We start from the raw sequence: 115,343 nt of genomic DNA on the forward strand, positions 1-115,343 counted from the left end.
GCATCAGCATCAGCATCAGCATCCGCATCTGCATCAGCATCGGCATCCGCATCCGCATCCGCATCCGCATCCGCATCGGCATCGGCATCGGCATCCGCATCAGCATCAGCATCAGCATCGGCATCCGCGTCGGCATCCGCATCCGCATCGGCATCCGCATCGGCATCCGCGTCGGCATCGGCATCCGCATCCGCATCGGCATCAGCATCGGCATCCGCGTCGGCGTCGGCGTCAGCATCCGCGTCGGCATCCGCATCTGCATCGGCGTCAGCATCCGAGTCACTCTCATCATTACGGTTTTTACTACCACCGCCACTCGCAGCAGCAATAATTCCACCCGCTACGAGTGGAACACCCCATAACCAAGGGCTTATGCCACCATCGTGATATAATAATGGTGTTATAGAATCAATAGGTTGGAAAATGGCATCCGAAACAGGTGCCTGAACTACAGGAGGGATTGCAACAGGAGTTTCTTCTAAATAAACAGCTGCTTCCATATCAGGTTCAATGTCTGCATCGGCATCAGCATCTGAATCAGCGTCCGCATCTGAATCACTTTCAGAATCTTTAAATCTTGCCCAGATCAGCTTTCCGTCCTGTCCTTGGAAAACTAAACTATTATCGAGGTTTTGGTTATTATCATTCGCAAAGAAGTTCTGAATGACAATTTGCTCTCCATTTTTTAGAAAAACAACCGCATTAGTTCCATCTCTTTTAACTTGTGCGACATCCTCAATAGGCACTTTTATGAGCACAACGGCTGGTTGAGAAGCGGATAATGCTGTAGTGCTATCCGTGGTATTTAAAAGCGTTTTATGGCTTTCCTTGGAAATTATTTGTATTTCAGACATGACCTTGTTCCTCTATTATAATTCGTTAGTTTTCAACTACTTATTGATTCAAGTGATAATCTTTCGCGTATTATTTCTGTTTTTGATTAGGTACAGTTATCAACTCTACTCTAAACCAATTGAGATAAATGTTAAATAGCCCACAGAAAATTCAATTAATGCATGACAAAACAAAATAATTATGTATTTCCAAGCATTTATTTTTTAATATTTTTTTATTTAAGGGTTTATTTTTAGTTACATTTATGCATCAATCCATATTAAAAGTGTTTTAAATTTTATTTAATAATTTAACATTCAAGTGATTTTTTCATCCTTATTTTTAACAAGCGGTCAATAATATTTTTTTGACCACTTGTTAAATAAAAAACAAAATCCATTAAAAATTATCTGGGTTTTCTAAACGCCTTACCTCTTCTCTCTTGTTTGGATGATGCATTGTTGCTACGCCATCATCCATTTTCTGATCTAATAAAACCTCAGGATTATAAATCGTTATTGTTTCACGCCCTAAACTATCTTCACCAACAATATATTTAAAACCTCTTCGATTCATTTTTTTGCATATACGCTGATACAAACCTTTTAGTCCATTTGTTGCTTCATTCGGATTATAATAAAAAGCATTCATCACAGCTGGTAATCCTAAACGGCTTTGTTGCACAAAGCTATTCTTGAAGGCTTCTTCAGCAATATAATTTCCAAATGAAGAAACCTGCCCCTAAAATCTACCGTACAACTAATTGGTCCTCGTATAACCAAGCTTTAATCAAGCGAGGAAATATTTCAATCTGGTTTGATCCCAAGACCCAATGGTATGCACAGCCACAAGGCAAGCATGGACGAAATCAAACTTATTCCGATACAGCGATTCAATGCTGTTTAATGATCAAATCTCTATTCCGTCTTTCTTTACGTATGGTCACTGGCTTTGCTCAAAGCCTGATTAAACTCTGTGGTTTGAATTGGACAGCACCAGATTACTCTACCCTCTGTAGACGACAAAAGCATATTGATATTGTGATAAGCTATCAGAAAAGTCGTGAAGGACTACATCTATTGGTAGACTCAACTGGCTTAAAATTTTTAGGTGAAGGCGAATGGAAGCGTAAGAAACATCAGCCTGAATATCATCGGCAATGGCGTAAACTGCATATTGGTATAGATGCTAAAACCTTGCAAATACGAGCTGTGCAGCTCACAACAAATAATATCAGTGATTCACAAGTTCTTGGAGATTTACTTAATCAAATCCCATTGGATGAGCAGATTGATTCAGTCTATACAGACGGGGCTTATGACACAAAACAATGCCGTCAAGTTATTGCAGATCGGCAAGCACACGCAGTGATTCCACCTAGAAAAAATGCCAAGCCTTGGAAAGATAAAAAAGCTCATTCGCTAGAGCGAAATGAATTACTTCGCACTGTTAAACGTTTAGGCAGGACACTATGGAAAAAATGGTCGGGCTACCATCAGCGAAGTCTGGTTGAAACCAAGATGCATTGCATCAAATTATTAGGCGATAAACTCAGTGCCAGGAACTTTCAAAGCCAAGTCAACGAGGTACATGCCCGTATAGCCATTTTAAATAAATTTACAGAATTAGGCCGACCTCATACCCAAGTTGTCACTTGAATTTAGCTCAATTAGAGTAGCATTGTCTTTCAAACCTTTGTGCAACAAAGCCTCTGCTGGGCAATAAAATGGTCCCATTGCAGCTTGAGCAGTTCCACAGCCAGATCTCACCCCACCACTAAATAGCACCAGTCGTGGTGGCTGATACGTCATTCCAAGTTGCTGAAAAATAGGTGCCCACGTATCTTCTGTATCTGCGAGTATAGTTCCAACAAAATCACTCGCCTCTTTCTGATCCGCAGTTAAATTTTGTGGTGCTGAAGTCTGTTGAGAAGATTGTGAATTCGTTACAGCTTGAGTTGCTTGATAAGCTTGTTGAGGATCAACCCAAAAAAACTTCCATGCAACGAAAGCCACAATTAATCCCAATATACTAATGCCACCTGCCTTTGCTCCGCCACCACGACGATCCTCAAGATTGGTACTAACACGACGACCTTTCCAACGCATAACGACCTCACAATTTATAATGATGACGGCTTAGACTTCAGGCTTATGCTTTTGAACGTAATTTTTGAATAAGGTTTATAATGATCAATACAATAGCTCCGGCAAGCAAACCCACACCTAGATTAATTAAGGTTGGTGTTAAAGCCCCTATAATCGAACCAAAACTCGGTATAAGCTCCAAATGATCAACTGTTTCTTCAGTAAAATGATGTAATAGTGGTATTGTATGCGTGATAATACCGCCACCAACCAAAAACATCGCAACCGTCCCAACTATTGAAAGTGTTTTCATCAGAATGGGAGCAAAACCAAGCAAACCACGACCAATTTTATTTTTTAATTCGGAAGTTTGTTGAGTCAAATATAAACCAAGATCATCAATTTTAACGATCATTGCAACTAAGCCATACACGCCAACCGTCATAACAAGAGCAATCAGGCTTAATACTGTAACTTTAGTCATAAATGCCGCTGTTGCAACAGTACCTAACGAAATCACCACAATTTCAGCGGATAAAATAAAGTCTGTACGTATTGCCCCTTTTATTTTTTCTTTTTCAAACTTAACTAAATCCACCTCTATTTCTTTCAGATTTTCAGCTGCTGCTTCAGGTGTTTGAGCTTTTTTATGATGCAGCAAATGCACAACTTTTTCGACACCTTCATAACAAAGGAATAAACCACCCACCATGAGTAAAGGGTTAATTAACCAAGGTGCAATAACACTGATCAAAAGTGCTAATGGAACGAGAATTAATTTATTAACAAATGATCCTTTGGCAACACTCCAAACTACGGGCAACTCTCGCTCCGAACGTACACCACTGACTTGCTGCGCATTCAAAGCTAAATCATCGCCTAACACACCTGCCGTTTTTTTCGCTGCCATTTTACTCATTACTGCCACATCATCTAATACAGTAGCAATGTCATCGAGCAACATTAACAAACCACTTGCCATATTCTTGTCCTAATTTGTATTTATCTATCGTATTGTAGAATTGCTTTAATGATTCACAAGAATATTTTTGAGAAAAAAAGTTAAAGCAATCGCTGACGAAAATTTTTTATTTCCCGTACAATAATGCCAATCTTATATTGATGAAATCACTAAATCTTGGAACATAACATGAGTAATGCTGATCATCGCCCAATTATTTTGACAGGCGACCGCCCTACTGGCCAACTTCACCTCGGACATTTTGTCGGTTCATTGCGCTCTCGTGTAGGTTTACAAGACAGTCATCACCAACACCTTCTATTGGCTGATGCTCAAGCGCTTACAGATAATGCCGACAATCCAGACAAGGTTCGCAATAATATTTTGCAAGTCGCCCTAGACTATTTAGCAGTTGGGATCGACCCAACCAAAACCACTATTTGTGTACAATCATGCTTGCCAGCGCTCAATGAGCTGACCATGATCTATCTTAACTATGTCACAGTGGCACGTTTAGAGCGCAATCCAACTGTAAAAGCTGAAATCCAATTACGTAATTTCGAACGAGATATCCCAGCAGGTTTCTTGTGTTACCCAATCGCACAGGCTGCAGACATTACTGCATTTAAGGCAACTGTTGTTCCAGTTGGTGAAGATCAACTGCCAATGATTGAACAAACCAATGAGGTCGTACGCCGTATTAATCGTCAAATTGGTCATGACTTATTACCTGAGTGTAAAGCGCTCCTGTCAAACATGGCTCGTTTACCAGGTTTTGATGGCAAAGCGAAAATGTCAAAATCATTGGGTAATACCATTGTATTAAATGCTTCTGATAAAGACATTAAGAAAGCTGTAAATGCAATGTATACGGATCCGAATCATTTACGTATTGAAGATCCAGGTCAAGTAGAAGGTAATATTGTATTTACCTACCTTGATGCTTTTGATCCAAATAAAGAAGAAGTTGAAGAATTAAAAGCACACTATCGTCGTGGTGGTTTAGGCGATGGAGCAGTGAAAAAACGCTTAGAAGGTATTTTACAAGAATTGATCGCGCCAATTCGTGAACGTCGTGCTGAACTTGAAAAAGATCCAGATTACATCATGGATATTCTTAAGCAAGGTACGGAAAAATGTCGTGATATCACTCAGCAAACTTTAGATGAAGTTAAATCTGGACTAGGATTATTCAAGTTTTGATTTAGTCTAAAATATATCGAGAAAGCCCATTTTTTGGGCTTTTTTATTGCAAATAATTGATTTAAGTCTAATTTAAGAACTTCAATAAAAAATTAAAAACTAACAATTTTTGTCACTTATTAACATCTATTAACATCTATTAACACGAATATGCATGAACTAGATCAAAGTTTTAAATATTATAGCGATGTAGATTAGCAAACACTAATCTCATGACATTTCTCCTTTTCAACCGAAACTGTTTTATGCAGATTCGTTGTTCAACGCAATGATCACCCCAATCATTGCGTTTTTTTTTGCTTATAATATTGTGATTAATATCAGTTGAAATTAGGCTGACTTAGATTTATCTTATAACTGTTTTATTTATATAAAAATCTATTAAATATTTCAAAAAGAAATAAGAGTAATTTCGATGATTTTAGATCTCCTAACACACCCTTCAAATTTTATTTTTACTATTGCACTACTGCTATGTTTATTTATTGGTGTTCTTGAAATTTTCCTACTCTTGCTCGGCGGTAGCTCTAGTTTTTTCGAGCAATTTTTACCAGACAGTTTATCCGATGTAAATCAAGCAGATGTTTCGCTTGAACACTCAAACAATGTGTTTATTCAATTTCTTGAATGGCTCTATTTAGGCAAAGTTCCATTACTCATTTGGCTGATTATTTTCTTAGCGGCTTATGGATTAACAGGCTTAATCATTCAAGATATTTTCTACCACCTGACTGAACATTATTTTTCAGCATGGTTAATTGCACCAGCCAGCTTATTTTTGTGTATGCCAATCGTTCGATTTAGTGCAAAATTCATCGCAAGAATTATTCCTAAAGATGAAACTACAGCCATTCATAGTGATGATTTAATTGGCCTCACAGCACATATTGTTTTAGGTGATGCAAAGCCTAATTCCCCTGCTCAAGCCAAAGTCAAAGATCAATTTGGTCAGACACATTATGTCTTAGTCGAACCAGAACTTGATACTATCTTTTATCAAGGCCAAGACGTTATTTTAACGCAAAAAACCAAAATCGGCTTTCAAGCCATTGCTACATAATCTTTATTAAAGTGTTTACATAGAGGGTTTTTAAATGCTTACTTCAGCATTGACTGAAATTTTAATTATTACCGGTATTATTTTCGCTGTACTGATCTTTATTGGGGTGGTGATTGCTCGATTATATACACGCTCTAGCAAAGAAGTCTCTTTTGTTCGTACAGGTTGGGGCGGAGAAAAAGTGATTTTAAATGGCGGTGCAATTGTACTTCCTGTTTTACACGAAATTATTCCAGTAAATATGAATACCTTACGCCTAGAAGTGAAACGTGCTGCAGATCAAGCACTTATTACCCGTGATCGTATGCGTGTTGATGTGATGGCTGAGTTCTATGTTCGTGTTAAGCCTATTGCTGAATCGATTGCGACTGCAGCGCAAACATTAGGTCGAAAAACTATGTCTCCTCCTGAGCTAAAAGATTTGGTTGAGGGGAAATTTGTCGATTCACTTCGTGCTGTTGCGGCTGAAATGGCAATGGAAGAGTTACACGAAAAACGTGTCGATTTTGTGCAAAAAGTCCAACAAGTGGTTTCTGAAGACCTATCTAAAAACGGTTTAGAGCTTGAAACCGTATCATTAACAGGTCTAGATCAAACAAGTTTTAAATTTTTCAACCCACAAAATGCTTTCGATGCTGAGGGTTTAACCAAACTTACAGAAACCATCGAAGATCGTCGTAAGAAGCGTAATGACATCGAACAAGATACTGATCTTGCCATTCGTGCGAAAGACTTAGAAGCTGAACGTAGAAGATTAGAAATTTCTCGCGAAGAAGAATACGCAAAACTGCAACAAGAACGTGAGATTTCGATTCGTAGAGCTGAACAACTGGCTGAGATCGCGTCACAAGAAGCTGGTAAAAAACGTGAAGCTGAAGAAGCTCGTATTGCTGCAGAACGTGAAGTTGATTTGAAAAGAATTGCTGCTGCCCGTGATGTCGAGAATGAAAATATTCAAAAATCACAATTGATTGAAAAGGCACAGGTTGAGCAAAAGAAAACCATTGAGCTTGCGGAACAAGATCGAGCAATCGCGATTGCAGAAAAGTCACGTGCTGAATCTGAAGCAAAAGCGCAAGCAGACAAAGCACGTGCTGAAGCAGTAAAAGCTGAAGAAGAAGTAGTGACTGTACGTGAAACCCAGCGCGCGGAACGTCAAAAAGCCGTCGAGTTGGTTGCAGCAAAACAAACCGCAGAAAAAGATGCAATTGCGATTACGGTAGCAGCCGATGCGGGTAAAAAGGCTGCGGCAGATGAAGCTGAAGCTGTACGTATTGCTGCTGAAGCAGATGCTGAAAAGATCCGCTTAAAAGCGAAAGGTGAAGCAGATGCTAAAATATTGCTTGCTCAAGCTTTAGAGAAACAGTATCAAGTTGATGCCGAAGGTGCTCGTGCGGTGAATGAAGCAGCCAATACCCTTTCTGCTGAGCAAGTGGAAATGCAAGTGCGCTTAGCATTACTCAAACATTTACCAGATATTATTCGTGAAAGTGTTAAACCAATGGAAAATATTGATGATATCAAGATTTTACAGGTTAATGGTTTAAATGGTTTTGCTGGTGGTTCTGCTGTGTCAGGTGATAATGCAGAACACGGCACAACAGCTTCATTATCTGATCAGGTGGTGAATAGTGCCCTACGCTATCGTTCACAAGCTCCACTTATTGATAGCTTAATGAATGAATTAGGTCTTCAAGGTGGCGATATCAATGGTTTAACTCAAGGGTTGAAACCAAAATCTGAATAAGCATTTTGATCTAAAAAGAGCCTTCATTATGAGGCTCTTTTTTATATAAAAATAATGAAATGGCGCACAGGCGCCGCGGTAATACCCCCCTTATTAATTGATCTAAATCCCTAAGCACACGTTGTGCTGGTAGTGAAAAATCCACGACCATTGCCAAAGACTCACGATTATAATCATCGATAAAGTCCATCGCCCATGATTCATTCTTAGATGTCGGTGTAGCAAGCTTTTCAGGCACTTCACGGTTAATTCGTTTGTTTGGTTTGATTCTTAAGTTGAGTTCAAGCTCCTTGTAAATGCGATCAACTCGTTTATGGTTCCATTTGTATTTTTTTACGTTGCGCAAATACAGAAAACACAGCTTAAAGCCCCATGTTTTATGGGTATTGGTCAGTTGAATCACCCATTCGGCAATCTGCTGATTTTCAGTTGCTTGTTGAGCAAGTGATTTACGTTGTCTTGGCCTTAAAACTTTTTTGATAAGGCATCTTGCAAGACATCAGATTTAAGTCGCTCATCAGCATACATTCGTTTTAAACGTGCATTTTCCGCTTCAAGCTCTTTAAGGCGAGTCATCAGTGATAAGTCCATACCACTGTATTTTGACTTCCATTTGTAAAATGTTGCTGTACTCATACCGTGTTCACGGCAAAGATTGGGTACAGGTGTGCCAGCTTCTGCTTGTTTTAAAATACTCATGATTACACTGTCTGAATATTTTGATGTTTTCATAGAAAATCTCCTTGGATAAAGGTTAATCGATTTTCTACTTTTAAACTCGGTTAATTTGTGGGAGCATTACCCGACCGCTGCAACGGGTTGTTAGACGACCGCCTAGGCGACATGCCAACCTCCCGCCAGCAGTGGCACTGTCGCGCAGGCTGCGCCGCCCTTTGAATCAGTGCCTGCAAATTGCACCTCTAGAACCCCAGCGCGCTTCGCCTTCGCGGCGGCTATCAGCTTGCGATGATGCCTTCGAGCCCAATCTTGGCGCGCCGAGCTACATCGGTGCCGACCTGACCGACATAGGTGCCAATGCACAAGTAGACGAACCGCTCTCCAGGGCAACCCTGAACTGCCGACCCTCTCAGGCGAATGCCGGCGGCAGAGTCTTCTACCACCTCAATTGCGAAGTCGAAGGTGATGCGATCCTTAGTTGTGGAAGTTGGCTTCACGAGTTCATCGCGACCGAGTTGAAGTGCCCACAGGATATTTGGCGGAGGCTCCACTACGACTATGCGCAGCGAAAGCACTTCCGTAGAGCTTTTCTTCTTGGATGCAGGCATGAGGTATCCGCGGTCGTCTAACGCTGGAGTTAAGCCGCCGTGCATAGCTCGGTCGGCTTGAACGACTTGTTAAATTTCTATAGCCATAAGAATTCATGACTATCAGTAAATCCAAATTTTCAATCTAAGAAAGACTTGTAATTCTCGCGTAGTTGATATTTAGATACTCCCAACCATCCTCAATCAACTCGCGGATTGTATGTAGATATACGTCAGCCAAATCATGCCCGCCAAAATGTTGATGAGGCGTTTCTAGGTCTAACGCAGCATTCGCTGGAACTAAATGGAAAAATTCACGCCTAGGATTTACCCGGTGCCCTCTCATGACTTCATGAGCTGCTTCCTCTGCCAACTTCATATTTGGCACATACCAAACATATTGAAAGTACATAGGCATTGCCGTGCCAGATGAGTGTAATTGCTGTACTCTTCTAACAGGATCTACCGAGAGTCCTATCTTAATTTCATTCGGATTTGTGCTATTGACAAGAATGTATATATAGCCAGGGCCTTTTGGTGATTTTCCAGCCATAAAATCAAATCTCTATATAAGAACTTTTAAAAGTATAGTTTACAGTCAATCCCCTGAATATTCATGACAAGCTATCGATGCTGATTGAAATTTAACGCCTTGCTAACCGGCAGACAAAGTGGTGATGCTTTTGTGCAATAATGAGCATAGCGAATGCACAAAAGGAGCGCCGCTTTGGCTGTCCAGCGGAGCCGAAGGCGTAGCGGTGGTTGAGCAACTTGTTATGTGTGCTTTCTGCATATTTCAGCAAGCTCCTCAATGACCATGGCCTTAACCCCTGAATTTAATTGGCTATTTTTTTCTAACGCGTCACTAAGCACATTATTGATTTCAATCAGTTCTTCTTTCTCGCAACGCAGTCGCCAGATATCAGCCTTCACAGGTGCAGTTCTCGTTTGAGACTTTAGCAGCGGAGAAATTTTAACATTCTCTTCCAGAATAGAAGCTGCCATTTGAGATATGTAAAATTCAATCAACTTTCCAGCGCCCCTAATTTATGCCCTTATGACTCTGACTCTGATGACACATAACGTTTGAGCTCAGGCCGCGGCCCGTCAGGGCCGTCGCGCCTGCAGCGAATTGTTAGGCATAGGCAACCTGTGGCTCGCCAAATGCCTGCTTAAACTTAAATATGTCCTTTCCAACGACAAAGACCCGATATCTGGTGTCGTTGCGAGTATGGTACGCAGGTATGTCGTTCCTGATCGCTTTGATGCCAACGGACGCCAGCCGAGACTCCATAGCTTCTGCGGCAGCCTTCTCTTTGTAGAATCCAACTATATGCCAGTGCTCCATTCTCATGATGAAGTCATAGAAGAACTGACATGCTTCTTCTTCAGAGCGTGAACTAAAGATTGGTGGTTCATCTACCCCACGCTCTGTATAGAAAACGGACCAGGTGCCGCCACTCTCTCGGAGGCTGTAAACGTCGCTCCCATGGCCATTCACCACGAAGTTTTCCGGGCTGCATCCCTCTGCTGTGAGTTTCTCTGAAATCTGGGAGGAGTTCATTCCTATGCCTAACGTAGAGCTAACCGGACTGCGCGGCTTTCTGCGCAGGTCCGGTTGAGCGCCGGGTTATGCCGGAATGGCAATGTGATAGACAAAGAATTGTTCATCACGCCTCCAGCCCGCAGATTGATAAAGGGACTGGGCTGTCTCATTGTTCGTTGCTGTTGATAACGAGACACGAACAGCCCCCAATGATTTTGCAAAATCAGTAGCAGCGGACATCAATTTTGAGGCAACGCCTTTCCTGCGAGCTTGCTCATGCACGAAAAGATCGTTGAGCACGAACACACGAGCAAGCGATACCGACGAAAAACTGGGATAGAGCTGGGTGAAACCAACAGGTGTATTGCCTTCATGTGCAATGAATAAGACCGACTCGCCGTGATTGAAGCGGGCGAGCAAAAACTCGCGCGCGGCGGAAATGTCGCTAGGGCGACCATAGAACTGACGATAGCCATCAAGGAGTGGTACAAGAGCCTCAAGGTCAGAAAGAACGGCTTGGCGAACGATGATATTGCTCATATTTCTCCGTAGGAGGCATAACGCCTGAATTAAGCCGCGCCGCGAAGCGGCGTCGGCTTGAATGAATTGTTAGAGCCCACTACGCGAGCTCCGTATCTCTCTAGATGAGTGTGGCCAGCTACGGCCAGTTCTTGCGCAACTGTACTCTTTTCCGGTGGCTGAAACTAAGCGAACGATGCACACGAATGGGTGGCCGGACGAGCTAAATTGCGGTTCCGGGTAGCCTCCAAACGAGCCAAACTCCACTGTGATGAGTGCGGAGGCTAGTGGGCGGCCAGCTAGGCGATTTGCCAAATAGGTGGAGTAGCGAGATGCGGCAGCATCTGAGGCAACTCCATTTGGCACGCCTTGTTCTGAAAGAAGGTTTAGCTCTACGTGCGTTTCTCCGCGATTCTTCAACTCCAGGTGGAGCATGCCGATTCCCCAGTAGCCTTGGATATCGTTGTTGCGGCTTATGAAGGTATCCGCCAAGCCACAGGCCAATCCCTTCAGGTCGCGAGTATTCAGCATGTGGGCTCTAACTATAGTTATACGGCAAATTGCCATATAACTTTCTAAAAAATTGATGCATAATTTTCTGTATACTCTATTAAGGTTTAGTTTTTCAAAATATAATACGGACACAAAATAATCACGTCAAGTGTCTTATTATGGATATTCATTCACAAATTAAATCATTGAAGCTACTTGATAAAGTAGCTTATATTGCACGTTATAGACACTTGAGTCTTTCGACTGAAAGAACTTATGCACAATGAATTAAGCGTTATGTTTTATTTCATAACAAGCAACATCCCATACAATTAAATGAACAACATATAAAAAGTTATCTGGCATATTTAGTCAATAAAAACGGCGTTAGTAAATCTACACATAAACAAGCTTTAAGTGCTTTAATTTTTTTGTATAAAGACGTACTCAATATTGAATTGCCACATATAGATGACTTGGAAAGACCAAAAATCACGCCAAGACTTCCCGTAGTACTTTCCAAAGAAGAATTAAATGCCATTTTTAGCCACTTAAACCCTGAAGATTTATTTAAATGCCAGTTACTTTATGGCACAGGAATGCGTTTACTCGAGATGTATCAATTACGGATTAAAGATATTGATTTTGGTTTAAATCAAATTACAGTCCGAGCTGCCAAAGGAGACAAAGACAGAATCACCATACTTCCACAAAAAATCAGCACGCTATTACAAAATCAAATCCAGCACGCAAAACTTTTTTTTGATCAAGACCGAAATCTTGGAAAAAATGGAATTTATCTTCCTGATGCACTTGCCAAGAAATATCCTTATGCTGCAACACAATTTGCTTGGTTTTGGCTTTTTCCAGCTTCACATGAATCCACCGATCCTAGAAGTAAAATCGTGCGAAGACACCATCAACATGAACAAACCTTGCAACGAAATTTCAAAACAGCAGTTCTTAAAGCAAATATCTCCAAACCAGCAACTTTACACACCTTACGCCATAGTTTTGCTACACATCTATTACAAGCAGGGCAAGACATTCGGACAGTGCAACAACTTTTAGGACATAGTAGCGTAAAAACAACAATGATTTATACCCATGTCCTTGCAGTAAATAAACTGGGAACAATCAGTCCACTAGATTTTATTTGATAGCTACGTAAGCATCCGGCTAACACAGCCTTACCAAGCGATCCTATAAGCCTTAATTTAGTTCCCACCTAAAAACAAGTGGGGACTTAATCCATGAACATGGATATATATTCAGCAACACCTCCTGTTGCTAAAAAACGCCGAAAATACAGCAAAGAATTCAAACTCAGTATTGTCAATGCCTGCAAAAATCCTAATACCTCGATCGCTTCGGTCGCACTGCAACATAGTATTAATGCCAACCTTGTCAGTCGTTGGATCAGGATCTTCAGCCATCATGAGGGTGCCGTGCAGGATCCTACTCATGTGAATCCAGCATTTATTGCTTTGCCTTACACTGCTGCAATCAGCCAACCTATTGATGAGAGGATCACGTTGTGTATCACCGTGCCTCATACGAATAATGATATTCAGCTAAAATGGCAGACATCAGAAATACCTGCCTTGGCAGAATTACTCAAGGCACTTGCAACATGATCCGCATTGATGAAATCTGGTTGTCTACTCAGCCCATGGACATGCGTGCAGGTATGGATACGACCATGGCTCAGGTGGTGAGAGCCTTTGGCTACATCAAACCGCATTGTGCTTACCTGTTCTGTAATAAACGTGGCCATCGCATGAAAGTGCTGGTACATGATGGATTGGGCATCTGGCTGTGTGCCCGGCGGCTGGAACAGGGCAAATTTCACTGGGCTCAAGTTCACCAAGGTGAAACCGTGGCCCTCAGCCCGGAACAGTTACAGGCACTGATCCAAGGTTTGCCCTGGCAGCGCATTGGACGACAGCAGGTGGTGACGATGCTTTAAACCAGGCTCGACCATTCTGCTATTCTCCAAACGTTCTATTTCATTCTTCTCATGACCTCAGGCATACTGCGGTCATGAATACGCTGCCTGACTTAAGCCAACTGACCCATGAACAACTGCTGGAATTCACCAGGCAGTTGGCGCTGCAGCATCAGTCTCTAGCACAATCAAACCAACAATTGGATGCCAAAGTTCAACATCTTTCTATTCTCAATCAAAAATACGAGCATGAACTGGCGCTGTTTAAAAAGCACAAATTCGCCCAAAAGAATGAACACTTAACGGCAAAACAAATCCATCTGTGGGATGAAGCGGTTGAAGAAGATATTGCCGCGGTTGATCTAGAACTGGAACGGCTAAATGCAGATAAAACCAATGCAGCGACACAGAAAGCCAAAACCAATAAACCTAAACGTCGACCACTGCCAGATCATCTACACACCATCCGTATTGAGCATGAACCTGCATCAACCCAATGTGCTTGTGGCTGCCAACTCCGTCGTATCGGCGAAGATGTCAGTGAAAAACTGCATTTCAGACCGGCACAGTTCTATAAGGAACAGCATGTGCGTGGTAAATGGGTCTGTGATCAGTGTGACACTCTAACTCAGCAAGCGATGCCCGCCTATGTGATTGATAAAGGCATTGCTTCACCTGAATTGCTCAGCCATGTGCTGGTATCGAAGTATGCCGATCATTTGCCGCTGTACCGTCAGCGCCTGATCTATCAGCGGGCTGGCATTGATCTGTCCAGATCCACTTTATCTGACTGGATAGGTCGCTGCGGTGTAGAACTGGAACCTCTGGCCAATGCCTTAAAAGAGGTGGTGCTGCAACAGCGGGTGCTGCATGCAGATGAAACACCGGTCACCATCATGCGGATGGGTGAGAATAATAAAAAACCGAAGAAAGGTTATGTCTGGGCCTATGCCACCACACAGTATAATCCAGTTCAGGCGGTGATCTATGACTTTCAGGATAGTCGTTCAGGCCAGCATGCTGAAGAGTTCTTGAAAGGCTGGCAGGGCTATCTAGTCTGTGATGATTACAGTGGTTATAAAGCACGTTTTAAATCAGGCCAGGTGATTGAGGTGGGGTGCATGGCCCATGCACGTCGTAAATTCCATGAACTGCATGTAACTGGGAAAAGTCAGGTTGCTGAACAGGCCTTAGTGCTGATTCAGAAACTGTATGCGATAGAAGCAGAACTCAGGAAAAAGACCGATGGTACAGCGGAAGACCGCCGCGAATACCGACAACAGCATAGTCAACCAGTGATGCAACAACTATATGAATGGCTCAACCAACATCATCTGACAGTGCCATCGAGTTCTCCCACCGCCAAGGCTATCAATTACACTCTGAAGCGTTGGCCAGCCTTAAGCCGCTATCTGGATGATGGCAATCTACCGATATGCAACAATTGGGTAGAGAATCAGATGCGTCCCTGGGCGTTGGGACGCAAGAACTGGCTGTTTGCAGGTTCGCTGCGCAGTGGTCAGCGAGCGGCAAACATCATGACTTTAATCCAGTCAGCAAAGCTGAATGGCTTGGATCCGTATGCCTATTTAAGTGATGTGCTGAAAAGGTTACCGACACACAAAGTGACCCAAATTGAAGAATTGCTGCCGCACTGCTGGAAACCTAAATCGAATTAAAAAATAGGTATGGGATTCAGCGGACGCTTACATAGCTACAGCTTATAAGCACACCAATAATATTTTCCAATTTAAAAAACCCCAATGTCACCATTGGGGTTTTCTCAGATTAAAGTCTAACGAATTACGCTAAACCTTTCTCTTTCAATACTTGCATCATTGTTGAACCAAGCTCAGCTGGGCTACGAGTGTAAGCCATTCCCGCACGTTCAAATGCAGCGAATTTCTCTTCAGCAGTACCTTGACCACCAGAAATGATCGCACCAGCGTGACCCATACGCTTACCTTTAGGCGCAGTTACACCTGCGATGTAACCCACTACAGGCTTAGTCACGTTAGATTTGATGAATTCAGCAGCTTCTTCTTCTGCTGTACCACCGATCTCACCGATCATGATGATTGCATCAGTATCTGGATCGTCTTGGAACAATTGAAGTGCTTCGATCTGGTTCATACCTGGGATTGGGTCACCACCAATACCGATACAAGTAGACTGACCTAAACCAAGCTTAGTTGTTTGAGCAACAGCTTCGTAAGTCAATGTACCTGAACGTGAGATGATACCAATACGACCTGGTTGGTGGATGTGACCAGGCATAATACCGATCTTACATTCACCTGGAGTGATCACGCCTGGGCAGTTAGGACCAACTAAACGAGTACCGTTACCGTTAGTTTCCAAGTAGCGTTTAGCTTTAAGCATGTCGATTGTTGGCACACCTTCAGTGATCACAACGATTAGGCCAACACCTGAATCAACTGCTTCAACGATTGAGTCTAAAACGAATGGAGCTGGTACATAGATAACAGAAGCATCAGCTTGAGTTTCACGAACCGCTTCTTTCATTGTGTTGAATACTGGTAGGTCAAGGTGAGTTGTACCACCTTTACCTGGAGTAACACCACCAACAACTTTTGTACCGTAGTCTAAAGCTTGTGCAGAGTGGAAAGTACCGTTTTTACCAGTAAAACCTTGTACCAATACTTTAGTGTCTTTATTAATTAATACGCTCATGATTGATACTCCTTACGCTTTAACTGCAGCTACAACTTTTTCTGCGGCATCAGATAAACCGTTCGCAGAAATTAATTTCAAACCAGATTCATCAAGTAATTTCGCACCTAACTCAGCGTTGTTACCTTCTAAACGAACAACAACTGGTACAGTTACGTTTACTTCTTGAACCGCTGCAATAATTGCTTCAGCAATCATGTCACAACGTACGATACCACCGAAGATGTTGATTAAAACACCTTGTACAGAAGTATCAGCAAGGATGATTTTGAACGCTTCGATTACGCGCTCTTTAGTTGCGCCGCCACCAACGTCAAGGAAGTTTGCAGGCTGACCACCATAAAGTTTAATGATGTCCATAGTTGCCATTGCAAGACCAGCACCGTTCACCATACAACCGATGTTACCTTCTAAAGCAACATAGTTAAGATCAAATTCAGATGCTTTTAATTCACGCTCATTCTCTTGAGATTTGTCACGTAAAGCAGCAACTTTAGGTAAACGGTAAAGCGCGTTAGAGTCGATACCTACTTTCGCGTCTACACATAAAATATCGCCATTTTCACGAACTGAAAGTGGGTTAATTTCAAATAATGCAAAGTCATTTTCTACAAATGCTTGGTAAGCTGCGCCCATAATTTTTACAAATTGGCTCACTTGCTTGTCTTTCAAACCTAAAGCAAACGCAACTTCACGCGCTTGGAATGGTTGTAAGCCAACGAGTGGATCAACTTCAACTTTGATGATTTTTTCAGGAGTTTCTTCTGCAACTTTCTCGATTTCTACACCACCTTCGGTAGAAGCCATGAAAGTAATACGACGGCTAGAACGGTCTACAACCGCGCCTAAGTAAAGTTCACGCTCAACTGGGTAGACGTCTTCAGCAACGATAATGCTGTTAACAGGTTGACCATTTGCATCTGTTTGATACGTTACAAGACGAGTACCAATGATGTTGTTCGCGAATTCGATAACATCTTCTTTAGATTTTGCAACTTTAACACCGCCAGCCTTACCACGACCGCCCGCATGAACTTGCGCTTTCATTACAGCGAATTTACCACCAAGCTGTTCAAATGCAGCAACTGCTTCGTCTGCATTGGTTGCCAAGATACCTTCTTGTACTGGCATTCCGTATTCTTTCAATAACGCTTTAGCTTGATACTCATGTAAGTTCATTTAGTTACCTACTATGTTGTTTGGTGTGATACAGCCCAGTTGTTTTTAGAGCTGGGCTGCTACATATTGAGTAAATGAAAGTCTAAATAAGACCATCATCATCATTTAAAAAAGTGTGGCAAGCCACACTTTTTGTTTATTTACGCTTACGTTGAATTGCGTGGATTGCACGACCATCAACAGAAAGCGCCGCTTCATGTACAACTTCAGAGAATGTTGGGTGACCAAAAGTCATCAATTGCAAATCTTCAACTGAAGATACAAATTCGAGTGCGATCATACCTTGGTGTACGATGTCAGACGCATTTGGACCAACAACGTGCATACCTAATAGACGATCAGTTTTTGCATCAGCAACAAACTTAACAAAACCGGCAGTATCACCTGCAGCCAATGCACGTCCGTTCACCGCAAATGGGAATTGACCTGCTTTAACTTCGTGACCTTTTTCTTTCGCTTGCTCTTCGGTTAAACCAACCCAAGCTGCTTCTGGATGCGTATAAATAACGCTGATGATTGTGTCATAGTTCACTTGAGCAGCATGACCGTGAATACGCTCAACAGCCATTACGCCCTCTTCCATTGCTTTATGTGCAAGCATTGGACCACGAACTAAATCACCAATTGCATAAACACCTTCAACAGATGTTTGGCACTGATCATTCACATCAACTAAACCGCGTTCAGTGAGTTTAATGCCAGAATCTTCTGCCAATAAACCTTCTGCATATGCTTTACGACCTACACATACGATTAACTTGTCAAAAACTTGTTCTTTGTCTTCGCCAGCTTGGTTATATTTAACCGTTACTTCGCGACCATTGGTTTCAGCACCAGAAACTTTTGCACCGATACGAATATCTAAACCTTGTTTTTTCAAGATTTTTTGATATTCCTTCGCCAATGCTTTATCAGCCATTGGTAAGAATGCATCTAATGCTTCAAACACAACAACTTCAGAACCAAGACGACGCCATACAGAACCAAGCTCAAGACCGATAACACCTGCACCGATGACACCAAGACGCTTAGGAACTTCTGGGAATTTCAATGCACCAGTAGAATCAACAATTAAATCTTCATCTACAGGAGCAACAGGAATGTTTACAGGTACAGAACCCGTCGCAAGAATGACGTATTTCGGTTCTAAAACTTGTACATCACCTTCAAATGGTGTGAATTCTACTTTTTTACCTGCAAGTAATTTACCTGTACCTTGTAACCACTCGATACCATTACCTTTAAGTAACTGAGCAACACCACCAGTTAATTGTTCAACAACTTTGTCTTTACGCGCTAACAAAGTATCTAAATCAAATTTAACTTCACCAGTCGTAATACCGTGTTCAGCAAGTTCGTGAACAGTAGCTTCATAACGATGAGAAGAGTCAAGTAATGCTTTAGAAGGGATACAACCCACGTTTAAGCAGGTACCACCTAAAGATGGCTTACCGTTATGAATACGTTTTTCAATACAAGCGACTTTGAAGCCAAGTTGAGCTGCACGAATCGCCGCTTCATAACCACCAGGTCCACCGCCAATAACAACAAGATCAAACTGTTGAGACATTTTTATCTCCAAAATCCCATATAAAGGATCACTTTATATGGGAGGCAATATTTGTAGTATTAAAGATCAAGAATGAGTTTAGCTGGCTCTTCTAACAATTCTTTGATTGTTACCAAGAAACCAACAGCTTCTTTACCATCGATTAAACGGTGGTCATAAGAAAGCGCTAAGTACATCATTGGCAAGATTTCAACTTGACCATTCACTGCCATTGGACGTTCTTGGATTTTATGCATACCCAAAATCGCAGTTTGTGGCTGGTTTAAAATCGGTGTTGAAAGCAATGAACCGAACGTACCACCATTAGTAATTGTGAACGTACCACCCGTCATTTCTTCAATCGATAATTTACCTTCACGTGCTTTGCCAGCATAAGCAGCGATACCGCTTTCAACTTCAGCATAGTTCATGCGATCAGTATCACGAAGGATAGGCACAACTAGACCACGGTCACTTGATACTGCAACACCGATGTCATAGAAACCGTGATAAACGATATCATCACCATCAATAGATGCATTTACAGCTGGGTAACGCTTTAACGCTTCAGTTGCTGCTTTAACAAAGAAAGACATAAAGCCTAAACGAGCACCATGACGTTTTTCGAAAGCATCTTTGTATTGCTTACGCATTTCCATGATTGGCTTCATGTTAACTTCGTTGAACGTGGTTAACATTGCAGTTTGTTGTGTAGCAGCCAATAAACGTTCAGCAACACGCTTACGTAAACGAGTCATTGGAACACGTTTCTCGATGCGCTCGCCTACAGCAACGCTTAATGGTTGAACTGATGCAGCTGGTTTGTGGTTTGCAACATCTTCTTTAGTGATGCGACCACCACGGCCAGTACCTTGTACATCAGCAGCATTGATACCTGTTTCAGATAACGCTTTACGAACTGCAGGCGCTTGGTTTTGATCAACTGGTTGAGTTGACGCAGCAGTAGGTGCAGATGCAGCAGGTGCCGCTTCTGCTGGTGCAGCAGCTTCAGGAGCAGCTGCAGAAACAGCACCAGCTTCGAATTGAGCGATAACTTCGTCAGAAAGAACGGTATCACCTTCATCTTTAACGATTGCAACTAAGCTACCATCAGCTGGAGCAACCACTTCTAAAACAACTTTATCGGTTTCAATGTCACAGATCACTTCATCACGTGATACAGGTTCACCTACTTTCTTGTGCCAAGTTGCGATCGTACCGTCAGCAACTGACTCTGGAAATACCGGTGCTTTAATTTCGGTTGCCATTATTTAGAATCTCCTGATTGTTCAACTTCAATCGCAAGTGCGTCGTTGATAAGCTGAGCTTGTTGTTTTGCATGCAGGTAAGGCGAGCCACAAGCAGGTGCGGCAGATGCTTCACGACCAGCATAGCTAATACGAATTTGTTTACCAGATTTAAGAACGTCTTCATACAAACGAGGAACGATGAATAACCAAGCGCCCTGGTTCTTCGGTTCTTCTTGTGCCCAAACAAGTTCTTCGATGTTTGGATACTGAGCCATCACTTCAGCTAAGCGCTGTTCTGGATAAGGATACAATTGCTCGATACGAACAAGCGCAATATGGTTTAAACCAAGCTCACGACGCTTTTCGAGTAAATCGTAATAAACCTTACCACCACAAAGCACTAAACGAGTGACATCAGCTTTGTTGATTTGATCCACTTCATCGATCACAGTTTGGAATGAACCGTTTGCCAATTCATCTAAAGATGAAACAGCAAGTTTGTGACGTAATAAAGATTTCGGTGACATCACGATCATCGGCTTACGGATTGGACGAACAGCCTGACGACGTAACGCATGGAAAATTTGTGCTGGTGTTGTTGGTGTAATCACTTGCATATTGTCTTCTGCACAAAGCTGCAAGAAACGCTCTAAACGCGCAGATGAATGCTCTGGACCTTGACCTTCATAACCATGTGGTAACAACATCGTTAAACCACATACACGCTCCCACTTGGTTTCACCAGAAGCGATGAATTGGTCAATTACAACTTGTGCACAGTTTGCGAAGTCACCAAATTGCGCTTCCCAAACAATTAAACTTTTTGGCAAAGTTGTGGCATAGCCATATTCAAAAGCAAGTACAGCTTCTTCTGACAATAAAGAGTCATAAACCGCAACACGTGGTTGATTTTCTTTAATGTGACACAGTGGAATGTAAACAGATCCATCCACTTGGTTATGTAACTTAGCGTGACGGTGAGAGAATGTACCACGACCAACGTCTTCACCTGTAATACGAACTAAGAAACCATCATCAAGTAAAGTTGCATAAGCTAAAGTTTCAGCCGCACCCCAGTTGAGTGGCATTTCACCAGTTTGCATTTTAACGCGATCATCAATCACTTTCTGAACTTGACGCTGTAACACAAAGCCTTCAGGCAATGTATTCATCGTTTTACCAAGCTCTTTCAAACGATCAATGTTGAATGTTGTATCCCAAACATCGGTATATTCGTGACCCAAATAAGGTGTCCAATCAACAAACATATGTTTGTTTGGTTGGCGAACCAATGCATTTGCAACATGATTACCTGCTTCTAGATCAGAGCGATAATCTTCAATCATTTGATCCGCACTTGCGCGATCAAGAATTTTTTCTTGTACCAATTGGTCTGCATATAAAGTACGTGTAGTCGCTTTTTTATTGATGACTTGATACATCAATGGCTGAGTCGCAGATGGCTCATCAGCTTCATTGTGACCACGACGACGATAACAGAACAAATCTAAAATCACATCTTTGCGGAACTCATGACGGAAATCATGTGCAAGTTGAGTCGCGAAAATGACAGCTTCAGGATCATCACCATTCACGTGGAAAATCGGAGCCTGAATCATTTTAGCAACGTCAGTACAATACTCCGTCGAACGTGTATCACGTGGATCAGATGTCGTAAAACCAACTTGGTTGTTGATCACGATATGAACCGTACCACCGACTGTATAACCACGTGTCTGTGACATTTGGAAGGTTTCTTGGTTAACACCTTGACCTGCGAATGCCGCATCACCGTGAACAATCACAGGAAGCACATCATCACCACCAATGTCTTTACGACGTACTTGACGCGCACGTACAGAACCTTCAACCACAGGACCAACGATTTCCAAGTGTGATGGGTTAAATGCAAGTGCTAAGTGAACTTCACCGCCCGGTGTCATAACATTCGAAGAGAAACCTTGGTGATACTTCACATCACCAGAACCTTTTTTATGCAGGCTCTTCCCTTCAAACTCACCAAATAAGTCAGCCGGGTTTTTACCCATGATGTTGACAAGAAGGTTGAGACGACCACGGTGTGGCATACCAATCACAACTTCTTTACAACCAACACTACCCGCGCGTTGAATGATTTCGTTCATCATTGGAATAAAAGACTCACCGCCCTCTACGCCAAAACGCTTCGCACCAACGAATTTGTTACCAAGATACTTTTCTAGACCTTCCGCAGCAGTTAAACGCTCTAAGAAGCCTTTTTTCTGATCATTGGTGAAATTAAATTTACCGCGCACGCTTTCTAAACGTTGTTGAATCCAACGCTTTTCTTTCGTGTCAACGATATGCATATATTCTGCACCAATTGAACTGCAGTAAATCGCTTCCATTGCCTCAATCATTTCAGACAATGTTGCTTCTGCTTTGCCAATTGCGAGATTACCAGTATTGAATACTGTATCTAGGTCTGACTTGGTTAAACCGTGAGCTGATAAATCGAGGTCAGGAACATTTTCACGTTTCGCAAGACCTAATGGATCGAGTTTAGCTTTTTGATGACCACGGTTACGATACGCAGCGATGAGTTGTAAAACACCAATTTGACGACGCTCATGCTCAGTACTCACGGTACTTTGTACCATTGGTTGTACCCGATTCGCATTGCGTCCTAACAAAAGGAACTGTTCGCGTACATTACCGTGTGGTTGATCACCTTTAGGGTATTTGTCGAAGTATTCACGCCAATCCTCAGAAACTAAGGTTGGCGATGATAGGTACAGCTCGTAAAGATCTTCAATATAAGCTGCACTATCAGCAGAAAGTTCAGTGTCAAGACGCAGCGCGTCAGCAACTTCTTGCATTTTTGGACCCATTTCCTATTGCAAAAAATAATTCGGGCTGCCTTTTAAGCATACCCATGATTCATAATGTCAAATTGGTAACAAGACACTACCGCCCAAGGTCTTTCGACCTCAGGTCATCATTACTACACATCAGGAGTAATCCTTTGATGTAATAAATGAGCTATGCACCTCTGAACGCAAGGCACATAACTCATTCTTATACTCGATAGAATCGAGCAATTTTTTGCAAATCATTTTAGAAAAATTAAATAATTTTTTAACTTTTCTAAAATAACTTTTCAGCTGCAAAATTTTAATATTTAAATGATGCAATTTCTCCTATAACAAGGATACGCTCATTTTGGGTTTTTAGCTGTGGCAGAAATGCTAACATGTTATCAAGCTCGGATTGATTTTTTTGACACATACCATCTATAAAGCAGCGAAATACATACAACAAATTATGCTCTAATATACCGCCCTTTTTATGAAAGTTGCGCTTTTATCGACCAAAGTTTAACAATCGCTACAATTCTTGCACAAACTTCACGCACAGCGATCAAAAAGACAGCAGTAATAAACTTATTCATTTAATCAATTTGATTTAACAGCAAAACCAATAATTGATATTTTCACTCTCAAACAACAATAGCTCTTACCAAAAGTGTCTTTAAATAGAAAAAGGAGGCCAATACAAAGCCTCCTTTTTTTTGTTGGAAAACGAATTATCCCGCTTGATCCAACAACATATTACGAATGTGACCAATTGCCTTTGTCGGGTTCAGACCTTTAGGACATACAGATACACAGTTCATGATTCCCTTACAACGGAACAAAGAGAATGGATCATCTAAACGAGCCAAACGTTCTTGAGTTGCTGTATCGCGAGAATCAATAATAAAGCGATATGCATTTAACAACGCTGATGGTCCAAGGAACTTATCAGGGTTCCACCAGAATGATGGACAAGACGTTGAACAACATGCACAAAGAATACATTCATACAAACCATCTAAGTGCTCACGCTCTTCTTGAGACTGTAGACGCTCTTTTGGTGGAGCTGGCTGGTTGTTAATCAAGAATGGCTGAATTTTGTTATATTGATCGTAGAACTGGTTCATATCTACAACCAAGTCTTTTACCACTGGTAAACCAGGCAAAGGACGAATCACAATTTTCTCAGGTAGGTCGTTTAAATTCCATAAACAAGCCAAACCATTTTTACCATTAATGTTTACACCATCCGAACCACAAATACCTTCACGGCATGAACGACGGAACGTTAATGTTTCATCTTGAACTTTCAACGCAAGTAACGCATCAAGCAACATACGATGCTTATCCGTTAACTCAAGTTTAAAAGTTTGCATGTACGGCGCTTTGTCCTTATCAGGATCATAGCGGTAGATTTCGAATGTACGAGTGCCTCTACTCATCTTTGTTCTCCCGATTAGAATGTACGTGGTTTTGGTTCAATTGCTTCAACCGTTAATGGACTGAAACGTACTGGCTTATATTCAAGACGGTTGTCTGATGAGTACCATAATGTATGCTTCATCCACTCATCATCACGACGACCGTAAGAATAAGTTGGGTGATCAGGTGCTAACTCATAGTCAACAACCGTATGCGCACCACGACACTCTTTACGAGCAGCAGCAGAAATCAAGGTTGCTTTCGCAACTTCATACAAGTTTTCAACTTCTAATGCTTCTACACGCGCAGTGTTAAATACCTTAGATTTGTCTTTCAAGTGAATATTGCGAACACGTGGTTCAATCGCAAGGATCTCTTTCACACCCTTATCAAGTAATGCCTGTGTACGGAATACACCAGCATGATCTTGTACGATATCACGAATCGCATCAGCAACTTCTTGTGCATTTTCACCAGATGTAGACTCATCTAATTTACGCACACGCGCCAAGGTATTTTCTAGCACATCATTTGGTAATGGTGCATAGTCATCACCGTGATGCTTAGTTACATAATCAATGATATGTTCACCAGCAGCTTTACCAAATACCACAAGGTCAAGCAACGAGTTGGTACCTAAACGGTTTGCACCATGTACAGATACACAAGAACATTCACCAATTGCATAGAAACCTTTTACAGGCTTCACATAATCACGTGTACCTTTATAGGTATATTCTTTCGTGTCTTTATCATAGTGCGCAGAGAATTCACCCTCTTCAACACCATGTGGCACAACCACTTGACCATGAATATTGGTTGGAATACCACCCATTTGATAATGGATTGTTGGTACAACTGGGATTGGTTCTTTAGTACAGTCAACGTTTGCGAATTTTTTACCAATCTCAAATACAGATGGAAGACGCTTCATAATCGTTTCAGCACCCAAATGCGTCATATCTAATAAGATATAATCTGCTTTTGGACCACAACCACGACCTTCTTTAATCTCTTGGTCCATTGAACGTGATACGAAATCACGAGGAGCCAAGTCTTTTAAAGTTGGTGCATAACGTTCCATGAACGGTTCGCCGTCTTTGTTACGAAGGATACCACCTTCACCACGACAACCTTCTGTCAACAATACACCCGCGCCCGCAACACCTGTTGGGTGGAACTGCCAGAATTCCATATCTTGCAATGGAATACCTGCACGCGCAGCCATACCAAGACCGTCACCAGTATTGATATAAGCATTGGTTGATGCACGATACACACGACCCGCACCACCTGTAGCAAATAATGTAGCTTTCGCTTGGAATACTGCAATATTACCTGTTTCTTGATCGTATGCAGTTACACCAAGTACATCACCTTCTTCATTACGGATTAAATCTAATGCAATCCATTCAACGAAGAACTGAGTACCCATTTTCACGTTGCTTTGATAAAGCGTATGAAGCAATGCATGCCCAGTACGGTCAGCAGCAGCACAAGCACGTGGAACCGCTTTTTCACCATAGTTTGCAGAGTGACCGCCAAATGGACGTTGATAAATCGTACCATCTTCGTTACGGTCAAACGGCATACCCAAGTGTTCAAGCTCATATACAACTTTTGGCGCTTCACGCGTCATGAACTCGATAGCGTCCTGATCACCTAACCAGTCAGAACCTTTTACCGTGTCATAAAAGTGATAGTGCCAGTTATCTTCTTGCATGTTACCTAACGACGCACCGATACCACCTTGAGCAGCAACGGTATGCGAACGTGTTGGGAATACTTTGGTTAATACTGCAACCTTCAAGCCCGCTTGAGCAAGTTGGTAAGCTGCACGCATACCAGAACCACCACCACCAACGATGACTGCATCGAATGATAAGGTCTGGATGTTTGAATAATTTTCATTAGGGGTAGTTGCCATGATCTCTTCCTATCAATTTGCCCAGAAAATCTGGATACCCCAGATTGCGTACACGAACACTGAAATAATGACAGCAGAAGTCAACACAAGGCGTAAGCCTGAAGCCGAAGGCCCCATTTGACGAGTCGTTACATAGTCAGTAAAGACTTGCCACATTCCAATCCATGCGTGAGCAACAAGTGATAGAACAGCTAATAAAGAAAAAATCTTCATTGGCAAAGTCAGCATAAAGCCAGCCCATTGTTCATAACCGAAGCCACTGTTACAAAGGATCCAACCCAAAATAACAACGGTATATGCTGCTAAAACCACAGCACTGACACGTTGGATATACCAATCGCGAGAACCCGAACCTGTTAAACCTGTAGCACTTTTCATTAGAACATAATCCATACAAAAGCTGCGACAATACTGATCACAGATAAGATCAACGAAACTGTAGCCGCAATACGACCACTTTGTAGCTCCTCGGCAAAACCTAGGTCTGCAAGAAGATGTTTAATCCCTGCAATAAAGTGGAAAAGTAAACCTGCTACAAATACCCATACGATGAAACGTACAAAGATATTTCCGAATACGACATTTTTAACGTAGTCAAATCCTTCTGGTGAAGATAAAGATTTATCCAAAATCCATAAAAGAACAGCGACTAATAAGAAAACGATTACACCTGATAGACGGTGTAGAATTGATGCAATAGCCACGGGTGAGCGTAAATTTACCGCTAACACCTGACCCATGGACAAATTGACAGGTCTGTTGCTTTTCACAGCGGGCATCCTGTAGGTAGAAACTCCAACTGGAGTTTGTTTGAATTAATTCAAAGGAAAGCTGGCATTGTCAGGCAAGCACAGCACATGCCTAACCTATATAACGACACCGAATTATAAGACGTGAAATATCAAAATACAAACAATCAACTTTCGCTTTAGTCTAAAAAAGCTATAAATAAGAATCATTCACGCAAATAATTATATCACTAACATACAAACACCAGCAAAAAACAAACCATCCAATTGTTTTATAAATAATTTTTAAAAAACGTGTAATTTTATCAATTACCACCTATTTGCTAACGTTTTTCTATTTTATTTCATCAAATATTCATAGTTTTCAGCTTAAGATTGAACTGAATCTATCAATTTCAAATATTGTTAAAAATAATACCCCTCATTTTGATATTAAATATAAATAAGCAATAATCTATTTTTTCAAATTGATTAAAAAAAAGAATAAGTCATTTTTTATACAAACAAATGCACCATAATGAATCGATTATGCAATCCAAAATATGTTTTAAAGATAATTTTTGAACCATTATTTAATGCTAATGCTTGAGTTATATAAGCATTATGATTCACATAAGTATTTATTTTATAAGCACCAAAACATTGCCTCAATAAAAATTTACTTACAATTGTACTGATGCTTCATTTTTTTTATGCACCTAAAACTTGATTTGACATATTATACTCGACCGGTGCTGTGATTTTACTCAGTTTTTTCTTCGATAAAGAATGACTCATTGGCTGTAGCAACGTCATTTTTATCCCTAAGTATAATTGACAAAATTTTAGTAGCCACTACTCTTATAGCAAATTTTGACACCGTCTGATTCGCACATGACAAGATTAGGATTTCGAGTCAGATAATCATTCACCAGGACAGGAGATCTATTGAATGTCTGCAGCAACTGGCAAAAAAGCCGTATTAAAGCTTGATGGCAAAGAAATTGAATTACCAATTTACAGCGGCACATTGGGCCCAGATGTAATTGACGTTAAAGATGTATTAGCATCAGGTCACTTTACTTTCGATCCTGGTTTTATGGCGACAGCTGCTTGCGAATCTAAGATCACATTCATTGATGGTGACAAAGGTGTTTTATTACACCGTGGCTATCCAATTGATCAATTAGCAACTCAAGCGGACTACTTAGAAACTTGTTATTTACTTTTAAATGGCGAGCTTCCGACTGCTGAACAAAAAGCAGAATTTGACGCAAAAGTACGTAACCACACCATGGTTCACGATCAAGTCAGCCGTTTCTTCAATGGTTTCCGTCGTGATGCTCATCCTATGGCGATCATGGTTGGTGTTGTTGGTGCTTTATCTGCGTTCTATCACAATGCACTTGACATTGAAGATGTTAACCATCGTGAAATTACTGCGATTCGTTTAATCGCTAAAATCCCAACACTTGCTGCGTGGAGCTACAAATATACTGTAGGTCAACCATTCATTTACCCACGTAATGATTTAGGTTATGCAGAAAACTTCTTACACATGATGTTTGCAACACCTGCTGACCGTGATTACAAAGTAAATCCTGTTCTTGCTAAAGCAATGGATCGCATCTTCACACTTCATGCAGACCATGAGCAAAATGCATCTACATCGACAGTACGTCTAGCTGGCTCTACTGGTGCTAACCCTTACGCATGTATCTCTTCAGGGATTTCTGCACTTTGGGGACCTGCTCACGGCGGCGCAAACGAAGCTGTACTTCGTATGTTAGATGAAATCGGTAGCGTAGAAAATGTTGCTGAATTCATGGAAAAAGTAAAACGCAAAGAAGTTAAACTCATGGGCTTCGGTCACCGTGTGTATAAAAACTTCGACCCACGTGCGAAAGTTATGAAACAAACATGTGACGAAGTACTTGAAGCGTTAGGTATCAACGATCCACAACTTGCACTTGCAATGGAACTTGAGCGTATTGCACTTAGCGACCCATACTTCGTTGAACGCAAGCTTTATCCAAACGTAGACTTCTACTCAGGTATCATCTTAAAAGCGATCGGTATCCCAACAGAAATGTTTACAGTAATCTTCGCTCTTGCACGTACTGTTGGTTGGATCAGCCACTGGTTAGAAATGCACAGCGCACCTTACAAAATCGGTCGCCCTCGTCAGCTTTATACTGGCGAAACTCAACGCGACATCAAACGTTAATTTTCCAAAATTAATGTTAGAAAAGCTGCCTACTGGCAGCTTTTCTGTTTTGGTTTCATTTTAAATCATTCATCATCTTCGAGCATACGCATTAAATTGTGACTAATGCCATCAGCACGCAACCACGCCAACTCATAACTAGCCTTTGCCAATGCCAATACACGACGCTCAAATTCATCCCAAATCGGTTTGACTTGTGTATCTACAATACCCAACCCACTTTCTTGAGCCAAATGCTTATTCTTCTCACAAATTTTCAAAGCGTGATAAAGCTTTCGTCCTCGAGTCGCCGATTCTAAAACTCGAACTCTTTTATGCTGAATAAACCCTTCAACATGTTGAAGATTAGCGTTTGGCAATAACGGAACTAAAATTTGATCCAGCTGCGTATCCAAACGACTCCATACCGCTAAACGCTGCTCTGGTGTATATGTATTCCACTGAATGACCTCGTGGTTAAAACGTCGACATCCTCGACAGACCAGATCACCAAATACCGTTGAGCAACGCCCTGCACATGGCGTCAATGATGGAATTCGACGATCATTACTCAAAATCAACTCCTATAAAACCATATTTATTTTATGGTTTTCTCGCTTATTTTAAAATTTCGCGCTAAAATATGCGCCTTTATTTTCCTATCTTAATACATTTGGAGTTATCCATGAACGCTACTGTAGAACAGCTTGCACCTGTAGAACAGCAAGCGACCAATAATTGGGTTGTTGCGGCACTATATCAATTTAAAGAAGTTGCGGATGCAGCCGATCTGCAAAAACGTCTTTTAGACTTAGTGAATAGCATCAATTTATGTGGAACTCTGATTGTTGCCCCTGAAGGAATTAACGGTACGGTTGCAGGAGATCGCGCCGCGATCGATGCAGTCCACCAATTTTTACTCAACGAAGGTTTTACCGAAATGGAATATAAGGAGTCATTCAGCTCTGATAAACCATTCCGTAAAATGAAGATTAAACTAAAAAAAGAGATCGTAACCTTAGGCGTTGAAGTAAAGCCACGCGATCTGGTTGGACATTATCTTGATCCCAAAGAATGGAATGAGCTGATCAGCCGTGATGATGTCATCCTGATTGATACACGTAATGATTATGAATATAAAGCAGGCACATTTAAGGGTGCAATTGACCCTAAAACTGAGTCTTTCCGAGAGTTTCCTGAATACGTAAAACAAAACCTTGAACAACATAAAGATAAAAAAATTGCGATGTTCTGTACAGGTGGTATTCGTTGTGAGAAATCAACCTCCCTCCTCTTACAAGAAGGGTTCAATGAGGTTTATCACCTTAAAGGCGGTATTCTTAAATATCTCGAAGAAACGCCTGCTGAAGAAAGTATGTGGGAAGGCGAATGTTTCGTCTTTGATGGTCGAACAGCAGTGACTCACGGTGTTGAAGAAGGCGAGAATATCAAATGTCACGCGTGCGGTTGGCCTTTAACCCAAGAAGAGGCAGCACTGCCAAGTTATGAACATGGTGTCTCTTGTGTTTTCTGTATTGATAAAACAACAGAGAAGCAAAAAGAAGGATTCCGTATGCGCCAGTCGCAAATTGCTGCGGCAAAACGTAAACGTTTATAATTTCTGACATTTCAAAAGCCTTAGTTGATACTAAGGCTTTTTTTATTTGGTTAAAATTATTAACTAATCATTTATTGAGCACTCATTAAATAGCAACTATTCTTGATTACCACGCAATAGATAGATTTAAAGAGCTATGGGATTAGAAGATTGGGTCTTATCCATCATGGAGAAACTTGGTTATCTTGGCATCGCATTTTTAATGTTTCTCGACAATATTTTCCCACCTATTCCATCAGAAGTAATCATGCCCTCAGCAGGTTACACTGCTTCCAAGGGAGATTTAACTTTAATCGGTGTGATCATTGCAGGGAGTGCAGGCTCTCTATTCGCAGCCATGCTGCTATATTGGATTGGTCGAAAAATTCCACAACATTATTTATTTCGCTTTGTAGAGCGCTATGGAAAATATTTAAGAATAAGTACAACTGACCTAGAAAAGTCTTTAAGTTGGTTTGAAAAGCACGGACATCGTGTGGTTTTTTTTGGTCGAATGATTCCAGCTGTACGTTCACTGATTAGCATTCCAGCAGGAATGAGCAGGATGCCCTTTCACAAATTCATGAGTTATAGTGCTGCAGGAACAGTAATCTGGACCAGTTTTCTTGCCTATATGGGTTATTACTTTAGTGAAAATCAAGCTTTGATGACTGCTGTTACACAACGCATCGGCTATATTGTTTTAAGTGCAGCTATCCTCTATCTCTTGTGGCGAGGTGTGAAGAAGTTTAATGCATCAAAAGATAAATTTAATTAAAAGAGAGGTCTAAGAATGCAACACGATTTTTGGCATAACAAGTGGCAAACCAACAATATCGGTTTTCATCTCGATCAGCCTCACAGCTTATTGACACAATATCTAAGCTCACTCAATCTGGCTAAAAATGCTCGAATCTTTGTTCCTCTTTGCGGTAAAAGCTTGGATTTAGCTTGGTTGCTTAATCAAGGTTATCATGTGATTGGTATTGATTTGAGCCCTGTTGCAATACAAGATTTAATGAGCAACTTAGGACTCAATTTTAAAGAAACTCAAATAGGTGGATTGACTTACTATCAGCATGCGCAGATCGAACTATTTACGGGTAACTTTTTTGAGTTAACAGCCGACCATCTTGGCAAAATAGATGCAATCTATGATCGAGCAGCACTCATCGCACTACCAGAGCAAATGCGATCAGCATATACACAGCATTTACTTCAAATTAGCAACCAAGCACCTCAACTTCTGATTAGCCTAGAATACGATCAATCCCTATTAGCTGGACCACCCTTTTCAGTTCCCGAATATGAATTAACGGCCCATTATGCAAATCATTACAAGATTAAATTACTCGCTTCCAATACAGAAAATTTGAAAGGTAAACTGATTGCCTATGAACATGCTTGGCATTTAAGCAAACTTTCAACTGGCGACAACGCTTAATTTAAAAATAAGACATATGCCTGTTGCGGAATGGATCAATATATTTGGTTGATTCAGAACAAGTCTATTGTTTAGCTCAAACCAAACTCTAACTGACTGGCTTGCATCTGTTCTCTTAGCCAATCACAAAATAATACTTTACGTACATCTTCCTCAAAAGGCTCCGCAGACAATAGAAAGTAGGCAGATTCATCCTGATATATAGAACTGATTGGTTGTAATAACTGATGTTTGATCTCGCGTTCAACCATGTAGGTCGAAACCAAAGTCGCACCTAAACCAGCCAAACAAGCCTCGATACACAAATAAAAGTGCTCTAGTTCTGTTTTAGAATAGCCTTTGAATTGCTCTGAATGTTTATACTGAAATTGCTGCCACAATTTACTCCGTGATGTTGAAATAAATATCTGATTGGTTTGCCGAGTTATCTTACTCGCTGTAACACATAGCATTTGCTCATCCGCAATTTTCTCACTATAGATTGATTTACCCCAATCAAAATCATTTCGTCTCAAAGCCAAATCAATATTTTGTTGTTTAAAATCAACCCTCCCTCCTCCTGTTAAAAGAGTAACCTCGAAGTCAGGATAGATCTGCTTAAAATGAATTAGACGTGGTATCAGCCACTTCATCGCTAAAGTAGGCTCACATGAAAGGACCAGATTTTTTTGTACTACTGATTGTTTATTTAATTGCGTTAAACATTGATCAATTTGCTGAAAAGCTTGCTGGCAGCAATCAAACAAAGCTTCTCCTTCAGCAGTTAAACTGAGCTTTCGAGATGCTCGAATAAATAAAGTAAAACCTAAAGCATCTTCTAAATTTCTAATTTGTTTACTCACTGCACCTTGCGTCACAAATAAACGATCAGCCGCAACCGTCACACTTTCATAGTGTGCTGCAAAATAAAAAAACTTTAATGAATTCAGTGATAGACGCTCAATCATTCCAAAAACTCATAGATTCATGCGAATTATTTTCGATTTTAAATATAACAAGATTATGAAAAATATAAAAATTATGTAAAAGTCTTATTAGGAATAGATGAGTGAATGAAATATTAACAGTAGGTTTGATTACCCTACTCGCTGTGATCAGCCCTGGTGCAGACTTCGCACTTGTTACTCGAAATAGTTACTTATATGGGCGAAATTTAGGAATTTGTACCGCCTATGGAATTGCATGTGGTGTTTGGATTCATATTAGCTATAGTTTAATCGGATTAAACTTTTTGAAGAGCCTTCTTCCTGATTTTATTCAACTTATCCAATATATTGGTGCAGCATATCTCATATATATTGGCTATAAGACGTACACCCAAACTCCCGTTAAGTTAAATAACAAGCAGACAAACATCACCAGTTGGAAAGCATTCAAACATGGATTTTTAACCAATAGCTTAAATCCAAAAACAACCTTATTTGTGATGAGCATTTATTCTCAGATCATGACGATAGAGAACCAACTATTTACGCTCCTCGCTTATGGTATCTTTATTTCTAGTAGCCATCTGATCTGGTTCTGCTTAATTACGATTTTCTGCTCAACACCAGCGATTCGGCACAAAATTTTAGCTAAACAGCTCCTACTCAACCGATTAATTGGCATGATACTCATTGGATTAGGTCTGAGTTTGTTATTCGCAAACCTGTAAATCAAAAAAGTTAACTATAAAAACAACACAGCAAAAATCATAAAAAAACGTCCATTACGGACGTTTTTAATTAATCTTTTTTTGTGATACGCGAGCTTCACCCTTGCGCAGCACAAGAGCTACAGCTTTAGCTAGGCGTATGGTACATGAGATAAATTTCGTTTAAATTATCTGGAATCTCTTCTGCCAATTCATCCATGAGTTGACCATTGCGACGGAAAGACTCCATTTGTGGGTCTTCTTCATCAATACCGCTAAACACCATAATCGGTAGCGTCAAATCAACTAATTGTTCTTCATATTCAGGTGCAAACCAAGCATCTTCATTTAAGAACATGGCATCAACAAAGCCGACACTCCAATCACCTAAACTTGAATCAACATCAGCTTCTTCGATTTCAAATGGAAACTCAATGCCATCCTCATTCGCCAAATCCTGACGAATTGATTCCAACCAAAGTTTGATTTGCTCAATCACATCACTTGGAACTTTCTTTTGATTATTATCAAAAAGCTCATCTAACCAGCGATCAAAAGTAGGACCGACAGCAATTGCGCATAAAAAGCCATGAGTTGCAGCGAAATCTAGACCGTATTCGTTTTGATCACCGTCAAGATAATTACTCAATAAGTCTAAATCTAACGTGCTCATTCTCTATCCAACTCTAAAAATACATCGTCAACAGCATAACATTTTAGAACCTAAAATCTTAAGCAATTTTGCTTAATCTTCGTCATCAAAATCGTCGTCGTCGAAATCATAATCAAAATCTTTTAATTCTCGCTCTAAACGGCGTTGCGCTAACAAATCATCGATTAAACGGCGCTTTTCTAATGATTCTTTAGCACTGAGCTTGCTTGATGACTCATCAAAACCAGCGTCGTCTTCACCGTAGTTGTCATCATCTAGTTCAAAATCTGTAGAAGACACTAAGTACCTCAAATGAAAAAATGTTAATGGGCCTAGCCGCTATTTATCTGTCTTAGATTTTCTTGTCAAGTTTTATTTGCTTTTTTTACTATAAATCGCGGTTTTGTACTTTTTTTCAGCAGTTTTTTTGTGTATTTATAATCTAAGAACTTTAGGTATAAAAACACGTTTAGGAATTTTAGGCTTGAAAAAATACAACACACCCCCATATTCAAAAAATCATTGGAAAATGAAACCTATTTTTTATTTAGTGCAAACGGATCAAATCCAAAACATTCCTCGTGAATTGTGCTATCATGCACGGTTTTTCACCGCCACAGATTCAACAAAAGAGTAAGCAAAGATGAGCGATATGCATTCCCCTACTTCGCAAGTAGCGGCTCTGATTAGCCGAGGCAAAGAACAAGGTTACTTAACTTACGCTGAGGTTAACGATCATCTACCAGACTCGATTACAGAAAGTGAGCAGATTGAAGATATTATTCAAATGCTCCAAGACGTCGGTATTCCAGTGCACGAACGCGCACCAGAAACTGATGACACTATGTTTGGTGAATCGACTGAAGCAGCGGATGAAGTTGCTGAAGAAGAAGCTGCTGCCGTATTAGCCTCGGTTGAAAGTGAGCCAGGTCGTACTACAGATCCAGTACGTATGTACATGCGTGAAATGGGTACGGTTGAACTTCTAACCCGTGAAGGCGAGATTAGCATTGCGAAACGTATCGAAGAAGGTATTCGTGATGTTTTACATTCGATTGCTTACTGGCCAAATGCCGTCGAAGTGGTTTTACAAGAATATAATGACTTTCTAACTGGTGAGCGTCGTCTTGCCGATATTCTCTCTGGTTATTTAGACCCAGAAACAGACGAAGAGATTCCTGAAGTTCTTGAAGATGAAGCTGAAATCGAGGAAGAAGAAAGCCCAACTTCAACAACCAAAGAAGTTAAACTCGATGATGACGATGAAGAAGAATCTGAAAGTGATGATGACTCTGAAGGTGATTCGGGTCCAGATCCAGAAGTTGCAAAAATACGTTTCACCGAATTAGAAACAGCTTGGAACGATACTAAAGCCATTATCGAAAAGCATGGTCGTAATAGCAAAGAAGCAGAAGCTGCTCTTGAAGCATTAGCTGCTGTATTTATGATGTTCAAATTTACACCACGTTTATTTGATATCATTTCTGAAATGATTCGTGGTACACACGATCAAATTCGTGCCAATGAGCGTGAAATCATGCGCTATGCAGTTCGTCGTGGTCGTATGGATCGTACAACTTTCCGCACGACCTTCCCTGAGCAAGAATCAAATCCAGCTTGGTTAGATGAGCAAATTGCAAAAGCCCCTGCGGAAATCAAAACACATTTAGAAAAAGTTCGTCCTGATGTATTGGCATTCCAACAAAAGATTGCTGATATCGAAAAAGAACTTGGCTTAAACGTGAAAGATATCAAAGATATTTCTAAACGTATGGCTGTAGGTGAAGCAAAAGCACGCCGCGCCAAGAAAGAAATGGTTGAAGCAAACTTACGTTTAGTAATTTCGATTGCGAAGAAATATACCAACCGTGGTTTACAGTTCCTTGACTTGATTCAAGAAGGTAACATCGGTCTGATGAAAGCCGTAGACAAGTTTGAATATCGTCGTGGTTATAAATTCTCGACTTATGCAACTTGGTGGATCCGTCAGGCAATTACCCGTTCGATTGCGGATCAGGCACGTACTATTCGTATTCCTGTTCACATGATTGAAACGATTAACAAGATCAATCGAGTGTCTCGCCAACTACTTCAAGAAATGGGTCGCGAACCGACTCCTGAAGAATTAGGTGAACGTCTGGAAATGGACGAAGTTAAAGTTCGTAAAGTACTTAAAATCGCAAAAGAACCGATTTCGATGGAAACACCGATCGGTGATGATGAAGATTCGCATCTTGGTGACTTCATTGAGGACTCAAACATCACTTCCCCAGTAGATGCTGCAACCTCAGAAGGCTTAAAAGAAGCGACGCGTGAAGTCCTTGAGAACTTAACTGAACGTGAAGCTAAAGTATTGAAAATGCGTTTTGGTATTGATATGCCAACCGACCATACTCTAGAAGAAGTAGGTAAACAGTTTGACGTAACTCGTGAACGTATTCGTCAGATTGAAGCGAAAGCTTTACGTAAGCTGCGTCATCCGTCTCGTTCAGAACACTTACGTTCATTCTTGGAAAACGACTAATATTGGGAAAATCCTGTGTAAAAGCAAAGCAATGCTTTGCCCTTACGCAGGGCTTGAAGTTTAATACTTTATCCCCATTTATGTATTAGATCATAAGCGCCTGCACTGATGCAGGCGTTTCAAATTAAGAGGTTGCTCATGTTAGACCGCACTCCTTCTCGTGAATTGCAAGAACATCTTTGGGTTTTCCCGATGGACTATCCAATCAAATTGATTGGTAATGCAGGGGATGAACTTCGAGTAGCTGTTGTTGATATTTTGCAGAAGCACTTCCCTGACTTTGATGGCGAATCAATTAAAATTCAGCCTTCACGTACAGGTAAATACCATTCTTTAACCGCACAATTGCGTTTTGAAGAGCTGGAGCAAGTTCATGCACTGTATGCAGATCTTGCAGCATGTCCTTTAATTAAGACAGCGCTTTAATAGAAAAATCCAAAATACGAAAGTGTTTTGGATTTTTTCTTTTCACTCAGAACAATCATAACGATAGAATGTTTTTCAGCTAATTTTATAAAAGATCTCTATTTATCTTAGCCAAATCATTAGATAATCGATACCAAGATAAAACTGCACCAATCAAAGGAAAAATGCTGTAATGAACTTTGAGAAGCCCTCATTAATCATTCGCTGTTTCAAAGACCTACAAGATTATACCGATCGATTTGAAGCGATGAAAAATTTCACTGAAAATCGAGATGCAGATAGCCCTGATGAAATTTGGTTATTACAACATCACGACGTACTCACTCAAGGACAAGCAGGCAAAGCAGAACATATTTTAACACCCAGCCATCTTCCAATTGTGCAAACAGATCGTGGTGGCCAAGTGACATGGCATGGTCAAGGACAATTAGTGGCTTACTTTTTGTTTGATTTAAATCGTTTAAAATGGAATGTTCGCACCCTAGTGAGTTTTGCTGAGCAAGCAATGATTGACCTACTCAAAAAATACGGTATCACGGCCTACGCCAAAGCGGATGCACCAGGCGTCTATGTAGATGAGCGTAAGATCGGCTCTCTGGGTTTCAAAATTCGCCGAGGTCGTAGCTATCATGGTTTAGCACTGAATATTGACTGTAGTTTAACAGGCTTTCAAACCATTAATCCTTGTGGATACGCAGGTTTAGAGATGGTACGCTTACAAGATCTACTGCAAGACTATCCGAAATTTGAACAGCTTTGTGAGGATTTCACTCACTATCTACAAAATACAAATTTCTTTCATGACCTTGTAGTCAAATCTGAATAATTTACTTTTCAATTCAAACAAAATAAATTAGAGTAAATACTCTAAATTAGCTTTTTGCATAATTTTAACAAGGGATACGCAAGTGATTTCAAGCAAAGCAGTGAAACCCACCTTGCAATTTGCCTACGTCAAACTCATGATGGATGTTGTCGGTCGTGGTTTAGTCATGGCAAGTCAAGTGGATGATGAAGTACATGAGGAAGTATCAAAATTTCCTGTCGGTTTTGTACTTTCGATGAATGTTTTCCCCAATGGACCTGCATTTATTGCAAAAGTAACCGAAGATAAAACGCTGGAACTTGTACCAAACTACAAAGGGAAACCAGATTTAACTATTACCTTTAAGCATCTTACCCATGCATTTTTAGTATTCTCATTTCAAGAGAGTACTGCCCAAGCTTTTGCCAATGATCGCATGATTGCTGACGGTGACGTATCTAGTGCAATCCGTCTTGTTCGCTGCCTAAATAAGATGGAAGCATTAATCCTGCCAAAATTAATTGCTTCACTCGCAGTAAAACGCTACCCAGCCGAATTGACATTAAAAGAAAAATTCACGGGTGCAAAAAATATCTATCTGAAAGTCGCTAAATCATATCTCAAACGGAGCGCATAACCATGGCTAAGCCTTATTACGAGTTTTTCTGTCCTGTAAAAGTCATTGCTGGTAATGCTGCGTTAGAGCATATTCCTTTCGAACTTGCAACTTTAGGTGCAAAACGCCCTATGATCATTACTGATAAAGGCGTTCGAGCAAATGGCTTACTCAGCCCAATTGAAGCAGCATTTAGCACCACAGATGCGGTAATTGGTGCAATTTTTGATGATGTTCCACCTGACTCAAGTTTAGAGGTAGTTCGCTCAGCAGCTGAAACTTATCGCAAACAAAACTGTGATGCCATTATCGCCATTGGTGGTGGTTCAGTGATTGACACCTCTAAAGCAACCAATATCTTGGTATCTGAAGGCGGTGATGACCTGTTACAGTACTCAGGTGCACACAACCTACCAAAGCCACTCAAACCTTTCTTTGTAATTCCAACAACATCAGGTACGGGTTCTGAAGTCACGATGGTTGCTGTAGTTTCTGATACGCAACGCAATGTAAAATTGGCTTTTGCTTCCTATTATTTGATGCCTCATGCCGCGATCCTTGATCCACGTATGACCATGACTTTACCACCGCATTTAACCGCAATGACAGGTATGGATGCACTTACTCACTGTGTAGAAGCGTATACGTGTTTGGCAGCCAATCCACTCAGTGATGCATATGCAAGTGCGGGTATAAAGAAAATCAGTGAAAATCTATTCAAAGTCCTCGACAATCCAAGTGATGCACAAGGTCGTTTAGAGCTTGCTCAAGCATCGACAATGGCTGGTATCGCATTTTCAAATTCAATGGTCGGTCTTGTTCACTCGCTTGGTCATGCTTTAGGTGCGGTTGCCCACCTCCCGCATGGACTATGCATGAATTTATTCTTACCGTATGTACTTGAATACAACAAAGAAGTGAATGGCCAAAAGATTGGCGAGTTGTTGCTTCCTTTAGCAGGTGCAGACATCTATTCTCAAACCCCTGCAAACCAACGTGCTGACAAAGCAATTGCTACGATTTTGACGATGCGTGATCGTTTACATAGCTTGACCAAATTACCGCGTACGTTGCGGGAAACAGGTAAGATTACTGAAGCCCAACTGGATGAGGTTGCTGAAAAAGCATTGAATGATGGATCTATCATCTACAATCCGAAAGAAGCAAATCTCAAAGATCTTCGCGCTATTTTACAAAAAGCGTGGTAAGACCTCACTTAGCTAAATAAATATTTAGTAAATAAGCCTCGACTCACTTAGATTTACATCATGATCCATGTAAATTTAGGGTTCGAGGCTTTTTTATGGCAAATGAACCCATAATTCATCGAATTCTCAACCAAATTGGCAAAAAAATTGCTAAAAAATACAGAAAAGTGCTGACAATTTACGCCAAATTAGGATAGATTGGCGCACTTCGCTTTTTTTTCTGTAGGGGGGATCATTTTTGTCTCAAATGATCCTTAAACCATAGCTGATCCTTGATCAACGATAATGAGGATAACGCCGTTGACAAACATCTCTGGGACTCAATCAGCAGCTAAACTGCAAAAAACATTAGGTCTATGGCACGTCATAATTATTGGTTTGGCTTATGTTCAGCCAATGACGTTATTTGATACTTTCGGTCTCGTATCCGAAGCAAGTAATCACCATGTTCCAACCTCTTATATCTTCGCCCTCGTTGCCATTTTGCTAACCTCAATTAGCTATGGGCATATGATCCGACGTTATCCTTCGTCAGGCTCCGCCTATACCTACGCACAAAAATCGATTCATCCGAATGTCGGTTTTATGGTCGGTTGGTCATCTTGGCTAGATTACCTACTCTCTCCTATGGTGAATATCATTCTTGCTGTCATTTATTTGACTGCATTATTTCCAGATATTAATCACTGGGTTTGGGTTGTAGTTCTCACCGCATTTATGACGGGTGTTAATTTACGTGGTGCAAGATTCGTTGCGAACTTTAACAGTTGGATTGTATTGGTACAGTTAATTGTTATCGGTACATTTACCTACTTGGTTTACAGTAAATTGCAGATGGGTGTAAACGCGGATGGTCCGATTACCGCAGAAACTCGTTATCAATTATGGACACTTGAGCCATTTTGGAATGAGCTCACATCTGTTGGTGCGCTGATTACAGGTGCAACTTTACTGTGCTTCTCATTTACGGGCTTTGACTCGTTGAGTTCACTTGCTGAAGAAACTAAAGATACCGAGAAAACGCTACCTAAAGCAATTTTCTTAACTGCTTTATTTGCAGGCGTAATCTTCATTATCAGCACATATTTCATTCAGCTTTATTTCCCTGGTAACCCAAGCAGTTACTTTAAAGATATTGCTGAAACACAACCAGAAATCCTATTGCTCGTGGGTGGTTCACTATTCCAATCATACGTACTTGCATTTGCAATTATTACGGTAATGGCTTCAGGTATTTCAGCCCATGCTGGTGTTTCACGTCTCATGTATGTCATGGGTCGCGATGGCATTATTAACAAAAAGATTTTCGGTCATATTAGTCCAAAAACATTTACACCATCTTATAACATCTTGATCGTTGGTCTTGTTGCTTTATCAGCAGGCTTTATGGATCTAGATATTGTGATTTCGATGATTAGTTTTGGTGCTTTAACCGCATTTACCTTTGTAAATTTATCGGTTATTTCTCGTTATGCACTTCGAGAAGGCCGTACCAAGACATTTAAAGAAATCATCAATTATGTCGTTATTCCGTTGTGTGGTTTTATCAGTATCTTTGCCTTATGGCTAGAAATTGAGGAAACTGCATTGAAATACGGTTTATGGTGGGCAATGTTTGGGGTGCTATATCTAGGCTATAAAACTAAGGGCTTTAAATATACCGCTCCACAATACAATGAGTTTGATGACAAGCATTAACTTGCTTCCCAATTAACTCATTAAAAAAGGTGCAGTTTTCAACTGCACCTTTTTTTGTATTATGCAGAAGCCAAACGCTCCACAACATTTTTGACACGTTGTGCATAATGTTTAGCGGTTTCCAAATCTCCAGATGGAATTTCATCAGTACTCGCATCCGAAGGTGATTGCACCAATAAGCCAACCGATCCGCCTAGGTTGTTGACATCTTCCCGTTTGGCGGCTTTGGTATTGGCAGGAAGTAAGCCTAAGCTCACCCATATTCCACCATGCTGTGAAGCCAAAGTTTGTAATTGAATGAGTGTCACTTGCTTATCACCATTTAAACTTGCGCTATTGGTAAAACCTGCAAAAACTTTGTCTTGCCAACCACGTGTAAACCAAATTTTTGATGATGCATCAGCAAATTTCTTAAATTGCCAAGGTGCAGCAGCCATATAAGTTGGTGTCCCAAAAACGATTCCTTGCGCATCACTTAAAGTTTGCCAGTCTTGTTCAGTAATTTCACCATTTTGATCAATCTCGATTAATGTTGCATCAATTGCTTGTGCAAAAGTTTCAGCCACAACTTTGGTATGGCCATAGCCTGAGTAATAAACCACTGCAATTTTTGTCATGAGTTCACCTAGTGTTTTTTAAAAGTTCGATTTAATGATATATTTTAGAAACTAGGTGTCAATTAGTTACCAATAGGTAACTAGTGAACTGTGAATGAAAAGTTGAGGGTACCAAAGATGATTAAAGGCTTGAAATATAATATTTATCAACAGCATTGCCCTGCTCGATTATTTTTTGAAAAAATTGCAGATAAATGGGTTTTATTAATCATCAATGTTTTGGCTAAAGAGAGTCAGCACTTCAATTTACTTAAAAAGAACATCGAAGGGATTTCGCCAAAGGTTCTCTCACAGAAATTAAAAATGCTTGAGCGAGATGGTTTTATTGAAAGGCAAGTACAAGACACCTCACCAATTCGTGTGGAATATTCTTTGACAGCTTTAGGTTTAGAAGTTGCTGAAATGGCATTTCAGTTGAAAGATTGGGCTGAGAGTAATATCGAACAAATCATTTCTGCTCAACAACGTTTTGATGCTATACAAGAAAAAATAGAATAATCCGATGAGGTCCGTATGCAACCACAACCTTTAATTGCTGTTACAGATGTCGAGAAAACCAGTCAGTGGTATCAAACTGTGCTTGGCCTGCAAAGCGGACATGGCGGCAAAGAATATGAACAGTTGCTATTTGAGCAAACCATGGTGTTGCAATTACATCAATGGCAAGCGCATGACCACTCATATATTGGAGAGCCTAAATATGTGATTGGCAATGGTGTTCTGTTGTGGTTTGAAAGCAAGCAATTTGATGAAATTGTCAAAAGCCTGCAAGCCCACCACGTTGAAATATTGGAAGGTCCAAAATACAACCCGAATGCACACCATCGCGAAATTTGGTTTAAAGACCTAAATGGTTATACACTCGTTGTTGCTAGTCCATATGGTGATATATAAAAGTCCAATACAATCAGAGCTGTTTGAACCCTTGTTGTCTCCACGCCTCGTATACAATAACTGCAGTTGCGTTAGATAGATTTAAGCTTCTAGAGTTTTCAGCCATGGGCAGGCGAATCCACTGATCTTGAGGGAACATCAAACGGACTTGTTCAGGTAAACCTCGAGTTTCTGGTCCCATTAACAATGCAACAGGACGATTTAGATCAACTGTATGCGGTGTTGCAGTTCCTTTTGTTGTCAGTGGAAAAACATGTTCCACACCTTTAGCTTTTAGATCAGCAAGGCATAATTCAATATTATCCCAAATTTGCATTCTCGCCCATTCGTGATAGTCCAAACCTGCACGTTTCAACTTTTTATCATCTAGCTCAAAACCCAAAGGTTTGACCAAGTGTAGTTGCGCACCTGTATTGGCACATAGACGAATGATATTACCTGTATTCGCAGGAATCTCAGGCTCGTATAGGACGACATGAATCACTTAATTACTCACTTATACATATATTAGCTTGCTTGGCACAGAACCCTAATTTAGTCGGGAATATAGTCATGAGCGTCTCTCAGGCAGATATCCTTCTTGCGGAGTTTTCACTCATCAGGGCCGCAATAGTCAATCGCTGCATCCCCCTCACTCATGCCATTTTAACTGTTCGCGTAGACTCACCACTTCACCAATAATGGTTAAAGTCGGTGCTACGATTTGATGCTCTGATACTTTAGTTGCAATATCCGCCAAAGTACCGACCACCACTTTTTGTTCAGGAGTCGTTCCTTTAGAAATGAGCGCTACAGGCATAGTGGGGCGCTGACCATGTGCAATCAGTTGCTCACAAATTCGCTCTAATCCAACTAAACCCATATACAGTACCAAAGTTTGGTTTTCATAGACCAGTTCGTTCCAAGGTAACTCTGGTGAACCTTCTTTTAAATGCCCTGTCAAGAAACGTACACTTTGTGCATAATCACGATGTGTCAGCGGAATACCCGCATATGCAGAACAACCCGAAGCAGCGGTAATCCCCGGCACCACTTGAAAAGTCACATTGGCTTCTACCAATTCTTGAATTTCTTCACCACCACGCCCAAAGATAAAAGGATCTCCCCCTTTTAAACGGCAAACACGTCTACCTTTTTGCGCATACTCCACCAATAAAGCATTGATACCATCTTGTGGCACAGAATGATTGGAACGTGCTTTTCCCACATAAATTTTTTCCGCATCACGGCGGCATAATTCCAAAATGGGTGCAGATACCAAACGATCATAGATCACGACATCTGCCTGCTGCATGAGACGCAATGCTTTTAACGTTAAAAGTTCTGGATCACCCGGCCCTGCACCCACTAAATAAACCTCACCTTTGGGTGCAATCCATTCACTAAGCGCCTGCTGAATCAAATCGTTAGCAACATCAATATTGTCATTGAAAACCTGCTCTTTAAGCGGGCTGGCATACAAATTTTCCCAAAAGATACGACGCTCATCTGGATTGGTGATTTTTTCTTTGACTTGCTTACGCCATTTTCCTGAAAACTCAGCAAGTCTTCCCATGCCATGCGGCACAATCGTTTCAATTTGAGTACGAAGCTGTCTAGATAAAACAGGTGATGCACCATTAGATGCAACCGAAATCACCAAAGGCGAACGATCAATAATTGCGGGGACCATAAAACGACAATGTGGAATATCATCAACACTGTTGACCAGCAAATTACGCTGTTCACATTGCTCAAATACCGTTTTATTGACCACAGGTTGGTCGGTCGCTGCAATAATCAGTCGATAAGGAGTTGCAAGAATATCTTCTGAGAAAGGTTTGTAAATACACTGCCCTGCTGACTTTTCAACCAGAGCAGTTAATTCAGGCTCGATCTCAGGCGCAATCACATCAACAATTGCACCCGCTTTGACCAACAAGTTTGCTTTGCGATAAGCAATATGCCCACCACCAACAATCAGACATCGTTGCTGCTGCAACTTTAAAGAGATTGGGAAAATTTCCACATCATGCCTCTATATTTTCAATCTGATTGAGATAAAGCAAAAACTGTGCACAAATTCGATGCACAGCTTAATCGATATAAGTTACACCGCCAATATATGGACGTAAAACTTCAGGAATCTCGATTGAACCATCTGCACGTTGGTAGTTTTCCATCACTGCAAGTAAGGTACGCCCCACTGCGAGTCCAGAACCATTTAAAGTATGCACCAATTCGATCTTCTTCTGATCCACTCGGTAACGTGCTTTCATACGGCGAGCTTGGAAATCCCCCATATTTGAGCAACTTGAAATCTCACGATACGTATTTTGGCTAGGTACCCAAACTTCGAGGTCATATGTTTTAACTGCACCAAAGCCCATGTCACCACCACAGAGCAGAATCTTACGATACGGCAAACCAAGTGCCTGTAAAATGCCCTCAGCATGTGCAGTTAACTCTTCAAGTGCCTGCATAGAGTGCTCTGGCTTGACGATTTGCACCATTTCAACCTTGTCGAATTGGTGTTGACGGATTAAGCCACGCGTATCACGCCCATAAGAACCTGCTTCACTGCGGAAACAGGGTGTATGTGCTGAATATTTAAGTGGCAAACGATCCGCATCGATAATCTCATCACGTACAAAGTTCGTGATTGGCACTTCTGCTGTTGGAATCAAATAATATTCTTTTTCGCCTTGAAGCTTGAATAGATCTTCTTCAAATTTTGGTAATTGACCTGTACCACGTAAGGTATCCGCATTCACCAAATACGGAACATAAGCTTCGGTATAACCATTTTTAAGCGTATGTGTATCCAACATGAATTGGGTTAATGCCCGTTGTAAACGTGCTAAAGGACCTTTCAATACACTGAAACGTGAACCTGTAAGTTTAGTCGCAGTTTCAAACTCAAGACCACCCATCCATTCGCCAAGATCAGTATGATCTTTGATTTCAAAATCGAACTGACGTGGTGTGCCCCATTTTAAGATTTCAAGATTATCGCTTTCATCTTTACCAAATGGAACAGACTCATCTGGTAGGTTTGGAATCGCAAGAGACTTCTGCTCAAGTTCAGTTTGCAATTCAGCCAATGCGACTTCAGCCGCTTTGATTTCATCACCAATCGCAGCCATACGCGCCATAATTTCTGACGCATCTCCACCCGACTTTTTGATTTGACCAACTTGCTTTGCACCTGCGTTACGTTCAGCTTGTAAATTTTCTGCTTTAGATTGCAAATCTTTACGGCGAGCTTCTAAATCAGCCCATTCTTGTACATTGAGCTGAATACCACGTTTTGCCAAAGCAGCATTTACCACTTCGATATTATTTCTAAGTAATTTTGGGTCGATCATAATCAATCATGAATAGAGAAAAAACTGGCTATAGTGTAAGGCTTTAACCTGAAAAAATACAGCATCTACCTCGTAATTGCAGATGCTGTATCTAGATTAAGATTAATTAGGGATTTTCGGTAGGCTTGGCAAGTATTCTGCCTTGATAAACTCTTTTGCTGCATAATAAGGCAAGGTCAACTCACTCATACCTTCAGCATAAGACGCGAGCTCATAAAGTGGATAAACGAATACGATTCCATTGACCCCATAATAATAATTATCGCTGACTTGTAGTTGATCTTTCTTAATATTGTGCTCATCTAACCAATTTTGATTTGCAGCGTACAACTCGTCCCGCAGTTTTTGATCCATACCGTCTTTAACCAAATCCTGTACACGAATATGTTTTTTATCGCTTAAATCAAAATTAACAAATTCTTGATGATACATCCCATGTGCAGCACCCGAGGGATAGGTATAGCTCTGAATCGCAAAAGTCGCCAAATTGTAATTTTGCCCAACAAAGCGAACATAAGTACTGCTTTCACTGAGTGCAGGCTCTCCCTCAGGAACTTTTACTTGTTGATCATTCAAATTTGCAAACGCATTTGGTTCTGCTTTTTTCATACGCGCTACAAAATAATCATCAATCCATTTCAGATTGGTTTTTACCGTTTGCAGATCATAGTTGGTACAACCATCCTCTAAACAGACTTTCTGTTTAGGTAACTCAACTGCCACAACTTGAGCCTGAACCAATGGGATATTGGTTTTCTCAACTTTAGGTGTCGTATCTGATTTTGGTTGGCAACCTGCTAATGCGAAAATGGTCAGTATAGGAATCAATGGAATTAATATTGATGATTTTGAGCTGTTCATTGTCATGCAAGTCTCTAATGTTTTTCTTCACTATACAAAGCCTTGCTCACAGATGAAATTAAAAAATGTATCTGACAAAAAGCCGCAATATCTGCGGCTTTTTGAGATAACATCTATAGAAATATTATTGATCAATAATATCAGTGCCTTTTGGCGGCTCAAAATTAAATACAGAAGCAGGAATTGCTTGATTGACCTTCACATTACTGAAACGCACATAAGTGGTTTGACCCAATGAGTCTTGTAAAATCATCAAATTCGGTGCTCTATTCGCGCCAAAGCTGATTGTTAAACTTTGGAACGTGCTGTCATCCTGTTTTGGATACAAGGTATAATACAATTTCGTGCGATCGGGTTGTGTCACACGATAAGACTGCATGATTTGATTGGTATTTCCCGACAACAATAATGCAGGGGTATTTGCCACCTGATCATCTAGGTTTTGACGAATTGCCTGTTGTAGATCAGGATCATAAATCCACACTGTTTTCCCAGATGTGACAATCGTTTGTTTTGCTGGGCTAGTAATTTCCCAATAGAATTTACCTGGGCGTTCAACCTTCATCACACCTTTAAAAGTTTGATTCATGTGCTGAGCAGTAAGCCCGCGTTTTGGTGCAGCCTTATTGTTGCTTACTTTCGTTGTTTGTTCAAAGTCTGCAGTGAAGCGTTGCAAGCTTGATAATTGTTGAACCAAACTCGTCGTTGCCTGTTGAGCTGATGCCGCCACCGGTGCAGCAGACACCTGAATACTAACAACAGGCGCAAGTGTAATTGCACTTAAAGTTGTCGCGTAAGCTATTTTTTTCATAAAATTCATAAAATGAACCTTCTATCAGAGTTCTACTGTTATGACGACATCTTACTGTTTTTAATCACTAAAAAAATGAAGAAAAGCAGCGGTTTTGTGTAGTTCGTGTCGCAAAGTTCAGCATTATGTATGAAGTTACAGCCTTTATGTAGAAATTGTAATAAATAAAAATTCTATTCCTCGACCACAATTTATGAGTTTGATGCTATGACATTTTGGATAGAAATTATTGATAAAGAATGTACTAGACCATAGCTTACAGTTTGATAATCTAAGTCCAATGACACAAAAAGCCCGAACCATGAAAAGTCTTGCGTTTATTCATCGTAACGATACTCGTTTTGCTATTGGTGATTTTTATCCTGCCTTATCAGTATTTTCATATCATGAACTTGGAAATACTACTTCACCCTTTTTATTACTCGACCACCTTGGTCCTGGGCAATTAGAACCACAAAGCAATAAAAAAGGTGTCAATGAACATCCACATCGAGGTTTTGAAACCGTCACCTTTGTTTTTGCAGGAGAATTAGCGCATAAGGACTCTACAGGTCAAGGTGGCATTATTCAACCAGGCGATGTGCAATGGATGACCGCCGCTGCAGGTATTCAACATATCGAACAATTTAGCCCTGAGTTTCGTCAACAAGGCGGAAAGTTTGAAATGGTACAACTGTGGGTGAATCTGCCCGCTAAAGACAAAATGTCAGCGCCACGGTATCAAAGCCTATCCAATAGTGAAATTCCTAAATGCATACTTGATCATCAAGCAGGTTATATTCGTGTAGTCGCTGGTCAATATCGAACTACGCAAGGCATCGCCAAAACCTTTACCCCAATGAATATTTTTGACATTCATTTAAAAAAGAACCAGCAAATTACCCTCCCCGCAGAAGAAGGAACCACAACATTAATCTACTTGCGTAAAGGCAAAGCCATGTTTGCAGCGGATGAAGATCATCTTGAAGAACAAGCTCTAGCCGTGATGTCGAGTTTAGGTAGCGATGTTGAAATAACAGCGATTGAGGATTGTGATTTGTTATTTTTATCCGCCCAACCTTTAAATGAACCGATCAATGGACATGGCCCCTTTGTAATGAATACTTATGATGAAATTCTTGAAGCCTATGATGATATTAAAACTGGAAAATTCGGCCACTATTCAAACTAAAAATCTTTTAAAATATATCCATAAAAAAACCCGCTTAACGCGGGCTTTTTTTGAACCATAAAAGCTTAAGCTTCAACAGTTACGTAGCGACGGCCAAATTGACCTTTCACTTCAAATTTTACTACGCCGTCAGCAGTAGCAAATAAAGTATGGTCACGGCCCATACCAACATTTGCACCAGCGTGGAACTCAGTACCACGTTGACGAACGATGATGTTACCAGCAGTTACAGTTTGACCACCGTAAACTTTAACACCTAACATCTTAGGATTCGAATCACGACCGTTTTTCGTCGATCCACCGGCTTTTTTAGTTGCCATGTCTATTTACTCCTCGTGTTAGCCTGCGATACCAGTAATTTTCAACTCGGTAAACCATTGACGGTGACCTTGTTGTTTACGGTAATGTTTACGACGACGCATTTTGATGATGCGGATTTTGTCGTGACGACCATGGCCAACTACTTCTGCAGTTACTTTTGCGCCAGCTACAACTGGAGCACCGATTTGAATGCTATCACCGTTTACAAGCATTAATACGTCATCAAACGTAATAGTTGCACCAGTTTCAGCTTTCAACAATTCAACTTTAAGGGTTTCACCCTCAACAACACGGTGCTGTTTACCACCGCTTTGGATTACTGCGTACATAATGTACTCCAACATGCCCGTGTCGTCGTGTCGATAAAGGGATATACCGAACTTAAAACGAACGCCACTGGGGTTATACAAGGGGACAAATTTTAAGTGAAAATTGATCAAACAACAAGTGATTTTGCATAAATGCATAGATCCGTATGCATTATTTTATTTTCCCAATAAAATCAAATAGATTAACCATACATTGTTTTGATTGATTCTTTTTGTGATTTGCAATACATTTTTAACCAACCCATTTGGCAATAACAAACTGTGTTTTAACAAAATCTAGAAACCGTCTTTGTCTCGGTCAGGAAGTCAATTTTTCTGCCTAAAATAAGACCAAAAAACACCTTACCCTGTTCTAAACGGCAAATAACCATATGTGTATCAATGTTTAGCAACAGATTAGTTGATACACTTAACGCACTCACTCATCTATACGAGGTTCTTCTTCATATGGTCATCGATTTCAAGCAAGACATTCTCTCCCCTGTTGCGACAGATTTTGCTGCGATGGATCACCTCATCAATGAAGGAATCAGTTCTAAAGTCGGCTTAGTAATGTCCGTGAGCAAGCATGTGGTTGAAGCTGGCGGCAAACGTATGCGCCCGATTATGTGTCTACTTGCTGCACGTGCATGTGGGTTAACCAACATGCAGCAAGCTCAACACTTAGCTGCTGTCATTGAAATGTTGCATACCGCGACACTGGTGCATGATGATGTCGTCGATGAATCCAATTTACGACGAGGCCGCCCGACAGCCAATGCGACGTGGAATAATCAAACTGCGGTTTTGGTCGGTGATTTTTTGATTGCACGTGCATTTGACCTACTGGTCGATTTAAACAACATGACACTATTAAAAGATTTCTCAACGGGGACATGTGAGATTGCTGAAGGTGAGGTTTTACAACTCCAATCTCAACATCAACCAGACACCACAGAAGAAATCTATTTAAATATTATCCATGGTAAAACTTCACGTTTGTTTGAGCTTGCGACCGAAGGTGCAGCAATATTGGCAGGTACTGAAGAATATCGTGAACCGTTACGTCGCTTCGCTGGGCATTTTGGCAATGCATTCCAAATCATTGATGATATTTTGGATTACACCTCGGATGCAGAAACATTAGGTAAAAATATTGGTGATGATTTGATGGAAGGTAAACCAACTTTACCTTTAATTTCTGCACTAGCGCACTCTACAGGTGAAGATCATGCGATTATCCGTCGCAGTATCGCAACTGGTGGTATCGAACATCTGGATAAAGTGATTGAAATCGTTCATCACTCAGGTGGTTTAGATTATTGCCAAAAGCGTGCTCAACAAGAAACTGACGCGGCTTTAGAGGCACTGAAAGCACTGCCTGACAATGAATATCGTCAAGCACTGATGAATTTAACCTTGATGGCTTTACATCGACTACAATAATGTCTGACTGCTTATGCATTTAAATTTATCTGATTTATTTTTAAAAATGCAGGAACAGCTTGAGCACCCTCAAACTGTTCTTGATGAAAATCTCCTCATTGAATTGGTTAATCGCTTACGACCAAAAAACCCAAATGATGCAGATGAAGTAAAACAAAGAATTCATCATCTCATCAAAACATTGTTACTGACACCTACATCTGCAAATTTACTTCAGCATTTTTTGTTGAAGCTGATGAGCCAATATAAGCAGATTAGCTTATATGCAGATAGTGGAATCCTCTCTCTTGATGGTTTTTGGAATCAGCTTGGACAACGTTTAGGTGCGCACTTTCTTCCATTAGTTGAAGATGGGCAACAACTCACAACGCTTGTAGGCAAAGTCTTTCACCAAGAAACAGACAGTGAATGGCTAGATCTCATCGACAAACAAGATTGGTCTACATTGTTTAATTTGATTTGTGAAAGCTCAAATAGTAGTGCTGAAAAACAAGTTTCAAGCAATGAGTTGATCAAAGCCATTACGGTTTTATCCTATCGGATTAGTGGTATTGGGTTATATCCTGAGTTTATTAATGCTCAACCCGATATTACCGAATACGAATCACCATTCTTGGTACAAAACCGAGAAATAGTTGATTTTATAGAAAAATATAAAAAACAAGTTGATCAGCAAGATGCTGTTGCAGTTCTCCCACCGCTGGATGCATCGCAAGCTTTCGTGATGCTTGATCAGTGTCGTGATGTGGTGATGAAAATTCGTCGTGCAACGAAGCGGATCGGTGTCAGTATTAGTTTGACTTATTTATTGTCATTATTAGAACAAGCCTTAGATCGTATTGAATTATTACTCAGCCTATTAGCAAGTAAAGATGAAGTAAAATATCTTGCTCTGGGTGAATTAATAACAGATCTAACTAAAGCGCATTACGATAGTCGAAGCGTTCGTCATCTCCTATCCTCTACCAGTGAATTAATCGCCTTACAGGTAACAGAAAACGCGAGTAAAACCGGCGAACATTACGTAAGTACCGATAAAGCTGGCTTCTTTGGCATGTACAAAGCAGCAGCTGGTGCAGGTGCAATTATTGCCACCATGGCAACCTTAAAAATTCTGACTGCACGTTTGGTGTTAGCACCGTTTACCCATGCTTTTTTATATAGCATGAACTATTCACTCGGTTTCATGTTGATCCATGTGTTGCATTTTACTGTTGCAACCAAACAACCCGCCATGACTGCGGCTGCGCTAGCGTCTACCGTACAACAGCAAAAAGGTAGCCGAACCGCTCAAATTGCAGAGTTAGCTGCGCTAATTATTAATATCATTCGAACACAGTTTATTGCCATTTTAGGTAATATTTCGATTGCGATTCCTGTCGCTGCGCTGATCACATTTTCATGGCAGTTTTATTTGGATGAGCCACTATTAAATCATGCTAAATCAGCAGCGCTATTACATAGTCTCAATCCATTCACCTCGCTTGCTGTACCGCATGCTGCAATCGCAGGTGTATGTTTGTTCCTTTCAGGTTTAATTGCTGGTTACTTTGATAATTTAGCTGTCTATCGAAAAGTTGGTCCTCGACTCAAACAACATCGTCGCTTGAAACGCTGGATGGGACAAGAACGTTTAGACAAATTTGCCAACTATATTGAAACCAATTTAGGTGCTTTAGGTGGTAACTTTCTCTTCGGTATTATGCTTGGGAGCATGGGAACCATTGGTTTTATCCTAGGATTACCTTTAGATATTCGTCATATTGCCTTCGCATCAGCAAACTTTATTCAAGGTTTGATGACCATTGGTTCTCCTGACATTGCATTGATTATTGTGTCATTCCTAGGCGTGTTATTGATCGGTTTAACCAACTTATTCGTCAGTTTTACTTTAACGATTATTGTGGCTTTACGTGCACGTCGAGTCCGTTTTTCACAATGGAAACCACTGGCACATTTGGTGATGACTCATTTCCTTACAAGACCAAGTGACTTCTTTTGGCCACCTAAACAACCCGTTGAAGTACAGGAAAAAACGACCACCGAGAAAAAATGAGATATCAATCAAATTTTGTTATGTTTTTTTACTAAACCTTAAAAAAACTTGAAAATGAAATTATCATAAAATTTCAATGCTTGACCAAAAGTGTACTCTTGAGTACACTTCAAAACACTCTACAACCCTTAAAATGGTTAAGCAAAAAAACTGAGGTTCGCATGCCGTACCTACTACTTTGTATTGGTTGCATTTTTTTAGTTTTAGGTGTGATTGGGCTAATTCACCCCTCCACATCAAACTTAGATCTTTTGAGTGTTCAAATGCTATTTGAACACCGTTTTTCCGTGCTTGATCATGTGGCGATCCTACTTTCTCAATTGGGCGGAATGCCCTTTTTAATCGTTTTAATTACATTTTTGTGCATATATCAAACTTGGATGAAAAATTATAAAAGTTTAGTTTTTATCGCATTGAGTGTAATCGGAAGTATTGCTATTGGTTGGCTCCTAAAATGGGGGATTGATCGACCTAGACCTTTAGAGTTTTATCATTTGGTCCAAAGCTATGGCGCCTCATTCCCAAGCGGTCATAGCCTTTACGCGGCAACCCTAGCGAGCTTAGCGTTGTTATTGTGTCAACAACATCGATATCGCCTATTTGTCATTTTAATCGCAACGTTATGGATTATGGTGATGGGTATATCAAGAGTCTACTTAGGAGTACATTACCCAACAGATGTGCTCTCAGGCTGGGGAATTGGATTAATTTGGACTTCGTTGCTTTGGTTATGGCTGTACCAAAGCAACTTCAACAACAATTTGTTTTTTAGATCAAAATCTAAATTGAGGTGGAACAATGATGTCGGCTAAGCTTTGGGCTCCTGCCCTAACTGCTTGCGCATTAGCAACAAGCATCGCGCTTGTTGGTTGTAGCAAAGATACAAATGATGCACAGCAAGCTGCTGCTGCACAACAAATGCCACCTGCTGAGGTTGGTGTAATTGTAGCTCAACCGCAAAGTATTGAACAAAACGTTGAACTTTCAGGTCGAACATCTGCTTATCAAATTTCAGAAGTTCGCCCACAAACCAGTGGTGTGATCTTAAAACGCTTGTTTACCGAAGGCAGTTATGTCTCTGAAGGTCAAGCGCTTTATGAGCTTGATTCACGTGCAAATCGCGCAGCTTTAGACAATGCCAAAGCTGCACTTTTGCAACAACAAGCAAACCTAAGCTCATTACGTACCAAATTAAATCGTTATCAACAACTTGTTTCTAGCAACGCAGTCTCTAAACAAGAATATGATGACTTACTTGGTCAAGTACGTGTTTCCGAAGCGCAAGTTGCTGCTGCTCAAGCACAAGTGAAAAATGCAGAAGTTGATTTTGGTTATTCAACCATCCGCTCACCGATTTCTGGACAATCTGGTCGTTCATCCGTAACGGCTGGTGCGTTGGTGACTGCTAATCAAACTGCACCATTGGTCACGATTCAACAACTTGATCCAATCTACGTTGATATTAATCAATCCAGTGCGGAACTTTTGCGCTTACGTCAACAATTGAGTAAAGGCAGTTTAAGCAACAGCAATAACACCAAGGTAAAGTTAAAACTTGAAGATGGTTCAACCTATCCGATTGAAGGTCAATTAACCTTCTCAGATGCGTCTGTAAACCAAGATACAGGTACAGTTACTTTACGTGCAGTGTTCTCAAACCCAAATCATTTGCTGCTTCCGGGTATGTATACAACAGCACAAATCGTGCAAGGTCTTGTACCTAACGCTTATCTAATTCCTCAAGCGGCTGTAGCGCGCTTACCAACAGGACAAGCAACAGTCATGATCGTCAATGACAAAGGTGCTGTTGAAACTCGCCCTATTGATACAGCAGGTGTTCAAGGTCAAAACTGGATTGTTACCAATGGTCTTAAGGCTGGTGACAAGGTGATTGTTGAAGGCGTTGCTAAAGTCAAAGATGGCCAAGAAGTTTCAGCAAAACCTTATCAGGCCCAACCAGCAAATGAAAAGAATGCTGCGCAACCTGCTCAAGCAGAGCAAAAAGCAACTGTAAAAGCATAAGGGGCACATTGAATGGCTCAATTTTTTATCCATCGCCCCATATTTGCGTGGGTGATCGCATTAGTCATCATGTTGGCAGGGATATTAACCTTGTCAAAGATGCCTATTGCCCAGTATCCAACGATTGCTCCGCCAACCGTTACGATTTCTGCAACTTATCCGGGTGCATCAGCTGAAACTGTTGAAAACACCGTAACCCAGATCATTGAACAACAGATGAATGGTCTAGATGGTTTACGTTATATTTCATCAAACAGTTCTGGTAATGGTCAAGCATCGATCGAGCTTAACTTTGAGCAAGGTATCGATCCTGATATTGCACAAGTTCAAGTACAAAACAAATTGCAATCCGCAACAGCACTTTTGCCAGAAGATGTACAACGTCAAGGTGTAACTGTTACTAAATCTGGTGCAAGTTTCTTACAAGTTCTTGCATTTTATTCACCAGATAACAGCATGTCTGACTCTGACATTAAAGACTATGTAAACTCATCAATCAAAGAACCGATTAGTCGTGTTGCTGGTGTTGGTGAAGTCCAAGTCTTTGGTGGTTCTTATGCGATGCGTATTTGGCTTGATCCAGCAAAACTGACCAACTATCAACTTACACCAAGTGATGTTGCTCGTGCATTACAAGCTCAAAACTCTCAAGTTGCTGTTGGTCAGCTCGGTGGTGCACCTGCCGTAAAAGATCAAGTGATCAATGCTACGGTGAATGCGCAAAGCTTATTGCAAACGCCTGAACAGTTTAAAAATATCTTCTTAAAAAACACAGCTTCTGGTGCTGAAGTTCGCTTAAAGGACGTTGCTCGAGTAGAGCTGGGTTCAGATACTTATGCATTTAACTCTATGTTTAATGGTAAACCTGCTGGTGGTCTTGCGATCAAGATGGCAACAGGTTCCAATGCACTTGATACCGCTGCTGCTGTTGAAGAGCGTTTAACTGAATTACGTAAGAATTACCCAGCAGGTCTTGAAGACAAACTGGCATATGACACCACACCATTTATCAAGCTCTCAATCGAAAGTGTTGTACACACACTGATTGAAGCGGTGATTTTGGTATTCATCGTGATGTTCCTGTTCTTACAGAACTGGCGTGCGACAATTATTCCAACGTTGGCGATCCCTGTGGTTGTACTCGGTACATTTGCAGTGATTAACATTTTTGGATTCTCGATCAATACTTTAACCATGTTTGCAATGGTGCTGGCGATTGGTCTACTAGTCGATGACGCGATTGTTGTGGTTGAGAACGTCGAACGTGTAATGACTGAAGAGCATACTGATCCTGTCACATCAACTGAAAAATCCATGAAACAAATCTCTGGTGCACTAATTGGTATCACCAGTGTATTAAGTGCGGTATTCGTACCGATGGCATTTTTCAGTGGTACGACTGGGGTAATTTATCGTCAGTTCTCGATCACGCTCGTTACAGCAATGGTTCTATCATTGATCGTTGCACTCACCTTTACCCCTGCTCTTTGTGCAACATTGTTAAAACAGCATGATCCAAATAAAGCACCGAGTAACAGTATTTTTGCTCGCTTCTTTAGATGGTTTAACCATAGCTTTGACCGCGTATCGCATGGCTATCAGAACGGCGTAAGTCGTATGTTGAAAGCCAAAATCTTTTCAGGTGTGCTCTATGCAGTTGTGATTGGTTTATTGGTGTTCATGTTCCAAAAGCTCCCTTCTTCATTCCTACCAGAAGAAGATCAGGGTGTTGTCATGACATTAGTACAACTACCACCAAATGCAACGCTTGATCGTACCGATAAAGTTATTGATACCATGACCAACTTCTTTATGAAGGAAGAAGATACAGTTGAATCAATCTTTACTGTATCGGGCTTCTCATTTACAGGGATTGGTCAAAATGCAGGTATCGGCTTTATTAAGCTAAAAGACTGGAAGGATCGTACCACTGCGGAAACGCAAATTGGCGCATTGATTCAACGTGGTATGGCACTCAATATGATCGTCAAAGACGCATCATACATCATGCCATTACAGCTTCCAGCAATGCCTGAATTGGGTGTCACTGCTGGTTTCAACCTACAGTTGAAAGACTCAGCGGGTCAAGGTCACGAAAAACTGATTGCTGCACGTAATACAATTTTAGGTTTAGCATCTCAAGACAAACGACTGGTTGGCGTGCGTCCAAATGGTCAAGAAGATACACCGCAATATCAAATTATGATCGACCAAGCACAAGCGGGTGCAATGGGTGTTAGCATTGCTGACATCAACAGCACTATGAGCATGGCGTGGGGTGGTTCATATATTAATGACTTCATCGATCGTGGTCGTGTGAAGAAAGTTTATGTTCAAGGTGAAGCGGATAGCCGTATGATGCCTGAAGACTTAAACAAGTGGTATGTGCGTAACAATGTAGGTGAAATGGTTCCGTTCTCTGCGTTTGCAACAGGTAAATGGACCTATGGTTCTCCTCGTCTTGAACGTTATAACGGCGTGTCATCGGTGAACATTCAAGGTACACCAGCACCAGGAACAAGCTCTGGTGACTCGATGAAAGCCATGGAAGAAATTATTGCGAAACTTCCATCAATGGGCTTACAAGGTTTCGATTATGAATGGACAGGCTTATCTCTCGAAGAACGTGAGTCTGGTGCTCAAGCACCATTCCTTTATGCGCTTTCTTTGTTGATCGTATTCTTATGCTTAGCAGCATTATATGAAAGCTGGTCTATCCCGTTCTCTGTCTTACTTGTGGTTCCACTTGGTATTATCGGTGCGATTCTCTTAACTTACTTTGGTATGGTACTGAAGGATGATCCAAATCTTTCAAATAACATCTACTTCCAAGTGGCAATCATTGCTGTGATTGGTCTATCGGCTAAGAATGCGATCTTGATTGTAGAGTTTGCAAAAGACTTGCAAGAACAAGGTGAAGAGTTACTAGAAGCAACATTGCACGCAGCAAAAATGCGTCTACGTCCAATTATCATGACCACACTTGCCTTCGGCTTTGGTGTACTGCCACTTGCATTATCTTCTGGTGCAGGTGCTGGTAGTCAGCATTCAGTAGGTTACGGTGTATTGGGTGGTGTACTCTCTTCAACACTTCTAGGTATTTTCTTCATCCCTGTATTCTTCGTGTGGATTCGTAGTATCTTTAAGTACAAACCAAAAACTATAAACATTCAGGAGCATAAATCGTGATACAAACAGTATGGTCTATTTCAGGTCGTAGCATTGCGGTATCTGCACTTGCGCTTGCTTTGACTGCATGTCAAAGCATGCGCGGCCCAGAACCGGTCGTGAAAACCGATATTCCAGAAAGCTATGCATATAACAGCGCTTCTGGTCCTTCTATCGCAGAACAAGGTTATAAACAGTTCTTTTCCGATCCTCGTTTAATCGAAGTGATTGATTTAGCACTGACCAATAACCGTGATCTGCGTACTGCAGCGCTCAATATTGAACGTGCTCAACAACAGTATCGAATTACTGAAAACAATCAGCTTCCAACGATTGGTGCGAGTGGCAGTGCGATTCGTCAGGTTACGCCTACACGTGATCCAAACAATCCATATTCAACTTATCAAGTAGGTTTGGGTGTCACTGCTTACGAGCTTGATTTTTGGGGTCGCGTGCGCAGCCTAAAAGATGCAGCTTTAGATAATTATCTAGCCACTCAAAGTGCACGTGATTCGACGCAAATCAGTTTGATTAGTCAAGTCACTCAAGCTTGGTTAAATTATTCATTTGCAACAGCGAACTTAAAACTTGCTGAGCAAACCTTTAAAGCGCAACAAGAGTCTTATAATCTGAACAAACGACGCTTTGATGTTGGTATCGACAGTGAAGTTCCGTTACGCCAGGCTCAGATCTCAGTTGAAACAGCACGCAATGACGTTGCAAATTACAAGACGCAAATTGCACAAGCAGCAAACTTACTGAATCTTCTAGTAGGTCAACCTGTACCGCAAAACTTGTTGCCTGTGCAACCTGTTAAACGTGTTACTCAGCAGAATGTATTTGCTACTGGTTTGCCAAGTGACTTACTGAACAACCGTCCAGATGTCAAAGCAGCCGAATATCAATTAAGTGCTGCCGGCGCCAATATTGGTGCGGCAAAAGCACAGTTGTTCCCAAGCATTAGCTTGACAGGTACTGCTGGCTACGCCTCAACTGATTTAAGTGATTTATTTAAGTCAGCAAATAGTATGTGGTCAATCGGGCCAAGCCTTGATATGCCAATTTTTGACTGGGGTACACGTCGTGCCAATGTCAAAATCTCTGAAACTGATCAGAAAATTGCATTGTCTAACTATGAAAAGTCTGTGCAATCTGCTTTCCGTGAAGTGAACGATGCCCTTGCAACACGCGCTAACATTGGTGAACGTCTTGCAGCACAACAACGTTTGGTTGAAGCCACCAATACAACTTATAAACTTTCAAATGCACGATTCCGTGCTGGGATTGATAGTTATTTGACTGTACTGGATGCGCAACGATCAGCATACGCAGCAGAACAAGGTTTATTGTTATTGCAACAAGCTGAACAGAACAATCAAATTGAACTGTACAAAACACTGGGCGGTGGTTTAAAAGCCTCAACCAATGAAACAGTCACACTTCAACCTTCAAGTTCTGAAAAGCACTACAACAAGTAGCCTTTCAGTTATTTTATAAAAAAGCTCACTGCAAATCAGTGAGCTTTTTTTATTGCAAGTTGAGTCAATATTTCTTATCTTCAAAAAGAATTTTTAATGGTCAAAAAATAATGTTATTGAGCAATTTAGAATCTGTACCCGGTCATACGATCTTACGCCAACTCGACGTCGTTTATGGCAGTACGGTACGCAGTAAACATGTCGGACGCGATTTTCTCGCGGGCTTAAAAAACATTGTTGGTGGCGAATTAACTGCGTATACCGAACTGTTAGAAGAATCTCGCCAAGAAGCCATGCAACGCATGATCGATAAAGCACAAAGTCTAGGTGCAAATGCAGTCGTTGGTATTCGTTTCTCAACATCGAGTATTACACAAGGCGCATCTGAGTTATTTGTCTACGGCACCGCCGTCGTGGTGCAACCAATCGCACCTAAACTCCCAGATCCATTTAGTTCATAGGAATAACAAATGGATGGCTTAATTTTTCAGATTGTCATTTTTCTCATTTTATTCTCTGTAGGCTGGGGATTTGGTCGTTATAACGAACAAAAACACTTAAGAGAACTGGACGAAAATGAACGTCTATTGGCAGATATCCACATCGATAGTCGCCGCTTTGCAAGTAGTGAACATCCAGGACACTTAATTAGCAGTAATGTCGTGATCTCACATGATTATTTTAAATTCATCCTTGCATCAATTAAAAATATTTTAGGTGGTCGCTTAACCAGTTATGAAAGTATCGTTGAACGTGCACGCCGAGAAGCGATTGTACGTTTGAAGCAACAAGCGAAAGCCATAGGTGGCCATCAAATTTTAGGTGTACGTTTAAGTACTACTGAAATGGGCATGCAAGGTGGCATGGTTGAAGTATTTGCTTATGGAACGGTGATTGTAGAACCAAAATAATACGCATTGCCGTCAAAAACCGCCTTGCACTTTATGCTTGGGATTTTATTCTAGACTTGTCTGAGTTATTACATGAGGGTTAAAGAAAAAATCAAACATAGAGACAAGGCGGCAAATATCCAATTCATTACGGACAATGCTTTTGGATACTTCTTGATCAAGATCGGCAATGTAATTAAGCACAGTATATAAATCAAAGGTGCGATGACCATGAGCCATCCAATCCACGCATATCCCCTCGCCCCTTCAAAATTAGAGACATTGTTTATCGTCACCAATAACAGCGCAACCAACCCAGCAATAAAAATACTCACCGGAACAGCAAATAACAGATAAAGAATAATTGAGAGAAGTGATACACGCTTTTTTATGAGTGAATGTGTCTGATTGGCATCACCTTTCATTTTCAACCTATTCTTTCCACTACTTCACTTTACTCTTACGGATCATTTTATATAACAAACTTGGAGATAAACGAGAGACGAGCACACCGAGTTGCTCTTTTTTACCACCAACAACAATGTATTCCTCTCCCGCCATCAATGATGCAACCACGCGCTCTGCAAAAATATCAGCGTCTAATCCATTCTCAATCGCTTCATCTTGATGCCCTTGTGGCTTTCCTTCTCCATTTAGTGCATTAAAGGAAACATTGGTTTTCACAAAACCAGGGAACACCACAGAAACCTGTACCCCCTGTTTTGCAACTTCGGCACGCAGACTATTCGCCCACATATGAATCGCAGCTTTTGCCGCAGAATAACTGGCGCGATATTGTGTCCCCAATAGACCTGCAACACTCGAAACAAATACCACTCGACCTGATTTCTGTTTCAGGAAAGTCGGGAGCACTGTTTTGGTCAGAAACACTTGTGAAAAGTAATCCACCTCCATGATGGCACGTTCTGTTTGCATCGTTGTATCTTGGATCAAAGCACGCTGACTTAAGCCTGCATTGTTGATCAACCAGTCGATGCGTCCCTTACATGCCAATACTTGCTCATACGCATGTCGAACTTGTGATTCGTCGGTAATATCGGCAGCAATCGAAATATGTTGTTCTGGCTTAAATAAACCGACGCGCACTGACTCCAATTCATCATAACGGCGTGAAGTTAAGACCACCTGAGCACCTTGTAATGCGCATTCACGAGCCAAAGCTTTGCCCAAACCAGAAGATGCACCTGTGATCCAAACTATTTTATTTTCAAGACTTTTTAGCTTTGCCATATTTTTCCCTACCTATGCTTGCTGGCGCATAAACTTTAGAAAATAATCAACATAAGTCGATGCCATCTGTTGATCAAGTTGAGTGCCTAATTTTTCTAAGCGCTTGTAACCAAGATGCGTTGTCATATTGATCACGCCATTTAAGGTTTTATCAACGACAAAGTTAAATTTTAAACATTTTTTCGGCTCTCGAATCAGATGGGTTACCCCAACATCAATTACCTCTGTTAAAAGTTTGAGTGCGTGCTGAATTTCTTGTTGATTACCCGCAGCTAACTTTTGTGCAGATGCCGTAACCTGCTGAGCGAGTTGCGACTCTACTGGATAAGTCATGTAAATATGATCATCTTCGATTTGCAACGTTTTGGATAAGTATTCAACCAGTGGAATGAGACGGTCATTTCCAAAAAAGGATACTGACCAAGGCATATATTTGCGAATCGCCTCTAGAATCTGCTGAATCACTTTTTCAGACTCGCCTGTTTTTGAATGCTGTTGGTTTTCTTGTAGTAACACCATAAAAACTTGCTCAATCACCTCACAAGCCATTTCAGACAATACATTACCCAACGCATTGGCCTGACTTTCTTTATTACCCTGCAATAATTGCGTTCGAATATGCGCAAATCTTGCATAAGTATCTGCATGAATACTTAAATAAACAGCGGTCTCCATCCTCACAACCTTAATTCTTTGAGTTCCGTAAATAAAAAAGACTTGTCAAAACAAGCCTTTTTCAAATTTAAAAGTAAAAATCTATTCTATCATTTTGGCTTTTACTTCATGAATGTAGCACAACCTAATTCGGTTCTGTATGCATAAATGCCAAAAAATGGTTAACGCACGCTGTAGCCGCTCCTGTATCCACTTGCTCGCCCATTTTTTCAAGTCGCTTATAACTTAAATTTGCAGTGAGATTGATGACACCATTGAGTGTTTTATCGACTACACGATTAAAATTAAGACATTTTTTCGGTTCACGAATCAGATTGGTGACCCCCAAATCCACGATTTGAATCAGTGTTTGAAATACATCCATCATGTCTTGAGTTTCATTATTTTTTAATTGCTCTACCAAAGCATGTGCTTGTTGGACCAAATGATGATCAATGGGATACGATACATATACTTGTTCATCATGATATTTAATCATATTGGAAAAATAATTGACGAATGGACATAAACGTTCATTGCCAAATAATGCAATCGACCACGGCATGTATTTTCGAACTGCAGCAATAATTTGTTGAATGATTTTTTCTGATTCTACGGTGTATTTCTGAGTTAAATGGGTTGGTTTTCGATTTTGGATCAACAGTACTGAAAAAACTTGTTCCACAATATCGCAAGCGATTTCAGATAACACCTCACCCAACACACGCGATTGATTTTCATCACTCCCTGTATTTAATCGTTGGCGTATCACCTCAAACTGGCTATAGGTCGTTGTATTAATTTTTAATAGGATTGAATAGCTCATTGAAATCATCCTTTTCTTAGTTTTAGCATTGTTATTTTGTTGTTTTATGCATCAGCATTATTTAATTATGTGATCCAATACACATAAATTTAACTTTTTATTATCAAAAAACCAACGCATTTCGTCGGCTTATTTAAACTTTGTAAAGTTATTTAAGCAGATACGCTTTGCCAGCGGTGAAATGCCAACAGATTCGATAGATTTTTGCTACAATAGATGCAATTTTTTATTCATTTTTGATCTTCTGTACTATGACTGACGCTCAATCTGCTCAAAATATCGCAACGACTTACGATCCAACTGAGATCGAGAAAAAATGGTATCAAATCTGGGAACAACAGGGTTATTTCAAACCATCAGGTCAAGGTGAATCATTCTGTATCATGATTCCACCACCAAACGTCACGGGTAGCTTGCACATGGGTCATGGCTTTAACAATGCCATTATGGATGCCCTCACCCGTTACAACCGTATGATGGGTAAAAATACCTTATGGCAACCAGGAACTGACCATGCGGGGATTGCAACGCAGATGGTCGTCGAGCGTCAACTGGGCCTACAAGGGATTAACCGCCATGACTTAGGTCGTGAAAAGTTCATCGACAAAGTTTGGGAATGGAAAGAACAATCAGGCGGAACAATTACCCGTCAAATCCGTCGTTTAGGCTCATCAGTCGACTGGTCACGTGAACGCTTCACGATGGACGAAGGTTTATCCAATGCGGTGAAAGAAGTGTTTGTTAAACTTCACGAAGATGGTTTGATCTATCGTGGTAAGCGTTTGGTGAATTGGGATCCAAAACTACAAACTGCCCTTTCTGATCTTGAAGTTGAAAGCAAAGAAGAAAAAGGCTCATTGTGGCACTTTAAATATTTCTTTGAAGACAAGTCGCTTAAAACCAAAGATGGCAATGACTACCTTGTGGTTGCAACGACACGTCCTGAAACATTATTGGGCGATACAGCCGTAGCGGTACATCCTGAAGATGAACGCTATGCACACCTTATCGGTAAAAACATTGTTCTACCGATCACAGGTCGTTTAGTTCCAGTTGTTGCCGATGAATATGTTGAAAAAGACTTCGGTACAGGCTGTGTAAAAATCACGCCTGCGCATGACTTCAATGACTATGAAGTAGGTAAACGTTGTGGTCTAGCGATTATCAATATCTTCAACAAAAATGCAGAAGTTTTGGCCGAGTTTGAATACATCGCTAAAGCGGGTGAGCAAATTTCACAACTGCTTCCTGCCCCTGCAGACTATATCGGTTTAGAGCGTTTTGCGGCGCGTAAAAAATTGGTTGAACAAGCCGAAGCCGAAGGGTGGTTAGATCAAATCCAACCGTATGACTTAAAAGCACCGCGCGGTGACCGTTCAGGTGTGATCGTTGAACCATTATTGACAGACCAATGGTATGTGAAAATTGCGCCACTTGCTGAGCCTGCAATTGAAGCGGTTCAAGATGGTCGTATCAAGTTTGTTCCTGAGCAATACACCAACATGTATATGTCTTGGATGCGTGATATTCAAGATTGGTGTATCTCTCGTCAACTCTGGTGGGGTCACCGTATCCCTGCTTGGTATGATCTCGATGGCAACATCTACGTGGGTCGCAACGAAGAAGAAGTTCGTAGCAAGAATAACATCGCTGCTGATGTAGAACTTAAACAAGACGAAGACGTTTTGGACACATGGTTCTCATCTGCACTTTGGACATTCTCAACTTTAGGTTGGACTGGCGACGCACAAAAAGATGCTGCGAATGATTTCCTTAAAACCTTCCACCCAACAGATGTGTTGGTGACTGGTTTTGACATTATCTTCTTCTGGGTTGCGCGCATGATCATGATGACCATGCACTTCATGAAGAATGAAGATGGTTCACCACAAGTTCCGTTCAAGACGGTTTACGTTCACGGCTTAGTACGTGATGGTGAAGGTCAGAAAATGTCGAAATCTAAGGGTAACGTCCTTGACCCATTAGATTTGATCGACGGTATTGATTTAGAAAGCCTCGTTGCGAAACGTACAACAGGCTTAATGAATCCGAAAGATGCTGCCAAGATTGAGAAATCAACGCGCAAAGAATTCCCAGACGGCATCAATGCTTATGGTACGGATGCAGTACGTTTCACCTTCTGCGCACTTGCAAACACTGGTCGTGACATCAAGTTCGACTTAAAACGTGTTGAAGGCTACCGTAACTTCTGTAACAAGATTTGGAACGCAACTCGTTTCGTTCTGATGAATGTTGAAGATCAAACGGTTGGTCAAGAAGCACGCCCTGATCTTTGGGAACTTCCAGAACAATGGATTATCAGCCGCCTGCAAAAAGCAGAAGCTGCGGTACATCAAGCATTCGCAACATATCGTTTAGACCTTGCTGCACAAGCGATCTATGACTTTATTTGGAATGAATACTGCGACTGGTACGTTGAGTTAACTAAGCCTGTTCTCAATGATGCGAATGTATCTGAAGAGCGTAAAGCTGAAGTTCGTCGTGTATTGCTTGCCGTGATGGAATCTTCACTACGTTTGGCACATCCACTCATGCCGTATTTGACAGAAGAAATCTGGCAAACCCTTGCGCCGATGTTAGGCAAAGGTGGTGCAACGATTATGACTGCACAATACCCTGTTCCTGATCAAGCGAAGATCAATGATCAAGCTGAAGCAGATATGCAGTGGTTACAAGGTTTGATCGGTGCAGTACGTAACATCCGTGGTGAAATGGGCTTAGGTAATGCACGTTTATTACCTGTATTGCTCAAGAACATTTCTGATGCAGAGCGTGAGCAAATCATCCGTATCGAAGCATTGTTCAAAGCACTCGCGAAAGTTGAAAGCATTGAGTTCTTGACCAATGAGCAAGAGCCACCTCTTTCATGCTCTAGCGTTGTGAGCCATGCTTCTGTATTTGTACCGATGAAAGGTTTGATTGATCCTAAAGCTGAATTGGGGCGTTTGCAGAAGGACTTGGATAAGGTTCAAAAGCAGCATGATCAAATTGCCAATAAACTTGCGAATGAAGGTTTTGTCGCTAAAGCACCAGCAGCCGTAGTTGAAGGTGAAAAAGTGAAATTGGCTGAGTTTGCTGATCAGTTAAGTAAAATTAAAGCAAGTATGGAGCAAATTGCTGCGCTTTAAGGTGTTGCATATTTAATCAAATCTATTGTATAAAGGGCTGATTATTCAGCCCTTTATACTTATTATGCAATTAAAGATTGAAAATTTAAAACATATTAAATCACTTGAATTCACAATCCCCACTCAAGGAATTTGGCTTTTGACGGGGTTAAATGGTTCAGGAAAGACTTCTCTTCTTGCTGCAATCTATCGTATGAAAGAACCTTCAGCCTTTCAAAAATATTATAAAACAAGCTCATTGGATTATTATGATTCATTTCAAGACTCTAAAATTACTTATCATATAAATAATAATACCGTGACTTACAAATATGGTAGTGAGCGATGGCGACCCACTCCAAATAATCAAAGTAAATTATTTAATGACGTAAGTTTTCCCGAAATAAGATTTATTGAAGTAAATGCAAAAAGAGTTGAACCATCATTACATGATCTACAAAATCGCCCTAGACCCATTGCTGTTCAAAATGAAACTATTCAATTTATGAAAGAAGTTTTAGATAACAATAAATGGGATAATTTAAAATATATTAATTACCAGAGAGGAATTGGAAATAAAGCATATATCATCCCCTATCAAAAAAATTCAAGAATTCATTATTTTTCAGAAAAAAATTTTAGTTTGGGTGAGTTATGTGTCTTAAGATTAGCCTGTGCATTAGAAGAAATACAAAATGATAGCTTAATATTAATCGATGAAATAGAAATTGCACTGCATCCGAAAGCTCAAAGAAAACTTTTATCAAAACTTCAAGATATTGCACTTAATAAAAATTTAACTATTATTTTTTCAACCCATTCATCAACATTGATTAAAAGTATTGATAGAAAAAAATTACTTTTTCTTCAGCAAGAAGGTAATACAAAAAAATTTAAAACCATTAATAATGTTTATCCCGCTCAAGTATTAGGAGAAATTGCCTATGATGAAGAGTTAGATATGGACTTTTTATTCTTTGTTGAAGATGATGAAGGTAAATTATTATTATCTCAAATCATTGAAAAATATAAAAATATAAGAAATTTAGGTACAGCTACATTTAGACCATCCTATAAAATTATTCCTATTGGTGGATTTCAACAAGTCATGGATGTCCTAGCTTCAAGTTCACAAATTTTTAGACAGAATATTGTACGCAAAGCATTTCTTGATCAAGATGTTTGCACTGAAACTCTTGCTGATCCAAATCAAGGTCATATTATTTCAACATATAATGCCAATCAAGCAAATATTAAATTTCTACCTTGTACCCCAGAAAAGGGAATAATTGATTTGATTGAATCTGATCCTAACTTCTGCGCTCAAATTAATTCTGCGTTCAGTGGTTCAAATTTGCACATTGAAATACTTATAGGCACACAAACTTATTTAAATGAACAATCACCTAAACCAAGGAAACAAGCTAAGAAACGTTATGATATGCTGATTAATCATATTCATCAAAATACTGGTGAAGATATAATCTCAATTAAAAAAGCACTTTATAAACTTTATACCGAAAAAAATTATCCAAATAATGGACCTTTAGTAGGATACCTAAATCCAATTTTTAATACATAATTCAAAAACTTTTAACCTCTCATTCTCACTTACTCCTATCCTTTACAGAAAAGATAAGTGAGAAATGGTTTTCAATTCAGAATATTTATGCCACAAATCCTCCAACATCACATTCGTCCGCCCCAACACATCATGATTCCAATACCGCACCACTTTTAAATCCAAAGCTTCTAAAAACTTAGTTCGTTCAGTATCATATTCAATCGCATCACCTGTGCCATGCTGACTACCATCTAATTCAATGACCAAACCTAATTCATGACAGTAAAAATCTACAATATATGGTGCAATCACATGCTGTCTGCGAAATTTCAGATTCATAAATCGTTTAGCACGAAGTAACTGCCACATCAGATTTTCGGCATCTGTCGCATTACTCCGCATGGTTTTGGCGAATTCTAATAATTGTGGGTCTAGTTTCATTTATTATTTTTACCTCTCCCTAGCCCTCTCCTAAAAGGAGAGGGAACGTTCATTATAAATTTTATGCAGGTACATAATCACTTGTAACTCCCTCTCCCTCAGGGAGAGGGTTGGGGTGAGGGAAAATCAAAGCACCCCATGCTCCAACAACATCTCCACCCCACTCACTTTTTTCGTATGCTTTAAACGTTCCTTTTCCCATTTCATTTGCTGCTTTAACTCAGCACAATCAACATCTATAGCTTTATAAATATCACTAATATGCACATGCTCGGCTTTTACCTTTTTCGCCAACTGAAAAGAATCTAAAATTTCTTCGATTTGACTTTCAAGCTGCTGACTTTGCGCATCCAAAGCCAATTTATAAAACTTCACTTGCTCGGTAGATAGTTCTTTAGCTCCTACTCCTTTATTCTGCTCAAGCTGTAACTGGAGTTTCAACAAATAAAACAAATCCTGCTGTTCATACGCCTGACTAGCTTGCTGAAACAATTCGGTTTTTTCTATTTTTTTAGTTTCATCTTGCTCACGATCAGGATGAATCATGGCAGCTATTTTTAAATACACCGTTTTAAGTGACTGTGCTGCTAGTTGCTCAGCTTGTTCACGTTTCTGTTGCTGTCGTAGCTGTTTGGCTTTTTCTCGTACCTGTTGTTGTTCAGCCGCATATTGCTCAAAGTCGTTTTCTAGTTCGCTTGCTTGTTCTGCATGTTGTTCGATGCTCTGCTCAGATAATGCTTGATACTCAAACTTTTTTGACTGTGATTTTTTAGGCTTTTTAACAGATTGTTGTGAATGTTGCTGATAAAAGGTATCGATCTGCTTCACAAGCGTGAGTTGTTCTTCATTCAGCATTTGTGAGCGTTTCAACATACGAGCAAGTTGTGCGATTTTTTCATCGAGTTGTTGTAGGTCAGTTTTAGAAAATGTATGTGATTGCAACATTTGCCAAAGTTGCTCTAATTGTAGAAACCATACCTCGTGTAGTTCACGGTACACAGGCATTAACTTTTCTCGGGTATGTTGTTGAATATCATCTTGCGCATTTTTCCATGTGGCGAGAATGATTTTTTGCTGTTCAATTTGAGCAATCAAACGATTGAGCTTTTTCTGCTGTGCAGATGGTTCAGACCTTTGCTTAAAACTGACTTTGAGATCAAAGGACATATTCATCTACCTGAAAATGAAGAATTGAATAATAAAACAAATAAGGAATTAACTCTTTATAAGTATAGAATAATATCCTTATGTTTAAGCATGAAATGTAACTTGTCGCTCGATGTATAGCTCAAGATACCCACCAAATCACGATTGGCAGGGTCACAGCCGCACATAAAGTTTGAAAGCTAATCACCGCAGCCATCAGTTGACTATCCCCGCCCAAGACCTTCGTTAAAATATAAGCAGCGGATGCCGTTGGCAAAGCAAAAAACACCACTAAAATTTGAGTTTGTAAGCTTGGCAAACCTAACCATGTACAGACCGCAAATGCCAAAGCTGGTACCGCTAAAAGTCGAGCAAATGTATCCGCAACTAACACCACAATATCTTTTTTCATCTGCATAAACTGTAAAGCCGCGCCAACACATAACAAACCCAGTGGCAAACTTGATGCTGAAAACAGCTTGATCAAACCAGAAAGACCATCCCAAATCGGAATATTTAAAACGTTAACCACACCACCCACAATACAAGAAACAATCAACGGATTCTTGAGTAATGCAATCAAAACAGGTTTAACCGCCATCTGCTCTTTAGAGGTTAAAGCCAGCACTGAAATCACATTGACCAATGGAATACACAGCGCCAGTAAAATCACCAAAATCGCCATTCCTTCTTTTTGGAATAAAGAAGCAACCAACGCTAAACCAATGTAAGTATTGAAACGAACCAAACTTTGGACATGTACACCAAAACGAGCAGGCTGAATATTCCAAAACATTCGCAATACATACATAAAAGCCGTCACGAGCAGCACGACAAAGAACATAGCGAATATCGCTGTACTCAGACTTTGAAAGTCCACCTTTGTGGTCGATAAGGTATTGAATAATAAAGCAGGAAATAAAATATAGTAATTTAGCTTTTCTGCTCCAGCCCAAAAATCTTGACTCAGGAAATGATATTTTTTAAATAGATATCCTGATGCAATCAATGCCACCAAAGGAAATAGGGCCAGAATAATACTATTCATTACTTTACTCAGCTTTTAATGTTGCAGTGCTTGGATATTTCAAAAATCAACTTATTGGTATTGATTAAAGATGATTTACAGTTTGTTTTAAACCCGTTATTACACTTAAGTACGATATGAACTTTATAAATTAGAAGCATCTAGCTCTGTCACACCATCATGCATGCTCATTTTCCAGTTAATATCAAATAATCGCTTAGGCTTCTACCCTAAAGCCAAAATGCACTACTTTTCATCAAAAATAAAATATTACCTCTAAATTGGTGCGTTTTTTGCATATCTCAGTGCATCAAAATGAGCTTTTTATAGATCGCTCTAGTTTTTAGATGAATTAAATCCATTTTGGTGCAAAAAATGATCGTTTTATTTGCACCAAAATTGGGTTTAGCACTTATATCGAGCATGTTATGCAAAACGTAGATATCTTTTTTCTATTAGTTGGTGCTGTACTCGTCCTCTCTATGCACGCTGGATTTGCTTTCCTCGAACTAGGAACAGTACGCCATAAGAACCAAGTCAATGCACTTAGTAAAATCCTCACCGACTTCTGTATCTCTGCAATTGCCTACTTCTTTGTCGGCTACTGGATTGCTTATGGTCAAAATTTCCTCGTGACTGGCGAATTACTATCTGCCAATCATGGCTATGACCTCATGCGTTGCTTCTTCTTACTCACCTTTGCCGCAGCGATTCCTGCGATTGTTTCAGGTGGTATCGCAGAACGCGCGAAGATGCGCTCTCAGGCATTAGCCACTTTATTATTAGTCGCACTGATCTACCCATTTTTTGAAGGTATGATTTGGAATGGTAATTATGGTGTACAAACATGGTTGGAAAATCAGTTTGGTGCTCCGTTCCATGACTTTGCTGGCTCAGTCGTCGTCCATGCGATGGGGGGCTGGATCGCACTTGCAGCAGTCTTGTTGTTGGGTGCACGAAATGGTCGCTATAAAGATGGACGCGTAAGTGCTCATCCACCATCATCTATTCCCTTTCTGGCTTTGGGTTCATGGATTTTGATCGTGGGTTGGTTTGGCTTTAATGTAATGAGCGCGCAACGTGTTGAGGCCATCTCAGGACTCGTCGCCATTAACTCACTCATGGCTATGGCGGGTGGTACATTAGCAGCCAACTTCATGGGTAAAAATGACCCAGGTTTCTTACATAATGGCCCGTTGGCAGGACTTGTGGCAATCTGTGCAGGCTCCGATATTGTGCATCCAATTGGTGCATTAGTGATTGGTGCAAGTGCAGGTGCGATTTTTGTGTACTTCTTCACTTATACTCAAAATAAACTCAAAGTCGATGATGTACTTGGTGTTTGGCCTTTACATGGTATTTGCGGTGCATTCGGCGCCATCGTTGCAGGTATTTTTGGCCAACAAGCACTTGGCGGTTTGGGTGGTGTATCTTTTATTTCACAATTAATCGGCACAGGATTGGGCATTAGTGTGGCTTTAATCGGTGGTTTCATCGTCTATGGTCTATTGAAGCTCACTATAGGTATTCGCTTATCTCAAGAAGAAGAATTCCGTGGTGCCGACCTATCTGTTCATAAAATTTCAGCGAACTCAGAGCAATCAATGTTCTAATTTTTCAATTATTTAAAGCGGCGATCTAGCCGCTTTTTTTTCGACGATGATACGGATTTAAAGAATTACAGATCAATCACGGCGTTTATTTTAAACTTTGACGACATATAACATCTAGAACGAAACCTAGTTCTAATGTCATCTATGGTTTTACATCCTAAAATTTACGCTGAAATTTATCCTCGCCAAAAATACAAGTTGTGGCATGTATTATGCTTTCTTTTTCCTGCAATTTTTACTGTAATTCGTTCGTTATTAAATTGCGTGATTGATCCATAGTTACGTTTAACAAAACCGTAAAAAATATCGCTTGAGCAACCGTATTGAAGTCTATTAATATGAAAACTAATGTATTTTTATACATGAAAAAAGATATTATTTTTCATAAAAACTGACCGCTCAATAGTAACAATTACGAATGCGTCCATAACGATACAAAAGGAGTTTTGTACATGACACCTAAACGCACCATGACCTCTTTGCTTTGCGCAAGCGCTTTAATGTTCGGCCTAAGTGCCTGTAGTGATAATAAAGCTCCAGCCGCAGGTGATAAAGCAACTGAAGGTGATGTCTCTACCTCAGGTACCTTAAATAAAATCAAAAGCTCTGGCACGATCGTGCTAGGTTATCGCGATTCTTCTATTCCATTTTCTTACATTGCTGGCAATCCAAATCAGCCTGAAGGATATGCCCATGATCTACAACTGAAAGTGGTTGAGGCTGTTAAGCAAAAACTAAATATGCCTGACCTGAAAATCCGTTATAACCTCGTCACCAGCCAAAACCGTATTCCCCTCGTATCAAACGGTACCGTAGATCTGGAATGTGGTTCCACCACCAATAATAAAGAACGCCAACAACAAGTTGATTTCTCAGTGGGTTTCTTTGAAGTTGGTTCACGACTGTTAACAGCCAAAGATTCTGGAATTAAAGATTTTGCCGACCTCAAAGGCAAAAAACTAGTAACCACCGCAGGTACGACTTCAGAACGTTACATCCGTCAGCATCAACAAGAATTAGGTATTGGTGAAATCATTTCTGCCAAAGACCACGCTGAATCATTCCTGATGTTACAAAATGGTCGTGCGGTTGCGTTCATGATGGATGACATTTTACTTGCGGGTGAAAAATCAAAAGCCAAAGATCCGAATAAATGGGACATTGTGGGCACTGCACCTATCCAAGAAATTTATGGCTGTATGTTGCGCAAAGGTGATACCGGATTTAAACAAGTGGTTGATGATGCTATTAAAGCCACCTACGCTTCAGGTGAAATTAACCAAATGTACGAGAAATGGTTCCAACAACCAATTCCACCTAAAAATATTAACCTGAACTTTGCTATGTCTGATCAACTTAAAGCGTTAATCAGCAATCCGCATGATCGGGATCAATAACCCAATCACTTATATCGAAAATATTATTGCGGAACCGGGGAACAATGGATGTTCTCCCGCTTCTTCTCAGGAGTTATTATGACTTATAGCTGGAACTGGGGAGTTTTGTGGCAATCAACGGGTGTGGGTGATACCACTTACCTAAACTGGGTTGTAACGGGTCTAGGATGGCTGGTGGTTATTGCTGTGGTAGCGTGGACGATTGCCATGCTTCTCGGCAGTATCCTTGGCATTATGCGTACACTTCCAAATAAAACAGCCAGAGCCATAGGCACCGCCTACGTCACGCTGTTTAGGAATGTACCTTTACTTATTCAGTTATTTATCTGGTTTTATGTGGTTCCAAACTTTCTCCCTGCACCAATTAAAAACTGGTGGATGAGTGATCTCGGTGCCAATACCACCGCATTGATTTCTGCCAGTATCGGACTCGGACTATTTACCGCTGCACGTGTTTGTGAACAAGTAAGAACGGGCATTGAAGCCTTACCCCAAGGTCAAATCAATGCAGGCTATGCAATGGGCTTTTCTACGGCACAACTGTATCGCTATGTGATTCTGCCACAGTCTTTCCGTACAATTTTACCCCCATTGAGTTCAGAGTTAACGAACTGTGTAAAAAACACCTCTGTAGCTTCCCTTGTCGGGGTTGCGGAAATTATTTCACAGATGAAAACCATCAGTGAATACACGCAAAATACCATCGAAATTTACACCATTGTCACCATCATTTTTATCGTCATCAACATCTGCTTGATTTCTGCAATGAACCTACTGGAAAAACGTCTGCGTATTCCTGGTCTAATTTCAGGAGGTAAGTAGTATGGAATGGCTAACTTCTTTTCTGAATGATTTACAACAATCTGGCCCTGCCCTTTGGCACGGTTTCAGCATCACCATAAAAGTGGTCGTGATTGCCACAATTGGCGGTATTTTTATTGGTACGCTGCTTGCGCTAATGCGTTTATCTTCAATTAAAGTCTTGAACCTAATCGCACAAGCTTATGTGAACCTCTTTCGCTCCATTCCACTACTGCTGGTACTGATGTGGTTTTATTTTGCGGTACCGTTTATTTACACCTCGATCACAGGTAAATATCTGACCATTGATACTGCTTTAGTCTCTAGTATCGTGGCATTCATGTTATTTGAAGCTGCTTATTTTTCTGAAATTGTGCGTGCTGGTATCCAATCGATTCCAAAAGGTCAGGTTGCCGCAGCGGCCGCTCTCGGCATGAGTTATGGTCAGTCCATGCGTCTGATAATCTTGCCTCAGGCATTTCGAAAAATGACCCCGCTATTACTTCAACAAACTATTATTCTATTTCAGGATTCCACCATGGTATATGCCATTGGTTTGCTGGATTTTTTCAGAACAAACTATGTCCGTGGGGATCTAATGGGCTTACTTACCCAATATATTTTATTTGCAGGGTTGGTGTACTTTACCGTTAGTGCCATCGCAACATTTGCAGTGAAACGTTTACAAAGGAGGTTACGTGTATGAGTGACAATAAAGTAATGATAGACCTCCAAAATGTCAGTAAGTGGTATGAAAAGTTTCAGGTACTGACCGACTGTTCTACTCAAATCCGTCAAGGTGAAGTGGTTGTCGTTTGCGGTCCATCAGGTTCAGGAAAATCGACATTGATTAAAACTGTAAATGGTCTTGAGCCATTTCAACAGGGTAAAATTTTTGTAGATGGTGTACCGATTCATGATTCCAAAACCGATATGACCAAATTACGCAGTCGAGTCGGAATGGTGTTTCAACACTTTGAATTATTTCCTCACCTCAGTATTACCGAAAATCTAACCATTGCTCAGATTAAAGTGTTAGGTCGTTCAGAAGCAGAAGCGAACAAGAAAGGTTTGGCTTATCTCGACCGCGTTGGACTAAGTGCACAAGCCAATAAATACCCTGCACAGCTTTCAGGTGGGCAACAACAACGTGTCGCGATTGCCCGTGCGTTGAGTATGGATCCGATTGCGATGTTGTTTGATGAACCTACATCTGCACTTGATCCTGAAATGATCAATGAAGTGCTTGATGTGATGGTTGGACTTGCCAAGGAAGGGATGACGATGATGTGTGTTACCCATGAAATGGGTTTTGCTCGTCAGGTCGCGAATCGTATTATTTTCATGGATCAAGGAAAAATTGTTGAGGATTGTTCCAAAGATGAGTTCTTTGGTACACCACGCGGCGAGCGTGCTCAGCAGTTTCTGGATAAAATTTTACATTAAGTTCATCGCAAGTATAAAGCAGCCGACTTGGTTGCTTTATGCTGAAATATAAGCCATTAATTTTCTTTTCGCCATCACACATCGCTATATTTCAATTCCGTAATTAAGCCACAATATGATAAAGTGAGTCCTCATTGAAATGAGTATGATGACTTAGGAATAAATAGCTGCACATGGATGACTTTCAAAAATTCTTAGATGCCACAGTTACAACTCAACAAGATTCAATCCAAGCATATGAATTAAACACGGGTAAAGTATGGTTAAAGAAAGCATCTGAACGTCATGGCTTATGGTTATACACGCCCCTGAAATGGCTCGCCAAAATTTTCAATTTGGGCGCAATCATGCCTGTTCCAAATCAAGGTGGTAGCAAAGCAATCCAGTGTGAATTTAACCGCATTAATCAACTCAAACAACTTGGTATTTCTACACCGAATGTACTTGCTATCTCAGAAAAAGGAATTCTACTAGAAGATCTCAGCATACAACGTCAAAGTAAAGTAAAACAACTTGATCAAGCTCTCGCAGGCCGTAAAAAAAAGCCTAGTGTACAACTTTCGTTATTTGAACAAGCAATACAAGAAATCCAGAACATCCATTTTAAAGGAGGTTATTTAAGTGAAGCTTTTGCGCGTAATATTTTAATTGATGAGCAGAACCACTTTAGTTTTATTGATTTTGAGACAGATCCTGGAGATGTGCTTAGTCTACATGACTGTTTTGTTCGCGACTGGCTATTATTTATATTTTCAACTGCCTATCATTTTGAATTTGAACAATTAAATGATGCCAGCCACACACTTTATCAAGTATTATTGGCTGAACCACAAGTCTATAAAGACATTTGTAAAGTTGGAAAACGCCTAAACTGGATATCTCATTTAAACATCAAAAAAGTCGGTAATGATGGAAAACGTATCCAAAAATGTGTTTTATTTTTACGCTATTTAAAAGAACAATCAGAAGTAAATAGCAGCACTTAATTTATGTTTTATAGAACTGATACTAAGTATGTCGTTCAAGGGTTTTGGGAAGTCGAACAGTCACGGATAATCCTCCCAAATCTTTACTTTGAGCCAAGGTTAAACGTCCCCCCAAACGTTGCGTAGCTTTATCAACAATGGACAATCCCAAGCCACTACCCACTTCCAAATGATGATGGACACGATAAAAACGTTTCAGAACCTCATCATACTTTTCAGGATCGATCCCTGTACCACTGTCTTCAATTTGAATACAGGCAAAATCTTTATCGTCGCTATATACAGAAATATTGATAATACCTTGATTGGGGGTGTATTTAATCGCGTTATCAATCAGATTAAATATAATCGAATGTACTGTGGATTCAAGGCTTTGCATCTCAACAATGTCATTGCGTTCAAACCCTAGATCAATTTCTTTTTGCATCGACAAACTAACCAGTTGTTCGATACAGTCCAATACAACATCATTTAAACGAAATTGGCTATGTGGTTCGACCAACATTAAGCCAACATCCTGCTTTGCTAAGGCCAGTAATTGGGTGACCAAATGCTGAATACGCGCTAAACCTTTACTTAAATTTTGTAAGGACTGTTGTTCTGGTAATTGGCTCATCAGAATTTTCGTCTGCAAATTTAACGCAGTCACAGGAGTCCTGAGTTCATGTGCTGCATCTGCAATAAATTGTTTTTGTTCAGTTTGGGCGTGCTGAATACGCGCAAATAGATGATTCATTTCTTCAATGGTCGGTATCAACTCTTGTGGATACTCACCGCTATCAATCGGAGCTAGGCCATCTGAATCACGCTGTGTTAACTCTTCTTTGAAATCATCCAAAGGTTTTAAACTTAAACTAATAATAAATGCGAGAATGATGATGGCAAATGGCAAAAGCAACACATAGGGAATAAACATACTCCCAGCCAATTCCCATGCAAAATTCTTACGCACACTTTCTTGCTGACTGACTTGGATTTGATAGTCTTTCAAAGGGATCGCATATACTCGCCATTTACCTTGAGGGGTTTCTTGGCTATAAAAACCTGCTTGTTGTACCGGCGGAATAAGCAAATGGGTATGATGTGATAAATGGCTATGATCTTTATATGCCCAAATATCAACTAGCAAATCTTCCTCATGATAACTACGATGCAACTCAACTTTACTGGCGATCGTAGTCATCGGCTGCGTGACTGATCGTTCCGCCATATACTGCATTTGCGTGTCCAGAATCTCATCAACTTCATACAATGCAATTTTATAAGCAGTAAATACCAGCAGACATCCAAGCAAAAGACTGAAAAGTGAAGTCCCCCAAATCAGTCTTTTTTTCAGTGAAAATTGCTTAGATATCTTTAGCATTATTAAGGTTGCCCTAGTCGATAGCCTAATCCACGAATTGTCCGAATAAAGTCTTTACCCAACTTTGCACGTAAATGATGAACATACACTTCGATTGTATTACTGGTGACTTCACTATCAAAATCATACAACTTATCTTCTAGATTTGCCTTTGAAAAAATCTTATTAGGATGTGTCACCATCGGAATCAGAATCGCCCATTCTCTGTTCGAGAGTTCGATTTGCTCCCCTTTAAACGTCGCTAAATGCTGTTCCACATCGAGAATAAGATCACCACTTTTAAGAAGTTGGGTATTACCTTTATTCTGATTCATGACAGTATTGCCACGGCGCAATAATGCATGGATACGAGCCAGCAACTCATCAAACTCATAGGGCTTAATCAGATAATCGTCTGCACCTTGATTAAGACCATCGACGCGATTCTGTAGTTGATCACGCGCTGAAATAATCAACACGGGCATTGCCGTGCGTTGACGAATTTGTTTAAGGATTTGCATACCATCCATCAAAGGTAAACCCAAATCCAGCAACACCAAATCAAAAGCTTGCTTTCCGAGCAAAGCCAAACCATCTACACCATTATTGACCCATTCAACATCAAACTGATGGAATTGCAATAAGGTTATAGTTGACTCTGCAATCATAAAGTCATCTTCGATCATCAAGATCTTGGTCATAAGCTCATCTCACCTTATGGATGGGTACATGCAGTTAGCATATTGTTGTTTGAGTCAATCACTTTGGTTTTCACATCCAATAAACTCAGCATGGTTGGAAATAAGTTATCTTGACTCAGTTTTTTATCCTGTTGTTGTAACAAACAGTGCACTTGTTTTTCTGCCTGTTGCTGCCATGATTTAGAAAACCACATCAACATCGGAATATGGGTTTGTTGTGTTGGTGCGATTGCATAGGGCGCGCCATGTAAATACATACCATGTTCACCAGTGGACTCACCATGATCTGATAAATACCACATTGCACTTCGATATTGCGTTGTATTTTTTAATGTTTCTATTAATGTATCCAATATGTGATCTGTATAGAGCACCGTATTGTCGTAACTATTGATCAATTGATCATGATCACAACCTTGAATCGCATTGGTATCACACGTTGGTTTAAACTGACTGAATACTCTCGGTACACGTTCATAATACGCAGGGCCATGACTGCCAATTTGATGTAACACAACCAAGCGTGGACGCGTATCTTGTGCTGGAATTTTTTCTAGATAAACCTTTAAACTATCGACTAAAATTCCATCAAGACATTCATCATTCTTACACCATTTTTGTTGAAGCGTATCTGGTATTTTAAACTGTTCAACACGGTCACAGATTCCTTTACAACCTGAATTATTATCAATCCACGTCACTTGATAACCCGCTCGCTTAGCGATATCCAATAACCCCTCACGATGACTGGCGAGTTGCTCATCATAATCCACTCTAGGCATGCCTGAAAACATACATGGCAAAGATACAGCCGTTGCTGTACCACAAGAGCTCACTTGGGAAAAATTGATGATCTCTTGCTGAGCAAGTTTGGGATTGGTATTTCTTGCATAACCATCTAAAGCGAAACTTTCAGCACGCGCAGTTTCACCGACCACTAACACCATTAATTTAGGTAAATTTTCTGTATTTTGATCGTCAATCGTTGCATCCAAACCATAACCAAGCAAAGGTAAATTTTGATGAGGTACTTTCTTTTTATAATATGAAACCGAAGCCGCAAGCATATTTTGTGGTGATATCATACGTTTTAAATCACGATGCTCACGAAAAATCGCAGCAAAATCAACATAAAAAATAAATAATGTCCCAGCTACAATCAACAAAGCCAGTCCTGAAGCCACAACTTTCTTTAAAATTTGACCCGTGATCGGTTCAGATTTAATTTGCAGAAAAAGCATTGTAGTGATAGGAAAAATAATCATTCCTAGGACCCACAACAACAAACTCCATGACCATGTATCTCGAGCTTCTGCAAAATTAGTTTGCATGATATTTTGAATTTGGTCGGCAGTGATCAACACCCCTAAACTTGTTACCGTATAAGAAGCTAACCCACCGATTACGATTAAAATCATCGCAATCAGTTTTGCATTCCACTTCCAACTCACCCACTGCAAGATAAAGTTATATACGGCGATCACGACCATAACAGAGGCGGCAACAAATAAATTCGCCTTTATCCCTGTATAGGGTGTGAGTGATCGAAGTCTTTCATAAAAGCTAATATTAAGGAATAATCCCAACCAAACTGCCAACAAAAGGTTAAAAGTCAGTAGAGAAATGGCTTTGATCTTGAGGTTTTGCAGCAGCATGAAAGTCACACTCTACCAATCAATTTTGGAGTGTTGAAACCTTACTGAAACAAACTTAAAAATGACTTAAAGATAAAGGGCTCTAATTTGCTATAGAACCTCTCAAGGGTTTTATCAATAAAAAATCGAGGCTTAACCTCGATTCTTTATCCTTGCGTATAGGGATGTGTTAGAAGCTGTATTTCGCCATCAAACCAACACGATTATCTTTAAAAGACTTACCTTCAAATGTTTCACGCTTACCATTGATATATTCAACCCCTAAATCAATTGGTTTCGCAGGCGTATAAATAAAGTTGATCCAAGCTTGTTGTACTTTCTCATTGGCTGTGACATTGGCTTTGGCATAGTCAGTACCATCATCAGCAAAATGAGCACCGTATGCTAATGTTGAACGCAAGTTAGGTAAGATTTTATAAGTTCCACCGACTTGTACAGCGATGACTTCATTTTGCTCTATATCATCATTTACTACGGTATAAGCTGTGTTGCTGCCATAAAGATAACTGCTATCACCCACTACATAAGAGGCATCAGCAAAAAGCTTCAATGGGTCAGCAACTTTAAAGTCAGTTCCTAGAGCAATACCCCAACCAGTTTTATCGTCGCCAGCCTTTTCTGATTTATAATTTTCAACTAAAGCACGTGCTGAAGCAGAACCTTTACCTTCTGCATAAGCTTGTGTCACTTTAGCTGTCAACACAGGTAATCTATATTTAATTTTATCATCAGTTGCTGAGCTATCACCTTCTTCTGCTGAAACGAACAACTGTGTGGTTGGACCCAATTTGTAGTTATAACGGACTTGCGGAAGACGCTTTGTACCACCACCAATGTTGGTAGAGAAGTCTATCATTTCAGGCGCATGGCTCGATAGAAAGTTTGATGTGGTTTGGCCAAAGAGCCAGTTATCATAAGTTAAGTATGCATGACGAATACGTAATGCCTCATTGGTGCCCGCGAAGTCCACCTCAACTCTCCCTCCTACCTTGGCATCACCGACTGGCGTGGTAAAATCTAAACCAAGACGTGTTGTTTTAGCTGTGGCCCGTAATTTATCTTTCGCCTCACCTGTTGACTTACTTACAGCATTAAAATCATCATCTGCACCTTCGATAATGTAGTTGGCATCTCCTCGAACAAAACCATACAGATTTACGTCAGCTCCCGCTTTCGACTTTAAAGATGCTAATGGAGAAACAGGCGTGGTTACTTGAGGCTGGGTCTTAACTTCCGCTAATTGTACCTGCTGCTGCTGTTGTACCTGTCGTTGTTCTTGGACTAAAGCTTTTAATGCTTCAACTTCCTGACGAAGCTTTTGAATTTCTTCCTTATCGGAAGCTGCCGCATGTGCACCGCTCATCATCAAAGCCGTGACCGTTAGCGCTAAACCTTTAATTACAAATGATTTACTATTTAGTGATAATTGCATCGAAAACTCCTAATCTATATTTTATGTTGCCTATCCATGCGAAATTGATCCATATTTTTGCTAAGAACTAAAAGGATCAAACATTTTCCAATGTATTGAGGTGCATGAATTTGGTTACTACATCTAAAAAAATGATTTATATATAAAATAAAGTTGAAACTTGGATCGAAATAAGGTGAAACCATCTTTCCAATTTACCAAGATATTCTCTTTACTATATTTGGTAACAAATCCTACACAGCACCTTTATATTACAGAACGATTAAAAAAATATTTCATTATTCTTATTTAGACTTTAGGCTAATACCCACCTTCTTTCTCACTGTTTTTAGCTTCATTATTCACGTAATTCTAATAATGAAAAATATAAAACCCTCTTCATGCTTTATTCCATATTCACATAAATTTAGTATGATTGAATACATATTTAAATGGCGAAAGAATACACTTTCCAACTATGAAAAAGCATATGCAAAAAGATTAAAATAATATTTAATTAATTTATTTCAACAACTTAATACAATTTAAGAGAATTTTTTATATTTCCACGAATAAATTGGTATTAATGTAAACATCCCAACAATCACAATAATCATCAAATAAAAGTAGTAACCTAATACATCCCCCAATATGCCGCTGAGCATGTAGAGTGAACCACTTACTGTCGCCATAATCGAAACCTGAAAGGTAAAATCAGTCCCTGCAAATTGTTTACGACTGTAATGCATAATCAAAGTCAGCATCACCACCAGCAATAGAGCAGAACACGCATCTTCAAATGCATTGACTAGATATAGCCACAACGGACTAATCTGATAACCATGTTCATAGACAAAAGCCAAACAAACATACCCCAGCAGGCTCAGGATTTTTAACCATGAAAATGCAATCAATGCAGTTGGTCTAGCTATATATTTCAGCAAGATACCTGCTATTCCTGCCCCAGCCAAAGCTGCGACTGCACCCAACATAGTGATATAAATTCCAATCTGTGAGAAGCTCAAGCCCATATCAACCATTAAAGGTTTGAGTAAGGGCCCCGACAACCCATCTGCAATTTTGAAACTGACCAATACCAATAGCCATGCTTTTAATTCTGAAGAAGATTTAAAATAATCCAGATATGCAGTAATCGTTTTAAATATAGAGCGAGCTGGCTGATCATGCGCGGTTTGCACTTTGGCATGAATCGGTTCTTGAAACAAAAGTACAGGTAAGGTGTTCAAAAAAACCAATAGCGCCAAAATCAAAAATGTTGCTTGCCAATGTAACCAATCCAAACACCACAACACGGCTCCACCGCCTACGATAAATCCAAGTCGTGAGCCAATCACTTGGATCGTATTCCCCCAGTGTTGTTGATCACTTTTTAGCAAATTTACTGCCAAGGCATCCGTGGCAATATCCTGCGTCGCGCCAGTCAGATTCATAAACAACAATAACCCAAAGAAAATCAACAAATAACTAGGTTGATCAAGCGCATGAATTGGGAAAAAAGATAGAATTACTAAAATGGTCACGCTGCATAATTGCGTTGGAATAATCCAACTGCGGTATTGCCCCAACCGTGACAATGCAACTCGATCCACAAATGGGGCCCAAAAGATTTTAATCGCCCAAGGCAACATCAATAATCCAAAACCACCGATATGCGCCAAAGACACACCTTGTGCTCTTAAAATTACAGGTAAAGCATGTGTCATAAAGCCAACAGGTAGACCTTGCGCCCAATATAACGAAAATAGCAGGAGATAAACCTGTCGAATATTAGGCATACGAACGATTCCTATAATCTGCAATCCACATGTCGAAGTATCTATTCATTCCATTTTCAAGATCATAAAATCTTATTTTTTGCCAATGCAGTGTATCGTATGACCGCTTAACATAATAAGAGGTTGTTATTTTAAATCTTTATTTATGCCACAACATTTTCCTGATTTACCGCCATTAGTGCCACAACGTGGAAACTTTTATAGCCGAGAATTGTGTAAAAAACTCTTTTTAAGCCAAGGTTGGACGGTCGTCGGCGAAATTCCCAATCTTCCTAAAGCGGTAGCCATTATTTCACCACACACTTCAAATATTGATGGTTGGTATGGTTTTCTGGCGATTGGTGGCTTGGGACTAAAAATAACAGTGCTTGGGAAAGATACGTTGTTTAAACCACCCTTCAAAGCCTTTCTCAACTGGGCTGGCTTGATCCCTGTACGTCGCGATAGCTCATACGGGCTGACAGAACAAGTTGTTGCAACCATACACCAACACGAACGGATTTGGGTCGGTATGGCACCTGAAGGAACGCGAAAAAAAGCCGAGAAAATGAAAAGCGGTTTTTACCATATTGCGCATGCAGCAGGTATTCCAATCGTCATGTTTGCCTTTGATTATGATCATAAGACGATCTACAGCTTAGGTGCTTTCACACCAACAGGACATTATCAGCAAGATCTAGAGCAGATCATGCAACACTATGTTGGCCATTTCTCACCTAAAAACCCCGAATGGCTTGCAGAGCCATTACAAAAACTAGTGAAAAAAGACTAGAAAAATAAGGGTAAATCTGATCTGATGTGCCCTTCCAATTGGTTAATTAATCTACATTCGATATGAATATTGCTCGACTTTCTTGTTTGGCGCTGGTCAGCTTCACTTTATTTGGCTGTGATCCCACTGCAAAGAAAACTGTTCCCACTCCGACGATGCAAGCACGTGAACCTGTGATTGCAATTGCTTTAGGCGGGGGCGGCGCAAAAGGCTTTGCTCATATTGGTGTGATCAAAGTATTAGAATCACATGGGATTAAACCTAAAATTGTCACGGGTACAAGTGCAGGCAGCTTTGTCGGCAGTATTTATGCCAGCGGACAAACGCCTTATCAAATGCAAAATCTTGCTGTGAAACTCCAAGAATCAGATATCCGTGATTTGACCATAAATAGTCAAGGATTTATTCTGGGTCAAAAGCTACAAAACTACGTCAACACTCAAATTGGAAACAAGCCAATTGAAAAATTTCCAATTCGTTTCGCAGCTGTAGCGACACGTTTAGATAATGGTAAAAAGGCTGAGTTCATTAAAGGAAATGCAGGACAAGCAGTTCGAGCGTCGTGTAGTATTCCAAACGTATTTGTACCTACCGTTATTGGAAATACCAAATATGTCGATGGTGGACTGGTCAGCCCGATTCCAGTGAAAACAGCAAAAGATATGGGTGCTGATATCGTGATTGCAGTAGATATCTCTGCCCGACCAACAGCCGATCGACCTGTCAGCATGTGGGGATTACTTGATCAAACGCTAAATATTATGGGACAGCAAAGTATCAATGAAGAACTCAATCAAGCCTCGATTGTAATCCAGCCTAAAGTCGGACATCTGGGTGTACTTGATTTAAAATCCAGTCATCAAGCCATTCTTGAAGGTGAAAAAGCAGCTCAAGCGAAGATTGTTGCGATTCAAAATGCGATTACTACATTTAAGAAATCACCAGCTGCATTAAAACCTGCCCCGACACCTAAATTCTAAAAAAAGGACATAGCAGCTATCGATATTTCAAATATCGACAGCTCCTGTATATTCATAGAGTTAATGATCTGCTAGAGTACAGGAGATGAATAAATTTTCATCTCCTGTATTTTTATAATGCGAGCAAATCTATGGAATTTGTAGTTGAGCCTTGGCACTGGTTTGTATTAGGGATTTTACTCATTCTTTCAGAGTTAATTATACCTGCGTTTGCCGCGCTATGGTTCGGCATAGCTGCCATCATGGTCTGCATTTTATTATGGCTCTTCCCAATGATGGGATTTCCAACTCAAGTCATTACTTGGGGAATTTTATCTATTTTATGCACACTTCTTTGGTTCAAATTTATCAAACCGTTATCTATCGACAAAACCAAGGCTGGTCTTTCTCGTGAAGCCACCATTGGTCAAGTGGGTATGGTGATTCAAACAGGTCTTGAGCATGAACAAATTCTGGTTCGTTTCTCATTGCCTGTATTGGGTTCTGATGAATGGCATTGTCGCTGTACAACGCCAGTCAAAGTGGGTGATCGCGTTCGAGTAATTGATATTTTGGGCAATGATTTAGTCGTCCAACCACATTGCAATTCATAAACAAAAAGAGGGTTTCAAATGTCTGTCGGTACTATAGTTGTCATTGCGTTTTTAGCATTTGTTGCGACAACCATTTTCAAAGGGGTACGTCTCGTTCCTCAAGGCTACAAATGGATTGTTCAACGATTAGGTAAATACCATACCACTCTACAGCCAGGTTTGAATTTCGTGATTCCGTATATTGACGAAGTCGCTTATAAAATCACCACCAAAGATATTGTTTTGGATATTCCTTCGCAAGAAGTGATTACCAGTGATAATGCTGTATTAGTGATGAATGCTGTGGCATATATCAATATTACAACACCTGAAAAAGCAGTCTATGGTATTGAGAACTATAACTGGGCGATTCAGAACATGGTTCAAACTTCACTGCGTTCAATTGCTGGTGAAATGGCTTTAGATGATGCTTTGTCTTCTCGAGATCAGATCAAAGCGAAGCTTAAAGCTGCGATTTCTGACGATATTGCAGATTGGGGAATTACCCTTAAAACGGTTGAGATCCAAGACATTCAACCATCACACACTATGCAATCAGCAATGGAAGCCCAAGCTGCTGCTGAACGTCAACGTCGTGCAACCGTAACTAAAGCAGATGGTGAGAAACAAGCTGCGATCTTAGAGGCTGATGGTCGTTTAGAAGCTTCTCGTCGTGATGCAGAAGCACAAGTTGTCCTTGCTGAAGCATCTAAACGTGCAATTGAAATGGTAACAAGTGCAGTTGGCGATAAAGAAACGCCTGTTGCTTACTTGCTTGGTGAGCAATATGTTAAAGCCATGCAAGAGTTATCAAAATCAAATAATGCGAAAACAGTGGTGTTACCAGCCGATGTACTCAATACAATTCGTGGATTAATGGGCAAACACTAAACCATGATTCTCGAAAAAAAGCGGCAAATTTGCCGCTTTTTTATCCTTTATTTTTAGCTTTTTCGAGCAAGCAAAAAGTGTGAAATAGCAGTTAACTCCTGCGCTTGGTCACCAAAATACGCCAATGCATCAAAAGCCTGATCATGTAAAGTCTGAGCATAGGTTTTAGCCTGTTCCAAACCCATCAGTGCAGGATAAGTTGATTTCTGCACTTGTTCATCCTTGCCCGCAGTCTTTCCTAAAGTTTCAGTACTGGCTGTAATATCTAAAATATCATCTTGCACTTGGAAAGCTAAACCAATGGTTTGCCCGAATTGACGTAATTTCGGAATTGCTGGATCCGTCCCTGCAAAAACAGTAACTGCCCCCATCATGATCGCAGCCTGAATCAATGCCCCTGTTTTATTACGATGAATATTTTCTAATTCAGTTTGATCAACTTGTTTTCCTTCGGCTTGTAGGTCTAATATCTGCCCAGCAACCATTTTTGAACTCGCAGTTGCCAAAATCTGCATTTGCTTGAGTACGATCTGACTATCTATACCCTGTCCTTGTTCATCAAATAAACGACTGCCAAGGATCTCAAATGCCATCGATTGCAAAATATCTCCTGCCAGCAATGCCGTGTCTTCACCAAATACCACATGACAAGTTGGTTGACCACGACGTAATAAATCATTATCCATACATGGCAAATCATCATGTGCCAAGGAATAACAATGAATTAACTCAACGGCAACGGCAGCACGGCGAACTGCGGCAAAATTATGATTTGGTTTTAACGAAGCTGTGGCATAGCACAATGCTGGACGAACACGCTTGCCCCCAAGCATGACTGCATGATGGACGGCTGCTTTTAACGGTTCTGGAATAGAAAATGCAGCTAATGCAGTCAATAAATCTTGTTGAATACGTTGTTGAGCTTGTTTTAAAACATCCGCATTAACTGGAGAAATAGATGACACAATTGCCTCGAAATATTGAATAAAAAATGATATGACAAGATTTGTCGGAATGTCGACATCATATCATCAATTTCGAGGAAGTCCCCCTTATAACAGGGGGATTTATACAGACCTTAGAAACTATCTCCTGGAACGCGCACCCAGCCTTCCATTAATACGCGTGCACTTCGACTCATAATGGCTTTTTTTACTGACCATTTACCATCAATCAATTCTGCCTGCGCACCAACACGCAATGTTCCTGATGGGTGACCAAAACGTACCGCTTCTCGTTCACCACCACCTGCGGCTAAATTAACTAAGGTACCAGGAACTGCAGCAGCAGTACCGATCGCAACAGCAGCTGTACCCATCATTGCATGGTGCAGTTTCCCCATAGAAAGGGCACGTACCAGCAAATCAACCTCAGTTGCCTCAACAGATTTTCCGCTTGAAGAGATATATGTTTTTGGCTTAGACACAAAAGCGATCTTTGGCGTGTGCTGACGAGATGCTGCTTCAGAAATATCTTTAAATAACCCCATTTGCACAGCACCATAAGCACGAATCTTTTCAAAACGAGCCAGCGCTGTCGCATCACTATTGAGATGATCTTGCAACTCAGTCCCTTGGTAGCCAATATCTTCTGCATTTAAGAAAATAGTTGGAATACCCGCATTAATAAAGGTCGCTTGGAATGATCCAATATCAGGTACATTGAGTTGATCCACCACATTTCCTGTAGGGAACATATCACCGCCATCTTCACCATCATCAGCAGGATCTAAAAACTCAATCTGAACTTCTGCTGCAGGGAAAGTCACACCATCTAACTCAAAATCACCTGTTTCTTGAACTTCTCCATTAGTGATCGGCACATGAGCAATGATGGTCTTCTGAATATTTTTCTGCCAGATACGTACCGTACATATACCATTTTCAGGAATACGCTCAGCATCGACCAAACCATTTGAAATTGCAAAGGATCCAACTGCCGCAGTTAAATTACCGCAGTTACCACTCCAGTCTACAAAAGGTTGATCTATCGAGACTTGGCCAAATAAATAATCCACATCATGTTCTGGCTCAGAACTTTTTGCCAAAATTACAGTTTTACTGGTGCTTGACGTTGCCCCACCCATCCCATCAATTTGCTTAGCATATGGGTCAGGACTGCCGATCACACGGAGAAGGAGTTGATCACGCGCTTGGCCAGCCACTTGTGCTGATGCCGGCAAATCATCTAATTTGAAAAAAATGCCCTTACTTGTCCCCCCACGCATATAGGTAGCAGGAACTTTAATTTGTGGGACTGAACTCATTTCATTTCATCCTTTTATCGTGTTTTCGTACAACAGCGATTTCATTTTAAATTACTGTACAACAAGCCAAAATACTTTTTAACCTATTTTTCTAAGCCGAATATCATGCTTAAATTATGCTCTGTATATTCAGTGGATTAATTGTGTTTGACAATGGCAACAAAATAAAAAATTGTGAATTAAACAGCTAAAGCTATTTCTAGTTGTTTAAACATTCATCTTTGTTTATTTTACCATCGATTCAAATATAGGATTTTCAAGGATTTTTTAACACTACTTTCCAGTCATAGCCTAACTGTTGTTTTACTAGGCGAAAATCTTTCAATCTATTAGAATAATCCACTTATTCCTCGTCGAGCTCAGTCCTTTGAACAACGATACTTCTCAACTTCAGCGTGGACTAAAAAACCGTCATATTCAGCTCATCGCCATGGGTGGGGCAATTGGTACGGGCTTATTTTTAGGTTCTGCACAAGTGATCCAGTCTGCTGGACCATCTATCATTTTGGGTTATGCAATTGGCGGTTTGATCGCATTTCTAATCATGCGTCAACTCGGCGAAATGATCGTCGAAGAACCCGTTGCAGGTTCATTTAGCCATTTTGCGTATAAATATTGGGGTAAATTTCCAGGTTTCCTATCGGGTTGGAACTATTGGGTTCTCTATATCTTAGTGGCTATGGCAGAACTTACTGCTGTCGCAAAATACATCAATTACTGGTGGCCTCATATTCCTGCGTGGTCATCTGTATTGTTTTTCTTTCTTGTGATCACCGCGATTAACCTTACCAATGTAAAATTCTATGGTGAATCCGAGTTTTGGTTAGCGATCATCAAAGTAACAGCCGTGATAGCCATGATTCTATTTGGTTTGTTCTTGATCGCTACCGCTGATGCAAACTCAACTGCGTCATTTAGCAATCTTTGGACACATGGTGGCTTTTTTCCAAATGGTTTTGAAGGCTTATTCTTCATGCTGGCTTTCTTGATGTTCGCTTTTGGTGGTATTGAACTCATCGGGATGGCTGCGGCAGAAGCAAAAGATCCAAAGAAAACCATTCCGAAAGCTATTAACCAAGTGGTATTTCGTATCCTGATTTTCTATATCGGTTCATTGACGATCCTTCTGTCATTGGTTCCTTGGAATCAACTTGATTTAGGTGGTCTCGATAAAAGCCCATTTGTGATGATTTTCAGTCAAATGGGAATTGGTTGGGCAGCACACTTACTAAACTTCATCATTCTAACCGCCGCATTATCTGTTTATAACAGTGGTATGTATGCAAATAGCCGTATGCTCTATGGTCTAGCTCAGCAAGGCAATGCGCCAAAAGTGTTCACAAAAACCAATAAACAAGGCGTGCCAATTCCTGCTGTTTTGCTTTCTGCTTTGTTGATTTTTGGCTGCGTACTTTTAAACTATTTTGTACCAGAAGAAGCACTTGGTCATTTGATGTATGTGGTTGTTGGGGCGTTGGTTTTAAACTGGGCGATGATCAGCTTAACGCATCTTCAGTTTATGAAAATGATCAAGAAAACTGGTCTGAAAACAAGTTTCCCTGCACTTTGGGCACCATTTAGCAATTATTTAGTATTAGCATTTATTGCTGTGGTTCTCTTTATCATGTGGCAACAAGGCTTTAAAGAGTCTGTGCTTATGATCCCTATTTGGATTGTGCTCATGCTTGCGCTATATAAAGTTCTCAACCCAAAATCCAAAGATTAAACAGTTGGTCGCTTTAATCAAAAAGTGATTGCTTCGGCAATCACTTTTTTGTTTATAATCATTGCACTATGCGCTCATAGCTTAACTGGATAGAGCAGTTGCCTCCTAAGCGACCGACGTGGGTTCGAGTCCCGCTGAGCGCACCAATTAAAACCTAAAACTATAATCAATGTTAAAACGCATTTCATTCGCTGAATGGAAAACCATATTCGTTGGCATATCATTACGATAATGGGAAAAACGGGCTCTCATCCCTAAACCTTGTAATTTACCTTCAGGGATTTTATACCCCAGATCGAACTCAATTGATTCCTCTTTAAAACGTAGACCTCCATATTGGAGTAAATCAATATCTTCCCCTTTTGCATATCGTGTCATAAAACGAAGACCATTTAGTGGAATATCACCTAATTGTGCATTTTTGAAATCATATTCATAACGAACTGAATAGACTTTTTCATCCTTATTCGAATAATCCGAACTCATAAAATCAAGCACAACAGGACTTTCTGTTCCCGATAAAAATGGTAATCCCGTCGAACCAAACGACTGCATATATCCCAAAGAAATCGTATGATTTTGATAATTCAAACCAAATAAACCACTCAAATGACGGTTATCCACCTCTCCGATTTGTTTGCTTCCCATTTCAGCACTATTAAAAAAACGCACATCACTTAAAAAATTAAGTTGTTCGTTTAAGGCTTGTTTCCCGTTAAAACCTAAAAATTGTTGCTGGTAAATATCTTTAAGTTCTGCATGATAAGCGCGTAAACGGTAATCTTTTAATTGATAATTTCCCCCGAAGCTATAAAAATGGTCGGTCTTTGCTGATTTATCAAAACGTTGGTTAATATTATCTATACCCACCTCTGTATAGCGAATCGAGTCGCGTTGTCGCACTTCATCTACATAAAACCCCTCTACTTGAAGATTTGGAATTTCATTTGAAACAAAGCGCACCCCGCGATAAGTCTGGGGAAATAAACGTGCTGGCGATGAAAATATAGTCGGCAATTGTGGAACGAGATCCCCCACAAACAGCTCATTTTTTCTGAATTTTGCCTTTCCCGTAATTCCAATTTTCCCATAATAATCATCACGAGAATTATCCGCATTGACCTGCAATAAACCACTACGAGCATAGTCATCTGCACGATTGCCCATCAAGTTAAAGCCTGCCATTGCCAACACATCAAGACCGAATCCTACGTTACCCTCGGTATAACCAGACTGTCCTTTAAAGATTAAACCCTGTGCCCAATCTCTGGCGGCTGTATAGGGATATGGATCTTGCTTATAGTCTCGGTCGAAGTAAAAATTTCGAAGTGTCAGCTCGGCTTTACTGTCTTCAATAAACTCGGCATGTGCGATCTGACTAAATAACGGGCACAAGCATATCCCCATCCATACAGATGTCTTTTTCATTTTTTATCTCAACTATTTAATTTTTTAGGATTTAAGGTGCTGTTTTAAGGGCGTAATTTTGCTCTTTTTTGTTCCTGTAAAAAGCATTACCCAAGCTTAAAATCAAGAAAATAGCTAAAATAAAGACCACACCGTAATAAGCATAAAGCGTGGCTGGAGCGATACCTTTATCCAGAAAAATGCCTGCAACTGTTGGTGATAAAATTGCACCAATACGACCAAATCCAATGGCATAACCTACACCACGACTACGGATTTCAGCATCATAAATTGTCGGTGAGATTGAATATAAGCCTGCGACACAACCATTGATAAGCGTTCCTAATAGCAAACCAACCACCAGCGCTATACTGACATGCGTTGATACTGCAACAAATAAGAATACACAAACTGCCGTTAACCCTAAGAACAGGCTTAATGCGTAGAAAATTTTGATACGTGAAGCAAGTAATCCGATGATTGCCGCACCAAAAATCCCGCCAATACTAATTAAAATTCCGGTCGTCACACCCTGATCAGCTGACATTCCCATTGAAAGTAAAATTTTAGGTGTCCAGCTCATCACAAAATAAAAACCGAACATTACTAAGAAAAAAGCAAACCAAAGGCAAAGTGTTTGGAAGCGAAGATGACCGTCAAATAGCTTTACTAATTCCCCTTTATTTCCCGCGGTACTGGTTTTTACTTGGTGTGGTAAAGCAGACAGAGTACTTCCCCCTATTCTCTGCATCGTTATATTAATTTGCTTCAACGCTTGTTTCGGTCTTTTTGCCAACAAATAATCCAGTGATTCTGGCAGCAACCAGATGCTCACAAATAGCATCATGATCGTCGCAATCCCCCCTGCCAAGAAAATTGAACGCCAACCCAATTGCTCAATCAATGCCAGTGATAATACGCCTCCCAATGTCGCACCGATTCCATAACCAGTAGACATTAAACTCACTGCAAGACTTCTCCATTGCCCATTTGCATACTCACTTGCTAAAACATTACTACTTGCCAAAATTCCACCGACACCAATACCCGTGATAAAACGAAGTATTGCTAAGGTATGGTGATTGTCTACAAATGCACAGGCCAACATGCTTAAACCAGAAATAACCAAGCAAGTTAAGATCAACAAACGACGACCCACTTTATCTGCAAAAGGCGCTAAAAATATTGAACCAGCGGCCATTCCGAATAAACCTGCACTCAAGAGCAATCCGATTTGTGCGCCTGATAGAGACCATTCCATAGACACTGAAGGGGCTGTAAATGCCATGACCATGACATCAAAACCATCGATAATGTTTAGACAAATACAAATTGAAATCACGAACCACTGATAACGGCTCATCTTATTTTGGTTTATTTCACTTAGAACATCTCGGTTCATGTGTATATCTCCAACACTGGATAAAATACACATACATCAACGCAAAAGCGTGTGCGCGATGGCTGATCATGCATATCCCTATCCAAAAATTTATTAACATTGTTTGATTTCACAAACCGTATGCTGTCGATACGTTTTGCTAAGCATCCTGCTTTTTTTATACTGAATAAATGGATCCAAAAAATCAATGGTTTTATTAAAAAATAAATCTCATTCGAATTAATATTTTTTAAAATTTAAAATTAGATTTATTTTCAATGATATATACATTTAATAGAAAGAGAAAAATGGCTCTTTCAGAAAACAAACATGCCAAATGCTTGACATGAATTTATCAAAACCATAAATTGGATCCAATAAGTGATAAGGAGACGTCACACATGTTTATTAAAAATGCTTGGTATGTCGCATGCCGTCCAGAAGAAATTCTAGATAAGCCTCTTGGTCGCACAATTTGTGGTGAAAAGATTGTTTTTTATCGTGGCAAAGAAAATCAGGTCGCTGCCGTGGAAGATTTCTGCCCACATCGTGGTGCTCCACTGTCATTAGGTTATGTTGAAGATGGAAACCTCGTATGTGGTTACCATGGCTTAGTGATGGGATGTGACGGAAAAACGGTATCTATGCCAGCACAACGTACCCATGGTTTTCCATGCAACAAAGCCTACGCAGTCATCGAAAAATATGGATTCATTTGGATTTGGCCAGGTGAAAAAGCATTAGCAGACGAATCAAAACTTCCAACACTAGAATGGGCCGAACATCCCGAGTGGAGTTATGGTGGCGGCTTATTTCATATTCAGTGTGATTACCGCCTAATGATCGACAACCTCATGGATTTAACCCATGAAACCTATGTTCACTCAAGCAGTATTGGTCAAAAAGAAATTGATGAGGCACTCCCTGTAACGAAAGTGGATGGTGATCACGTCATTACTGAACGTTATATGGAAAATGTTATTGCACCGCCTTTCTGGCAAATGGCACTTCGTGGCAACAATTTGGCCGATGACATACCTGTAGATCGTTGGCAGCGCTGTCATTTCTATGCTCCAAGCAACGTACACATTGAAGTCGGTGTCGCTCATGCGGGATACGGTGGCTATGACGCACCAAAAGATAAAAAAGTCTCCTCTATCGTTGTAGATTTCATTACACCAGAAACTGAAACCTCACATTGGTATTTCTGGGGAATGGCACGTAATTTCCAGCCAGAAAATGTTGAACTCACCGATCAAATTCGCGAAGGCCAAGGCAAAATTTTCACTGAAGATTTAGAAATGCTGGAACAGCAACAACAAAATATTTTAAGCAATCCTCACCGAAAGTTATTGATGCTTAACATCGATGCAGGTGGTGTTCAGTCACGTCGAGTCATTGATCGTCTGCTTACTGAAGAAAGCACAACGCCTCCTGAAATATCTAAACATAAGTTTCCAAATATTCATGTGATTTAAAGGAAGATGAACATGGACGTAATCATTCAGAAAATTCATCAACTCACCCCATCAATTCGTGCATTTGAACTGGTGTCAGCAAACGGTACGCCTCTCCCGACTTTTGAAGCAGGTGCACATATTGATGTGCATCTTAAAAATGGCTTAACTCGTCAATATTCACTTTCAAATAGTTGTAGTGAACGACATCGTTATGTCATTGGTGTGCTACATGACGCCAATTCACGGGGAGGATCACGTTGTATCCATACGGAATACCATGAAGGTGATCTTCTACAAATTGGAGAACCTCGTAATTTATTTAAAATTCACCCTGAAACGAAACAAGCCATTTTATTTGCAGGCGGCATTGGGATTACGCCTATTTTATCCATGGCATATCGGCTTAAATCCGCACGAATTCCATTCGAGTTACATTACTTCGTCCGTAGCCATGACATGATTGCCTTCTACGGTAATTTAACTGAACATTTTGGGTCAAATATTCATTTCCATATTCAAGACCAACCAGGTACCGGTTGCGATATGTCACAGGCACTCCATCAGAATACACCCGACAAACACCTATATGTCTGTGGTCCAACAGGTTTTATGGAGTTTGTGACTAACTCTGCAATACAAGCTGGATGGCAAACTGAACAGCTACACCAAGAGCATTTTGTTGCACAACTCGCAGATACTTCAAATAATGAAGCCTTTACTATTGAAGTTAAAGGTACAGACCGTCAAATCAAGGTGTTAGCCCACCAGACTGCCACCCAAGCTTTGATTGAACATGGTTTTGATGTGCCAATTTCCTGTGAACAAGGCATTTGTGGGACTTGTATTACTCGTGTAATCGAAGGCACTCCAGAACATCGCGATGTATTTATGACCGATGAAGAGCATGCGCTTAATAACCAGTTTACGCCGTGTTGTTCTCGTGCAAAGTCGAAAAAACTCGTCATTGAACTGTAGCATTTTCGAGTTCCTTTTCACCTCAGCGTCAAAAGGGACTCATTAAGTTTCATCACTAAGAATACCAGTTAAGGTTTCACCTAATATCACCACACTACTATGTTCGCGCATAAGGGTTTCAGCACGTCCTGCTTGGCGATGTAATAAGGCATCATAAATTGAACAATGTTGGAGATGCGCATAATGCAATCGACGATATTCCGATAACGCCTTTGTTTGATCGAAAGTAATCGCTTGCGCTGATGCCATTGGCAGTTGATTATTTTTTGCCAAAGCCTGTAATAGCGCTATATTCTGCGCTCCTTGAATAATCGTATCGTGAAAAATTACATTATAGTGGTGATAGCGCTCTAATTCAGCATCACCAAATTCAGTATGCTCATTAAAAAGCTGTTCTATTTCCTGAATGCATTCTTGCAAGGTAAGTTTTTGCTGATCAGTTAATCCTTGCTCTGCTATTGTTTTTGCTGCCAACCCTTCAAGCACTCCACGAACCTCAAGTGCATCATGAATCAGTTTTCCGGAAATCTCTCGTACCGTATACCCGCGAGTTGGATTTTTTATTAACAGACCTTCCTGCTCAAGCAAACGAAATGCCATTCGAATCGGCTGCCTAGATACACCTAGCAACTCCGCAGTTGGAATCTCAGCAATTCGACTTCCCCCTTCAATTTCCCCTGCGATGATCATTTTTCTGAGTTTAATTAAAACTTGTTGCCCTGAAGACATGCTTAATCACACACTATCTAAATCTAAACCGATCTTTGATGCTAACAACTTCATCTATAAAATGATATAGAGGAAATACCCTATCCAAATAGAGCATAGGGTATCCAAGAAGTTTTTATGACAATTAATTAATCTTTCCTTCAATAAGCTGTTGATTAAGTAATTTTTTTGCTTTCGACTGTAATTGTTCAGCCTGAATAGTCTTCCCAGCAACTGATGCAGCCTCATCATTAAAATAACTAAAATGCGACTTCTCATCTTTCTTGGCAAATTTTAAAGCAACCACTTTATTTTGATTAAATGCTTGATCCCATGCAGCTCTTACTGCACTCCAATAAGCTGCATTTTCTTTCCAATAATCATAAGCAGGTTTGAAATCAAAATTACCGACTTTATTGTACTGATTCACCCCCAACTCACGTGCAAGTGCTGTCTTAGTCTTGGTATCAAATTTAATATTATCTTGTTCATGCACCCAACCCGTTGCAGTTAAAGCATGACGATTCACACCAATAATCACATCATAATCACTACGAATGGTATGTTCACGGCGAGGTAATGGTCGGTAAGTCTCATTGGACACCCATTCAACAACCCCATTATTTTGCGTCCACTGCCCTAGACCTGCATATCGAGGAGAATCGTCTACTTGCCAGACCGTTTGTAACCATTTTCCTTTAGTTTCTTGTTTTTTCAGTGGAATACTTTGCCATTTGTAATCTCCAATGTAACTCCACATTTGCTTAGGTTGATATTCCCAATCTTGACGCCAATGCTTAACTACATGCCCACTTGCAACCAAGATATGCTGCAAAGAAACTTTGTTGGCTGTATTTTCAAGCACAATTACGGTTTCATAGCCACTCGATAAATCATCATCTTTGATCGAATAACCATTTTTCAATGCATACAGCTCTTCGAAACGAAAATCAACTCGATATTCCCCTGCCATTTTAAGGATTGCTTGACGAGCTTGTTCTTGGGTCAGGTTCTGATGTAAAGCTGAGTACTGTAATGCCTCAGCTAATTTTGCTGGTTGCTGTTGAGCATTTGCATTTACCCCCCCTAAAGCCAAAACTGCGACTAAAACATAAGACAAATTAAGTTGCATAAAAACTTCCAATCCAATTTAAGATACTGATTTAAATCAACAAAAATAAAACACCCGTGTAAGTGTTTGTGTCTTTTTGAAATAAATATTTAGGGTATTGTAAATTATTATGAGAATCATTACTATTTACAACATGAAATAATTTTCATTAGTGATCATATTGTGACTATACAATCTCTCCCATTCTGTTTCCAGCCAAACACGTTATTTGTCTCATTGCTTGTAACAGGACTTTTTTCTACCCACGCATATGCAGATCAAAACTTAGCTTTCCCATCGAAACAATCCACACATGTGTTAGATACCATTGTAGTTACAGGTACACGTTCAGAAAAACGCTTACTGGATAGTCCTATTCGGACAGAGATCATCAATCAAGATGAATTAAAACGTACCAACGCCACGACCCTAAAAGATGCTTTGAAAAATATTCCTGGAATTTTATTACGAGAAATTCATGGTAAATCAGGTTATGAAATTTCATTGCAAGGTCTGAGTAGCGATCAAGTACTGGTACTCATTGATGGGCTACCTTTAGCGGCAAGCACAGGTTCAACCGTTGATTTAAGTCAATATCTAATTGGAAGTATTGATCATATTGAAGTGATTAAAGGAGCCGCATCAGCACAATACGGCTCATCAGCAATGGGTGGTGTGATTAATATCATCACTAAAAATGTTCAAGACGGTATATCAGTTTCAGGACAAATCGATATTGGTTCTTATGGCAAACAAAATGCCAATGGAAAATCAGCCTCAATCAACAACCATCATCAAAAAATCAGTATTGAAGCAGCCAATGCAACATTGAAAGGTCGTTTACTGGCAGACCAACTCAGCAGCGATGGCTTTGCAGTAGAACCCAGTGATTATCCATTGCAAGGCGATGAACAAAAACGTCAACAGTACACACTGTATGGTGCTTGGCAGCCAAGTGATCAGTTCATGTTATGGAGCGATTTCAATCAATATAAAGAAAAAGATCATCAAAAAGATTTACTCTTTGTCTCGCCTTTCAACTTAAAACAATACAAAGTTGAAGACATCGAACGCCAACGCATCAGTGCAGGTTCACAACTGCAACTCTTAGATTTAGGGAAACTTGATTTAAAGACCGTCCACGAAACCTATGATACAACTTCAGTTCAAACTGTAGATGGTTTTCTATCAGCACTACGTAACTCAAAGCAAGAAAATAACCATTTTAATTCACAGCTTTCATTGCCGACTTGGTATAAGCAAAATTGGCAATTGGGATATGATTGGCACCAAGAAAAACTAGAACAAAGCAATAACGGTAAGTTTGAAATGCAAGGCGGCAAAGTAAAACGAGATCGCCATGAGTTTTATCTACAAAATGATCTCAATCTACTTAAAAATCTAGATGCAGTACTAGGCTGGCGCTTTCAAAATGATGATGATTTTGGCAACCATAACGCATTTAAACTCAGCACAAAATATCGCGCTTATGAGCACAACAATCTTTTGGCTGATCTACGTTTTAGCTACGGTCAGGGCTATCGTGTACCGAATTTAAAAGAACGTTTTTATTCTTTTGACCACAGTCACTTAGGTTATGTAGTGATCGGCAATCCCAACTTAAAACCAGAGTCATCAGATAGTTACCAACTCGGACTCAGCCTTGTTCAAAATGAAGTATGGAATGCTGACATCAACCTGTTTTGGAATGATGTTAAAGACCTCATCCAAACAGACTATGACAATGCAACGAGCAACAACGGAATTACTCAGTACAGTTATAGCAATGTCGCAAAGGCTCAAACCAAAGGTATTGAAAGCTCAGCGCAATGGAAAATAACCCCATCTTGGTCACTAAACGGCGCCTATACCTACACCGAAGCAAAAGATAAAACCCTCGGTACTTTCTTAACGCGCCGACCAAAGCATATCGCACGTCTAGGTAGTGATTTTGTGCTAAATGATCAACTTGATTTGACCATACGCGCCCGTTATCAAAGTGAAGAATACACCGATAACAACAACAAACTTCGTTCTCCAGATTGGTTCAGCATTGACACCCAAGTTGATTATCAAATCAATCCAATGATCAGCACTTTTGTCGGCATCGACAACATTTTTAATGAACAACGTGATTTCTCTGCCCCTGTCGATTATCGACCACTTGCTGGTCGCTATAGCTACATGGGTGTGCGCTTTCACTGGAATAATTTTTAAAGGATCAATAAAGTATGTCTAATCTAAGTACTCATTTCTGCAAACTTTTTACACTAAGTACCTTAAGCGCTTTACTGATCGCATGCGGTGGTGGTGGAAATGGTAGCAATAACAATACATCAAATAACGGCTCAAACAATACCGACCAATTTGCGATCAAATCAGCGCAATGGACGATTACACCAAGTGCAAATTCGTCGTATTGCTATGACATTGACACACAAGCGGAGGTCTCATGTACAACATCCGATTGGGATCTACAATTTGCAATGGGTACACGTACGCCAATGTTATTCACCAACAGTGGAGTAAGTGGATCGGGTAATGGTGGTGCGCTCTATTCGCCCTTCTCTGCAACATGGGAACAACTCTCAAAAGAACTGGATGCAACCCAAGGCGGCAGTTTACCAAGTCAAGCATGGAATATAGATGCTTACAGCAATGCATTTATGGCGACGACAAATGGTTATAATAGTTTCTTAGAATATAACTTGTTTGGTGATCATCGCATGTCACCCAATTTTAAAACCTTTTTGGTAACAACCAATACTGCTTCTACCAAGGTCGTCGGTACCGCAGATCAACCCGTATTTGCGGTACAAATCTATAACTACTACCAAGGAACCACGTCAGGATATGTTTCAATCCGTTATATCGACACCCAGTATCCGAATGACGTCAAAACCTTAACTGTTGATGCCACTCAAGGTTGGAACTATGTTGACCTTATTAGCGGCACAACAACCAAAGATACTCAAGCAAAATGGCAACTCGCATTTAATCGTTACTATGTGCAAGTGAATCAAAATATTGGTAGTGCAGTGGCATCCCAACCTGAAGGATTCTACTCTGCTGAAGGTAAAGTCATTTTAGATAAATTCAAAGATACCAATGCCTATGCGAGCACTGAAACAGACCTCAAAGCATCGATTTCAGCAAAAATAACGCGTTGGGGTTCTAATACCATTAGCTCTATCCTGAACCCAGCGTATCAAGGGATTTATCCACAAAAACTATCGTATGGATGGTATAATTACTATCCAACGCTGGCGGCTGCTCAAGCAGATGGATTACAAGCAATGCATACGCTTAAAGCAGACCCTACTGGAGCAAGTATGATCCGTAGTAACAAAGGCAACAGCTATGCACGTATGCATCTCACCGATATCCGCTATGCAGATCCAACAGACTATAACAGCTCAACGACATGGACCTTTGAGTTTGATATTCAACCTGCAAAATAAACCATAAAAAACGGAGCATTTGCTCCGTCTTTTTTAGCTTCAATTTAGTAAAGGTATCGCCTTGCGTAATCTCAACGTTAATATTCTTAGGCTGTAATTCACAAATAATACCAACATTAAACCGATTAGAAAGGCTCCAATGATATCGAAAGGAAAATGAACACCCACAAAAATTCGTGATAATCCCACGATCAGACTAAACACTAACCCAATACCACCAATCAATTTAAAACCTGCCAATAAGTACGAGCACCCAATAATCACAATCGTTAATGTATGTTGGCTAGGAAAAGAAGAAGTTGAACCATGACCAATCAGTTTATGTCCTAAACCGAGTTGAAATGGCCGCGGTGAATGATAAAAATAATCAACTAAATCACATAATAATAATGATATAAGTACGATAAACAGAGTCTTTGCAAATATTAAATGGTGCGCCTTCCATTGCAGTAATAACAAAAACACAAGAAAACTAATAAAGACTGTGTTTAAATCATTTGCCAAAAAGAGGCAGAGTAAAACTTGAAGTGCGACATAAACCACCTAATTAATTTAAAGGGTTTATGGAGTATATAAAATTGTCATACCATCATCTTAACTTTGAAGATCGTACTGCATTAATGCTTGAGTCAAGAAAAGAAGGCTTTTCAGCCAGAAAATTTGCTGAACTCATTAAAAGACATCCTAGTACGATCTATCGTGAGCTTAAAAGAAATAGCATCAATGACGTTTATCAAGCTCAATATGCTTCTGATAACACCTTCGCTAGACGTAGACGTGGTCACAGAAAACTCAAAATCGATTCAATCCTCTGGAAATTTATTGTTGAAGCGATCCGTTGTTTATGGTCTCCTCAGCAAATAGCAAAGCGTTTAAAGACATTTCCTGATTTGGATCAAACAATGAATGTAAGCCATACAACGATTTATTCAACGATACGAGCATTACCAAAGGGTGAGTTGAAAAAAGACTTATTATCCTGTCTGCGTCATGAAAATAAAAAGCGAAAAGCTAACGGTGAACCTAAAAAAGATTCTATATTACAGGATATTAAAACTATTCATGAGCGCCCAGCCGAAGTTCAAGAAAGAAAAATACCGGGTCATTGGGAAGCTGATTTAATTAAAGGTAAAGACAATAAAAGTTCGATAGCAACACTTATTGAACGAAATACACGGCTCTGTATCTTGGCAACATTACCTGATGCAAAGGCAGAATCAGTGCGCAAGGCTTTAACTGAAGCTCTGAAATATTTACCTGCAGAACTGCGTAAAACGTTGACCTATGACCGTGGACGCGAGATGGCAGAACATAAAATACTTGAAGAAGATTTAGGCATAGATGTATATTTCTGTGACCCACATTCACCCTGGCAAAAAGGCACATGCGAAAATATGAATGGTTTAATTAGGCAATATTTACCTAAAGGGATTGATTTAAATCAGGCAGATCAGCATTATTTAAATCAAGTTGCCATGTCACTGAATACTCGTCCTAGAAAAGCGTTAGATTGGCTTACACCATTAGAGAAATTTGCTCAGCTTGTTGATTATCATAAGACTTTTCAAACTGTCGCACCTCATGTTTGAATTCGCCAGATCACAATTTGATCTAAGACTGGATATTTTAAAGCAAAAGCATTGATACTATGAAATAAATGAATATTTATATCGTTCAAAATCATCTCTCATCAATCTTTGATCGCTTATTTGATCGCAATGTATATAAAATTGATGAAAGAATTATGAATCCAGCAATGACCGACATACTTTGATAGATATAGATTACTAAGACTCTTTGAAATCAAAGATAAAAACATAGAAGGTAAAATATGAATCAAGCGCATTCACAACAATCTGAGTCACCTGCTCACGAGCAAATGCAAGCTATTTTCGCTCAACAATCTGCTGCTTTTGCTGCTCAACCTTACCCAGATTTAGACACACGGCGCAGTAAGTTATTCAACCTCAAAAAGCAAATTATTCGCTATCAAGATGTAATTGCTGCTGCAATCAATACTGACTTTAGCTCTCGCTCTATCGATGAATCAAAACTATTAGATTTACTCGGCTCAGTACTCGAAGCGGAACATGCAATTCGGCATTTACGTAAATGGATGCGCCCAAGCAAACGCAGTACAGAATTACTTTTCTTATCCAATCGTTTACGTGTGCAATACCAACCCAAAGGAGTTGTTGGCGTTGTTGTGCCTTGGAATTTCCCCGTTTATTTGGCGTTAGGGCCATTAATCGCAGCGATTGCAGCAGGCAATCGAGTCATGGTTAAACTGCCAGAAATTACTCCTGCAACAAATGCGGTCATGAAACGCATGCTTGCTGAGGTTTTCACTGAAGACGAAGTTGCTATTTTTGGTGAAGAAATCACAGACCCTTCACTATTTACAACTCTTCCGTTCAATCATATTGTTTTCACTGGATCACCAGCGATTGGCCGTGTGGTGATGCGTGCCGCAGCAGAAAACTTAACTCCAGTTACCTTAGAACTTGGTGGTAAATCACCGGCTTTGGTGAGTCGTCACTATCCTCTGGCTGATGCAGCAATGCGAATCTTGCATGGTAAAGCAACCAATTGTGGTCAAATTTGTGTTGCTCCTGATTATGCATTAGTACCGAAGGAAAAAGTAAATGCCTTTGTGGAAGAATGTAAATCATATTTTTCCTCGATGTATGGCAATAATATTTTAGAAAACACCAATTACACGTCTATCGTCAATGATCGGCATTTAAAACGATTACTTGAAATTCTTGAAGATGCTAAAGCAAAAGGTGCTGAGATCATCACATGCGGCAACTATGTTCCAGACCAAGATGGACGTCGTATGCCTGTACATATTGTTCTAAATTGCACACCAGATATGCGGATTTTAAAAGAAGAGTTATTTGGCCCAGTTCTCCCAGTAGTTGCATATGATGCAATAGATGATGCGATTGCATATATCAAAACAGGTGAACGCCCATTAGCACTTTATTGCTTTACCCATGATGCCAATGAACGCGATCATATCTTAAAACAAACGCATTCAGGTGGCGTCACAATCAATGATTGGGGATGGCATGTCGTCAACCATGATGCACCGTTTGGCGGTATTGGAAACTCAGGTATGGGAACATATCATGGTATAGAGGGTTTCCGAGAACTTTCACATGCAAAAACGATTTTTACACGACAGCGTTTTTTCCCAACCCAATTATTTTATCCACCTTATGGTACATGGATACAAAAACTCGCTTTGCATTTCTTTTTGAAAAAAGGCGACCCAAATCTCAAATAAAATCGAAAAAAAAGAGAGTTTAAAACTCTCTTTTTTTAACTGATTGAACAAGCTATTTCCTTAGTCTGGATCTAAAAAACGTAATCCAACACCTGCAATTGTAAAAATATAAGATGGCGCGAGTGCTGAATCTCCAATTTTGGTTCGAAGTTTTTTGACTAAGATGCGGAGATAGTGAGTATCCTCTTCGTGACTAACACCCCATAGCTCAGTCATGATTTGTTTTTGGGTAACAATCTTTCCTTGGTGGCGAATCAGTAATGCCAAAAGCTGTAATTCTTTTTTAGTTAGAATGATTTCTTCATTTTCAACTCGAACAATATGTTCAGCAATATCAACAAATAGTTTCCCATCGTTAAACACTGTCTTCTGCTCTAATGTTGGCGCTTTATTACGAAACAAGACACGCATACGCGCGCAGAGTTCCTGAATACTGAAAGGCTTGGTAACGTAATCATTTGCCCCCGCATCCAGTAATTTAATTTTTTGGTTTTCATCAGGTCGAGCAGAAAGCACAATGACTGGAACATCAGACCACTGACGCAGTTCTTTAAGTACGTCATGACCATCCATATCAGGCAACCCCAAATCCAGAATTAAAAGATCTGCGCCTCGTGTAGCTAAAATCTCTAAACCCTTCATACCATTTTCAGCCACCTGCACTCGATAACCTTGTGCACGCAAAGCAATATCCAAGAATTTTCGAATTTGTGGTTCATCATCAATAATAAGAATTGAAGCTTGAGTATTTAATGTATGAGGCATGAAATCATTTTAATCCTGATGTAATGGTAATCGTATTCTAATTAAAGTGCCTTGACCATGCTTGCCGCTCAATGCTTCTATCGATCCCATATGTGCACCGATAATCGCTTTTACGATCGAAAGCCCAAGGCCTTTTCCTGTTTTACCCCGATCACCTCTTTGCATGGTATAGAACATATCAAAAATCTGTTCTCGTTCATTTTCAGGAATGCCAACACCTTGATCTTCAATCTCGATTTGTAAAAAGGCATCTTGTTGTTGGATGATCACCTCGATAGGAATATCTTCAGGTGAAAACTTTGCTGCATTTTCCAATACATTAAATATGGCTTGCTCAATTAAAGCAGGATGGACATACAGTTGAGGCAGATCTTCAGCTAACTGAACCTGAATTTTGACTTGAGGCTGATAACGTTTCAGACGTTCAGTGGCGGAGCCAATTAATTCATCTACACCAATCCAAGCTCGACTCAGTGTTAAGCCTTGATGTCCCAAACGAGTCATATCCAAAAGATTTTGAATATAGCGATCTAAACGCTCACCTTCTATATGAATGGTATCTAATAATTCATGCCGGTCTGACTCAGGTATTTGCTCGCCATAATATTTAAGCGTGTCTGCTGAGCCAATCATTGCCGCCAACGGCGAACGTAGATCGTGGGAGACTGAAGACAATAAAGCTGAACGAAGCTTTTCCGTTTCAGCCACCACTCTTGAATTTTCCAATTGTAAGGAAAGCTGAATACGAGACAAAGTTTGCGCAATATCATCAATCATTAACTCAGCCAAACGTTGCTGTTCGAAGTGAATACTTTGTAAATTGCGGTTAAATCGAATGGCAACCACACCAAAATCTGCCACTAAATTTACTGGGTTAAACCACCATTCTGAATTGGTCAACGTATTGGTAAAACGTCCACATGGTTTAGCATTCTTTTGGGTCCAATCTGCCGCAATTTGATCTTTTTCATTCAAAATCGATGCATCGCCTACCGATTGTCCACCCACTCTCAACCAAACAGTGGCATTGAGGGAACCTTCCAAATGCTGTTTTGCTATATTTAAAACTTGTTCAATATCAACACAAGTGGATAACTTTCGTTCTAACTCTTGCAATTGAAGTGATACTGAGTTCGCAGCTCGTAAGCTCAACACTTGAGCACGTAATTGATTTGCTAAGCGTCCCACCAAAAGTGCTGAAATGATAAAGGTGATGATCGTAATCACCCCTCGCTCTGCACTGATCAAAAATGTGTAACGAGGTTCGATAAAAAAATAGTTATATAGGAGGAAACAAATCAATACGCTGGCAATGGTAATCAGCATCTTTGCTCGAATGGCGACCAAAAGTACAGTGATAATAAAGATTAAAGCGAGATCACTATAACCGATGAAACGATCACTGATCGCTGCCACGATGAATCCAGCAAGTATGATTAAACTACTTTCAATCACTTCACGTTGATGAAGATCAAGTCCTCGCTCTGACAAATCATCTAAAGACTTTTTCCTATCCTGCTGTTTGGTTTTTAGCGGTTGAACAAAAGTAATCTCAAAGGGATGCTGTTTTTCTAAAAGTTGATCCGCAATATGATCTGAAAACAAACGTTGCCAAAATGATTTTTGTGGGCTTTTACCCAATAAAATATTGGATGCGCCACAATCATATGCTGCCTGTAAAATTGTAGCTGCAATATGATTGCTATAGAGTAAATGGGTATCAGCACCGAGCTTACGCGCTAGGTTGAATGCTTTGCTCACTGCAAAAGTCTGAGTATTTTCAATTTTGCTTTTTTGAATTGAAATCACACTCCACGTCGCATTGCGTCTTTCTGCAATTCGATGTGCGCGACGAACTAAGTCTTCCGAAAACTCGGTACCGTCAATCGCCAACATAATATGATTTTGAATCGGAATAATTTGACCTTGAGCTACAAATTTCTCTCGATAATCAATATCGACTTGCCCTGCAACCGTTTGAATCGCAAGATCTCGTAAAGCAGTAAGATTGGCTGGCTTAAAAAAACCTTGCAAGGCATGTGGAGCGACATCAGCTAAATAAATTTTGCCATGATTCATACGCTCCAATAGTTCAGGTACAGGAAGATCGACCAGCCGAATATCTTTTAATCTTTTCAATAAAACATCAGGCACTGTTTCTGTTACCCGAATGCCCGTAATTTGATAGACCACATCATTCAAACTTTCGAGATGCTGAATATTTAAAGTGCTGTATACATTAATCCCTGCATCAAGCAGTTCATTCACATCTTGCCAACGATACTCATGCCGACTCGTTGGTACATTGCGATGCGCCAACTCATCCACCAACACGATTTCCGGCTTCAGTTTGAGAATTTGGTCTAGATCCATTTCATCCAAAAAACGTCCTTGATACTCAACACTTTTTCTCGGAATCACATTTAACCCATGTATCAAAGCCTGCGTATCAGCTCGACCATGTGTTTCAACCACGCCCACCACCACATGATGCCCTTGCTGCATTAACTCATGTGCTCGAGTGAGCATGGCATAGGTTTTACCTACGCCTGGCGCTGCACCCAAGAAAATGGTCAGACGCCCAGATTGCTCACGTTGGCTATGCGCCAACCATGCATCTGCTTTGTTATTTCGATCGATCTGCATAGGCTCAGCTCTATCAACGTGAAGTTGATGATATTTGATCTAAAGCTAAGTTCAGTTGAAGCACATTGACCCGTGCCTTTCCATATATTCCCAATTGAGCCGGTTGAACATGCTGTTGGACCAACGCTCGAACCTGTTGCTCTGACAAGTGGCGTTGTTGCGCTACCCGTTTCACTTGTAATAAGGCACTTTGAGGTGAAATGTCTGGATCAATTCCACTTCCTGATGCAGTTACCATATCATGTGGAACTTGCTGCACTGAAATTCCATTTTTGTCTGCAAATTGAATCACCCGCTCCTGAATCTGTTGTTGTAATTCAGGATTGGAGAGTGCCAAATTACTTCCCCCAACCGCATCCGCATCATACGCGATGGCACTTGGGCGAGCGTGAAAGTAGTGATCACTCACAAAGTTCTGTCCCACCAAGCTTGACCCGACAATTTTTCCATTTAACTCGATAACACTACCATTGGCCTGTTTTGGAAATAACAATTGAGCCAAAGATACACTCACACTGCAATACAATACGCCTGCAATCAGGAATCCAACCACAATTAAACCAAAACTAGAACGAAAGAGTGGTTGTGGCTCAGAAGATAGCGGAAAATTTTCTAATCTATTCATGGTGTACTCCTAAATCCACAACGACACAACAAGGTCAATCAATTTGATGGCAATAAACGGAAAAACCACGCCCCCTACACCATAGATCAGCATATTACGACGCAACAATTGCAAAGCACTGGCAGGTTTAAATTGCACCCCTTTAAGCGCTAAAGGAATCAACATCGGAATAATCAGTGCATTGAAAATCAATGCAGAAATCACCGCACTGCTTGGACTACTCAACTGCAAAATATTCAAGACATCAAGCTGAGGAATCGCAACGGCGAACAGTGCAGGTAAAATCACAAAGTATTTAGACACATCATTTGCTAAAGAGAATGTGGTTAATGCACCGCGAGTAATTAACTGCTGTTTCCCAATCTCCACAACATCAAGCAGTTTGGTTGGATCAGAGTCCAGATCAACCATATTCCCCGCTTCTTTCGCAGCTTGCGTACCAGAGTTCATGGCTAAACCAATATCTGCTTGTGCCAAAGCGGGTGCATCATTGGTTCCATCGCCAACCATCGCGACCAATTTTCCTGCAGCTTGCTCTTTACGAATGCAGGCTAATTTATCTTCTGGGCGAGCTTCAGCAATATAATCATCCACGCCTGCTTCAGCGGCAATTGCGGCTGCGGTCAAAGGATTATCACCCGTAACCATGATGGTTTTAATCCCCATCTCTCTCAACAATGCAAAACGCTCTTTAATGCCTTGCTTAATCACATCGGAGAGTTCAATTACACCTAAAATTCTATCATTCAGTGCGACAACCAATGGCGTTGCACCTTTTGAGGCAACATGCTCAACACAAACATTCAATTCAATATTATTTTTAATAGTTTGATTGGTGAATTTAAGAATCGCATCTACTGCACCTTTACGAATCTGATCTCCAGAAGCTAAATTTACCCCTGATAAGCGTGTTGAAGCACTAAACTGAATAAATTCAGCATCTTTAGATTCATGGATATTTTCTCCCATTTCTTTAGCTAAACTCACCACTGACTTACCCTCAGGGGTTGGATCAGCAAAAGATGTAAGCATCGCTGCTTGGCGTAATTCACTTGGACTCACACCCGTTAAAGGATAAAAGGCGGTTGCTTGACGATCACCATAGGTAATCGTGCCTGTTTTATCCAACAGCAATACATCAATATCACCTGCAACCTCAACCGCTTTACCTGATTTCGCCAATACATTGGCTTTTAAGGCTCTGTTCATCCCTGCAATCCCAATTGCAGGCAACAAACCACCAATTGTTGTTGGAATGAGACAGACCAATAACGCAATCAACATCACCAGACTGATTTTAATCCCAACCATAGAACCAATAAACGGTAATGTTGCAACCACAACAATAAAAGTAATGGTCATGATGTTCAGCAAAATACTGAGTGCAATTTCATTCGGTGTTTTTTGACGATTTGCACCCTCAACCAAGGCAATCATGCGATCTAAAAAACTATTTCCAGCCTCATTACTGACACGGACAATAATTTGATCAGATAAAACTTTGGTACCGCCAATCACACCTGACCGATCCGTATTGGCCTCACGCAATACAGGCGCTGACTCACCTGTCACCGCCGACTCATTAATGGTGGCAAAACCTTGAATGATTTCACCATCTGCAGGCACGATTTCACCTGCTTTGATGATCACCAAATCATCTTTTTTTAATAAATTTGCAGAAATCACAGTTGCTGTAGCATTCAGATCAGCAATTTTATTTGCCATTAAGTTTTCACGGGCTTGGCGTAAAGAAGATGCCTGTCCACGTCCTTTGGCTTCTGCTACTGCTTCTGCATAATTGGCAAACAAAACGGTTACTAATAAGATCAAGCTCAGTAAAATGCCAAATCCCAAATTGGTGCTACCCATCAACGTTGCCACGATGGTTAACACTGTTCCAATCCATACACATGCCATTACGGGATTTTTAAAGGCATGCTGTGGTAATAATTTATAAAAGGTTTGCAGAATAATTTCTTTATTCAAGATATCCATTTGTGTCGCATTAGGGTAATTCATGGTACGTGCTCCACTAGATCTTTACAGATAAATAATCAGCAATTGGTCCAATCACCAACACTGGCATAAATTGCAAAAGCGTTAAAATCAGTACAATTCCGATTAAAGTCAGTGCAAATGTAGGCGATTCAATCTGTAATGAACCCTTGGTCTCATCTGCTTTAGGTTTGGTTGCTAGACTGACTGCAATTAAAACTGGAATGATCAGTACGCTATAACGACCTGCTAATAACGCAACACTGGCGCTGAGATTCCACCATACAGTGTTGTCGGCTAAGCCTTCAAAACCAGAACCATTATTGGCAAACGCAGACACATATTCATAAAAGACTTGGCTAATAGCATGCGATGCAGGATTCGAATTACCTGTTAAAGATGGGAAAGCGATAGCGATCGCAGTCAAACCAAGAATCACCACAGGTTGTAAAAGAATGACCAGTGCCAATAACTTAATTTCAGTAACTTCAATTTTTCGCCCAAATAATTCAGGCGTACGACCTGTCATCAAACCCGCGATAAATACAGCTAAGAACAGATAAATAAAGAACTGTAATAAACCACAACCAATCCCACCCCAAATAGCATTGATCAGCATATTGGATAGCTCAACCAAACCCGTTAATGGTGAAGCTGAGTCATGCATCATATTGACCGAACCATTATTTACCTGTGTGGTTAGACTTCCCCACAATGCAGAGGCTTCAGCTCCAAAACGGACTTCTTTCCCTTCCATTAGCGCAATATTTGGAACCAATGACGATTTTTCAGCCCATAAAGTGAATACAGTGGAAGCCAATGACATCAACAACATCGTGCCCAAAATCATCCACATCAATTTTTTGCGTTGGATAAAGCGGCCAATCATGAATACCACAGAAATTGGGATCAGTAAGATCGCTAGCATCTCCAACACATTAGATAATGGCGTTGGATTTTCTAAAGGCACACTACTGTTTGGACCATACCAACCACCACCATTACTGCCTAATTGCTTGATCGCCACCATCGGTGCTACAGGTCCAAGTGGAATATGTTGTGTTTGTACTTCTACTGCTTGATCCAAAACTTGGACGGTTGGACCAGCAGAAAGTGTTGATGGCACACCTTGAAATGTCAGCAATAGAGAAAAAAACAAACCTAAAGGAATAAAGAATCGGAATAATGGTCGGATCATATCCATCCAAAAATTACCCAGATTAATATTCTTCCATGTCTTTTTCTCAGAGTTTTCTGTTTGACTCGGCTGTAAGAATAATGCTCTTAACATGGCTGTTAACAAAGCTAAACCCATAATTGGAGATAAATATTGCAAACCAACGATCACCGTCATTTGCGACAGATAAGACAATTGAGCCTGTCCTGAATAATGCTGCTGATTGGTATTGGTCAAAAATGAAATGCTGGTGTGTAATGCCAGATCCCAATTCATGTTAGGGATATGATCTGGATTTAATGGCAACCAAGCCTGTGTCATCAAGATTGCAACACTTGTGGCTAAAAGCAAAACATTACTGATGATAAAAGCGCCAAGATATTGCCGCCAATTCATACCGACTTGCTTTACACCTAAAACTACATAAATTGGTCGTTCTATCCATTTAAAAATACAATCGCTTTTCATGGGCTGAGCTTGCATTACATCTGCAAGATAGCGTCCAAGTGGATAAGCGAAAACCATTGCAAGAATAAATACAGAAATGAATTCCCACATAGCACATGCCATTTAAAAATAAGTCAGCAGTAGTATGGAAATTGAAGGCGTAAACTCTCTATGTCAGAACAACTAAAATGCGTAAATTTTCTGTAAAATTTATATGAATATTTATTTGATCGTAAAAATATGCATTTTTAGTCAATACTGCAAATAAGATCGTATTTTTTACAAAAAATCTTTGACCTAAAAAAAATTTTTTTTATAGAATTTGCAAGAGTCATTTTTCATAAATATTTTATATATTTCATTATTTTATCAATAAAAACACATATGTATATAAATATTTATAGCATTTTTTTTGTTCAATTTCATCCAATCAATCGTACTAACTAGTTCATTTAGAACATTTACTCTTATTTTAATTATGGTATTTTTGTTACATGAAGTTATAGCCAATCAAATATGAATGACTTTTTCATGTCATTTCATAGCTTCTAAACTTAAGAATCTTAAAAGTTCAAGGAAAGATTTAAAATGAAATTAAAACACCTTAGCACTGCAATGATCTTAGCGACGTTACCTGCAACTGGAGTCTTTGCAGCAGCGTTAGACCGTTCGGGTCAGTCTATGTCTGCATTCTTACAACCAGGTAACTATTTTGAAGCGGGGATTTCAGTTCTAGATCCAACAGTTAAAGGACAAGAAGCTGGGGAATCAACCACTAAACGTAAAATTGCCGATATGGGAGATGATTATTTCTTCCCTGGCGCTGCTTTAAAACTTCAACTTACAGACAATATTTCTTTTGGTCTTATTTATGATCAACCATTTGGGGCCGATGCGGCATACACTGGTAATAATGTATTTGTATCTAGCCCAACAGATACAATCCTAGCTCAAGATAGATTAGATGTTATTCGTCAATCAACTATTGACACCCAATTCAACAATCTTTCTGCTCAACAACGCGTTGGGGCTGCGTTAACAGCTCAAGGTGTTGACCTAACTACTCCTGCTGGTCAGCAGCAATTAGCTAACACGTTAACTCAATATAATTCTAATGATGCTGTTAAAAATCAAATTGATACAGCCGTTAAACAAGGTATAACAAACTTAGTTGATCAAGGTTTACAACAAGTTAACGGTTTACTTGGAAAAGGAAATACCAAAGTCAAAGTAGACTCACAAAATCTATCTATGATTTTCGGTTTTCAACCTAATAAAAACCTTAACTTTTATGCAGGTGGTGTCTACCAAACAGTAAAAGGTTCAGTAAATCTTCGTGGTCAAGCATATAGTATTTATAACGGCTACGATGCCGATATTAAAGAAACTGGCGGTGTTGGTTGGTTGGCTGGTGCTGCTTATCAAATCCCTGAAATTGCGTTAAAAGCATCGGTTACTTATCGTTCTGAAATTGATCATAAAGTTAATATTAATGAAACAATTCCTACTTTACCTGCTTTAAATTTACTAGGTAGAGGTGACGCTATCGATGTAATCAACAATAGTTCTGAAAAAACAAAGATTACAACGCCACAATCTGTAAACCTTGATTTTCAAACCGGTATCATGGCTAATACCGTTGCATTTGCCAACGTGCGTTGGGTGAATTGGAAGGATTTTTCAATTCAACCTTACAAGTTTGGTTTACTATCTAAACAAATTGGTGAAGCTGTAAATCGTCCTAATGGTTTCAATTTAGTAGAATATTCTGAAGATCAATGGTCAGTTAACGCTGGTGTTGGACGTAAACTGAGCGAACAGTGGGCTGGTAACGTTTCTGTAGGTTGGGATTCTGGAGCGGGTAATCCTGTAACTACACTTGGCCCAACAGAAGGCTATTGGAACGTTGGTGTTGGTGTTCAATTTAGCCCTACTCCAGCGACATTTATCGCTGGTGGTGTGAAGTACTTCTGGTTAGGCGATGCAAAAGCCCAAACTGGTGCTCAAGCGGGTGGCAATGAGTATGTTGCTGAGTTTGAAGATAACAAAGCAATCGC

Annotated in this window: 103 protein-coding genes, 1 tRNA gene and 3 pseudogenes (1 of these 107 only partly in view); 51 read left to right on the top strand and 56 right to left on the bottom strand. The window is 40.2% G+C overall.

Features of this window, described 5'->3' with window-relative positions; genetic code table 11:
- The coding region (locus F927_RS06735; protein ID WP_005082968.1) for a BapA/Bap/LapF family prefix-like domain-containing protein at positions 1-854 on the bottom strand (854 nt) is incomplete at its 3' end.
- Between the two features lie 379 nt (positions 855-1,233).
- Positions 1,234-1,503: pseudogene (locus F927_RS06740) on the bottom strand (cation:proton antiporter); the annotation flags it as partial.
- A gap of 56 nt (positions 1,504-1,559) precedes the next feature.
- On the opposite strand from F927_RS06740, the gene F927_RS06745 reads away from it, so the two are divergent.
- Positions 1,560-2,492: an IS5 family transposase gene (locus F927_RS06745; protein ID WP_005081931.1), complete on the top strand. Its 933-nt coding sequence runs from the start codon at positions 1,560-1,562 to the stop codon at positions 2,490-2,492.
- A gap of 51 nt (positions 2,493-2,543) precedes the next feature.
- Here the strand turns inward: F927_RS06745 and F927_RS06750 are convergent.
- Positions 2,544-2,942: pseudogene (locus F927_RS06750) on the bottom strand (neutral zinc metallopeptidase); the annotation flags it as partial.
- Between the two features lie 43 nt (positions 2,943-2,985).
- On the bottom strand, positions 2,986-3,903 hold the full coding sequence (locus tag F927_RS06755) for a DUF808 domain-containing protein (RefSeq protein WP_004640320.1): 918 nt from the start codon (positions 3,901-3,903) through the stop codon (positions 2,986-2,988).
- Between the two features lie 168 nt (positions 3,904-4,071).
- On the opposite strand from F927_RS06755, the gene trpS reads away from it, so the two are divergent.
- From trpS to F927_RS06770, 3 genes are all read left to right on the top strand, one after another.
- On the top strand, positions 4,072-5,085 hold the full coding sequence (gene trpS / locus F927_RS06760; protein ID WP_004640323.1) for a tryptophan--tRNA ligase: 1,014 nt from the start codon (positions 4,072-4,074) through the stop codon (positions 5,083-5,085).
- Positions 5,086-5,500: 415 nt separating this feature from the next.
- On the top strand, positions 5,501-6,145 hold the full coding sequence (locus F927_RS06765; RefSeq protein ID WP_004640325.1) for a YqiJ family protein: 645 nt from the start codon (positions 5,501-5,503) through the stop codon (positions 6,143-6,145).
- A gap of 34 nt (positions 6,146-6,179) precedes the next feature.
- Positions 6,180-7,892: a flotillin family protein gene (locus F927_RS06770; RefSeq protein ID WP_005082975.1), complete on the top strand. Its 1,713-nt coding sequence runs from the start codon at positions 6,180-6,182 to the stop codon at positions 7,890-7,892.
- A gap of 91 nt (positions 7,893-7,983) precedes the next feature.
- Here F927_RS06770 and F927_RS16815 read toward each other — a convergent pair.
- The 7 genes and pseudogenes from F927_RS16815 to F927_RS06805 all read right to left on the bottom strand — a co-directional run.
- A pseudogene (locus F927_RS16815) lies at positions 7,984-8,624 on the bottom strand (transposase); the annotation flags it as partial.
- 102 nt (positions 8,625-8,726) lie between these two features.
- On the bottom strand, positions 8,727-8,933 hold the full coding sequence (locus tag F927_RS17440) for a DUF5990 family protein (RefSeq protein ID WP_219342429.1): 207 nt from the start codon (positions 8,931-8,933) through the stop codon (positions 8,727-8,729).
- The gene (locus F927_RS06785; RefSeq protein WP_265586661.1) at positions 8,849-9,178 is read right to left on the bottom strand and encodes a DUF5990 family protein; all 330 of its coding nucleotides are present in this window, start codon (positions 9,176-9,178) and stop codon (positions 8,849-8,851) included. Before F927_RS06785 ends, F927_RS17440 begins: the two co-directional genes overlap by 85 nt.
- Positions 9,179-9,302: 124 nt before the next feature.
- Positions 9,303-9,710 carry a GIY-YIG nuclease family protein gene (locus F927_RS06790; protein ID WP_005082982.1) on the bottom strand — a complete coding sequence of 136 codons (408 nt, stop codon included), beginning with the start codon at positions 9,708-9,710 and terminating at the stop codon, positions 9,303-9,305.
- 221 nt (positions 9,711-9,931) lie between these two features.
- Complete coding sequence (locus tag F927_RS06795; RefSeq protein WP_017394512.1) at positions 9,932-10,162, bottom strand: hypothetical protein; 231 nt, start codon at positions 10,160-10,162, stop codon at positions 9,932-9,934.
- Positions 10,163-10,292: 130 nt separating this feature from the next.
- Entirely contained in the window at positions 10,293-10,721 is a 429-nt protein-coding gene (locus tag F927_RS06800; RefSeq protein WP_005082987.1) for an SPOR domain-containing protein, read from the bottom strand.
- Between the two features lie 66 nt (positions 10,722-10,787).
- Positions 10,788-11,243 (bottom strand): GNAT family N-acetyltransferase, encoded by a 456-nt coding sequence (locus tag F927_RS06805; RefSeq protein WP_005082988.1) that lies wholly within the window; start codon positions 11,241-11,243, stop codon positions 10,788-10,790.
- A gap of 758 nt (positions 11,244-12,001) precedes the next feature.
- Here F927_RS06805 and F927_RS06810 point away from each other — a divergent pair.
- From F927_RS06810 to F927_RS06825, 4 genes are all read left to right on the top strand, one after another.
- Positions 12,002-12,874, top strand: coding sequence for an integron integrase (locus F927_RS06810; RefSeq protein ID WP_228127565.1), 873 nt, complete (start codon positions 12,002-12,004; stop codon positions 12,872-12,874).
- A gap of 93 nt (positions 12,875-12,967) precedes the next feature.
- Positions 12,968-13,351, top strand: coding sequence for a transposase (locus F927_RS06815; protein WP_001055585.1), 384 nt, complete (start codon positions 12,968-12,970; stop codon positions 13,349-13,351).
- On the top strand, positions 13,348-13,683 hold the full coding sequence (gene tnpB, locus F927_RS06820) for an IS66 family insertion sequence element accessory protein TnpB (RefSeq protein WP_000618091.1): 336 nt from the start codon (positions 13,348-13,350) through the stop codon (positions 13,681-13,683). The genes F927_RS06815 and tnpB overlap by 4 nt, the downstream gene beginning before the upstream one ends.
- Before the next feature lie 74 nt (positions 13,684-13,757).
- The gene (locus tag F927_RS06825) at positions 13,758-15,341 is read left to right on the top strand and encodes an IS66-like element ISAba25 family transposase (protein WP_005080957.1); all 1,584 of its coding nucleotides are present in this window, start codon (positions 13,758-13,760) and stop codon (positions 15,339-15,341) included.
- Between the two features lie 124 nt (positions 15,342-15,465).
- Here the strand turns inward: F927_RS06825 and sucD are convergent, their stop codons facing one another.
- The 9 genes from sucD to sdhC form a co-directional block, all read right to left on the bottom strand.
- Positions 15,466-16,356, bottom strand: coding sequence for a succinate--CoA ligase subunit alpha (sucD, locus tag F927_RS06830; RefSeq protein WP_004640347.1), 891 nt, complete (start codon positions 16,354-16,356; stop codon positions 15,466-15,468).
- A 12-nt stretch (positions 16,357-16,368) separates the two neighbouring features.
- The gene (sucC, locus tag F927_RS06835; RefSeq protein ID WP_004640348.1) at positions 16,369-17,535 is read right to left on the bottom strand and encodes an ADP-forming succinate--CoA ligase subunit beta; all 1,167 of its coding nucleotides are present in this window, start codon (positions 17,533-17,535) and stop codon (positions 16,369-16,371) included.
- A 136-nt stretch (positions 17,536-17,671) separates the two neighbouring features.
- Positions 17,672-19,105 carry a dihydrolipoyl dehydrogenase gene (lpdA, locus tag F927_RS06840; protein ID WP_004640350.1) on the bottom strand — a complete coding sequence of 478 codons (1,434 nt, stop codon included), beginning with the start codon at positions 19,103-19,105 and terminating at the stop codon, positions 17,672-17,674.
- A 59-nt stretch (positions 19,106-19,164) separates the two neighbouring features.
- Positions 19,165-20,352 carry a 2-oxoglutarate dehydrogenase complex dihydrolipoyllysine-residue succinyltransferase gene (gene odhB / locus F927_RS06845; RefSeq protein WP_005082996.1) on the bottom strand — a complete coding sequence of 396 codons (1,188 nt, stop codon included), beginning with the start codon at positions 20,350-20,352 and terminating at the stop codon, positions 19,165-19,167.
- Entirely contained in the window at positions 20,352-23,192 is a 2,841-nt protein-coding gene (locus tag F927_RS06850) for a 2-oxoglutarate dehydrogenase E1 component (protein ID WP_005082998.1), read from the bottom strand. The genes odhB and F927_RS06850 overlap by 1 nt, the downstream gene beginning before the upstream one ends.
- Positions 23,193-23,899: 707 nt before the next feature.
- Positions 23,900-24,610, bottom strand: a complete 711-nt coding sequence (locus tag F927_RS06855) for a succinate dehydrogenase iron-sulfur subunit (protein ID WP_005083000.1) — start codon at positions 24,608-24,610, stop codon at positions 23,900-23,902.
- A gap of 14 nt (positions 24,611-24,624) precedes the next feature.
- Positions 24,625-26,520 carry a succinate dehydrogenase flavoprotein subunit gene (sdhA, locus tag F927_RS06860; RefSeq protein ID WP_026056325.1) on the bottom strand — a complete coding sequence of 632 codons (1,896 nt, stop codon included), beginning with the start codon at positions 26,518-26,520 and terminating at the stop codon, positions 24,625-24,627.
- 9 nt (positions 26,521-26,529) lie between these two features.
- On the bottom strand, positions 26,530-26,895 hold the full coding sequence (gene sdhD, locus F927_RS06865) for a succinate dehydrogenase, hydrophobic membrane anchor protein (RefSeq protein ID WP_005083003.1): 366 nt from the start codon (positions 26,893-26,895) through the stop codon (positions 26,530-26,532).
- Positions 26,895-27,296 (bottom strand): succinate dehydrogenase, cytochrome b556 subunit, encoded by a 402-nt coding sequence (gene sdhC / locus F927_RS06870; RefSeq protein ID WP_004640364.1) that lies wholly within the window; start codon positions 27,294-27,296, stop codon positions 26,895-26,897. The genes sdhD and sdhC overlap by 1 nt, the downstream gene beginning before the upstream one ends.
- Before the next feature lie 901 nt (positions 27,297-28,197).
- Between sdhC and gltA the strand changes: the two genes are divergently transcribed.
- Positions 28,198-29,472, top strand: coding sequence for a citrate synthase (gltA, locus tag F927_RS06875; protein ID WP_004640370.1), 1,275 nt, complete (start codon positions 28,198-28,200; stop codon positions 29,470-29,472).
- Between the two features lie 65 nt (positions 29,473-29,537).
- On the opposite strand, the gene F927_RS06880 is transcribed toward gltA, so the two are convergent.
- A complete protein-coding gene (locus F927_RS06880; RefSeq protein ID WP_005083012.1) occupies positions 29,538-30,026 on the bottom strand; it encodes a DUF1289 domain-containing protein in 489 nt (162 codons plus the stop codon).
- Between the two features lie 110 nt (positions 30,027-30,136).
- On the opposite strand from F927_RS06880, the gene trhO reads away from it, so the two are divergent.
- The 3 genes from trhO to tmpT all read left to right on the top strand — a co-directional run bounded on the left by trhO (position 30,137) and on the right by tmpT (position 32,492).
- Complete coding sequence (trhO, locus tag F927_RS06885; RefSeq protein WP_004640374.1) at positions 30,137-31,069, top strand: oxygen-dependent tRNA uridine(34) hydroxylase TrhO; 933 nt, start codon at positions 30,137-30,139, stop codon at positions 31,067-31,069.
- A gap of 136 nt (positions 31,070-31,205) precedes the next feature.
- Entirely contained in the window at positions 31,206-31,826 is a 621-nt protein-coding gene (locus tag F927_RS06890; protein ID WP_005083015.1) for a DedA family protein, read from the top strand.
- A gap of 15 nt (positions 31,827-31,841) precedes the next feature.
- On the top strand, positions 31,842-32,492 hold the full coding sequence (gene tmpT / locus F927_RS06895) for a thiopurine S-methyltransferase (RefSeq protein WP_005083017.1): 651 nt from the start codon (positions 31,842-31,844) through the stop codon (positions 32,490-32,492).
- A gap of 71 nt (positions 32,493-32,563) precedes the next feature.
- On the opposite strand, the gene F927_RS06900 is transcribed toward tmpT, so the two are convergent.
- Positions 32,564-33,439, bottom strand: coding sequence for a LysR family transcriptional regulator (locus F927_RS06900; RefSeq protein ID WP_005083020.1), 876 nt, complete (start codon positions 33,437-33,439; stop codon positions 32,564-32,566).
- Positions 33,440-33,540: 101 nt separating this feature from the next.
- Between F927_RS06900 and F927_RS06905 the strand changes: the two genes are divergently transcribed.
- The gene (locus F927_RS06905) at positions 33,541-34,146 is read left to right on the top strand and encodes a LysE family translocator (protein ID WP_005083021.1); all 606 of its coding nucleotides are present in this window, start codon (positions 33,541-33,543) and stop codon (positions 34,144-34,146) included.
- 127 nt (positions 34,147-34,273) lie between these two features.
- On the opposite strand, the gene F927_RS06910 is transcribed toward F927_RS06905, so the two are convergent.
- Entirely contained in the window at positions 34,274-34,798 is a 525-nt protein-coding gene (locus F927_RS06910; RefSeq protein WP_004640385.1) for a YecA/YgfB family protein, read from the bottom strand.
- Positions 34,799-34,870: 72 nt separating this feature from the next.
- Positions 34,871-35,077: a PA3496 family putative envelope integrity protein gene (locus tag F927_RS06915; RefSeq protein ID WP_004640386.1), complete on the bottom strand. Its 207-nt coding sequence runs from the start codon at positions 35,075-35,077 to the stop codon at positions 34,871-34,873.
- Between the two features lie 343 nt (positions 35,078-35,420).
- Between F927_RS06915 and rpoD the strand changes: the two genes are divergently transcribed.
- The 6 genes from rpoD (at position 35,421) to F927_RS06945 (ending at position 42,054) form a co-directional block, all read left to right on the top strand.
- Complete coding sequence (gene rpoD, locus F927_RS06920) at positions 35,421-37,301, top strand: RNA polymerase sigma factor RpoD (RefSeq protein ID WP_004640390.1); 1,881 nt, start codon at positions 35,421-35,423, stop codon at positions 37,299-37,301.
- Between the two features lie 138 nt (positions 37,302-37,439).
- On the top strand, positions 37,440-37,727 hold the full coding sequence (locus F927_RS06925) for a YbeD family protein (RefSeq protein WP_005083022.1): 288 nt from the start codon (positions 37,440-37,442) through the stop codon (positions 37,725-37,727).
- A gap of 172 nt (positions 37,728-37,899) precedes the next feature.
- Entirely contained in the window at positions 37,900-38,553 is a 654-nt protein-coding gene (gene lipB, locus F927_RS06930; protein ID WP_005083023.1) for a lipoyl(octanoyl) transferase LipB, read from the top strand.
- Between the two features lie 82 nt (positions 38,554-38,635).
- A complete protein-coding gene (locus tag F927_RS06935; protein WP_005083027.1) occupies positions 38,636-39,169 on the top strand; it encodes a hypothetical protein in 534 nt (177 codons plus the stop codon).
- 2 nt (positions 39,170-39,171) lie between these two features.
- Entirely contained in the window at positions 39,172-40,356 is a 1,185-nt protein-coding gene (locus F927_RS06940; RefSeq protein WP_004640396.1) for an iron-containing alcohol dehydrogenase, read from the top strand.
- Between the two features lie 300 nt (positions 40,357-40,656).
- Complete coding sequence (locus tag F927_RS06945) at positions 40,657-42,054, top strand: APC family permease (RefSeq protein ID WP_005083029.1); 1,398 nt, start codon at positions 40,657-40,659, stop codon at positions 42,052-42,054.
- Positions 42,055-42,113: 59 nt separating this feature from the next.
- Here F927_RS06945 and F927_RS06950 read toward each other — a convergent pair whose 3' ends face one another.
- A complete protein-coding gene (locus F927_RS06950) occupies positions 42,114-42,671 on the bottom strand; it encodes a flavodoxin family protein (protein ID WP_004640399.1) in 558 nt (185 codons plus the stop codon).
- 117 nt (positions 42,672-42,788) lie between these two features.
- Between F927_RS06950 and F927_RS06955 the strand changes: the two genes are divergently transcribed.
- Entirely contained in the window at positions 42,789-43,169 is a 381-nt protein-coding gene (locus F927_RS06955) for a winged helix-turn-helix transcriptional regulator (protein WP_004640401.1), read from the top strand.
- Positions 43,170-43,184: 15 nt separating this feature from the next.
- Positions 43,185-43,565 (top strand): VOC family protein, encoded by a 381-nt coding sequence (locus F927_RS06960; protein WP_004640404.1) that lies wholly within the window; start codon positions 43,185-43,187, stop codon positions 43,563-43,565.
- Between the two features lie 13 nt (positions 43,566-43,578).
- On the opposite strand, the gene F927_RS06965 is transcribed toward F927_RS06960, so the two are convergent.
- The 5 genes from F927_RS06965 to lolA form a co-directional block, all read right to left on the bottom strand.
- Positions 43,579-44,049 carry a tRNA (cytidine(34)-2'-O)-methyltransferase gene (locus tag F927_RS06965; RefSeq protein WP_005083031.1) on the bottom strand — a complete coding sequence of 157 codons (471 nt, stop codon included), beginning with the start codon at positions 44,047-44,049 and terminating at the stop codon, positions 43,579-43,581.
- A 147-nt stretch (positions 44,050-44,196) separates the two neighbouring features.
- Complete coding sequence (gene cysG / locus F927_RS06970) at positions 44,197-45,573, bottom strand: siroheme synthase CysG (RefSeq protein ID WP_005083033.1); 1,377 nt, start codon at positions 45,571-45,573, stop codon at positions 44,197-44,199.
- 67 nt (positions 45,574-45,640) lie between these two features.
- Positions 45,641-46,912, bottom strand: coding sequence for a serine--tRNA ligase (gene serS, locus F927_RS06975; RefSeq protein WP_005083035.1), 1,272 nt, complete (start codon positions 46,910-46,912; stop codon positions 45,641-45,643).
- Between the two features lie 102 nt (positions 46,913-47,014).
- Positions 47,015-47,779 (bottom strand): RsiV family protein, encoded by a 765-nt coding sequence (locus tag F927_RS06980; RefSeq protein ID WP_005083036.1) that lies wholly within the window; start codon positions 47,777-47,779, stop codon positions 47,015-47,017.
- 118 nt (positions 47,780-47,897) lie between these two features.
- Entirely contained in the window at positions 47,898-48,593 is a 696-nt protein-coding gene (lolA, locus tag F927_RS06985) for an outer membrane lipoprotein periplasmic chaperone LolA (RefSeq protein WP_004640412.1), read from the bottom strand.
- 292 nt (positions 48,594-48,885) lie between these two features.
- Here lolA and F927_RS06990 point away from each other — a divergent pair, with 292 nt between their 5' ends.
- A complete protein-coding gene (locus F927_RS06990) occupies positions 48,886-49,755 on the top strand; it encodes a pirin family protein (protein WP_026057307.1) in 870 nt (289 codons plus the stop codon).
- Positions 49,756-49,820: 65 nt separating this feature from the next.
- Here the strand turns inward: F927_RS06990 and rpmA are convergent, their stop codons facing one another.
- Positions 49,821-50,075, bottom strand: a complete 255-nt coding sequence (gene rpmA, locus F927_RS06995) for a 50S ribosomal protein L27 (RefSeq protein ID WP_004640422.1) — start codon at positions 50,073-50,075, stop codon at positions 49,821-49,823.
- 18 nt (positions 50,076-50,093) lie between these two features.
- Positions 50,094-50,405 (bottom strand): 50S ribosomal protein L21, encoded by a 312-nt coding sequence (rplU, locus tag F927_RS07000; protein WP_005083041.1) that lies wholly within the window; start codon positions 50,403-50,405, stop codon positions 50,094-50,096.
- Between the two features lie 447 nt (positions 50,406-50,852).
- Between rplU and sdsA the strand changes: the two genes are divergently transcribed.
- The 8 genes from sdsA (at position 50,853) to F927_RS07040 (ending at position 61,465) form a co-directional block, all read left to right on the top strand.
- Entirely contained in the window at positions 50,853-51,830 is a 978-nt protein-coding gene (sdsA, locus tag F927_RS07005; RefSeq protein ID WP_005083044.1) for an All-trans-nonaprenyl-diphosphate synthase, read from the top strand.
- Between the two features lie 13 nt (positions 51,831-51,843).
- On the top strand, positions 51,844-53,886 hold the full coding sequence (locus F927_RS07010; RefSeq protein ID WP_004640429.1) for a site-specific recombinase: 2,043 nt from the start codon (positions 51,844-51,846) through the stop codon (positions 53,884-53,886).
- 161 nt (positions 53,887-54,047) lie between these two features.
- Entirely contained in the window at positions 54,048-54,698 is a 651-nt protein-coding gene (locus tag F927_RS07015; RefSeq protein WP_005083047.1) for a phosphatase PAP2 family protein, read from the top strand.
- Positions 54,685-55,908, top strand: a complete 1,224-nt coding sequence (locus tag F927_RS07020; protein ID WP_005083049.1) for an AdeA/AdeI family multidrug efflux RND transporter periplasmic adaptor subunit — start codon at positions 54,685-54,687, stop codon at positions 55,906-55,908. Before F927_RS07015 ends, F927_RS07020 begins: the two co-directional genes overlap by 14 nt.
- Before the next feature lie 12 nt (positions 55,909-55,920).
- Positions 55,921-59,097: a multidrug efflux RND transporter permease subunit AdeJ gene (gene adeJ, locus F927_RS07025; protein ID WP_004640435.1), complete on the top strand. Its 3,177-nt coding sequence runs from the start codon at positions 55,921-55,923 to the stop codon at positions 59,095-59,097.
- Positions 59,097-60,554 (top strand): multidrug efflux RND transporter AdeIJK outer membrane channel subunit AdeK, encoded by a 1,458-nt coding sequence (gene adeK / locus F927_RS07030; RefSeq protein WP_004640437.1) that lies wholly within the window; start codon positions 59,097-59,099, stop codon positions 60,552-60,554. The genes adeJ and adeK overlap by 1 nt, the downstream gene beginning before the upstream one ends.
- Before the next feature lie 110 nt (positions 60,555-60,664).
- Entirely contained in the window at positions 60,665-61,015 is a 351-nt protein-coding gene (locus F927_RS07035; RefSeq protein WP_005083051.1) for a YbjQ family protein, read from the top strand.
- A 9-nt stretch (positions 61,016-61,024) separates the two neighbouring features.
- Positions 61,025-61,465, top strand: a complete 441-nt coding sequence (locus F927_RS07040) for a YbjQ family protein (RefSeq protein ID WP_004640441.1) — start codon at positions 61,025-61,027, stop codon at positions 61,463-61,465.
- A gap of 68 nt (positions 61,466-61,533) precedes the next feature.
- Here the strand turns inward: F927_RS07040 and F927_RS07045 are convergent, their stop codons facing one another.
- The 4 genes from F927_RS07045 to F927_RS07060 all read right to left on the bottom strand — a co-directional run bounded on the left by F927_RS07045 (position 61,534) and on the right by F927_RS07060 (position 64,175).
- Positions 61,534-61,869, bottom strand: coding sequence for a hypothetical protein (locus F927_RS07045; RefSeq protein ID WP_005083052.1), 336 nt, complete (start codon positions 61,867-61,869; stop codon positions 61,534-61,536).
- A gap of 19 nt (positions 61,870-61,888) precedes the next feature.
- Positions 61,889-62,695 carry an SDR family NAD(P)-dependent oxidoreductase gene (locus F927_RS07050; protein ID WP_005083053.1) on the bottom strand — a complete coding sequence of 269 codons (807 nt, stop codon included), beginning with the start codon at positions 62,693-62,695 and terminating at the stop codon, positions 61,889-61,891.
- 12 nt (positions 62,696-62,707) lie between these two features.
- On the bottom strand, positions 62,708-63,370 hold the full coding sequence (locus F927_RS07055) for a hypothetical protein (RefSeq protein ID WP_005083061.1): 663 nt from the start codon (positions 63,368-63,370) through the stop codon (positions 62,708-62,710).
- A 124-nt stretch (positions 63,371-63,494) separates the two neighbouring features.
- Positions 63,495-64,175, bottom strand: coding sequence for a hypothetical protein (locus F927_RS07060; protein ID WP_005083062.1), 681 nt, complete (start codon positions 64,173-64,175; stop codon positions 63,495-63,497).
- 251 nt (positions 64,176-64,426) lie between these two features.
- Here F927_RS07060 and F927_RS07065 point away from each other — a divergent pair, with 251 nt between their 5' ends.
- Together F927_RS07065 and F927_RS07070 are read left to right on the top strand one after the other, a co-directional pair.
- Positions 64,427-67,324: a valine--tRNA ligase gene (locus F927_RS07065; protein WP_005083063.1), complete on the top strand. Its 2,898-nt coding sequence runs from the start codon at positions 64,427-64,429 to the stop codon at positions 67,322-67,324.
- A gap of 64 nt (positions 67,325-67,388) precedes the next feature.
- A complete protein-coding gene (locus F927_RS07070) occupies positions 67,389-68,885 on the top strand; it encodes an AAA family ATPase (protein WP_005083064.1) in 1,497 nt (498 codons plus the stop codon).
- 42 nt (positions 68,886-68,927) lie between these two features.
- Here F927_RS07070 and F927_RS07075 read toward each other — a convergent pair whose 3' ends face one another.
- From F927_RS07075 to F927_RS07085, 3 genes are all read right to left on the bottom strand, one after another.
- Positions 68,928-69,308, bottom strand: coding sequence for an endonuclease domain-containing protein (locus F927_RS07075; protein ID WP_005083065.1), 381 nt, complete (start codon positions 69,306-69,308; stop codon positions 68,928-68,930).
- Between the two features lie 126 nt (positions 69,309-69,434).
- Positions 69,435-70,475, bottom strand: a complete 1,041-nt coding sequence (locus F927_RS07080; protein WP_005083066.1) for a hypothetical protein — start codon at positions 70,473-70,475, stop codon at positions 69,435-69,437.
- Positions 70,476-70,596: 121 nt separating this feature from the next.
- On the bottom strand, positions 70,597-71,502 hold the full coding sequence (locus tag F927_RS07085) for an AEC family transporter (protein ID WP_005083067.1): 906 nt from the start codon (positions 71,500-71,502) through the stop codon (positions 70,597-70,599).
- 407 nt (positions 71,503-71,909) lie between these two features.
- On the opposite strand from F927_RS07085, the gene F927_RS07090 reads away from it, so the two are divergent.
- From F927_RS07090 to F927_RS07115, 6 genes are all read left to right on the top strand, one after another.
- Positions 71,910-73,094, top strand: coding sequence for an ammonium transporter (locus tag F927_RS07090; RefSeq protein WP_005083068.1), 1,185 nt, complete (start codon positions 71,910-71,912; stop codon positions 73,092-73,094).
- Positions 73,095-73,546: 452 nt separating this feature from the next.
- A complete protein-coding gene (locus F927_RS07095; RefSeq protein WP_005083077.1) occupies positions 73,547-74,491 on the top strand; it encodes a transporter substrate-binding domain-containing protein in 945 nt (314 codons plus the stop codon).
- A 78-nt stretch (positions 74,492-74,569) separates the two neighbouring features.
- Positions 74,570-75,313, top strand: a complete 744-nt coding sequence (locus F927_RS07100; protein ID WP_004640464.1) for an amino acid ABC transporter permease — start codon at positions 74,570-74,572, stop codon at positions 75,311-75,313.
- 1 nt (position 75,314) lies between these two features.
- Positions 75,315-75,998 carry an ABC transporter permease subunit gene (locus tag F927_RS07105; RefSeq protein WP_004640466.1) on the top strand — a complete coding sequence of 228 codons (684 nt, stop codon included), beginning with the start codon at positions 75,315-75,317 and terminating at the stop codon, positions 75,996-75,998.
- Between the two features lie 14 nt (positions 75,999-76,012).
- Positions 76,013-76,738 carry an amino acid ABC transporter ATP-binding protein gene (locus F927_RS07110; RefSeq protein WP_171055809.1) on the top strand — a complete coding sequence of 242 codons (726 nt, stop codon included), beginning with the start codon at positions 76,013-76,015 and terminating at the stop codon, positions 76,736-76,738.
- 173 nt (positions 76,739-76,911) lie between these two features.
- Positions 76,912-77,724, top strand: a complete 813-nt coding sequence (locus tag F927_RS07115; RefSeq protein ID WP_004640470.1) for a BUD32 family EKC/KEOPS complex subunit — start codon at positions 76,912-76,914, stop codon at positions 77,722-77,724.
- A 22-nt stretch (positions 77,725-77,746) separates the two neighbouring features.
- Here the strand turns inward: F927_RS07115 and F927_RS07120 are convergent, their stop codons facing one another.
- The 5 genes from F927_RS07120 to F927_RS07140 form a co-directional block, all read right to left on the bottom strand.
- On the bottom strand, positions 77,747-79,087 hold the full coding sequence (locus F927_RS07120) for a sensor histidine kinase (protein WP_005083079.1): 1,341 nt from the start codon (positions 79,085-79,087) through the stop codon (positions 77,747-77,749).
- Positions 79,088-79,089: 2 nt separating this feature from the next.
- A complete protein-coding gene (locus F927_RS07125) occupies positions 79,090-79,767 on the bottom strand; it encodes a DNA-binding response regulator PmrA (RefSeq protein WP_005083080.1) in 678 nt (225 codons plus the stop codon).
- Between the two features lie 14 nt (positions 79,768-79,781).
- Positions 79,782-81,422, bottom strand: a complete 1,641-nt coding sequence (locus F927_RS07130) for a phosphoethanolamine transferase (protein ID WP_005083082.1) — start codon at positions 81,420-81,422, stop codon at positions 79,782-79,784.
- Positions 81,423-81,591: 169 nt separating this feature from the next.
- The gene (locus tag F927_RS07135) at positions 81,592-82,854 is read right to left on the bottom strand and encodes a DcaP family trimeric outer membrane transporter (protein ID WP_005083085.1); all 1,263 of its coding nucleotides are present in this window, start codon (positions 82,852-82,854) and stop codon (positions 81,592-81,594) included.
- Positions 82,855-83,378: 524 nt separating this feature from the next.
- On the bottom strand, positions 83,379-84,629 hold the full coding sequence (locus tag F927_RS07140) for an MFS transporter (protein ID WP_005083087.1): 1,251 nt from the start codon (positions 84,627-84,629) through the stop codon (positions 83,379-83,381).
- 145 nt (positions 84,630-84,774) lie between these two features.
- Between F927_RS07140 and F927_RS07145 the strand changes: the two genes are divergently transcribed.
- From F927_RS07145 to F927_RS07160, 4 genes are all read left to right on the top strand, one after another.
- A complete protein-coding gene (locus F927_RS07145; RefSeq protein WP_004640488.1) occupies positions 84,775-85,401 on the top strand; it encodes a lysophospholipid acyltransferase family protein in 627 nt (208 codons plus the stop codon).
- 62 nt (positions 85,402-85,463) lie between these two features.
- Positions 85,464-86,381 carry a patatin-like phospholipase family protein gene (locus F927_RS07150; RefSeq protein ID WP_005083088.1) on the top strand — a complete coding sequence of 306 codons (918 nt, stop codon included), beginning with the start codon at positions 85,464-85,466 and terminating at the stop codon, positions 86,379-86,381.
- A gap of 131 nt (positions 86,382-86,512) precedes the next feature.
- Positions 86,513-86,974, top strand: coding sequence for an NfeD family protein (locus tag F927_RS07155; RefSeq protein WP_004640493.1), 462 nt, complete (start codon positions 86,513-86,515; stop codon positions 86,972-86,974).
- Between the two features lie 18 nt (positions 86,975-86,992).
- Positions 86,993-87,844, top strand: a complete 852-nt coding sequence (locus F927_RS07160; RefSeq protein WP_004640495.1) for an SPFH domain-containing protein — start codon at positions 86,993-86,995, stop codon at positions 87,842-87,844.
- Between the two features lie 53 nt (positions 87,845-87,897).
- Here the strand turns inward: F927_RS07160 and F927_RS07165 are convergent, their stop codons facing one another.
- Complete coding sequence (locus F927_RS07165) at positions 87,898-88,809, bottom strand: polyprenyl synthetase family protein (RefSeq protein ID WP_005083091.1); 912 nt, start codon at positions 88,807-88,809, stop codon at positions 87,898-87,900.
- A 113-nt stretch (positions 88,810-88,922) separates the two neighbouring features.
- Positions 88,923-90,110: a 2-methylaconitate cis-trans isomerase PrpF gene (prpF, locus tag F927_RS07170; RefSeq protein ID WP_005083092.1), complete on the bottom strand. Its 1,188-nt coding sequence runs from the start codon at positions 90,108-90,110 to the stop codon at positions 88,923-88,925.
- 367 nt (positions 90,111-90,477) lie between these two features.
- Here prpF and F927_RS07175 point away from each other — a divergent pair, with 367 nt between their 5' ends.
- A complete protein-coding gene (locus tag F927_RS07175; protein WP_005083094.1) occupies positions 90,478-91,836 on the top strand; it encodes an amino acid permease in 1,359 nt (452 codons plus the stop codon).
- A gap of 70 nt (positions 91,837-91,906) precedes the next feature.
- Positions 91,907-91,982: transfer RNA gene (locus tag F927_RS07180), tRNA-Arg, on the top strand.
- Position 91,983: 1 nt separating this feature from the next.
- Here the strand turns inward: F927_RS07180 and F927_RS07185 are convergent.
- The gene (locus F927_RS07185) at positions 91,984-93,264 is read right to left on the bottom strand and encodes an OprD family outer membrane porin (protein WP_005083097.1); all 1,281 of its coding nucleotides are present in this window, start codon (positions 93,262-93,264) and stop codon (positions 91,984-91,986) included.
- 31 nt (positions 93,265-93,295) lie between these two features.
- Positions 93,296-94,645, bottom strand: a complete 1,350-nt coding sequence (locus F927_RS07190; RefSeq protein ID WP_005083099.1) for an MFS transporter — start codon at positions 94,643-94,645, stop codon at positions 93,296-93,298.
- Positions 94,646-95,025: 380 nt separating this feature from the next.
- On the opposite strand from F927_RS07190, the gene F927_RS07195 reads away from it, so the two are divergent.
- Positions 95,026-96,102: an aromatic ring-hydroxylating dioxygenase subunit alpha gene (locus F927_RS07195; protein WP_004640518.1), complete on the top strand. Its 1,077-nt coding sequence runs from the start codon at positions 95,026-95,028 to the stop codon at positions 96,100-96,102.
- A gap of 12 nt (positions 96,103-96,114) precedes the next feature.
- The gene (locus tag F927_RS07200; protein ID WP_005083102.1) at positions 96,115-97,059 is read left to right on the top strand and encodes a PDR/VanB family oxidoreductase; all 945 of its coding nucleotides are present in this window, start codon (positions 96,115-96,117) and stop codon (positions 97,057-97,059) included.
- 42 nt (positions 97,060-97,101) lie between these two features.
- Here F927_RS07200 and F927_RS07205 read toward each other — a convergent pair whose 3' ends face one another.
- Entirely contained in the window at positions 97,102-97,788 is a 687-nt protein-coding gene (locus F927_RS07205) for a GntR family transcriptional regulator (RefSeq protein ID WP_005083105.1), read from the bottom strand.
- Positions 97,789-97,912: 124 nt separating this feature from the next.
- Positions 97,913-98,899: a DUF6607 family protein gene (locus F927_RS07210; protein WP_005083107.1), complete on the bottom strand. Its 987-nt coding sequence runs from the start codon at positions 98,897-98,899 to the stop codon at positions 97,913-97,915.
- A 168-nt stretch (positions 98,900-99,067) separates the two neighbouring features.
- Between F927_RS07210 and F927_RS07215 the strand changes: the two genes are divergently transcribed.
- Together F927_RS07215 and F927_RS07220 are read left to right on the top strand one after the other, a co-directional pair.
- Positions 99,068-101,095: a TonB-dependent receptor plug domain-containing protein gene (locus F927_RS07215; RefSeq protein ID WP_042110617.1), complete on the top strand. Its 2,028-nt coding sequence runs from the start codon at positions 99,068-99,070 to the stop codon at positions 101,093-101,095.
- Between the two features lie 14 nt (positions 101,096-101,109).
- Positions 101,110-102,339 (top strand): HmuY family protein, encoded by a 1,230-nt coding sequence (locus F927_RS07220; RefSeq protein ID WP_005083111.1) that lies wholly within the window; start codon positions 101,110-101,112, stop codon positions 102,337-102,339.
- Between the two features lie 39 nt (positions 102,340-102,378).
- On the opposite strand, the gene F927_RS07225 is transcribed toward F927_RS07220, so the two are convergent.
- Complete coding sequence (locus F927_RS07225) at positions 102,379-102,882, bottom strand: phosphatase PAP2 family protein (protein WP_005083114.1); 504 nt, start codon at positions 102,880-102,882, stop codon at positions 102,379-102,381.
- 20 nt (positions 102,883-102,902) lie between these two features.
- On the opposite strand from F927_RS07225, the gene F927_RS07230 reads away from it, so the two are divergent.
- Both F927_RS07230 and F927_RS07235 read left to right on the top strand, forming a co-directional pair.
- Positions 102,903-103,928: an IS30-like element ISAba125 family transposase gene (locus tag F927_RS07230; RefSeq protein WP_005100823.1), complete on the top strand. Its 1,026-nt coding sequence runs from the start codon at positions 102,903-102,905 to the stop codon at positions 103,926-103,928.
- A 242-nt stretch (positions 103,929-104,170) separates the two neighbouring features.
- Positions 104,171-105,631: a coniferyl aldehyde dehydrogenase gene (locus F927_RS07235; protein WP_005083116.1), complete on the top strand. Its 1,461-nt coding sequence runs from the start codon at positions 104,171-104,173 to the stop codon at positions 105,629-105,631.
- 60 nt (positions 105,632-105,691) lie between these two features.
- Here the strand turns inward: F927_RS07235 and F927_RS07240 are convergent, their stop codons facing one another.
- Genes F927_RS07240 through kdpA form a run of 5 tightly spaced genes read right to left on the bottom strand, consistent with a single transcriptional unit; the run spans position 105,692 to position 113,397 of the window.
- Complete coding sequence (locus F927_RS07240; protein WP_004640535.1) at positions 105,692-106,396, bottom strand: response regulator; 705 nt, start codon at positions 106,394-106,396, stop codon at positions 105,692-105,694.
- A gap of 9 nt (positions 106,397-106,405) precedes the next feature.
- Entirely contained in the window at positions 106,406-109,042 is a 2,637-nt protein-coding gene (locus tag F927_RS07245; protein ID WP_005083118.1) for a sensor histidine kinase, read from the bottom strand.
- A 13-nt stretch (positions 109,043-109,055) separates the two neighbouring features.
- Complete coding sequence (gene kdpC, locus F927_RS07250) at positions 109,056-109,667, bottom strand: potassium-transporting ATPase subunit KdpC (protein WP_005083119.1); 612 nt, start codon at positions 109,665-109,667, stop codon at positions 109,056-109,058.
- A 9-nt stretch (positions 109,668-109,676) separates the two neighbouring features.
- Positions 109,677-111,686, bottom strand: coding sequence for a potassium-transporting ATPase subunit KdpB (gene kdpB / locus F927_RS07255; protein WP_005083121.1), 2,010 nt, complete (start codon positions 111,684-111,686; stop codon positions 109,677-109,679).
- A gap of 13 nt (positions 111,687-111,699) precedes the next feature.
- On the bottom strand, positions 111,700-113,397 hold the full coding sequence (kdpA, locus tag F927_RS07260) for a potassium-transporting ATPase subunit KdpA (protein WP_005083122.1): 1,698 nt from the start codon (positions 113,395-113,397) through the stop codon (positions 111,700-111,702).
- Between the two features lie 477 nt (positions 113,398-113,874).
- Here kdpA and F927_RS07265 point away from each other — a divergent pair, with 477 nt between their 5' ends.
- Positions 113,875-115,343, top strand: partial view of a hypothetical protein gene (locus F927_RS07265; protein ID WP_005083125.1) — the 5' portion only. 31 nt of this gene lie beyond the right edge of the window; 1,469 of the gene's 1,500 nt are visible here — the first part of the coding sequence; it begins with the start codon at positions 113,875-113,877; its stop codon lies beyond the right edge, outside the window.

Origin of the sequence: Acinetobacter haemolyticus CIP 64.3 = MTCC 9819 (assembly GCF_000369065.1) — a bacterium.
GTDB classification, from domain to species: Bacteria; Pseudomonadota; Gammaproteobacteria; order Pseudomonadales; family Moraxellaceae; genus Acinetobacter; species Acinetobacter haemolyticus.

Coding starts and splice junctions, on each gene's coding strand:
- F927_RS07090 (WP_005083068.1), top strand. CDS start 71,910: ATGCAAAACGTAGATATCTTTTTTCTATTAGTTGGTGCTGTACTCGTC.
- gltA (WP_004640370.1), top strand. CDS start 28,198: ATGTCTGCAGCAACTGGCAAAAAAGCCGTATTAAAGCTTGATGGCAAA.
- F927_RS07190 (WP_005083099.1), bottom strand. CDS start 94,645: ATGAACCGAGATGTTCTAAGTGAAATAAACCAAAATAAGATGAGCCGT.
- F927_RS07020 (WP_005083049.1), top strand. CDS start 54,685: ATGATGTCGGCTAAGCTTTGGGCTCCTGCCCTAACTGCTTGCGCATTA.
- F927_RS07050 (WP_005083053.1), bottom strand. CDS start 62,695: ATGGCAAAGCTAAAAAGTCTTGAAAATAAAATAGTTTGGATCACAGGT.
- F927_RS06745 (WP_005081931.1), top strand. CDS start 1,560: ATGAAGAAACCTGCCCCTAAAATCTACCGTACAACTAATTGGTCCTCG.
- F927_RS07080 (WP_005083066.1), bottom strand. CDS start 70,475: ATGTCCTTTGATCTCAAAGTCAGTTTTAAGCAAAGGTCTGAACCATCT.
- odhB (WP_005082996.1), bottom strand. CDS start 20,352: ATGGCAACCGAAATTAAAGCACCGGTATTTCCAGAGTCAGTTGCTGAC.
- trhO (WP_004640374.1), top strand. CDS start 30,137: ATGAACGCTACTGTAGAACAGCTTGCACCTGTAGAACAGCAAGCGACC.
- lpdA (WP_004640350.1), bottom strand. CDS start 19,105: ATGTCTCAACAGTTTGATCTTGTTGTTATTGGCGGTGGACCTGGTGGT.
- sdhC (WP_004640364.1), bottom strand. CDS start 27,296: ATGCCCGCTGTGAAAAGCAACAGACCTGTCAATTTGTCCATGGGTCAG.
- F927_RS06850 (WP_005082998.1), bottom strand. CDS start 23,192: ATGCAAGAAGTTGCTGACGCGCTGCGTCTTGACACTGAACTTTCTGCT.
- adeJ (WP_004640435.1), top strand. CDS start 55,921: ATGGCTCAATTTTTTATCCATCGCCCCATATTTGCGTGGGTGATCGCA.
- F927_RS07145 (WP_004640488.1), top strand. CDS start 84,775: ATGCCACAACATTTTCCTGATTTACCGCCATTAGTGCCACAACGTGGA.
- F927_RS07245 (WP_005083118.1), bottom strand. CDS start 109,042: ATGCAGATCGATCGAAATAACAAAGCAGATGCATGGTTGGCGCATAGC.
- F927_RS07015 (WP_005083047.1), top strand. CDS start 54,048: ATGCCGTACCTACTACTTTGTATTGGTTGCATTTTTTTAGTTTTAGGT.
- F927_RS06855 (WP_005083000.1), bottom strand. CDS start 24,610: ATGAGTAGAGGCACTCGTACATTCGAAATCTACCGCTATGATCCTGAT.
- rpoD (WP_004640390.1), top strand. CDS start 35,421: ATGAGCGATATGCATTCCCCTACTTCGCAAGTAGCGGCTCTGATTAGC.
- F927_RS07105 (WP_004640466.1), top strand. CDS start 75,315: ATGGAATGGCTAACTTCTTTTCTGAATGATTTACAACAATCTGGCCCT.
- F927_RS07035 (WP_005083051.1), top strand. CDS start 60,665: ATGTTATTGAGCAATTTAGAATCTGTACCCGGTCATACGATCTTACGC.
- F927_RS06955 (WP_004640401.1), top strand. CDS start 42,789: ATGATTAAAGGCTTGAAATATAATATTTATCAACAGCATTGCCCTGCT.
- F927_RS06770 (WP_005082975.1), top strand. CDS start 6,180: ATGCTTACTTCAGCATTGACTGAAATTTTAATTATTACCGGTATTATT.
- F927_RS07210 (WP_005083107.1), bottom strand. CDS start 98,899: ATGCAACTTAATTTGTCTTATGTTTTAGTCGCAGTTTTGGCTTTAGGG.
- F927_RS06910 (WP_004640385.1), bottom strand. CDS start 34,798: ATGAGCACGTTAGATTTAGACTTATTGAGTAATTATCTTGACGGTGAT.
- sucD (WP_004640347.1), bottom strand. CDS start 16,356: ATGAGCGTATTAATTAATAAAGACACTAAAGTATTGGTACAAGGTTTT.
- F927_RS07160 (WP_004640495.1), top strand. CDS start 86,993: ATGTCTGTCGGTACTATAGTTGTCATTGCGTTTTTAGCATTTGTTGCG.
- F927_RS07055 (WP_005083061.1), bottom strand. CDS start 63,370: ATGGAGACCGCTGTTTATTTAAGTATTCATGCAGATACTTATGCAAGA.
- F927_RS07095 (WP_005083077.1), top strand. CDS start 73,547: ATGACACCTAAACGCACCATGACCTCTTTGCTTTGCGCAAGCGCTTTA.
- F927_RS07140 (WP_005083087.1), bottom strand. CDS start 84,629: ATGCCTAATATTCGACAGGTTTATCTCCTGCTATTTTCGTTATATTGG.
- F927_RS07130 (WP_005083082.1), bottom strand. CDS start 81,422: ATGCTGCTGCAAAACCTCAAGATCAAAGCCATTTCTCTACTGACTTTT.
- lipB (WP_005083023.1), top strand. CDS start 37,900: ATGAACTTTGAGAAGCCCTCATTAATCATTCGCTGTTTCAAAGACCTA.
- sdsA (WP_005083044.1), top strand. CDS start 50,853: ATGGTCATCGATTTCAAGCAAGACATTCTCTCCCCTGTTGCGACAGAT.
- F927_RS06815 (WP_001055585.1), top strand. CDS start 12,968: ATGAACATGGATATATATTCAGCAACACCTCCTGTTGCTAAAAAACGC.
- tmpT (WP_005083017.1), top strand. CDS start 31,842: ATGCAACACGATTTTTGGCATAACAAGTGGCAAACCAACAATATCGGT.
- F927_RS07205 (WP_005083105.1), bottom strand. CDS start 97,788: ATGTCTTCAGGGCAACAAGTTTTAATTAAACTCAGAAAAATGATCATC.
- F927_RS07060 (WP_005083062.1), bottom strand. CDS start 64,175: ATGAGCTATTCAATCCTATTAAAAATTAATACAACGACCTATAGCCAG.
- F927_RS06990 (WP_026057307.1), top strand. CDS start 48,886: ATGAAAAGTCTTGCGTTTATTCATCGTAACGATACTCGTTTTGCTATT.
- F927_RS07185 (WP_005083097.1), bottom strand. CDS start 93,264: ATGAAAAAGACATCTGTATGGATGGGGATATGCTTGTGCCCGTTATTT.
- kdpC (WP_005083119.1), bottom strand. CDS start 109,667: ATGAATAGATTAGAAAATTTTCCGCTATCTTCTGAGCCACAACCACTC.
- F927_RS06960 (WP_004640404.1), top strand. CDS start 43,185: ATGCAACCACAACCTTTAATTGCTGTTACAGATGTCGAGAAAACCAGT.
- F927_RS07135 (WP_005083085.1), bottom strand. CDS start 82,854: ATGCAATTATCACTAAATAGTAAATCATTTGTAATTAAAGGTTTAGCG.
- F927_RS07220 (WP_005083111.1), top strand. CDS start 101,110: ATGTCTAATCTAAGTACTCATTTCTGCAAACTTTTTACACTAAGTACC.
- F927_RS07200 (WP_005083102.1), top strand. CDS start 96,115: ATGGACGTAATCATTCAGAAAATTCATCAACTCACCCCATCAATTCGT.
- prpF (WP_005083092.1), bottom strand. CDS start 90,110: ATGAGTTCAGTCCCACAAATTAAAGTTCCTGCTACCTATATGCGTGGG.
- F927_RS07040 (WP_004640441.1), top strand. CDS start 61,025: ATGGATGGCTTAATTTTTCAGATTGTCATTTTTCTCATTTTATTCTCT.
- F927_RS07075 (WP_005083065.1), bottom strand. CDS start 69,308: ATGAAACTAGACCCACAATTATTAGAATTCGCCAAAACCATGCGGAGT.
- F927_RS07195 (WP_004640518.1), top strand. CDS start 95,026: ATGTTTATTAAAAATGCTTGGTATGTCGCATGCCGTCCAGAAGAAATT.
- tnpB (WP_000618091.1), top strand. CDS start 13,348: ATGATCCGCATTGATGAAATCTGGTTGTCTACTCAGCCCATGGACATG.
- sucC (WP_004640348.1), bottom strand. CDS start 17,535: ATGAACTTACATGAGTATCAAGCTAAAGCGTTATTGAAAGAATACGGA.
- F927_RS07115 (WP_004640470.1), top strand. CDS start 76,912: ATGGATGACTTTCAAAAATTCTTAGATGCCACAGTTACAACTCAACAA.
- F927_RS07110 (WP_171055809.1), top strand. CDS start 76,013: ATGATAGACCTCCAAAATGTCAGTAAGTGGTATGAAAAGTTTCAGGTA.
- rplU (WP_005083041.1), bottom strand. CDS start 50,405: ATGTACGCAGTAATCCAAAGCGGTGGTAAACAGCACCGTGTTGTTGAG.
- F927_RS06940 (WP_004640396.1), top strand. CDS start 39,172: ATGGCTAAGCCTTATTACGAGTTTTTCTGTCCTGTAAAAGTCATTGCT.
- F927_RS07100 (WP_004640464.1), top strand. CDS start 74,570: ATGACTTATAGCTGGAACTGGGGAGTTTTGTGGCAATCAACGGGTGTG.
- F927_RS07070 (WP_005083064.1), top strand. CDS start 67,389: ATGCAATTAAAGATTGAAAATTTAAAACATATTAAATCACTTGAATTC.
- kdpB (WP_005083121.1), bottom strand. CDS start 111,686: ATGAATTACCCTAATGCGACACAAATGGATATCTTGAATAAAGAAATT.
- F927_RS07010 (WP_004640429.1), top strand. CDS start 51,844: ATGCATTTAAATTTATCTGATTTATTTTTAAAAATGCAGGAACAGCTT.
- F927_RS06925 (WP_005083022.1), top strand. CDS start 37,440: ATGTTAGACCGCACTCCTTCTCGTGAATTGCAAGAACATCTTTGGGTT.
- F927_RS07045 (WP_005083052.1), bottom strand. CDS start 61,869: ATGAAAGGTGATGCCAATCAGACACATTCACTCATAAAAAAGCGTGTA.
- F927_RS06825 (WP_005080957.1), top strand. CDS start 13,758: ATGAATACGCTGCCTGACTTAAGCCAACTGACCCATGAACAACTGCTG.
- F927_RS06980 (WP_005083036.1), bottom strand. CDS start 47,779: ATGACAATGAACAGCTCAAAATCATCAATATTAATTCCATTGATTCCT.
- F927_RS07230 (WP_005100823.1), top strand. CDS start 102,903: ATGGAGTATATAAAATTGTCATACCATCATCTTAACTTTGAAGATCGT.
- F927_RS06765 (WP_004640325.1), top strand. CDS start 5,501: ATGATTTTAGATCTCCTAACACACCCTTCAAATTTTATTTTTACTATT.
- F927_RS07065 (WP_005083063.1), top strand. CDS start 64,427: ATGACTGACGCTCAATCTGCTCAAAATATCGCAACGACTTACGATCCA.
- F927_RS06800 (WP_005082987.1), bottom strand. CDS start 10,721: ATGAACTCCTCCCAGATTTCAGAGAAACTCACAGCAGAGGGATGCAGC.
- sdhD (WP_005083003.1), bottom strand. CDS start 26,895: ATGAAAAGTGCTACAGGTTTAACAGGTTCGGGTTCTCGCGATTGGTAT.
- F927_RS07125 (WP_005083080.1), bottom strand. CDS start 79,767: ATGACCAAGATCTTGATGATCGAAGATGACTTTATGATTGCAGAGTCA.
- F927_RS06790 (WP_005082982.1), bottom strand. CDS start 9,710: ATGGCTGGAAAATCACCAAAAGGCCCTGGCTATATATACATTCTTGTC.
- trpS (WP_004640323.1), top strand. CDS start 4,072: ATGAGTAATGCTGATCATCGCCCAATTATTTTGACAGGCGACCGCCCT.
- F927_RS07120 (WP_005083079.1), bottom strand. CDS start 79,087: ATGCTAAAGATATCTAAGCAATTTTCACTGAAAAAAAGACTGATTTGG.
- F927_RS06755 (WP_004640320.1), bottom strand. CDS start 3,903: ATGGCAAGTGGTTTGTTAATGTTGCTCGATGACATTGCTACTGTATTA.
- F927_RS06900 (WP_005083020.1), bottom strand. CDS start 33,439: ATGATTGAGCGTCTATCACTGAATTCATTAAAGTTTTTTTATTTTGCA.
- F927_RS06785 (WP_265586661.1), bottom strand. CDS start 9,178: ATGCCTGCATCCAAGAAGAAAAGCTCTACGGAAGTGCTTTCGCTGCGC.
- F927_RS07240 (WP_004640535.1), bottom strand. CDS start 106,396: ATGCCTCATACATTAAATACTCAAGCTTCAATTCTTATTATTGATGAT.
- F927_RS07085 (WP_005083067.1), bottom strand. CDS start 71,502: ATGAATAGTATTATTCTGGCCCTATTTCCTTTGGTGGCATTGATTGCA.
- F927_RS06795 (WP_017394512.1), bottom strand. CDS start 10,162: ATGGCAGCTTCTATTCTGGAAGAGAATGTTAAAATTTCTCCGCTGCTA.
- F927_RS06805 (WP_005082988.1), bottom strand. CDS start 11,243: ATGAGCAATATCATCGTTCGCCAAGCCGTTCTTTCTGACCTTGAGGCT.
- kdpA (WP_005083122.1), bottom strand. CDS start 113,397: ATGTGGGAATTCATTTCTGTATTTATTCTTGCAATGGTTTTCGCTTAT.
- lolA (WP_004640412.1), bottom strand. CDS start 48,593: ATGAATTTTATGAAAAAAATAGCTTACGCGACAACTTTAAGTGCAATT.
- rpmA (WP_004640422.1), bottom strand. CDS start 50,075: ATGGCAACTAAAAAAGCCGGTGGATCGACGAAAAACGGTCGTGATTCG.
- serS (WP_005083035.1), bottom strand. CDS start 46,912: ATGATCGACCCAAAATTACTTAGAAATAATATCGAAGTGGTAAATGCT.
- F927_RS07155 (WP_004640493.1), top strand. CDS start 86,513: ATGGAATTTGTAGTTGAGCCTTGGCACTGGTTTGTATTAGGGATTTTA.
- F927_RS06890 (WP_005083015.1), top strand. CDS start 31,206: ATGGGATTAGAAGATTGGGTCTTATCCATCATGGAGAAACTTGGTTAT.
- F927_RS07150 (WP_005083088.1), top strand. CDS start 85,464: ATGAATATTGCTCGACTTTCTTGTTTGGCGCTGGTCAGCTTCACTTTA.
- F927_RS07235 (WP_005083116.1), top strand. CDS start 104,171: ATGAATCAAGCGCATTCACAACAATCTGAGTCACCTGCTCACGAGCAA.
- F927_RS06950 (WP_004640399.1), bottom strand. CDS start 42,671: ATGACAAAAATTGCAGTGGTTTATTACTCAGGCTATGGCCATACCAAA.